Below are 94,904 nucleotides of genomic sequence, written 5' to 3'. Positions count from 1 at the left end.
CACCAACACCAGAAAAGCCGGCTGAACCAACACCAGAAAAACCAAGCACACCGACTTCAACTAGAAAGACTTACACGGTGCGACCAGGGGACTGGTTGGCGAAGATTGCCAATCAATATGGCATCACCGTTCATCAATTGAAGGCATGGAACAACTTAAAAAGTAATTTAATTCACCCAGGCAACGTTTTAGTTGTTTCTAAGAATGAAACTGTGAATGTGACACGTCCAGAAAAACCATCTGAAAATTTAACCAGTGTCAATAATTATATTGTAAAATCAGGTGATTCACTCTACAGTATTGCAACGCGCTTTGGCGTAACTATTCAACAATTAAAGAATTGGAACAAGTTAACTTCCAATTTCATTTATGTTGGGCAAAGGCTTAATTTAAGTGGAGGTAAGATTATTAATCAGACTGTCCCTGTTTTGAGTCATAGTGTATTTATTGATGCTGGACATGGCGGTTCAGAAACTGGTGCTGTGGTTAATGGATACTCTGAGAAGGATTTAAATTTAATTATTTCAAGGCAAGTAGCTGATAAATTGCGTCAGCAAGGATATACTGTTTTTGAAACGCGTAAAGATGACTCAACCGTTGAACTGACGCGTAGAGATGATTTGCCAAACAAATTAAAATCTGATATTTTTGTAAGTATTCATCATAATGCTATGCCGAAACATTTAAAAGGCTCTGCTGAAGGGATACTCACTTTGTATCATGATCCTTCAGTGGATGTACCTGGTTATTCAACCTTGCCGCATCATTCACCATCAAAAATTACAGAAGGGAAACGCCTAGCAAATGAGATTCAAAAATCTTTAGTAGCTGCAACTGGAGGGGCTAGTCAAGGAATACGCCCTCAAAACCTTCACGTGACGCGTACAACGGATATGCCCGCAGCTTTAGTAGAACTAGGCTTTATGGACAATCCGTCTGAGATAAAAAAATTAACGGATTCGGTTTATCAAGCAAAATTAGTTGAAGGATTGATCAACGGAATCAATAGCTATTTTAATAATTAAAAGCAAAATAATTGTAGCTTAATATGCTCCCTCTATCGTAGATATTTAAGAATTTAACATCTACTCTAGGGGGAGTTGTATGTGTTTAATAGTAAATTTTTGTCGAACAGCTTATCCTCTAAGGCACTACCAGCTATCTATAAGAAGCATTGATTATTGAACAAAACAGGAAATGTTAAAAAATTAGGCTCTATGTCAAATAGGGTTGATGCTATCCAAGGAGATTAAGCAATTAACGGTTGCTTAGTCTCCTTCTCTTTTCTTCCTGACACATATAATCTTGATATTAAAAGAATTCTATTTTTGAAATGGGAGTCGTTTTTATAGCCATAAGCATGGCGTTTAAGCACTTTAATCGTGTTATTAATCCCTTCAATAGGGCCATTAGTCAGTGTGTGATAATGAAAGGTATTCTTAATGTATTGTTTAAACTTAGTAACTATTCTTAAGACTCTCTTAAGCCTTGGTGCAAGCGATTGATTTGAAGGCTGATAAAGGGTAGTCATAAACATAAGAGGGTCTGATTGATCGAGAGAGAAACGAAGGTCTTGGACCACACGATAGACGCTTTTAAGGACTTCATTTTGATTTAACAGGTAATCCACAACATTCCCTGTATTCGCTAAAGAGTCAAAAAGAGGATATCTTTCATAGCGTGTGTATTCAAGCTTCGTTTCCTTCATTAAAAACAGTTTCCAGTACCTCTTAAGCTTATTATAGAGCCTTCTGCCTTTATATCTTACTTGGTTCATTCCTTGAATCCGACAACGGTTCAATTCACGGTTAAGAGCTTGAACGATATGGAATCGGTCAATAATAATGGAAGCATTAGGAAATAATTGACGGATCAATTCAATATAGGGGACGTACCTATCAATACAAATGGTTTTTACTTTTTTTCGTTCGTGTCGACTATACCGGTAAAAGTGCTCTTTCAACGCATATAAACGACGATCCTCTACGATATCAACGACTTGGTGAGTCAGAGCATCACAATAGATAAAGCTCATAGACCCTCTAACGGAACGGGTCGATTTGAATTCATCAAAACAAAGATGTGCTGGAAGAGTGGTAGGTTGTTTACGTATTGTAGCAGCGAAAGCATCGACCACACGTCGTACGGTATGAATAGAGACAGGTGTTTGAGAATCGATTTTCTTTTCAGCAGTAGTGTCCGTTGCCAAGCTGGCGTTTTTTTTGCTTAGTGGCACGCGAAATAAAGCAGTTCTTCTCAACCAAATTGGTTTCTGCAGTGAAGGAGTGGCCACAATTTCGACAAAGGTAAGGTTGTTTTTTAAAAAGTAAGTAGCAAGCTTGCCCTGCACTTTCTAAGTAAGTGATTCTAGAGGAGTGTATGCCGTTTTTAACGACAACTCCTTCCTTTTGGCAACAAAGACAGCTATCAACAGGATAGGTCAGTGTACACTTTATGTGAAGCTTATTTTTGACCGTTTCCCCACAATTATCAGAGAATTTTACGTTAGGGTCTTTTATAGTGAGTAATGTTCGTATATCATGAGTCCTGGCACAGAGTCCCTTCTATTTTAGTTACCACTTTTAATAGATCGGACTTTTGTGTTTTTATGTACCAAAAAATAGGATGGAAGGAAGAATTTTTCTTCCATCAACCCTATTTATTATAGAACCAAAAATTAAGCGGGTGAGCTTAAAGATGGAGCAAGGATTCTCATATAAAAAGCCATGTATGAATCGTTCATACATGGCTTTTTATATGGCGCACCCTTCTATGGAAAAAGGCACTGAAACTGTTAAGGACTTGATGGACTTGAAATCTATGCGTGAATAAATTCAATCCAATATCTTCATTATTCCTTCAAACTTGTTAGTCTAGGGAATAAGGTCAGCTATGAGTTTGCGAACGATAAAGAATGTTTATTTATGACTAATTCCAGGACTTGTCATTTTTTCTGGAGATAAAATACTTTCTAATTCTTCTTCATCTAGTATCTCTTCAGATAAGATGATATCTCTAACACGTTCATTGTTATTGAGTGCCCGTTTGGCAATTTCGGCAGCCTTCTGATAGCCAATATGAGGTACTAGGGCAGTAATCGTTCCGACACTTTGATCAACAAGTTCTTGACAACGTTCAGGATTAGCAGTGATGTCGGCAATACAATTATCAATAAAGGTCGCAATGCCATTTTGAAGAATTTTAATTGACTCAAAGAGTGAATAGAAAATGACAGGTTCAAAGGCATTCAATTCCAATTGTCCAGCCTCGACTGACATGGCGATTGTAGTGTCATTACCAACAACTCGATAAGCAATTTGACTCACTACTTCAGGAATAACAGGGTTTACCTTACCTGGCATAATAGAAGAGCCGTTTTGCTTTTTAGGTAGGTTAATTTCGTTAAAACCTGTTTTTGGTCCTGAAGACATCAAACGTAAGTCGTTAGCAATTTTTGAAAGACTAAGAGCGAATGTTCTTAGAACACCTGAAACAGCTGAAAACGAATCAATGTGCTGTGTGCCATCTACTAAGTCTTCGCTTTGTTGTAATGAAAGGTCGGTAATTTCAGCTAGAGTAGGAACAATTTGTTCGACATATTCCACATCCGCATTCAAACCAGTCCCAATAGCAGTTGCTCCCATGTTTACTACTAACATCTCTTCAATTACTTGAGTAAGTCTTTGATGAGAGCGACGCACTGCGCTGGCATAGGCTTTAAATTCTTGTCCTAAACGAATTGGGATGGCATCTTGCATTTGAGTACGGCCCATTTTGATGACATCGTTAAATTCTGAGGACTTTTTAGTAAGTGTTTTTTCTAAACGCTCTATTTCTTTAAGAAGGCCTTGAGATAGTTGATAAATCGTCAATTTACCTGCAGTTGGGATAACATCATTGGTAGATTGGCCATAATTCACATGGTCATTAGGGTGAACAGGATTATATTTACCTTTTTCTTTGCCTAGGATTTCATTGGCGCGATTCGCAACAACTTCGTTAATATTCATATTCATAGAAGTCCCTGCGCCACCTTGGATAGGGTCTACAATAAATTCTTGGTCTAATTCGCCTGTAAGAACTTCCTCACAAGCTTTAATGATTGCTTGCATAATTTCTTCACTGATAAGTCCCAGCTTACCATTTGTCATGGCGGAAGCTTTCTTAATATAAGCCAGGCTTTGGATAAAAATAGGATCTAGTAATTGTCCAGTAATAGGGAAATTTTCTTTTGCTCGGATAGACTGAACACCATAATAGGCAGTTTCCGGCACTTGATGAGAACCAATCGAATCATATTCTTCTCTAAATTCCTTGTTTTCAGGGTTTTTCATGGAATGCCTCCTAAAGTATTAGTATTTCTTGTTCATTATATAATGAAAGGGCTTTAACTTCAACATGGATTGAGTTATACTGGATATAACATAAATTTTATAAAGGGGTGCGGTAATGTTTCATGGAAAAGAATATGTTATGACCGTTTTTGAAGAGCAATCCTTTTCAAAAGCATCAGAACGTCTATTTGTCTCTCAACCCTCACTAAGTGCAAATGTTAAGCGGATTGAGAAACGTTTGGGTCATGATATCTTTGATCGATCCACTATACCGATCAAATTAACCGAATTTGGGGTGGAGTATATTCGTAATGCCAAGGAAATCCAACGAATAGAAGAAGATTTTCAGCAATATATTTCGAAGGTCGATAATTTACAGTATGGACGCATTGCTATTGGGGGAACAAGCCTCTTTGCTTCAATGATTTTACCCAAGTTAATGGCTAAGTTTAATGAGATTTATCCTGAAATTCAAATTGATTTATTTGAAGAAACATCAAGTAAACTAATCGCTTTATTGCACGAAGGAGAAATTGATTTACTACTTGATAACACTTTTTTAGATAATCGTTACTATGATCATTATCAGTTTGTAACGGAATCTTTACTCTTAGCGGTTCCCGAAAAGTTTGAAGTGAATGACTTATTACAGGATTATCAGCTAAGTCTAGAAGTAATTAAAGCGCATGCTTCAGATTCTCTCAGTCTCCCGCTAAAATATTTGAAGGAATTTAAGGATGCACCCTTTGCTTTTTTGAAAGTAACCAATGATACTGGAGCTAGAGCAAGAACAATTTGTCAAGAAGCTCACTTTATTCCTAATATCGCTTTTGAAGTAGAGCAGCAATTAACGGCGTATAATATTTCTTCATCAGGTATCGCCGTTTCCTTCATTGGAGAAGCCTTGATCCAACATATTAGTCATACTGACCAAGTTAAATACTATCGTTTAGAGAGTGAAAATGCTAAACGACCGGTTAATTTCTATTGGAAGAGAGACCGCTATCAATCAAAAGCCGTCACTGCTTTTTTAGATATTTTGAGGGAAAAGTAAAATATTTTTTGTAAAGGGTTTCATTTTAGAACTTAGAGTGTATAATTGGTGATATAAGCTAAATGTTATATATTTTAAAAGGAGGAAGGCTTGTGAAAGTTAGAATTGAGCATGATTCGCTTGGAGAAATTCAGGTTCCAGCAGATAGGTATTGGGGGGCAGTGACGCAGCGATCTTATCAAAATTTTGAGATTGGTAGTGAAAAAATGCCTCGGGATGTTATTTGCGCCATTGCTTTAGTTAAAAAAGCGGCCGCAACTGCCAACCAGGCTTTAGGCGTACTCGATCAAGAACGCTCAGAACTGATTCAGCAGGTTTGTAACGAAATTTTAGCAGGCGATTTAGATGAACATTTCCCATTAATTGTTTGGCAAACAGGCTCAGGCACTCAATCTAATATGAATGTCAATGAAGTAGTTGCCAATCGTGGAAACGAGCTTGTAGGTAAACAATTACTTCATCCAAATGATCATGTCAATAAGTCTCAGTCTTCGAATGATGTTTTTCCAACAGCCATGCATTTGGCCGCATTAGTAAAAATCCATTCGCAATTGTTTCCAGTACTAGATCATATCATGGATACTTTAAGCATGATGGAAGAAAAGTACCGCCATGTTGTTAAAAATGGAAGAACCCACTTACAGGATGCTACACCCGTTACCTTTGGACAAGAAGTCAGCGGGTGGTTGTCATCGATTAAACAATCCAAAAGGATGATTGACTTAAGTTTACAACCTCTTTATGAAGTGGCATTAGGGGGAACAGCAGTCGGAACAGGCCTCAACACACCAGAAGGTTATGCTGAAAAAGTAGCACAAGTCTTAGCTGAAATAACGGATTTACCAATAGTTACTTCATCAAATAAATTTCATTCTCTAGCGAGCAAAGACGAATTAGTCTTTACACATGGGGCACTAGCAGCCTTGGCAAGCGATATGATGAAAATCGCTAATGACGTCCGTTGGCTAGCTTCCGGACCACGCAGTGGTATTGGGGAGATTACTTTACCAACCAATGAACCGGGCTCTTCTATCATGCCTGGAAAAGTGAATCCCACTCAATGTGAAGCATTAACAATGGTGGCAGCTCAAGTGATGGCTAATGATAGTTTAATGAGCTTGGCTAATTCACAAGGGAACTTTGAATTGAATGTCTATATGCCAGTGATGATTTATAACTTTATTCAATCCGTTCAATTGTTATCTGATGCGATTGCTTCATTTGATCATAAGTGTTTAGTAGGAATTGAAGTGAATGAAGGTCGTATGAAAGAACTAGTTGATCAATCGCTTATGCTTGTGACTAAGTTAAATACACATATCGGTTATGAGAAAGCGGCTGAGATTGCTAAAAAAGCTTTCAAAGAAGACACTACACTTAAAGAAGCCTGCTTAGCTCTAGGCTATCTAGAAGCAGAAGAGTTTGATCGTTTAGTTGATCCGTCTACAATGGTCTAATTAGAAAGGAAGTTAAAATGGATATTTTTGAAAAATCTTTAAAATTACATTATGATGTAGCTGGTAAAATTGAAGTAAATAGTCGTGTGAATATCGACACAGCTGAAGATTTATCTTTAGCTTACTCTCCAGGAGTAGCTGAACCTTGTCGTGTGATAGCTAAAGATTATGAAGAATCTTTTAAATTAACGCGTCGTAACAATCTAGTAGCAGTTGTAACAAATGGGACAGCGGTTTTAGGTTTGGGAGATATTGGTCCAGCAGCTGGTATGCCAGTCATGGAAGGCAAATGTGCCCTATTCAAACGCTTTGCCGATGTGGACGCTTTCCCAATATGTGTGGATAGCAAAAACGTTGATGAAATCGTTGATACAATCGCTATGATTTCTAAAAGTTTTGGCGGGATTAATCTTGAAGATATCTCAGCACCCACTTGTTTTGAGATTGAAGCTAAGCTAAAAGAACGCACTGACATTCCTGTTTTCCACGACGATCAACACGGTACAGCTATTGTAACAGCAGCAGCTTTGATTAATGCTATTAAACTAACCAAAAAACCTATGGGTAAATTGAAAATGGTTATTAACGGTGCAGGAGCGGCAGGAATTGCCATTGCCAAATTATTAATTCAAATGAATTTTGGCGAAATCATTATGGTAGATCGTAAAGGGATTATTTGTGATGGGAATCCAGATTTAGATCCAGCAAAAGCAGCTATTGCAAAATTGACAAATTCTAGTAAAATGCAAGGTGAACTAGCGGATGCATTGAAAGGAGCAGATGTCTTAATTGGCGTTTCTGCCCCAGATGTTGTGAGTAAAGAAATGGTAAAATCTATGAATGAACCATTAATTTTTGCTATGGCAAATCCGGTTCCTGAAATTATGCCTGAAGATGCAATCGCAGCAGGTGCTAAAGTAGTTGGAACGGGCAGATCAGATTACCCAAATCAAATTAATAATGTTTTAGCTTTTCCAGGAATATTTAAAGGAGCTTTATCAGTGCGTGCAAAAGAAATTACTGATAAAATGAAGGAAAGAGCAGCTATCGCAATTGCAGAAATGGTAGCTGAAGAAGACTTACGCCCGGACAATATCATTGTCTCACCCCTAGCGGATGGAGTGGCAGATGCTGTAGCTAAGGCTGTAGCAGATTGTGCAGTTGAAGAAGGTGTCGCTAGAATTTAGGGGTTCGTTTAATAAATCAAAGGAGTCGGTTAGCACCCTGCTGATTGACTCTTTTACTTATAGGAGTGTTTAAGATTGAAGCAAAAGATTAATAACAGGGATTTTCTAACGCATGGCCCTATGTGGAAAGTTATCTTAACAATTTCGGCCCCCTTAATGATTAATAATTTGGTACGTACCTTTTATACTGTGGCAGACGGTTTATTTTTGGCTCAACTTTCCGCTGAGGATTTTGCAGCCTCTGCTTTTTCGTGGCCTTTAAACTTTTTTTTTATTTCACTAGGCATGGGAATAGGAGTAGCAGCCACAGCTCTTTTATCAAACTTTTTAGGGTCCAAACAGTATGAACGAGTTCAAGTATATGTAGATAATACCTTGCTGTTGACATTAAGTCTGGGTATTGTTCTTGCTTTCTTAGGTTATCTAGCAACTCCTTGGATGCTGTCAGTTATGGGCGGAAGCGGAAGTTTTTTAGACAAATCAATTATTTATTTTAAAATAAGTTTTATTGGTCTTGCCTTTGATTTTGCTTACTTCACCTACCAGGCCATCTTAAATGCTCAAGGGAACACCAAAATTATGACGGCTATTTCTGCTATTTCGATGACAATCAATATTATATTAGATCCTATATTTATTTATGACAAAGTCCCAATACTTAATGTTCCAGGTTTAGGTTGGGGAATAGCAGGTGCTGCTTGGGCTACTGTTGTATCTAAGATTGTATTAATTGTGCTAGCTATTTATGTAGTTAGCCAACAATCTAGAATTCAACCTCAATTGAAGGGGATTCGCTTTGATTGGCCAACCAGTCAACATATTATGAAATTGGCTTTACCATCTTTCTTAGGTTATGGGGGGTCTTCATTAGGATTTACGGTTATGAACGCTTTGATTACCTCATACGGAACAAATACACTGGCAGCTTTTTCTATGGTTAATCGTATTTCAGATATTGTGATGCAACCGCAAATGGGAGTAGGGATGGCACTTACTTCAATCGTTGGTCAAAATATGGGAGCCAAACTCTATACTCGCGCCAATCAAATTTTTAAACGAGCTATTATTTTCATTTTGTTTATGTCGGTAATCTCTTCTGCTTTGATGATTCTTTTCCAACAACCGATTTTAAGTATCTTCATTAAAGAATCAGCAGATAGCGACCTCTGGATGCAAGCCAAAGAGTACCTAGCTTATACAGCTTTCATTATTTTCTTTATGGGTTTATTTGCTGCCCTCAATGGTTTTTTCCAAGGCTGTGGTCAAACCAAATATTCTATGTTAATGACCTTGGGACGTTTATGGTTTATCCGTGTACCAATTGTCATGTACCTGCGTTACTTTACAGACTTAGGATCGACAGGTATTTGGATTTCTATGCTGGTTTCTAATATGTTGATTGTAGTATGGGGCTTCTATATCTATCGTAAAAAAGATTGGAAGACCTTGGTACAAAGGCAGATAGGTTAGTCTAAAAACTTAAGCAAAAATTAAAAGTGTAGGTGAAATTTTCACCTACACTTTTAATTTTTAATTATATCAGGCCATGCATCTGAATAAGTTGAACAATTTTTTGATAAGAGGCTATATCTGCTGCAGTTGCATAATTCTTACCCAAATCAAACTTTAAACAAGTTTCTTTACAGTTAGCAAAGATATCAGACATAATTGCTTGTAGTTTGTGATCGACATCTTCAAAAGACCACTGGAGACGCATTGCGTTTTGTGACATTTCTAAACCAGAAACAACCACTCCTCCCGCATTAGCTGCTTTAGCTGGAGCCCAAATAAAATCTTTACTCTGGTTGAACACCTCAATAGCTTCCGACATGCATGGCATATTGGCACCTTCAGCTAAAAAACGCACACCATTAGCGATTAAGTTTCTGGCTTGATGAGCATTTATTTCATTTTGTGTGGCACAAGGTAGGGCAATATCTGCTGCAATTTGACGCGACCAGATTGAGTCTTGTGAATAAGAAGCATGAGGGAACTCTTGAGTGTAAATAGATAGGTCTTTCTTATGGTGCGCAAGAATATCTTCTAAGTGATTAATATTGATGCCTCTTGGATCATAAAGTGATCCTTGACTGTTGGATACAGCTAATACCATTCCACCTAATTGCATAACCTTTTTGATAGCATTTAAACCAACATTTCCAAGCCCTGAGATCATAAAGCGTTTTTGTGATATTTGTTCCTTCTCTTCATTTAACATGGCTTGAAGGAAATAGATGAGACCGTACCCAGTGGCTTCTTCTCGACCAAGTGATCCATTAGCCAAGATAGGTTTTCCAGTCAAGCTTCCTAGCTCAACCCCCTTAAGGCGTTTATATTGGCCATACATATAACCAATTTCACGCTTTCCAACGCCGATATCACCGGCAGGAACATCTATTTTTTCATTAATATGTTTAGCTAGTTCAGTCATATAGGATTGACAAAAGCGCATAATCTCTTGATCAGATTTACCACGTGTTGAAAAATCACTTCCTCCTTTACCACCTCCCATAGGTAGACCAGTCAGGGCATTTTTCAAAGTCTGTTCGAAAGCCAAAAATTTCATTACACTCTCATTAACTTGTGTATCAAAACGTAAGCCTCCTTTGTAGGGGCCAAGTAAAGAAGAATGCTGGATACGATACCCCCAGTTTACATGGACTTGACCTTGGTCATCTTGCCAAGGGACTCGGAATTTAATGATTCTTTCCGGTGTAACCATACGCTCAAGTATCGCTTCTTTTTCTAGACTTTCATCTTGTTCAACCAGGGGCTCGATGGCGGATAAAAACGCTTTAACTGCCTGCAGATACTCGACTTGTTCACTGAATTTTGCTTGAAGATCATCATAAACATATTTCACATAGGGGTTTTTAAACATAATTGAGCTCCTAACTTATATTTTGAAATAAGTATAACATATAGAACAAAAGTTTAAGAGCAACCATCATGTTTGAGATCAATATAAGGTAAGTAAATTTATTTAGCATCTATGCTAAAATATAAAAGTAATTGAAAAGAGAAAAAAGGGATGAGAATAATAAATAAGAAAAATTATTCATATATTTTAGAGGGTCTAATTTTATCAGCGCTGGGCATAGCTCTCTTGCTGTTTAAGCTAAAAATTGCAAATATACTTTTAAATGGTCTAGCTATAATCATCTTAATAATTGGAGGGGTAGATTTTCTGGCGTATCTATTGGGTCATATATTTAATAACTCATCAAAAGTGAGGTTTTCACCACCAATAATAAGTCTAGGGCAGATTATTTTTGCATGCGGACTCTTGACTAATTCGCCCAATTTTTATTTATGGATGGTGCGTTGCGTAGGAATTTATCAGTTATTATTGGCTCTCTTAAATTTCTTTTCTTATTACCTAATGTTTAAAGATAAGGCCTTTGAGCGTTATCAACGTTTAGCTTTTGCAATTGCGAATTTTATATTTGCTATTGATAGTATTTTAATAATGAATCAGGGTTATCCTGCTTTGCTTCGTTTGGGTATCTACCTTATTTTTCTTGGAATCAGCTATCTATATGATGGGGGCTTTAACCTACTTGATCTTGAAAAGCAGCATATTTGGCGAAGAAGTCTACGCCTACCCTTGCCAGTGCTCTTTTCAGCTTTGTTTCCTCAGAAGTTAATTAGAAAAGTAGATGAAATACTGATAGACACGACCCAAGATATTGAATCCGATTATAGAGCGTCACTTTTGGCTAATGAAAATGACTTGCCAAAGCAAGAAGACAATTTAATTACTATCCAAATACCTGTTGGAAAATCAACATTTGATAGGGTGGGTCATATGAACATTGCATATAAAGATACTGTTTATTTTTATGGCAATCAAGATGATGACACTAGAAATTTGTTGGATACAAGTGGAGAAGGTGTCTTGGCCTTAATTGATCGTTCAGAATATCTATCCTTTTCATTAAAAAATCGTCTGACGATTGTAGAATATGATATCGCGCTTTCTAAACAACAAGCCCAGCAGTTAGAGGAAAAGTTGAATGGCATTAAAGAAAAAACAATTAATTGGCATCCTCAATCCAAGACAGTCCTAAATTCTTTTGTAGGAAAATTGATGCGTCAAACTAAATATACAAAATTTTATAAATTCAAAGAAGGGCAATTTCAAACATATTTTGTTTTTTGGACAAATTGTGTTTTATTTTCTGATGATATTATTAAGGAAATAGGGTTGGCTCTTTCCCCTTTGGTTGGAATCCAAACGCCAGGGACTTATTATGATTTCTTGGAAAGAGAATACCAGAAAGAAAAATCAATTATTTTAGAGCGAAGAGTTTACAATCGAGCTTTAGGAAATTATTTATCAAAGCTAGAATTATCAGCGGCTAAAAAGGGAAATTAAAATTGTAAAGGGATTTTCACTTTTCAAAGAGAATAGTATGGATACTTTACCCAGACATGAAACTTTCCTATAATAAGGCTATTGAATTGTAAAAGAGGGTAGAGAATGAAACGTAGTGATTTAAAAAATGCAAAACGAATTATTATTAAGTTAGGAACAAACACAATATTGTCCGATGAAGGGATTAATTTCACTAAATTAGATCGCTTAGCTTATGTCTGTGCTAGTTTGATCCAAGAAGGTAAAGAAGTTGTCATTGTTTCCTCGGGAGCTATTGGTGTAGGGAGTATGGACTTAAATGAAGCCAACTATCCAACTACCATTGCAGACCAACAAGCAGCTTCAGCTGTCGGTCAGACGTTATTAATGGGACACTATTCTCGCTTCTTTAAATATTATGGCGTGAATGTCGGCCAAATTCTTTTAACACGAGATGTAGTTGATTATCCTCAATCGCTACAAAATGTTCAAGTAGCCATGGATACCTTATTAAGACGAAAAATTGTCCCCGTTATTAATGAAAACGATGCGGTAGCAGTTGAGGAGTTAAATCATCAAACCAAGTTTGGTGATAATGACACCTTATCTGCTATTGTAGCTAAAATTACAGATGCTGACCTTTTAATTATTCTTTCAGATGTTGATGGTTTATATGACTCAAACCCACAACAAAACCCTCATGCTCAGTTAATTGATCAAGTGACTGAAATCACACAAGAAATTCAGCAAATGGCAATGGGAAAAGGCTCAGAATTTTCAACTGGAGGTATGGCTACTAAATTGAATGCAGCCGAGGTCATCTTTACTACCGATTCATCCTTAGTCATTACCTCAGGAGCCGATCCTTCGATAATTTTTGATATTCTAAAAGGTAAAAGTATTGGAACTTTTTTCCATCGGAAAGGGGATAAATAAAATGGCAACATCGATCGAATTATTAACCATTGGAAAAAGAGCAAAAGAAAGCTTTGAAAAATTACGTAAGTTAAGCAGTCAAGCGAGAAACCAAGCTTTATTAGCTATGGCTCAATCTTTAGAGGAAAAGCAAGAAAGTATTTTAGAGCAAAATATTCAAGATGTGGAGAACGCGCGTGCGGATGGCATGGTAGCTGCCATGATCGAGCGATTAACCCTAGATGAAAAGCGTTTTGCATCAATGGTAGCAGGTATTCGAAAAATAGCTCAGTTAGCAGATCCATTAGCTAACACACGCAAGCAATGGGTGAATGAATTGGGCTTGCGCATTAGTCAAAGACCTGTCCCACTAGGTGTAATTGGCATTATTTATGAATCACGTCCCGATGTGACAGCGAATGCTTCTGGTTTATGTCTAAAAGCAGGAAATGCTGTTATTTTACGAGGAGGTAAAGAAGCCATCGCCACCAACCGAGCAATCGTTGAAGCCATTCAAGCAGGCCTTGAAATGGCTGGCTTATCTAGGTACTGTGTTCAGTTAATGACAGACCCTGATCGACAGTTAGTTACTCAACTCATGCAAATGAATCATTATGTTGACTGCTTAATACCAAGAGGAGGAGCAGGTTTAATTCAAAATGTGGTGAAAAATGCCACTGTTCCTGTTATAGAAACGGGAGTAGGCAATGTCCATATTTATATACATGAAAAAGCAGACTTTAAAATGGCTCAGACGATTGTTGTCAATGCTAAAACACAACGTCCTTCTGTATGTAATGCTGTTGAGACAATCATTGTTGATGAGGCTTTCGCTAAGGCTTACTTACCACAAATAGGAAATGCCTTGTTTGATGCCAATGTTCAAATCTTAGGAGATGAGCAAACACGTGACTTATTGCCATATTCCGTACAGGTTAGTGAGGAAGATTATGAGACAGAGTTCTTAGATTTAGTAGTGGCAATAAAAATTGTAAAAAATTATGACCAAGCGATTGACCATATCAGCCGTTTTTCAACTGGACACTCCGAAGCTATTATTACGCAAGACTATTCAGTGGCGCAAGATTTTATGAATGATGTCGATTCGGCAGCTGTTTATGTAAATGCTTCGACGCGTTTTACGGATGGTGAAGTCTTCGGATTCGGAGGAGAAATTGGTATCTCAACTCAAAAACTTCATGCCAGAGGGCCTATGGGATTAGAGGCTCTGACTACTTACAAATACCTCATTGAAGGTTCTGGTCAAATTAGAGAATAAAACAAGGGGCTGGGACAAAAGCCTTGAATAATTAAAGAAAGTCCGGTCAACGATATAATCGTTAATCGGACTTTTTCTTTAACAATATAAACAAAGAAAGCGTTTCCTGCTGTAATCGTAGTAATCACAAAGCCATTCAGGAGGGGCTTTCTATTTAGCAACAGTATACTATGAATCAAACTTGCTTGCTACTGGAAATGGATTGTTTATTCCCTGAAAATCATAATGTTTAGGCGGATTCATGAGGTAGTCAAACAGATTCAATCTGAGATTCAGCAGCTCTTAAGTGAAGAAATTGAAACGCTTAACTGAGCGATTGAATCGCAAACTGTTGCCGGAGCGGATGAACGCAAAAAGAACGCCGTCGTCTCAAAAGTATCACCGAAAAATTGCCAGGATTTTATTCCTCGTGAAGAAAAACACACCACTCATCAAGCGATATTTAACGGTCGTAATAGCTTTTCTAAGACCGATGTCGAGCGGATATTTATGGCCAATAATCTACGTAAATACCCAAAGCAGCGAGCCTAGATTGGAAAGTTACTTTCCAATCTAGGCTCGCTGTAAATATTGAGGTGGCTGAGAGGTCCTTTTGTCCCAGCTTTTTTGATAGGCTTATTGATTATATTTGTCAGCGAACCCACTTAAACGCATAATAAATTTAACAATTTCTACCACCACCACAATTGAGAGGGCGGCTGCGACAACAATTCCCCATTGTCCAGCTGTTAAAGCATGAACATCAAAGAATTGACTGATACCAGGAATTAATACAACACCTAAAAGCATTGCTCCGGATACTAAGAAGGCTAAGTTTAGCCACTTGTTGTCAAAAGGATTACGGCTGAATAGGGAAGCGAAAACGGATTTGACGTTATATGAATGGAATAGTTGGATTAAACCAAGTGTAATGAAGGCCATAGTCTCAGCAAGAACGTGTCGTTCCTCTCCTATTAAGGATGTTTGCATTGGGCCTTCAGCAGCATACCAATATACGAATAGCGTAATTAAAGCTTCTAGAATCCCTTGATAAAGGATAGAGGGTGCCACCCCAAAGGATAAGAAAGAATCTTTTTTAGTACGTGGACGGTGTGACATTACATCAGACTCTGCTTTCTCCATACCTAATGCGATAGCAGGGAAGACATCCGTTACTAAGTTAATCCACAGGATATGAATTGGTTCTAAAATCACCCAACCGAATAAAGTGGCTGTAAATAAAGTGATCACCTCTCCAAGGTTAGCAGAAAGTAAGAACTGAACAGCTTTTTGGATATTAGCAAATACTTTTCGTCCTTCTTCGACTGCTACAACTATGGTTTGGAAATTATCATCAGCTAAGACCATGTCTGAAGCACCCTTAGAGACTTCTGTACCAGTGATACCCATACCGACACCAATATCTGCTTGTTTAAGAGATGGCGCATCATTAACTCCATCACCGGTCATTGAGACAACGGCATCATTGGCTTGCCAAGCACGGATAATACGCACTTTATGCTCTGGTGAAACCCTAGCATAAACTGAGTAATTTCCAACTTCTTTAGCTAACTGATCGTCTGTAATTTCATCTAATTGGGCTCCGGTCATTACGTGACGTTCATTTTCGCTGTCATTTGGGTCTAAGATAGTTAAACGTTCAGCAATGGCCTGAGCAGTCATTGCGTGGTCTCCTGTGATCATGACAGTACGAATACCAGCCATACGCGCTTTTTCAATAGAAGCTTTGGCTTCTGTTCTTTCTGGGTCAATCATACCGACTAAACCAGTGAAAACTAGGTCCTTTTCTAAGGTTTCCGTTGTAACTTCAGCGGGAATCTCATCAATTATTTTATAGGCACCTGCTAAAACTCTTAATGCTTGCCGACCTAATTTAGCATTGACTTCTATAATTTCTTCTCGATCAGCCTCAGTCATTGCAGTAACTTCTTGGGCTTTTTGAATAGAGCTTGAGCGCTTAATTAATTGATCAGGAGCTCCTTTAACAAAGACTAGATAACGGCCATCATCGGTCTCATGAATGGTTGACATTAATTTACGGCCTGAATCAAAAGGAATTTCCTCTACTCGAGGGAATTGTCTTAATTGTCCTTTGAGATCCATCCCATGGTCTAAGGCGTATTGAATGAGGGCTGTTTCAGTAGGGTCACCGTTGACATTTCCTTGAGCATCGACTTTAGAGTCATTAGGGAAAGCGAAAGAGCAAATAAATTTACCATTATTATCAAGTGGATCTTGAGCATAATGCAATTGACCATCATAATAAACCTTTTCAACAGTCATTTGATTCAGTGTTAAAGTACCGGTTTTGTCTGAACAAATAACCATAGTTGATCCTAAAGTTTCAACAGCAGGAAGAGTTCTTACCAAGGCATTTCTGGCAGCCATGGTTCGCGTGCCTAAAGATAGAATAATGGTTGAAATAGCAGGTAAGCCTTCTGGAATAGCGGCAACTGCCAATGAAATAGAAACTAATAACATTTGAATTGGCGAGAATCCTTTGAGAAAGACACCAACAATAAAAGTTATGATAGCGATTGCGATAATTAAATAGGTAAGTGTTTTACCCAATTTTTCTTGGTCTTTTTGAAGTGGAGTGAGCTGCTTTTCCGTCGAAGACAACATGGCTGCAATATGTCCAACTTCTGTATCCATCCCTGTGTGAGTGACGATTCCTAAAGCGCGCCCATAGGTAATATTGGTTGAAGAGAAAGCCATATTGGATCGATCACCAATCCCAGCTTCTTTTTCAATAACCGCTTCGGCATGTTTTTCAACTGGAACAGATTCGCCAGTTAGTGCCGCTTCTTCGACTTTTAAGGAATTGGTTTCAACTAAGCGTATGTCCGCAGGAACGATGTCACCAGCTTCTAAACTAACTACATCACCAGGAACAAGTTCAGTTGATTTGATTTTCATATATTCTCCATCGCGTAATACGTTGGCTTCAGGTGAAGACATATCACGCAAGGCGTTAATGGCATCTTCGGCCTTAGCCTCTTGGAAAACTCCAAGCACTGCATTTAATAGGACAACAATCAGAATAATAATTGAATCAGTTGGTCCTTCTCCCTCCATATATCCAACAAATGCAGATATGACAGAAGCAACTAACAGAACAATGATCATAAAATCTTTAAATTGGTCTACAAATTTTTGTAGAAGAGACCTTGTTTCTTCTTCTTTCAAGGTGTTTTCACCGTATTGCTCCAAACGCTTTTTTACTTCTGTTTGACTTAATCCGCTCTTAATATCGGTATCTAATTCGCTTATAATCTCTTGATTTGATTTAGTATAAGCAACAAAATCTTTGCTAGACATCCACTTTCCCCCTTTAATTTAACGTGTTTATAAGATTGACTTCGAATAGAAAAAAGACTCATGCCACTTGGGCAACACAAAGCTGCGCTCAATGGCATAAGTCTCACTATTTCAGACTGTACCAGTAGTAAAACTACTTAACGTTGTTGATACAGCCAAGATATCATCTATCTTAAGTTACTCCCTTATGAACATCTAGCTAAATTATAATCAATAGCACATTTTTATGCAAATTTTTTTGTAAAGATAGTCAAAGTTTTAAATCAGGAGTAGTTGTCAAATTTGAAGAAAGATTGATGAAATTTAGTAAAAACCTTTATAAATTTTGATAATTAAGCATTCTAAGGTCGTTGGCTCTTGATTTATGGTAAAGTATAATTGTAGACGAAACATAGTATTTAAGGAGGTTATCAAGATGTTTAAGAGAAAAAATATTTTATCATTTGTTCTAGTGAGCAACCTATTGGCAGTACCAATATTTCAAACCCAAGAAGTTTTAGCTCAAGTTGAAACGCAAGCACAAGAAAATTTTGTAGAGCCTACTTTTAATATTTTTTTACAAGTAGATGAGAATGTCCCCCAAGCTCAAAAAGAGATTTCCTATGATATTATTGATATAGCAAGTCAAGAGGTTGTTTATTCTTATCGTAGTGACAATACTGAACAGCAACCAATTGAATTGACTGCTGGTGAATATATCTTCCGTTTATATGATGACGGGAAGTTTCAAAGGGGAGGACAATCAGTTCGACCTTATCAAGTTCAAATCGTTCAAGAAAAACAAGAGAAGGCTGATGAAATTGCTGAGGATTCAGGAGAAATTGTTGAGTTGGCCGATCAAACGATAGTATATGATTATGCCTTTACAATTGACGGCAATTATTTAGAAACACCTCCGATTTTTAACATTTATTTAGTCGGTGATCAAGTTCAAAACCCTCAAGTACCAAAGATTGAATCACCAACTGCAGACAGTAGTCAAGAAGCTGATAATAGTGAAGAAAACAGTCAAACAGAAGTTGCTGACGAATTAGGAAACGTTAATGTAATTCTTAAGGACAGTGTGGGTAATGTCGTTCCGAATGTAGGAATAGTGATCAATGGGCAGGAAGTTTTAACCGATGAACAAGGGATCGCTCAATTTCAAGAAGTTCCTACTGGTAACTATGTAATGAATTTTGGTCGATTACCAGAAGCAATGTCAGGATATGAAATTGAAGAAAATGTTGAGATTTACTCAGGTCAAACTTACGACTTTCCTTTGATATTGTCAGGTGTTATCGAAGATTCAACAAGTTCTCAAACAACTGTAGAAGCTAAAGCTGATTTACAAATCGAAGTATATGATCAAGAGGAAGCACCGGTTGAAGGAGTTAAGATTGAATTGACCAAACGGGATGATCCTCAATTTAAACAAGAATTAGTATCCGACCAATTAGGTGTCGCTCAAGCTTCTGATATTCCCACTGGCAATTACCAATATCAAGTAATCGAAACACCGGAAACACATTCAGCTCAAGGAACATTATTAGAAACACAAGTTTCTGCTAATGAAGAAAATCGTCAAGTAATTGGTATTACCAAGTTAGACCAAGTTGGTCAACTGAATATCTTAGTTACCGATACTCAAGGTCAAGCAATTCCCCAAGCTGAAGTTCAAGTGTTAGACCAAGTTTATACGACTGATGACAATGGCTCTATCTTTATTGATTCATTGCCAGTGGGTGATTACGATGTTACCTTGGTGACGACTTCAGGAAATGCTGATTTAGAGTCCAATGTTCAAAGGGTTGAAGTTTCAGTTAATCAGCCTACTGATTTAACATTTGAAATAGAAGAGCCGACTACAACAATGGAACCGACTACAACTGCTGAACCTACTACAGAAGAGACAACTACGACGACACAGGATCCCAAAGCGGTTTTGACGATTAAAGTTCAAGATCAAAAGGCTGAAGCGGTAGAAGGTGTGAGCATACGCTTAATCAATACTGAAGATGGCCAAGAACAGGAAATAACGACTGATAGTCAAGGACTAGCCTCAGCTAGTGATCTTGCTCTAGGTAACTACCAATACCAAGTCAGTCAAACCCCTGAAGGATATGTAGCCCAAGGCAATCTAATAGATGTAGCTGTAGAAAATGAAGCGCCAGAGTTACAAGCTGTGACTATTCAAAAAGAAGCTGAGGTGGGTCAAGTTTCAATAGCTGTCAGCAATAGTCAAGGTCAAGCTGTTGCAAATGTGCAAATGCAAATTGGCGAGTTGACTGTTGAAACTAACAAGAATGGAATAGCTTTAATTGAAGAAGTGCCTGTAGGCAGTTATGAAGTCCAGTTTGTTTCTATTCCTGAAGTTTACCGTGCAGATCAATTCTCTCCAGAAACGATTGAAGTGGTTGCAAACCAAAAAGTTGAACTAGCTTATCAGTTGGAAGAAAATGTTACGACTGATGAGCCTTCAACTACGCCAGAGCCTACAACCACAACTGAAGAAGTGATTACATCAATAGAGCCAACAACTACGACACTAGCATCAACTACACAAGAGTCAACTACCACAACTGTTGAGGAAACGACTGTTACCGAAGAAGCGACCGTTCCTGAAATGGTCTTTAAGGACTTAGAAAATGGAGGACAAGTCCTCTTAACCAAGGCAGACGCTAAAAATGTGGAGAAGGTTCTTATTCAAAAAGTTGATTTAAATGCCGCTAATCTCCCTTCTGAATTGAAAGGTAAAGATTTTGTAGCTTATGAAATCAAAGCTTTTAATCAAAACGGTAGTGAAATAAAATTGGAAAATCCAACAATAATCAAACTTCCTACCCGTCCAATTAATAGTCAACTTTTAGCCATGAAAGTTATGGGCCAACAAGTTGAAGGATTAAAAGTACGCCTTAACCGAGAAACAGCCACTGTTGAAAGCAAAGGCCTTGGTATTGTAGCCTTAGTATACAAAGACGCCAAAACTGATCAATCAACAACCACTCAAACTCAAGAGGATGGGAAAGCAGTTGTTGTTAAAAAGTCAACCGATCGTAAAGAAGCTGAAAAAGGCAATTTACCAACAGCTGGTGAAACAACTTCAAAAGTGATTTACTTAGTCGCAGGCATTTTAGTAGTTGGGGGAGCACTACTGATTGCTCTAAGAAAAAGAAATCAATTTAAAGACAAATAGATTTTTGAAAACAATCCCTAATATTTTTAGGGGTTGTTTTTTGTGTCTAACAAATCTAATAAATGTTAGATAATTGGGTGATGAGTAAATAAGAGTATGCTAAAATTGAGAGTGTGAATAGTAGAGGAGGCTTAACATGGATACACAACTTATGTTTGGATACGGCTCACAAGCGGTTGGATTAAGCTTAGACAAGTTAAATCGACATGGTCTTATAGCGGGAGCGACCGGAACGGGTAAAACGGTTACCTTAAAAGTTATAGCTGAACAGCTAAGTTTAGCTGGCATACCTGTGTTTTTATCAGATATTAAAGGCGATTTGATATCTTTGGCTGAGATGGGTAGTTCTCAAGCATTTATTGAAAGATTACAAGCCACTCACTATGAAAATTATGATAATCAAGCTTTTCCTATCGAACTGTGGGATGCCCATGGGCAATCAGGGCTGCCACTGAGAGTTACTGTTTCAGAAATGGGACCCATTTTATTAGCCAACCTATTAGGTTTAAATGAGACACAAACTAGTATTTTGAATGTGGTTTTTTCGGTAGCAGACGAAAAAGGGCTTTTATTGATTGACTTAACAGATTTAAGAGCAATGCTAAATTTCGTAGGCGAACATGCCAAAGAATTAAGCGGTAGTTATGGGAATATTTCCAAAGCATCCATTGGTGTTATTTTGCGCAGTATTGTAGTTTTAGAACAGCAAGGAGCTGATGCTTTTTTTGCTGAGCCTAGTCTAGAGATTGAAGATTTATTAAGGGTAGATGAATCAGGAAAAGGCATTATAAACATTTTGAATGCCAGCAAGCTCTATCAAACTCCCACACTTTATGCCATGGTCTTGTTAGCACTCCTAGGAGAGCTCTTTGACAGTCTTCCGGAAGTGGGCGATTTAGCTAAACCTAAAATGGTTTTCTTTTTTGATGAAGCCCATGTTTTGTTTGATGGAACTCCGAAGGTGCTGGTTGAAAAGATAGAATTGATGGTTCGCTTAATTCGCTCCAAGGGGGTAGGCATCTTTTTTGTCACTCAAAACCCTATGGACCTTCCAGACAGTGTGTCTTCACAATTAGGCAATCGAATTCAACATGGCTTAAGAGCATTTACACCAAAGGAACTTAAAGTGGTCAAAGCAGTGAGCCAAACTTTCCGACAAGCAGAATCTTCAGCTGTTGATTTGGAAAAAGTGCTCCAAGCGTTAGCCACCGGAGAGGCTGTTGTTTCTACTCTAGATTCAAAAGGCACACCAAATGTTGCTGAACGAGTTATGATTTATCCTCCGATGAGTAAGTTGGGCCTTGTTGACCCTCAAACTATTTTGAAGACGATTAACCACTCACAACTCTTAGATAAATATAGTGAAACAATTAATCGTGAGTCTGCTCACGAACAATTAAATCAAGCTATGCAAGAAACACAAGAAGAAATGATTGAATCGATTGATGGCAAAGCAGAGGACCTCTCAACCAACCAACGCATTAAAGAGCTGGAAGCAGAATTAGCTAAACAGCTTAAGAAGTCAGGCAAAACAGCTTCAAGACGGACGGATTCAAATTTTGACCGCTTTACTAAAAATATGATGAGTCAGGTTGGTCGCGAGATAGGCCGAGTTATCACACGTTCGATATCTGGTATGTTCAAAAAGTAGACTTTAGCGATTAATAAAGGATGATGATTCTTAAAAAAATGTTATAATCAGTAGGGATGCAATATGATAAATGTTTAACACTTTATTCTAGCAATAATTAAAAAGGAGCATTAATTTCTATGACATTAAAACTCATCACTATTGACCTTGATGAAACACTCCTCAGGACTGACAAGACTTATGATCGGGATCGCTTTAACCGCGTTCTGAAACGGTTAAGAGAAGCAGGAGTGATCGTGGCAATTGCTACTGGTAATTCTTATCAGAAAATTGCAGATTACTTTGAAGAGTCTGTCTGGCCGGACTTATATTTTGCTTGTGATAATGGTAATTACATTGTCAAGAATGATCAGACCTTAAAGAAGATTGGCATTCCATATGAAGGTTTTACCCAAATTATCGACTTTTTAGATGAATTTCAAGCCTATTCTCCCGTTTTAGGATTAGGCGATGCGGCTTATTTTAGAGACACTAAGGGTCCATTATTTGATTTCATTTCACGCTACGCTAAAGATGTAAACTACATTCCTCAATTTTCTGAACTGCCTGAAGATTCTGTTGTAACAAAAATTGCGATTGCGACACAAGATACACTTGACCGCAATAAAGTCTTAGCTCGTATAATCAACGAGCGTTATCAAGAAGTTACTGCAGTTACTTCAGGAGATGGATGGGTAGATGTATATAATAAAGAGGGTGGTAAAGGCAGCGCCTTGCTTTATTTACAAAACAAATACAATATTAAAGCTGAGGAATCGATGGCCTTTGGTGATTCTTTGAATGATGAAAGCATGATGGCTCAAGTCCACTACAGTATAGCAATGGATAATGCCGATAAAGACTTGGCTATGCAATGTCGCTATAAAATCGGAAATAATAATGACCAATCAGTTATTTGTGTGCTAGAAGATTATATACAATCATTTGAATTAGACTTTTTAGAAAAATACCGTACAATTAAAGAATAGTAGGTTGATTAAATGGTAAAGAGAACGCAAAAGAAAAACATCAAGAACAGAATGGACGAGATGGCTCAAATTGACGCTTTCTTAATTCCGGCTCATCAAGCAGAAATGTATAAAGTTTTAAGACAAGCAGTAGCCGAAGAAGCCATTGAATATTGGCGAGCAAAATATCCTCAGGTTTCTCGTATAAAGGATAATCCTGATGAAGGCGAGGCTATTCAAATTAAAAATGCTGAGGATCAAGAAGTTTTTCGTTTCTATCTTAATCCTTCTAATATTTCTCAAGCGCAAAAAGCAAGAGATAAAGATCAACTGGATAAGTTTTTAATCAAATTTGAAAATATAGACAAAAATTCCCCACCAATGGTTTAATCAACGGTGGGGTTTATTATTATACCTTCATTTTCAGAGCTTCTTGATAAATTGAAAATAGCTGTCGACCAATTTGAGGAAGGTCGCGTTCGATGGCAATTTCATAGGCTTTTTCTACTAATGAAGGGAGTTTGCCTTCATAGGCTAGTTGAATTTTTTCTTGAAAGGCTTTAAGGTCTATAGCTTTATGAACATTCACACCGTCTTCCAGCCAACCATCAAATACAGGGATATCACGCACAATAAAATCTGTTTTCATGGCGCAAGCTTCAATTGCAGGAATACCTTCAGTTTCTTCAAAAGTCGGGAAAATATAAAGATTGCTCGCTAACAAACCGGCCCGTATATCTTCATTAGGTACATAACCAGCAAATTTTAAGTTAGGTAATTTCGTAGTGACAGCCTTTTTTATTTCATCCGGTACATAGCGCAAGTCAAGATAGCCAAACCAAATAAATTGAATGTGAGGCATCCGTTTGGCTAATTCAACAAAGTCAAGAATCCCTTTGCGTTTTAAGTATAGTCCAATCCCCATTACAACAAAATCATCAGGCTGATAGTCGTACTTTTGACGGAAAACTTTCTTAAGTTTCTCAGTGTCTAGAGGTTGAAATCTAGATAGGTCTATCCCGTTAGAAACAGAATAAATCGGTTGATCGAGACCGTAATTTTCAAGCAGGCTCTTAGAATATGGAGTAGGGGTGATGAGAATATCACCCAAACGGTAACAAGTTAGCAGCCATTGTTTAAAACTAGGTGCTAGAAAATTTGAGAAACGGAAGGAGTTCTCAAAGTCCTCTTTAGTCGAGTGGGCATGATAAATGACTGGAATATTCTTGCGGCGACATTTGGCTGCTAAAAGATAGGATTTAGGGAAGTAGGTATTAATATGTAATAGGTCAAAAGAGTCCTTGGGATTCATGGTATAATCGATTCCCATATATTCCAATGCTTTTTGCTGATGATGAATGGCTTTGCCTAAGCCTGAGCGTTTGATTTGCTCGAGATTGCCTGAATAAAGTAAAACGCGCATCTACTTACCTACTTTCTCTTTTAAAAATCTTAAAAAACTTATTTTTAATGAATGTAATACTTATTTTATCGAACAGGCCCTATTTTAACAAGTTTTACTAAGTCTTGTTAAAGCAATTTAGTCTTTACCAATGATTTGATGTATAATCCAATAGATGAGCAAAGCGACTTTGAGAGGGGGCTTTTTAATGACAGGACATTTTGGTCAAATTTTCTTACTGCCTGGACGCTCGTTACTTGAAAAAGAAATTGAGAGGTTGCAAGTGGATTTATCGCAAGCTGTATTTGAGTATGATGAATTAATTTATAAGGATTGTTTTTATTTAGAAAAGCACTTTTATTTAAATTTTGGGAAAGAATGGCTCAATTTATTAAAAGCTCATTTTCAAGCTGTCTTCTTAGAAAGAAAGTATAGAATAATACGTCTTTATAAGGAAAAGAATCAAAAGCTAAAACTGCAACAGTTAGAAAAAGATTTATCTGTTTATCAGCAGTTAATTATTGAAACGGAAGAAAAGATACAATCAGCAGAACAGTCTATCTACGAAGATACTTTAACAAAAGAAGAGGCGCGCTTGATGCGGGGAATGTACCGTCAAATAGTTTCTAATGTCCACCCTCTTTTATATCCTTTACAAACAAAACACCAAGAGGTACTTTATCAAAAAGCCTTGACTGCCTATAAAAGAGATAATAAAGAGATTCTTCAATTGATTTTAGATCATTTAAATGAAGATTATGCTCAAGCGTCTCCATTAAAATTAAGCCAACTAGTCGATGTGAGGAATGCCTTGTTAGTCTCTTTATATGAAAAGAGGAATCAATTGGCCTTAAGACGATCTGATTTTCCCTATCTCATTCGCGATTACGTTCTAAATGATGAATTAGGCGAGAAAATGCGACAAAGTCTGATGCAGAGACGAAGTCAATTTAAGCAAAAAATAAAACAATTGGAGTTAGAAATTGCTAAGTTAAAAGAGAGTTAATCCTCTATTTAGTCCTTTCACTTCAAGACCCAAACTTTTTAACCAAAACCTGAGGTAAATAACAGAGGAGCAATACATGGCAAATAATTTTGAAAAAAACCAACTCTTACAAGCAAGAGTAGAAGATTTAACTCATGAAGGGTTGGGTGTCGCTAAAATTGAGGGCTTTCCATTCTTTATTGAAGGAGCCTTACCGCAAGAAGACATTGAATTTAAAGTCATAAAAATCGGAAAAAAATATGGCTTTGGAAAGTTAGAAAAAGTAGTAAATAAAAGTCCTGACCGAGTAGCCATAACCGATGATATCGGGCGTCAAACGGGAACGATGACCTTACAACACTTGTCTTACGAGGCACAGTTAGCATTTAAAGAAAAGGTTGTGAGAGATGCTTTTGAACGTATTGGGCATTTTAAAGAATTGACCATTCAACCGACTATGGGTATGGATGATCCATGGGGATACCGTAATAAGGCTCAAATTCCAGTTCGGATGGTTAAAAGTAAGTTAGAAACGGGATTCTTTCGAAAAAATAGTCACGACCTCATTCCAGTTGAAGACTACCATATTCAAGATCCCGCTATTGATCAAGCGATTCTAATGGTTCGGGACCTTTTAAGAAAGTACCACATTCCGGCTTATGATGAGCAAGCTCACAAAGGCTGCATGCGTCATTTAATTGTAAGAAAAGGCCATTATAGTGGTCAATTAATGGTCATTTTAGTTTCTAAAGCTAAAAAAATTCCTCAACTTGAAGAATTAATGCAAGAGATGATTAAAAAAATTCCTCAGCTGGTATCAATTATTCAAAATATTAATCCCGCCAAAACAAATGTTATTATGGGAAAAGAGACTTATTGTTTATGGGGAAAAGAGTATTTTGAAGATCAGATGTTAGAGATGACTTTCCGAATATCACCACAATCTTTCTATCAAATTAATACTCCTCAAGCTGAGCGTTTATATCAGCTGGCTATTGCAGCAGCAGAACTAGATGGCAGTGAGACTGTATTGGACGCTTATTGTGGCATAGGCACCTTATCCTTAGCGCTTGCCAAACATGCTCAAGCGGTCTATGCCATGGAAGTAGTGGTTGAAGCCGTCGAAATGGCTGAGAAAAATGCCGAAATCAATCAGATAGATAATGTGCATTTTGAAGCGGGTTTAGCAGAAGATTGGCTAGCAAGATGGAATCAAGAAGCCATTCGTTTTGATGTGGTGACAGTGGATCCACCGCGCAAGGGATTGGATCCTCAGTTTATTGAAAGCTTAGTGGAACAAGATCCAGCTAAGATTGTCTATGTTTCTTGTAATCCAGCTACCCAAGCGCGTGATTGTCAACTACTTGCTCAAGCGGGCTATCAAGTCAAAAGTATTCAACCGGTTGATCTTTTCCCATTCACTAATCATGTGGAGACGGTAGCTTTATTAACAAAACTCAATAAATAAGATTTTAAACCAATGAAATTAAGAGCTGGTCCAATTTTCTTCAATAAGGAATTGGAACAGCTCTTTTTTATATGAAAAGTATAAATTGTATTAAATAATAAATAATACAATCAAATTAAAGTTTTTTAAAACGATCTTCGATTATAATCCTTTCGTCTTACTTCTATAATTAAGCTATAAAGAAAAAATACATTTTTGAAAGGAAAACATTATGATAGGAGAAAACATTTTACTCAGTTCCGTGTTTGTTGCCGGATTATTGTCATTTTTTGCACCCTGTACCTTCCCCTTAATTCCAGTCTATATTGGTTTTATGACGGATGAAGCAGGAGAATATCAAAAATTAAAAATTGGCAAGTTCGAAATCAATAAGGGAGGCATTATTAAAACCATGTCCTTCGTATTAGGACTTTCAACCAGTTTTATTATTTTAGGTTTTGGCGCAGGATGGTTAGGCCAAGCCCTAAATAATTCTTCCATTTTAATCTTTGCAGGCTTTTTAGTTTTTTTACTGGGTGTCCACCAAATGGATATCATCCACTTTAAAAAACTGGATCGTATGCGTGGAATACAAGTGAATGTAAAACAGAAAAAAGCCTTAGGAACCTATCTGATGGGTGTTTCCTTTAGTCTTGGCTGGACACCTTGTGTAGGACCAATATTAGGAGCTGTTTTAGTCACTTCCGCCAGCGGAGACACTCAATTTTACGGAGCCTTCTTGATGTTAATTTACTCATTAGGGCTAATGATTCCCTTTTTGATTATGGCGATTCTATCCACTTATATGTTAGACCGTGTTAGCTTTTTCAAAAAACATCTGGTAACCATCAAACGAACAGGTGGCTTCTTGGTAATGATAATGGGAATCGTCCTAATGACCAATCAACTTCCCAACTTAGTCGCTTATTTTAATAACTTATTCAATTAGGAGGAAATGAAATGAAAAGATTTATATTATTACTAGCTGTCGCTTCAATCGCAAGTGGTTGTGCCTTAGCTTCCAACCAAGAGACTACAGATGGCGAATCGAACAATTCAGCCCAAGAGCTTAAAAAGACAAATAAAGTTTCAGAGGATTCAAGCATATCTTCAAAAAGAGAAAGTGCTTATGATTTCACCTTAAAAGATTTAAAGGGAAAAGATTATTCTTTAGCAGAACAAAAAGGCAAGCCAGTTTATGTCAAGTTTTGGGCATCCTGGTGTCCGGTTTGTTTAGCTGGCTTAGAAGATTTAAATACTTTAGCTGGTCAAGAAAATGACTTTGAAGTTGTAACGATTGTTTCTCCTGGTTATAACGGGGAGAAAAACAAAGAAGATTTTATGGAGTGGTTTAATTCGCTAGAATACAATAATATGAAAGTACTTTTAGATGAAGAGGGTCAGACCTTTGCTAATTATGGAGTACGTTCAATGCCAACTAATGCCTTGATTGATAGTCAAGGGGTGCCAGTAAAGATTATTCCAGGTGAAATTCGCAAAGAAACATTAACTCAATTGTTTGAAGCCTTAGCAAAGGAGAATTAAGATGAAAAAGATATTCGTTTTATTGGCGTTTGCCCTATTTTTAGTCGCTTGTTCACAAGTGAGTTCTAACAATAAAGTGAATGACAGTAAATTAGCTGAAATTGACGCCATATTGGATCAAGAGAAAGCTAAAAGCAAAGTGAACCCTAACAAAGACATCGATTATTCTTCTGCTGATTTGAAAAAAATTTATTTAGCCGGTGGCTGTTTCTGGGGTGTTGAAGCCTATATGGAAAGAGTCTACGGTGTTGCAGATGTAATCAGTGGCTATGCGAATGGAAACAAGAGGGAAGTAAGTTATGAAGAAGTGATTAAAGGATCGGGCCATGCCGAAACGGTTGAGGTGACCTATGATCCGGAGCGCATTTCTTTAGATGGACTGTTAGATTATTATCTAAAAGTAGTTGATCCAACGAGTAAGAACCGTCAAGGAAATGACCGCGGTGTTCAATACCGCACAGGTATTTATTTTACTGAAACTACTGATCAAGCGATCATTCAAGCTCGCTTAGATAAAGAACAGGCCAAATATCGTAAAACCATTCAAGTAGAAGTAGAAGAATTGAAAGATTTCTATCCAGCTGAAGAATATCATCAAGATTATTTAGAGAAAAACCCCAATGGCTATTGTCATATTGATTTGAATAAGGCTAATGAACCTTTAATTGATCCGGCTCTATATCCAAAGCCAAGTGATCAAGAGCTCAAAGATAAATTAACAGCCATACAATATAAAGTAACGCAAAAAAATGATACAGAGTCTTCTTTTTCTAACGAATATTGGGATAATGAAGCAGCGGGAATTTATGTCGATGTAGCTACGGGTGAACCTCTCTTTAGTTCAAAAGATAAGTTTGATTCTGGCTGTGGCTGGCCATCTTTTTCTCGCCCCATCGCTAAGGAAGTCGTAACATATAATGAAGATTTAAGTTATAATATGAGTAGAATCGAGGTTAGAAGCCGTGCAGGCGATTCACATTTAGGTCATGTGTTTGAAGATGGGCCTGAAGAATTAGGCGGTTTGAGGTACTGTATTAATAGTGCTTCAATTGATTTTATCCCATTAGAAGAAATGAAAGCTGCAGGCTATGAATCCTTAATAAATTTTGTGAAGTAGGTTATTATGTTGAAATTATTGATAGCTGATGATGAATCAATCATTCGCAGGGGTATTAAACAATTAATTCCATTAGAAGATTTAGGCATTTCAGACGTTTATGAAGCAGAAGATGGTGAAGAAACTTTAAATGTGGTAGAAGACTTTCAACCTGATATTTTGCTTCTAGATATTAATATGCCTAAGCTGGATGGCTTGAGTGTGGCTGAATCTGTCAAGGCTAATTATCCCAAAATTTATATTATTATCTTAACAGGTTACGATTATTTTGAATACATGCAAAAGGCTATTCGAGCTAAAGTGGATGATTATATTTTGAAACCAGTATCCAAAAAAGACATTGAGTTCATCTTACAAACAGCGATTACTAAGATAAAAGAAAAACGTCAAAAAGATGAAATTCAGGCATTAGTTCCTGAAGAAGTCGATAGGGTTAAACGCTCAGATTTGATTGAAGACTATTTGGATAAACATATATTTCAAGCTGATTTGTCGCTTAGTCAGATGGCGGAAGCAATCGGCTATAATAGTAATTATTTGTCTGTTTTGATCAAAGATTACTATGGAATGAGCTTTCAGGACTATATCAATAAACGACGTATGGAGAAAGCAAAGCTACTTTTACTATCAAGCGATAAAAAGAACTATGAGATTGCGCATGAGATCGGAATCGAAGATGTCAATTATTTTATCACTAAATTCAAAAAATATTATCAAATCACCCCCAAACAGTTTAGGCAGGCAAAAAAATGAAAACAATGCGCAACCGATTTGACCGAAAAATCAGTGTATACTTTTTCAGTATTTCAATGATGATCGTTTTAATATTATCTTATGCTAATTATAGGTCTTCAGTTAAAATTATTAAGCAAAATATCGAAATGGAAAACAGTCAGCAGTTGAAGACGGCTAGTTTATATATTGCTTCTTATCTTGAGAAGATGAAAAGTTTAAATAGTTTATTAGCCATGACCCCCGAATTAAATAGTGATCAGGAGCAAGCAATTGATGAGCGTGCTGTAAAAAGCACGCTTGATTTAATAAAATCGAGCGATAACATTATAAAAAATATTATGATAATTACTCAATCCGGTCAGTTAATTACTCAAACCGGAAGCGTAATGGAAAGTAAAGCGTCGGTGTTGAATGAAGACTGGTACCAAACAGCTTTAAAGTCGAATAACATGGCTCAAATTACTCGTGAAAATCATTCGGGCTTTACCATGAATAAAAGTGAACGAGTCATTTCCTTGAGTCATAAAATCGAAGATGCTAATAGACAATTTCAAGGACTTTCTATCATAGATGTCTCCTATAAGTTTATTGAAGATTATATTTCTACGGTAAATTTAGGGGAAAATGGTTTTGCCTTTATTGTAGATGAAAATAAGCAGCTGATTTTTGATTCTGAACAGATGAATGGTGATTCGCTAAAAGAAAAGGCCAATTACCTTGCTATTATTGGAGATTCGAGTGCTTTTAACAAAGAAGATTACATTATTTCATCAATCTATGTTCCGAATACAAATTGGCAATTGACGCAAGTTAGAAGTCCTGAAGAAATTTACATTCTAAATAGAAAGCTGATTACCGAAATGCTTATCTGGGCTTTTTTAATTCTACTTTCAAGTATTTTTCTTTCGATTTTCGTATCAAAAAAAGTCACCAATCCTATTGTGGACTTAATTGATGAGATGAAAAAAGTGAATCAAGAATTTTCGAATATCCCGGTAAACCAACAAGCTTCTCTAGAAATCAGAGAACTGACCTTGGAGTATAATTTGTTATTAAATCGGGTAAAAAAATTGACAGAGGCAATTGAAGAAAAGGAAAAAGCTAAGCGTACTTATGAATTAAAAGCCCTTCAAAGTCAAATTAACCCACATTTTATCTATAACACTTTGGATACTATTTTATGGCTGGTTGAACTAGGAGAAAAAGATCAAGCTGTCGAAGTTATTCAATCTTTAGGTAGTTTATTACGGACCACCTTGAGTGTGGACGAGGACGTTATTGAATTGAAGAGAGAAGTAGAGCAGGTTAAAAATTATATGAACATCCAAAAGATTAGGTATGATGATAAATTTGATTACGATATTTCGCTTGGAGCAAATACAGGCGAAATTTTAGTACCTAAGTTAATTATTCAACCGATTGTTGAAAATGCTATTTATCATGGTATTAAAACTAAAAAAGGCCAGTCGCATATCCAAATTACTTCCAGGATTGGAGCGAACGCTTTAATGATTCAAGTGGAAGATGATGGGATAGGATTTAAAGGTAAAGAGCATTCAAACAAACCAAAGCCTAAACTAGGCGGTATAGGTATGGCTAATGTGGATCAAAGACTGAAAATCCTCTACGGAGAAGCTTATGGCCTAAGCTATACCAGTGATGATCAATTAACTAGGGTAACATTAAAGATAAAAATCTAAAAAGTATTTCTATCCTAAATTTCTACAAGACCGTTAAAAGAATTGAACCAGCGACACTGTAAAACGTTCCTGGTTCTTTTTGACTTGACAGTCCTAACCGTAAAATTTGTTATCAAACAATCAATCATTTAAAATGTAAATAAGAAAAGATAGCAATTTATTGACGCATTAAAAGTCAAAAATAGGATTAGTTAGAAGCTATTATGTATTTCATCAAAAAAACAAACCCTGAGCTTACTCAAGTAAGTAGAAGGGAGAAGATCTGAAAGTAATTCAACAATAAGTCTTGTGCCTTTTTGCTAAAGGAAAGCCTTTTTGATTAAGTGAAAAATGTGAGCTAGAAATGATAGACAGCAAGTTAGATGGATCATAAAGTCATCGAGAGGAGGAATTATTCAATGACTAAAGACAGCAAAAAGGATTATCAAACAATTATTCATCCCTTGAAGCCATTCTATAAAAAGGACTCTAAAATCTTAATCTTAGGCTCATTCCCTTCAGTGAAAACGAGAGAGTATGGTTTTTTCTATGGACATCCACAAAACCGTTTTTGGCCTTTGATGGAAAAACTATTTAATGAAGCATTAAGTTCCAATATAGAAGAAAGAAGAAAATTTTTAATGAATCATAAAATTGCCGTTTATGATTCGATATATCAATGCGATATTGTCGGTTCGAGTGACGCTAGCATTAAAAATGTAATTCCTTCTAATTTAAAAATGATTTTTGACAAAGCATCTATTCAGCAAGTTTTCTGTAATGGAACTACTTCTTATAAGTATTATCAAAAATATCATGCAAAAGATATGGGTATTAGGGGAATTAAATTATCTTCTACCAGTCCAGCCAATGCGCGATTTCGTTTAGATGATTTGTTTTTAGAATGGAAAAAAATAATCACCTATCTAGATGAATAAAGGATTAGTGAAAAATGGGCCAGAATGGGTATAATGAACATACTCTATTAAGGATGGGAGAAAATATAAAGTAGAGCAGACTCAAGATAATGGTATATGTCATGGTTGACTATTACTAATAGATGAGTGGGGAAGGACTGAATGTAAAAGAACAAGCAATATAAACAAATGATTAAATCAAAGGAGGAAAAGATGGAACGTTCAAGTGGGGTTTTAATGCATATATCTTCGCTACCCAACGATTATGGAATTGGGTCCTTTGGGCAAGCAGCTTATGATTTTGTTGATTTTCTATCGGATACTAAACAAAAATACTGGCAAATATTACCTCTAACAACGACTTCTTATGGAGATTCACCTTATCAATCTTTTTCAGCTTATGCCGGAAATCCTTATTTTATTGATTTAGACATACTGCAAAAAGAAGATTTATTAACATTAGAAGATATAGAAGGAATCGACTTCGGCCAAGATAGAAAGTCAGTGGACTATGCTTTAATCTTTAAAAGTCGCCAAACTATCTTGGAAAGTGCCGTTCAACGTTTTAAAAACAAGAATCTAAGTGATAGCTACCAACAATTTATACAAGAAAATCAGGATTGGTTAAATCCTTTTGCTGAATATATGGCGATTAAAGAAACGTTTGATCTTAAAGCTTGGTATGAGTGGGATGAACCAGCAAGAAAACGGGAGGCTGATGCTATAGCTAGCTATCGTTTAGATTTAGCTGAACGACTTGATTATTATCGAATAACCCAATTCTTTTTTTACCAACAATGGCAATCCTTAAAAGCCTATGCCAATCAAAAAGGGATTGAGATTATTGGAGATATGCCGATCTATGTCTCGAGAGATAGCGTAGAAATGTGGACCCATCCAGAATTATTCAAAGTCGATAGAGAGGGCAATCCGACTCTAGTAGCAGGAACGCCACCTGATAACTTTTCCACCGATGGACAACTTTGGGGCAATCCAATTTATGACTGGGAATATCATCGTCAACAAAATTATAAATGGTGGGTCCAACGTTTTAAAGAGAGTTTTAAACTTTACGACTGGGTGCGAATCGACCATTTTAGAGGGTTTGAGTCTTTTTGGCAAGTTCCGCTTTCGGCTAAAACATCCGCTGAAGGAGTATGGTCTAAAGGACCAGGTTATGATTTGTTTGCTGCTGTCAATGAAGCGTTAGGAGACTTAAATATTATCGCTGAAGATTTAGGTTTTATGACAGCTGACGTGATTGCTATGCGAGAAGCGACCGGTTTTCCTGGGATGAAAATCTTACAGTTTGGTTTTGAGGAAGTGGGTGACTCACCAGATCTCCCCCACCACTATCCACACAATTCAATAGCTTATGTTGGCACTCATGACAATGAAACAGCTAGGGGATGGGCACAAGATACAGCGAGTCCGGCGTCTTTAGATAAAATAAAAAATTATCTAGGAGAATTAAAAGACGAAAGTATAGCTGATTGTCTAAATCGTGGAATTGCTATGTCACGATCTTACTTAGCAATTTTTCGTATGCAAGATCTTTTGGACCTAGATAACCAATCACGAATGAACACTCCTGCAACATTAGGAGGAAACTGGAAATGGCGTATGACGAAAGAACAATTAACAGAAACTGTCAAGACTAAATTGTTGAAACTCACCCAAACTTATTATCGCTAAGGACAGTATTAATATTTCAACAGTAAAAGAAATGGCTATCCTGTTTCTTGCGGATGCTTATCATTGATTTCTTTCAGAAAGATTCTTGCTAATAGTTTCTGGCAATAATGCATTTCATGGATCAAAGAATTTAATTACTTTGCCTTTCAAAGATTTTAGAAGGGAGTCAATTTTATTATGATTTTCTTAGTGTCAAATTAATAGTGTAAGCTAGATCGCAAAATTATAATAAATAGACCAGCATTTTTACTCTTTTCTAATAGTCAGCTCGCATTTTGATGAGCTGTCGATTGCATTGATACGATTGAATATTTGCCTTGCAAGTATGCTCAGCTAAAAGGCGAGGGAAGCAAAGGGCGCTGACTCATCCATTCAAGCTACTTAGCGCATTGTTAGCTCTCTTCTTAATTTTTTTGTGAACAGCTCCTTTTTGATCCACAAGGTGTTGAAGTTTGAAGCGGACTTTATCAAAGCTTCATGTATCCGATGTCTGAACTTTGCATCATACTCTGTGATATAACAAAAAACCGTTTTCTCCAGAGCTGCTGTATGAGGAAATTGTTCTTTCACTTTGCTGATTCGCTGGATTTGTTGATTAATTGCTTCTTTTGAATCATTTCCACGTCTAATAGGAGCAAAAGCAGGGCCACAATGAAGACAAACATAATCTTTTTATGGGGTGTTTTTGTTAGCCTTCGGCTTCCTATTTTTTAAATTAAGAAGGATCGACCGCTCTTTCTTCAGCAAAAAGTTAATGGCATCTTCTAAGGCTAGGCGCAAAATTACTGAACAGACTCACCTTGTGCGAGTGCAGTCATTCGTTTTGTGTTAAATTTTTCTATAAGGGACCTCCTGTTTGTGATTGTTTTGTGGCCATCACAATCTTATAAAAGGAGGTTTTTTCTATTGAGACTTCGAGCTTAGACCAAAAATTTTAGGCTGTGGAGATACTTTGTAAAAAAAGAGTAATTGTTTGTATTTAAAAACGTTTATTTATAGAATAAGTGTGAAAAAGAAAGGAGAGTCATTATGACAAAAATAATCGCATTTGGTATCCGGGATGAAGAAAGACCGATAGTTGAGGCTTGGGCCAATAAAGCCAATGTAGAAGTTAAGATGTTGCAAGATATTTTAACTGAAAAGACAATTTACCAAGTAGAAGGGTATGATGGGGTCACCTTATCCCAAGTGGCTCCTTTAGAGCAATCGATTTATGCTAAGTTAGAGGCATTTGGCATTAAACAGATCGCTCAAAGAAGTGCTGGAGTGGATATGTATGATTTGGAAATGGCTAAACGTCATCATTTGATCGTTTCCAATGTCCCTACTTACTCACCAGAATCAATTGCAGAATGGTCAGCTTTGACGGCGATGAATCTTATTCGGCATTATGATGCTATTCAAGAACAAGTGAAGAAGCATAATTTTTCTTGGACACCAAATATTAGAGGTCGAGTAATCGGAAATATGACCGTTGCAATTATCGGTACCGGTCATATTGGCCAATGTGTCGCACAAATTTTTAAAGGGATGGGCGCTAAAATAGTTGGATATGATTTATACCCAAATGATGAACTGAAGGATTTATTAGAGTATCAATCTTCGATAGAACAGGCAGTAGAACAAGCAGATATTGTTTCTTTACACATACCTGCTATTGAGGAAAATCACCACTTATTTGATGAGAAGATGTTTAAGAAGTTTAAGCAAGGAGCAGTCTTATTAAATATGGCAAGAGGATCAGTAATTGATACGACGGCACTACTAAATGCTTTAGATGAGGGCATCCTATTAGGAGCTGGACTGGATACCTATGAACATGAAGCGCCTTATATTCCCAAAGATTTTTCAGACAAGGAAATTGAAGATGAAGTCTTTGTAAAAGTATTAGACCATCCTAAGGTGATTTATTCTCCTCATATTGCATTTTATACGGATGAATCAGTAAAAAACTTAGTAGAAGGCGGCCTAAACGCTACATTAGATGTCATTAAAACTGGAACAACCAAAAATCGAGTAAATTAAGATAAAAATTAGATATACAATTTTGTATATCTAATTTTTATATAGGGGGTAGGAAGGAAAAATGAAAGCAAGAGTTTGGTTTGATGAAAAACGTCAAATGAGTTATTTTGATCAAGTTATTGAGAAGGGGACAAATCAATTTGAGGGGGTATTAGCCGGTCAAAGTGAAGCAAATCTATGGAAATTATCAGAAGGTGACTGCTTGATGTATTCGACGGCTTTGTTTGAAAAGACAGCTAAAAAGAGTGGTAAACTGATCTATGAAGGAGACATTGTTAAGAGCCGATATATTCATGAACGATTAAATTGTGGAGGACTTAATACACCAGAAAATATCGGAGTGGTTGTTTTCAGACAAAATGAATGGCAATTGAAAGTTAAAGTAGAGAAAAAATTAGCTTATTTAAGGGATAACTATTTTTATTTTTCTTTGGATGATCCTTATAGCTATCGTCAAGTCATTGGAAATGAATTAGAAAATGATCTCGATCAATTAGTCGAGAAACACACCACCAAAATGTAAACCAAGAGAAGACAGCTCTTTGTCAATTATTTTAAGGGTTTTGTTTAGCTTGAGGATAAAATCAATAGCATCATAGATTTTATGTATTTTACCTTTATTGAAACAAAACTTATAATAAAATTGTAAGCGCTTAATAAAAAATATAATGGAAGGTAGTGAAAACATGGTGAAGAAGCTAAGTAGTGTTGACTTTAACCAAGTTGTTGATCAGTATGCCAAACCTTTTGAAATGGTTCAAGTTTTAGACGAAAATGGAAAAGTTGTTGATCCAGAAACATTGAAATCAATAACAGATGAAGAGTTAGTATCTTTGATGGAAGATATTGTTTGGGGTCGTGCTCTTGATGAGAGAACAATTATTTTAAATCGCCAAGGAGCCTTGGGAAATTATGCAACGGCAGGAGGGCAAGAAGCGAGTCAATTCGGCTCATTGGCTGCCTTAACTCGTGATGATTTCTTAGTTCCGACTTATAGAGATTTAGGAGTATTGATTCGTCACGGATTGCCTATGTATCAAGGGTTCCTATGGTATAAGGGCCATGTTGCAGGTAACCAATTTGAGCAGGATTTTAATGCATATGCTCCCCAAGTAATGGTAGGAGGAACTTTACCTCCAGCAGCGGGTGTAGCCATTGGTAAAAAATTCAACGATTCAAAATCAGTTGTACTGGCTCTTTGTGGAGATGGAGCAACGTCACAAGGTGACTTCTATGAAGGAATCAACTTCGCAGGAGCTTATCAAGCACCATTAATTACAGTTGTTCAAAACAATAGATATGGTATATCTGTTCCAGTGGCACAACAAACAGCTGCTCAAACCTTGGCTCAAAAAGCGGTTGCAGCAGGTATTACTGCTGTACAAGTAGACGGCATGGATCCAGTCGCAATGTATGCAACAGTCAAGAAAGCACGTGAATATGCGATAGCGGGTAACGGTCCTGTATTAATTGAAGCCTTGACTTATCGTTTTGGACCGCATACGATGTCGGATGATCCAAAACGTTATCGTGGAGACGATGAACTAGCAGAATGGATGGCAAAAGATCCACTTATTCGTCTTCGCAATTATTTAACAGAAAAAGGCTTATGGTCAGAAGAAAAAGAAAATCAAGTCATTGAAGATTTGAAGAGTGAAGTAAAAGAAGCGATGGCACGTATGGCACAAGAGCCTGCTCAAAAAGTTTCTGATTTCTTGAAGAACATGTTTGAAGTGACTCCGCCAAGTATTTTAGAACAAATTAAGAAGTATGAAGCAAAGGAGATGAGATAAGATGGCAGTATTAACACTAGCACAAGCAATTACAGCAGGACTTAAAGAAGTTTTAAGCCGTGACAACAAAACCTTAATATTTGGTGAAGATGTCGGTTTAAACGGAGGTGTTTTCAGAATTACCGATGGATTACAAGAAGAATTTGGGAAAAATCGTGTGTTTGACACACCGTTAGCAGAATCAGCTATCTTAGGCATGGCAACAGGTTTGGCTACAGAAGGTTTTCGTCCTATTCCAGAAATACAATTTTCTGGTTTTATCTTAGAAGCAATGGATCCTCTAGTGGCTCAAATTTCTCGTTTTCGCTTTCGTTATGGTGGAACTCGTCAAATGCCTGTAACCATTCGTGCTCCATATGGTGGGGGAGTTCACACACCTGAATTACACTCTGATTCATTGGAAGGAATGATGGCTCAAGTTCCTGGCTTACGTGTAGTTATTCCTTCTTCTGCTTATGACGCAAAAGGTTTACTCATTTCATCTGTTGAATCGAACGATCCAGTTGTTTTCTTAGAACATTTAAAATTATATCGCTCAGTTAAAGGCGAAGTACCTGAAGAATATTATACTGTACCGTTAGATAAGGCGAATGTAGTCCGTAAAGGAAAAGATATTACTTTAATTGGCTATGGACTAATGGTAGGGTTGGCAGTTAAGGCTGCTGACAAATTAGCACAAGAAGGAATTGAAGCAGAAGTAATCGATTTACGTACCGTAGCTCCTTATGACTTTGAAACAATTCAGTCTTCGATTGCAAAAACTCATCGTGCAGTTGTTTTACAAGAATCGCAACGACTTGCAGGAATTGCTGGTCAGATAGCTTCAGATATTAGTGAACGTTGCTTTATGGATTTAGATGCACCTGTTGCGCGTGTAACCTCACCTGATACTGTTTATACCTTTGGGGCAGCGGAGTCAGTTTGGATACCAGATGAGAATGATATCTATGAACAGGCTCTAGAAACATTTAAATTCTAAAAGGAGGCATTTTGATGTATCAATTTATATTACCTGATGCTGGTGAAGGTACTCATGAAGCAGAAGTGCTCACCTGGCATGTTAAAGTTGGAGATAAGGTTGAAGAAGACCAAATCATTTTGGAAATACAAAGTGATAAAGCTGCTGTTGAATTGCCTTCACCTGTATCCGGAACAATTTCTAAGCTATATGCTGAAGAAGGTGAAATTGCTTTAGTAGGCAAGCCTATTGCCGATATAGCTCTTGAAGGAGAGGAAGTGGGGAGCCAAGTAGAAAATGTTGCTCAACCAGATTCTCAAGATAATCTGGTTGAAGAAAACAGCTCCAATACATCAGATACAGTGGATCTAGTGGAAGAAAAAGATACTAATAGAACGGAAGTTGTATCGGATGATATTCGTAAGATGGCTATTCCTAGAGTACGTAAATATGCTCGTAGCAAGGGGGTTGACCTTTCGAAAGTAATCGGCACAGGAAATCACGGTAAGATTACGATAGAAGATATCGATCATTTCTTAGAAACAGGTCAAACTGTAGCCCCTAGCGAAGAAACTTCAAATAAACAAGTAAGTCAAGCAGTCGTTGAAAATCAAGTGTCTACTTCTAGCGCGACTCCAGTAGCTACTGAAGCAATGGCTGAAGATCGAGTGGAAAAACTGAGCATGATGCGTAGAGTAATTGCTAAAGCCATGGTTGAAAGTAAGCGAGTTTCACCTCACGTAACGGTATTTGATCAAGTAGAAGTTTCAGCTTTAGTGGAACATCGTAATCGAATGAAACAAATTGCTAAGAATAAAGATATTAAGTTAACCTATTCTGCATATTTTGTGAAAGTTCTAGTGGCTATGTTGAAACGTTTCCCAGAACTAAACGCTTCTATGAATCTTGAAAAGGGAGAAATATATTACCATAATTACTATCATATTGGCGTAGCTACCGACACTCCTAAAGGCTTATATGTTCCTATGATTCGTAACGCAGAAAGAAAGAGTCTATTTGAAATAGCTCAAGAAATCCAAACTCTAGCGGATAAAGCTCAAAATGGAGAGTTAGAAACAACAGATATGGATAATGGCTCTATGACTTTAACCAATGTGGGTGGCTTAGCAACAGGTGGAGTTTGGTCTACACCTATTATTAACCAACCTGAAGTAGCTATTTTGGGTGTAGGTCGAATTGAAGAACAATTCTTACCAGATGAAGAGAAGAATCCAGTATTAAAACCTGTGTTAAAATTATCTTTTGCTTTTGACCATCGAGTAGTGGATGGTGTAACCGCTCAAAAAGCAATTAATTTAATGAAAGAATACCTAAATAATCCAGATTTATTATTATCGGAAGGGTGATTGACAAATGGTAGTAGGAGATTTTGCAAAAGAAGCTGATACGATTGTAATTGGATCTGGACCGGGGGGATATGTTGCCGCCATTCGAGCGGCACAAACAGGTCAGAAAGTACTCATCATTGAGAAAGATCAAATAGGGGGAGTATGCTTAAATGTTGGTTGTATTCCTTCAAAAGCAATGATTACGGTCGGAAATGAATACGTTAAGACTAAAAACAAAACGCCTTATGGATTAGAATATGGAGACGCAAGTCTGGATTTTACGGCTCTACAAGATTGGAAGAATAATGAAGTAGTCAAAAAACTAACAGCTGGCGTTCAAGCCTTATTGAAAAAGAATAAAGTGGAAATAATCCATGGCGAAGCAATGTTTACTTCTGACCAGACTGTTCATGTTGTAAAAGAAGGAGAAATGGGCGAGACCTATCAGTTTAAGAATGTGATTATAGCTACTGGTAGTCGTCCAATTGAACTTTCAGGTCTACCATTTAGTGAAAACATTATTGATTCGACAGGACTACTTAATTTAACAGAACTTCCAGCATCCTTAATTATAATTGGTGGCGGCTATATCGGAATGGAATTGGCCGGAGCCTATGCTAATTTAGGTACTAAGGTAACAGTCATTGAAGCAAGTGATCGAATTCTTAATGGTTTTGAAAGTGATTTGACCAAGCCAGTTATTAAACAGATGAAAAACAAGGGTATTGACATAATTACTAAAGCAACCGTTGAATCAGCAGTAGACAAAGAAGGAAAAGTGACCGTTTCATATTCTGTTAAAGAGAAAAAAGAAGACCTTTCAGCTGATAAAGTAGCGGTTTTAGTAGGAAGAGTTCCTAATACGGATCTCTTAAGTTTAGAGTTGGCCGGAGTTAAGGTTGATGATAAAGGTTTAATTCCAGTTAATGAGAAAGGACAAACCAATAAAAATAACATATACGCGATTGGCGATATTGTCGCAGGACCGGCTTTAGCTCATAAAGCGAGTTATGAAGCAAAAGTTGCAGCTGAAGCAATTGCTGGTCATGCAGGAGTAGCAGTTGATTATTCAGTTATTCCAACAGTCTGCTATACTTATCCAGAAATTGCGACAGTCGGATTAACTGAAAAACAAGCTAAGGATCAAGGAATCAATGTCAAAAAAGCAAAATTCATGTTCCAAAGCAATGGTCGTGCTCTATCAATGAATGAAAAAGAAGGATTTGTTCGTTTAATCTCCGATAAAGAAACAAATCGTTTGATAGGGGCTCAAATGGTTGGTCCAGAAGTAAGTGAATTAATTGGAGAAATCACCTTGGCAATTGAAAATTTAATGACAGCTGAAGATTTGGTATTAACAATTCATAACCACCCAAGCCTAACAGAAACCATAATGGATGCTGCTGAAATACTTTTAGATCAAGGAATTCACCAATAGCAAATTAAAAGGAGATTTATATGATGGAAAATAAAATGACCGGTAAACAATTTGCAATGAATATTCTTAATGGTTTAGCTCTAGGTACGGTAATCGTATTAATTCCTGGCGCCCTCTTAACAGAACTGGTTAGAGCTATCGCGCCGGGATCACCTTTATTAGGTGTTCTGGCCATGTCAAACTCTATGCTAGGATTAGTCAGTGGTGTCATGATTGGATTGAATTTTAAATTTAATCCAATCCAAGCTGCCTCAATTGGTCTAGCTGCAATGTATGGAGGGGGTGCGGTTCAATTCGTTGGTGGCGCCCTTACCCTGAATGGAACAGGGGACGTCATTAATGTCGGCTTAACATCTGCATTAGCTGCTTTTGTGATATTATTAATTGGAAACAAGCTAAAATCATACACAATTATTGTAATTCCCACTTTAATGTTAGCTTTAGTAGGGAGTATAGGCCATTGGATTTTGCCTTATGTCAAAGGTATTACTGTGCTAATTGGACAAGGCGTGGCTAGCTTATTAACACTTCAACCGATTATAATGTGTATTTTAATTGCTATTGTTTTTTCGATCTTGATAGTCTCTCCAATTACAACGGTAGGAATTGCTTTAGCTGTAGGACTTTCAGGTATAGGCTCGGGAGCTGGAAACCTTGGTATTTGTGCTTGTGGTTTTGGATTAGCTATTATGGGATGGAATGTAAATGGTTCAGGAACAGCCTTGGCCCACTTTATTGGTTCACCTAAGATGTCAATGCCCATTGTGGTTAAAAATCCTAAGACAATGATTCCGATTATATGTAATGCTGCAGTCTGTGGGATGATGGCTGCTTTGTTCAATATTCAAGGAACACCGATGAGTGCAGGATTTGGTTTTAGTGGACTGGTTGGTCCGATAAATCATCTGAACTTAGTAAGTGGTGGTTTCTCATTGATAAACCTCCTAATTACTTTTGTTGCTTTTGTGGTAGTTCCTGTTAGTTTAGGCTTCGTCTTTAAATACGTTTTTACCCAAGCGGTGCCATTAGTAACCGAGGAAGATTATCGTTTAGAATTATAAAAACAAAGTAAGAAAGAAGGAAAGTTATGTCGTTCATTTCACAAATTAAGTCCTTCAAACAAAAAGAAAGATCTAGCAAAAACAAATTCGTCCTAGCTGTAGTAAAAGCTGCAGACGATGAGGTAATGAAAAGTGCAAAAAAAGCCATTCAAGAAGAAGGCTTGAAGATGATCTTTATTGATGATAAGGAGCAATTAGAAAAAATCATTGCAAATTATCAACTATCAGCAGAAGATTACGAAATCATTGACGAATCCAACGACTCACAGGCAGCTTTTGAAGCAGTTCGTTTAGTCCGTGAAGGTAAAGCTGGTGCGATTATGAAAGGGAAGCTTTCCACCGGAAAGTTATTGAAACAAGTCGTTGCTAAAGAGACAGGAATTGTCAAAAGTGGCTTATTAACCCACATGGCCGTTTTATCCATTCCCAAACTTGATCGTTTGTTAGGCATAAGTGATGGTGGCATGGTTTTGCAACCGAATAAAGAAGAGTATAAAACAATTATCCAACATGGAGTGGAAGTATTTCACAAATTAGGTGTAGAAAAGCCTAAAGTAGCTCTGTTATCTGCAGCTGAAACCTTAATTCCTAAATTGCCATCTTCTGTTAACTTTGCTGAAATCGCTGAGGAGTCAGATAATTCGCAGGCAATTATAGAAGGCCCCTTATCTTTAGATATTAGTTTATCACCGACAAGTGCAGCAGAAAAAAATTGGTCTGGAGCAATTAGAGGAGATGCTGATTTAATCATTGCTTCAGATATTGTCGCTGGTAATAGTCTATCCAAGTCACTCTTGCTATTTGGTGACGGCGAGATGGCTGGTATTATAATGGGAGCGCGCGTACCGATTATCTTAACTTCGAGAAGTGCTTCGGCTAGTGAAAAATATGCCTCTATTCTATTAGCTCAGTTAATGATGGATAAGGGGGAATAAAATGAACAAAATTATTGTCATTAATCCGGGAGCTACATCAACTAAGATAGCTTATTTTGAAAACGATCAAGAAATCTGGAAAGATGAAATTCTCTATACTAATGAGGAAATCAGTCATTTTCCACATGTTTTTGATCAGTTTGAAATGCGTTCCCAAGATGTTTTATCATTATTAGAAGAGCATCATTTAACCAAAGACCTTGACACTGCCGTAGGCCGTGGAGGGGGCATTGGTCCAGTGAAGTCAGGGGCTATTCTAGTTGATAACGAGCTATTAGATCGTCTAGAATTCCATCCAGTTATTGAACATGCTTCAAACCTAGGTGCCAAATTAGCACAAGCCGTAATCAATCACTTTGGGAAACCGGGTACCAACGCATATATATATGATCCAATTACAGTCGACTCAATGTCAGACGTAGCTAGACTGACTGGCATAAAAGGAGTGAGTCGTAAAAGTATTGGACATCATTTGAATATGCGGGCGGTTGCTAGACGAGTAGCGAGTGATATGGGGAAAAGTTATCAAGAGGCTAAAATTATAGTGGTTCATATGGGAGGAGGCTGTTCAGCTAGTGCTCATCAAGGTGGTGAAATTGTTGATTTTATTTCAGACGATGAGGTAATGTTCTCAGCAGAACGCTCTGGTGGAATTGCTATTAAAAATTTAATCCCTCTAATCAAAGAAAGGGGAGTCGATGCGTTTTATAAATTTGCTAGAAACGAAGCAGGCTTATACTCTTATTTTCAAACAAAGGATTTAAGATTGATCGAGCAACGAGCTGTTGATGGAGATGAAGAAGCTAAGTTAGTACTTGAAGCTATGGCTTTAGGGATTGCGAAAACAATCGCTTGTTTGGCAGCTACGATAGGCGGTCCAGTTGATGCCGTTTCAATGACAGGTGGAATGGCTCATTCGGAATTTTTAAGAAATGAAGTCAAGAAAAGAACAGCATTTATTGGTCCGTTTATTCCATTCCCAGGAGAATTTGAAATGATTGCCTTAGCAAAAGGTGGTAACCGCGTCTTAAATCAGGAAGAGACCGCACATCGTTTAGCAGAAATGGGTTAATTTGATTTTATGATGGATATAAATTCATTCATCGCTGGTGTCAATGTATAATTATTTCGCAAAGCAATACCAATCGGATAATAGTTATTGCGATCTTCCAAGGGAACCCAAGCGAGTTCTTCTAATTTGCTTAAAGGCTTAAACTCACTCGGTAAAATGCAGATTGAGTTTAAGCTTTTTAAGCTATGAGTAAGCACTTCCCAATCATTGTTGACTAGAACAATATTTGGATCGAACCCAACCTTGCGACAGCGTTTAGGTAACATTTCACCTAGCATAAAATTATCAGTTAGATTACAGAAATTTTCGTCTCTTAAATCTTTAAATTCAAGCGAAGCACGACTAGAGAGTGGGTTGCTTTTAGGTAGAACAACACTGACCTTATATCCTTGAGTGGTCGTGTTTAAAGGTTCAATATGAATGCCTTCTTCAATCTTAGGAAAAGAAACGAGGCCAATGTCAATTGTACCCTCAGCAAGCAATTGTTGAAGATGACGAGACCCATCTTGAACTAGGACCAATTCCAAGTTGGAATGGGTAGCAATAAATTTTGATATTTGAGGCATGAATTGAATGGCAAAGAGAGAAGTTAATCCGACTTTCATTATTTCAGCTGGATTATGATTATAGCCTTGAATTTCAAGAACTAGTTCATCGAAAGCTTCGGTCAAGTTTTTCCCCCTGTCATAAAGAATTTTACCGGTATGAGTAAGCGTCATTTCTTTTTCTGAATAAGTAAAAAGTTGTGTATCTAGTTCCAGTTCAATTTTTTTAATTGCTTGGGAAAGTGTAGGTTGAGTAATAAAAAGACTTTTAGCAGCGTGAGAAATGTTTTTTGTTTCTGCTACAGCAATAAAATATTTAATCTGACGTATATCCAAGATAGACACCTCCTTTTAGATTTTTTAAATTCATTATATCAAATGACGGCTATTTCTACTAATAAAGCTAATTTTTGTTTAATAGATTGTTTTGTTTTTTGCATTATGATTGATTTTATGAGAGCTTGAATATTGTTATAGTTTCCTCAAAAGCTAATAAAAATAGAGATCCTTCTTTGATTTGTCTGGCAGGATCTCTATTTAGTTTGTTTTATTTAATTGCTCCATCAACCATGCCTTTAAGGATTTGTTTTTGAGCAAAGAGGAAAACAATAATGATTGGAATCATAATCATTAAGGATGAAGATAAAATCATATCCCACTGTTTAGTGTAGGAACCGGCAAAGTTTGAAATAGCAATCGGTAATGTTTGAATGTCATTACCGACACCTAACAATTGCATCGGCAGTAAGAAATCATTCCAGATCCAAATGCCATTTAAAATAATAATCGTAACATAGATTGGTTTCATAATGGGCATGACTACATAAAAGAAAGTTTGTAGTTTGTTAGCACCATCTATTTCGGCAGCTTCTTCAATCTCAAGTGGGACACCCTTTAAAAAACCATGAAACATAAAGACAGACATGCCCATTCCAAAGCCAATGTAGGCCAAGATTATCCCAGGATAAGATCTCAAGAGTGAGAAATTCATTAGGGGTTCAGTTACATTCATGGATAGGATTCTAAACCAAGTAATCAGTGGATACATGACGACTTGGAAAGGGATAACCATTGAAGCCACAAACATATAAAAAATGAGTGAAGAAGTTTTTGATTTGTATCTCACTAATCCCCAAGCAGCTAATGAACTGACCAGACTAATTAGAGCCAAGGAAGTGACAGTAATAATTACTGATGATAAAAAAGAACTAGGATAATCAATAGAGGGGTTGTTCCAAATAGTAAGGAAGTTTTCCCATATTTGTCCCCAATTTTCAGGCAGTGAGAGTGGATTGACTAATATTTCGCGAGAGGATTTGGCTGAGTTAATAAATATTAACAGTAAGGGGCTGATAAATAAGACAAAAACTAAGAGGGCGAACAACTCCAAGAAAAACTTTTTCCATTTGATAATTGACATTACATTTCGACCTCCTGACGTTTTGTAATATAAGTCTGACTAAGACTAATAATGACTAGAATAACAAAAAGAATTACTGCTCGAGCTTGACCATAAGCTAAATTATTTTCAACAGAAGCAGTATTATAAATATTCATAGTGATAAACTCAGTAGACTTGATGGCTTCACTATTCCACATCATAGAAGGGCCACCACCCGTCAAGGAGTAATTGACATCGAATATTTTAAAGGAATTATTAATGGTTAAAAATAAAGAAACAGTAAATGATGGCATAATCATTGGTAAAGTAATGTGGCGTAGCTTTCCCCACCAATTGGCTCCATCTAAGGAAGCAGATTCATACAATGAACGAGGAACGTTTTGCAAGCCCGCGTAATAAATCATCATAATATAACCGGCATATTGCCAAGTTGAAGTTAAAACCAAGGCAGAAACAGCTAGACGCGGAGAACCTAAGAAGAGATTTTCAACCAGCCAATCGAAAGCCAACAATTCTCCAACTTGAGGAAAAACATTATTATAGATAAATTGCCAAATATAACCCAAGACAATTCCACCAATTAGATTAGGAACAAAGAAGCCCGCACGATAAATATCTCTACCTTTAACTTGACTAGAAACAATCATAGCTAAAGTAAAAGCGACTAAATTAATAATAATTATATTAAAAAAAGCAAAAATAAAGGTAACCATCAGAGAATAACGAAAACGAGAATCGGCAAAACTTTCTTTATAATTACCTAAACCAATAAAATCTGCAACAGGCTTAATAATCCCGCCCCAATTCGTAAATGAATAATAAATGCCCATCACGAAGGGAATGAAAATCACTAAAGTAAGTGCAATAAAAGCAGGGGCCACTAAAAAAATAAAATTGCGACGCTGCCGTTTACTACGAGATTTTTTATGAGAGGCAGATGCCATAAGAACCCTCCTTATAAATGAAGGAACTAGAAGAAACCCTCTAGTCCCTTTAAGAACACTGCTAAATTAACCTTTTATTCTGAAAGTTGTGAAATTTCTTCAGACATTAGTTGAATGAATTCATCTTTGTCAATGTTACCTTGAGCAAATTGACCATAGATAGGGCCTAGGTTATTCATACCGAAACCATCAGGCATAAAATAAGTCGAATCAAAGGAGTAAACTGGCTTTTCATCAACAATCCATTGTGCTAAGAATGCAGACATTGGCGCTTGTGGTGTTTCTTCAGTGGTTGAGAAAGGTGAGATCATATTGGCTTGGTTTACAATATAGTCTTGACCTTCAGGAGTATCCACCATGTCTTGGAAGAATTTATTGATAGATTCCATTGCGCCAGATTCTTTATTCACAACATAATATGATGGAGCACCAATAAAGAGACCATCAGCATTTGCATCAGTTCCTAGTGTTTGATAAGGAATGAAGCCCATTTTGAAATCAGCCTCTAATTCTGCTAAGTTGGGATCTTTCCAGTTTCCTTGATGAAGGAAAGCTGCTTGCCCTGTAGCAAAAGCAATATCCATGTCTTCTTGTGTACCTACTGTTAACATTTGCTTGTCAGTATGTTGGAAGAGAAGCTCTACCCAATCCGCATAGTTTGCCATACGGTCTTCATCGACTTCACCTTTAAGGGTCATTTCTGTAACAGTACGGTCACCATTTTCTAAACCGGATCCAAGATAAGCGTTGAAGTCATGATTACCCATAATCCATGTTTCGCCTTCTTTAGTAGCATTTGCTACAACTGAAGTCAGTCCTAATTCTTCTTTACGATTTTCTAAATCTTCAAAAGCAGATTTGACTGCTTCAAAAGAATCTAAACTAGCTGGATCAATGCCTGCTTTTTCTAAAAGGTCTGCATTATAAGCTAAACCATAGCCTTCAACTGAAACAGGGAAACCATAGACTTCATCACCTTGTTTAAATTCAAATTCAGTTTGATCAATCCAATCACCTTCAAGAGGAGTGAGGAAATCAGCCCAGATATCGTAGCCTCCTTGCCCTTCAATAACAAAGACATCAGGACCGTCACCCGCTGTGAAATCTGATTTCAATTGGTCACCTAGAGTACAGGAACCAGAACAGACTTTAACTGTAACATCCACTCCATTAGCCTCACCCCATGTTTTAGCATAGTTAGTTAAAGCCTCTTGAGTTTCACTTTTGTTAGAATAGAGCGTAAAAGCATCAGGACTGTCAGACGCAGCTGAAGCGCTCGGCAGAGATATGAGAGAACTAGCCGCTAAAATCAAGCTAGCCTTAGAAATTTTTGATAGAATTGTCATGGTATTCCTCCTATAATTTTAACTTTTGTTATAATAATTATAGCTTTAAGAATAAAGGTTTGCAATCGTTTGCAAAATTAAAAAAAAAGTTACAAACAGGAGGACTAGGATGGCTAAAGAAAGTGCATTAGAGTTAAGGAAGCTGGTAATTTACAGTATATTTACCCGTAACTTTTCAAAAGAAGGTAGTTTTAAAGAGGTGGAAGCTGAAATTCCACGTTTAAAAAAGTTAGGGGTTGATATGATTTGGTTTTTGCCTCATTATCCGATCGGAAAGATTAAACGAAAGGGCACAAAAGGATCACCCTATGCCATAAAAGACTATCGCGGCATTCACTCAGAGTTAGGTAGTCGCGAGGATTTTATTCATTTAGTGGATCAAATTCATCAAGCGGGTATGAAAGTGATGATTGATATCGTTTATAATCATACCTCTCCAGACAGTCTTTTAAGCAATCAAAAATCTCAATGGTTTTATCAAAAACCAGACGGCAGTTTTAGTAATCAGATTGGTGATTGGACAGATATTATCGATTTGGATTATAATGACAATTTTGACTTATGGGATTATCAAATTGAGACTTTAATGGACTATGCCAAAATCGTTGATGGTTTTCGCTGTGATGTAGCTTCTTTAATTCCTTTAGATTTTTGGTTGGCTGCTCGTGAAGCAGTTAAAGAAGTTAATCCTGACTTAGTGTGGTTAGCAGAGAGCGTTGAGCCTTCATTTATTCTCGAAACAAGAAAACAAGCTATGACCGGACTGTCAGACTCCGAAGTCTATCAAGCTTTTGATTTGACCTATGATTATGATATTTTTAATGATTGGGTTGCTTATTTAGAAGAAAATCAACCTTTATCTGCTTACCTTACTAGTTTAAATCGACAAAATTGGATTTATCCTGCCAACTTCACTAAATTACGTTTTTTAGAAAATCATGATCAAAAACGTATTGCAGCAAGAATTAAGGATAAGCACTCGTTAGAACAAATAACAGCCTTTAACCTCTTTTTACGTGGTGCGCATTTAATCTATAATGGACAAGAGATTCAAGCTAATCATTTACCTAATCTTTTTGAAAAAGATCCAATCGACTGGTCTAATGAGTCGACTTTTTCAGAGTATTTAGCGGACTTAATCCAAATTAAAAAGGAGTATATTCCTTGTGAAGGAAGTTTTGAAGTGGGTGGCGATGATGACTTAGAAGCTGTTTGGGTTAAGTATCAAAACCATGAAGAATGTTTGATGGGGATCTTTGCTTTGAATAAAGAAAAACATGGTTCGATTAAAATACCACTTGCTGATGGAGCATATCGTCATCTATTAGAGGATAGATGGATAAAAGTTAATGATGGAGAAATAGCCTTATCCGATAGACCTCAATACCTCACTTATAAAGAAGATTAAAGCCAAGCCTCATATCAAAACAAATTGGTATAAGGGTACATTTGTTATATGCTGAAACATCAATAAGATTTGATGTGAGGTGATAAAATGGAAGATTTAAAGGTGATGGTTGATTAAGACAAAGCGTTAAGTGATGAGAATCGTTTAGTTATTTTGCAGCTTTTGAAGAAGGGGGAACAGTGTGCTTGTGTATTACTTGAGCAACTTGACCATTCTCCATCGGGATTGTCTTACCACATGAAAAAAATAGTTGGATCAGGCATTGTTAAAGAGCGTCAGGAAGGGAAATGGGTTTACGATCGTATTTCTAATCAAGGGCGAAATCGCTTTATGTCAAATCTCAATGTTTTAACTAAGCCTACTGATAGAGAAATCAACAAGTTTTAAGCAGTTAGCTATTTAAAGGAGTTGTAAAATGAAAAAAGTAGCATTTGTCTGTGTTCATAACTCATGTCGAAGCCAAATAGCAGAAGCGCTTGCCAAACGTTATGGTCAAGGTGTAATTGAGGCATATTCAGCTGGAACGGAAGAAAAAGATCAAATTAATCAAGAGGCTGTGCGTTTAATGAAAGATATCTACCAGATAGATATGGAAGCTAACCAGCAGCCTAAATTAATCACTGAACTAGCTGAAATCGACTATTTGATCACTATGGGCTGTAATGTGAATTGTCCGTTTCTTCCTTTTAATGATCGCAAAGAGGATTGGGGCTTAGAAGATCCCAGTGGTAAATCAGATGAAGCATTTAAAGAAGTGATTGCTTCGATTGATCAAAAAGTCAAAGAATTAGTTGCCGAAATTAGTCAATTATAGGAGGTTTTTTATGAATCAAGTTGAAATGAAATCGTTTGAAAAAAACTTAACCTTATGGGTGTTGGTTTGTATGATGATGGGTGTGTTAATTGGAAAATTCATTCCTCAAATACCAGTCTTTCTCGGGCAATTTGAATTCTATAATGTTTCCATTCCTACAACTATTCTCCTATGGATTATGATTTACCCTATGATGTTGAAAATAGATTTTAATAGTGTTAAGAATATTGGAAAAAATCCTAAGGGCTTATATATTACTTGGATGGTCAACTGGGTGATCAAACCACTTACCATGTATTTTATCGCTTATTTATTCTTTAATATTATCTATGGTCGTTTCTTATCAGCTGAATTAGCTTCTGAATATGTAGCGGGTGCCGTTCTCTTAGGAGCAGCTCCATGTACTGCTATGGTCTTTGTTTGGTCGAAATTGACTCGAGGAAACAGTGCTTATACTTTGGTTCAAGTGGCAACCAATGATTTGATCCTTTTAGTAGCTTATGTGCCAATTGTTAGTTTCTTATTAAAGATGGGGAATATTGCTATTCCTTGGGAGACGCTATTATTATCTATTGTACTTTTTATTGTTATTCCGCTTTTAATGAGTATGGTTACACGTCGCATTATTATCTCAAATAAAGGCAATGATTACTTAGAGAATACCTTTATTCCATCTTTTGATCGTTACACTTCTTTAGGCCTATTATTGACTTTGATTATTATTTTCTCTTTCCAAGGTAACCATATTATGAATCAGCCGCTTAATATTCTATTGATTTCTATTCCTTTGATTATTCAAACTTTACTAATCTTTGGAATTACTTTTGCTATAGCATATAAAGTCAACCTGCCATACTCAATAGCAGCACCTTGCGGCATGATTGGTGCTTCTAACTTTTTTGAATTAGCGGTAGCGGTAGCTATTTCACTTTTTGGACTTTCTTCTGGAGCTACTTTAACGACTGTTGTCGGTGTCTTAGTAGAGGTGCCTGTTATGTTAATGTTAGTTCGCTTTGCTAATAGTAAGCAACATTGTTTTAGAAAAGAAGAGCAATCCATTTAATAGATTGCTTTTTCAGCTAGCATTCGATTAAATAAATTGCTATGATATAATGAATATAAATAATTTCAAGGGGTGAGTAAGATGGATGCTGGAGAAGATGTTCGAGTCTGGAGTAACAAGAATTATAAAAAAAGACATTCACTATCAGCATCGCTTACTCGCCTTGCTTTTAGTGGGTGTTCTTTAATTGTTTAACTATAAAAATGACAGTGATTTGTAAAATCACATATAAATGAAAGAATTTTCATTTAGGAGGGAAACAAATGAAGAAATACCAAATCGATCAAATTAATCATTTACAAGAAAAAATCAATCGCATGGACCCAATTGATATTGCTGAACAATTTGATAACTTAACGGCCTATGAAATTGCTTTAAGGATTAAATTGTTGAGTAAAGATCTATTAGCGGATACTTTTGCCGAGCTGAGTAAAGAAAAGAAAATGGAAATCATTGAGATTCTATCTGATGAAGATACTGGTGAATTGATCAAAGAACTTGATGAAAATGAACTAGTTGACACTTTGCAAGAATTACCAGCCAATATGGTAAAAAAAATCATGCAATACTTTGTCACCGAAGATCGGCGACCAATTATTAATCAATTGTTGGGTTATCCAGAAGAAAGCGTCGGATCAGTGATGACCGTTAACTTTTTAGCTGCAAAAGAACGCTTGACCCTTAAAGAAATATATAATCTGGTACTCCAATCAGACCTAGATGCCAATAAATTAGAACAAATCTGGATTACAGATGGATCGCTACGCTTGTTAGGATTTATTCATTTGGGTGATTTAATTCGTTATCCTCAAGCTGAAGTATCTGACTTATTAAAGGGCTTAACACGCACAGTATCAGCTAAAGATGATCAAGAAGTGGTAGCTAAATTGGCTCAAAAATATGACTTGTCAGAAATACCGGTTGTCGATTCAGAAAATCGTTTAGTAGGTACTGTTCCTGTTGAATGGGCCATTGATATCTTAGCAGAAGAGTACCATGAAGACTTCGGAAACATTCACGGGATCAATGACGTGGAAGAAACGCATTATTTAAAACAATCTGATTTGTCGATAGCCCGCAGTCGAATTACCTGGTTAATCATTTGTTTAATTACTGCATCTGTCACGGGTTTTATAATTCAACGCTATGAAGTGACTTTAGCTACCAACGTAGCTTTAGCCATGTATATACCGATGTTAATGGATAGTGGGGGGAATGCAGGAAGTCAGTCCTCGACTACTATTATAAGAGCCCTATATTTAGGAGAATTACAAGGTGTTTCTTTTGTGAAAATTTTACTAAAAGAACTTAGGATAGGTTTTATTGTTGGACTTGCCTTGGTTGTGGTCAATATGTTAAGAATTTTAATTTTAGATTCTGTTTCATTCCAAGTGAATCTGGTCGTATCGATCACTTTATTAATGACCGTCATGTTATCCAAAGTAATCGGTGGTTTATTACCAATTTTGGCAGACAAATTAAAGATCGACCCTACTGTTATGGCAGGTCCTTTAATTACGACGATTGTTGATACTGCATCCTTACTAGTATATTTTGAAGTAGCTAGTCGTTTATTGAATATTTAATCCAGTGAAAACCATCTTGTTGCTAAAAGACACTGCACCCCATAAATGGGACAGAATAAAAACACCTTTCACACGAATTCTGAACGGCTCCTTGTTAAGTAGATAGGTAAAAAAGTAAATTTTATGCACCTATGGATTTTATCCGTAGGTGTTTTTATGTTGGTCTCACTATTTGGGGTCAGTTCTAAAAACAACAAGATGGTTTTTATATTAAATACGAATTTGAGTCCATTTTCCTGCCTTAAATCGGTGGCGCATAAGAAGAAAGCGTGAAAATTGATCAGATAGTACACCGATCCAAATGCCAGCGAGTCCGAGCTTAAAAATATTGACCAAAATAAGAGTAACTGCGGTACGAATAATGGATGCTGAAATAATTCCTACGAATAAGGTATATTTAACATCACCACCTGATCTAAGACAACCTGCATAAATGATTTGTGAGATCTGTAATAGAACAATGACCATAGTGAATTGAATAACAATAATAGATTGGTCAATCAACTGAGGGTCCCTGAAGTAAATACCCATTAAATCGCGTCCGAAGAAGAATAAAAAGGCTGAGAGTATTATAGAAATAACAAGTCCTATTCGTTGGCAAATTTGACCAAATTCAATCGCTACTTTAGGTTTTTCTTCACCTAAGGCCTTACCTGCAAGAGCAACAGCCGCTACCTGCATTCCATCCGCAAAAGAAAATCCTAAACCCAAAATATTCATACCAGCATTATGGATTGCGAAAGTGTTTGTTCCTAAGCTAGCAGCAGTTAATGCAGTGGCTAAGAAACCAATCCGCATCGCTAAGTTTTCGATATACATAGATGATGAGAGCTTCCCAATCGTTTTAGCAACATTGAAATCAAAATGAACTTTGTTTTTCAAGAGATACCTAACTTGAATCAAACTATGAGGTTTAAATAATGAGCGTACACTCATAAACATTGCTACGACTGAACCGAGTACAGTCGCAATAGCCGCTCCTTTAATACCTAAAGCCGGGAAGCCAAACTTACCACCAATTAATAGGTAGTTAAAGAAGACGTTCAAGACAGAAGAAGTCAGGTTAGTGACAAAAGCTATTTTGGTATTACCACTTCCTCTTTGAGCGGCATTGATCGTCATAGCAATTAAGTTAAAGACCATGCCACCCATAATAATTTGATAATAAAGAACTGCAGAAGGGTGAGTATCTGGTTGACTACCTGCTAAGTGGATAATATCACTGGCAAAGAAAACAGTGATCAAACTAAAAAGTAAACATAATATAAGAGTTAGAATCATGGCGGTAAGAAAAACGCTATTAGCACCCATTTTATCTTTTTGACCTCGACGTCTAGCAACTAAAGACGAAACGGCTATATTAATCGAAATAAAAATTGCTAAGGCAATAAATTTTGGTTGAGTGGTTAAACCAACGGCTGCAATGGCATAGCTTCCTAAACTTCCTACCATCATGGTATCTATCATCCCCGCTAAGGCAATAAAAAAAGACTCCAAGACCGAAGGCCAAGCCATTTTTAAGGCTGTTAAATAATATTTTTTGTTCATTTTAAATCATCCTTTATTTAACTTTGTAAAAAAAGTATTCAACTACAATCCTATAACTTTGCTGTCTATATTACCAGAAAATTGCCCCCTTTGTTTCTACCAACGGAGTTTGAATAGGTTTGAATTAATATCAGTAGAATAGCTACTTATGCTATAATGTTTGAGAATGGACGGAGAAGGAGTGCCACAATGATTCAAAATATTAAAATTAGTGACAAAGAACATGATCAATTTGTAAAAGAACATTCTAATGGCGATATGTGCCAACTATCCTCTTGGGGAAAAGTAAAACAAGCTTTTGGTTGGAAGTGGTCAAGAGTTAGTGTGGGAACTGATGCCCAAGTGACAGGCGCCGCTTCCTTATTATATAAAGAAATCCCATTGATCAAACGGTCTATCTGTTATGTTTCAAGGGGATTCGTGGTCGATTGGTTCGATGATGAATCGGTCAAAGCATTGTTAGAAGCGGTAAAAGAAGATGCTAAAAAACACCGCGCTTTTCTAATAAAAATAGATCCTGATATAGAAGAATCAACAGCTGGTCTATTAGAACAAATTGAATCCTTTGGCTTTAAGCATCAAGGGTTCACTTTTGGCTTTAAAGAGGCGGCTCAACCGCGCTTTCATATGGTAACTGATATTAATAAGAATGAAAAAGAACTCTTAAAATCTTTTCAAGGTCGAACGCGAACTAATGTCAGAAAAGCCAATAAGTATGGCTTTGATTTAGAAGATGCTCCTGAGAGTAAGATGTCTATTTTCTATGACATCATGAAAGTTACTGGTGATCGAGATGGCTTTTTAATTCGTGATCTTTCATATTTTAAACGCATTTATCAAGAAATGAATCCTCCTCATGAAGCCAAGCTCTTTTTAGTAAAATTGAATCCAGACCAAGCAATCAAAGGGCTCGAACAAGATGTTAAAAACCGCCAAAAAGAACAGAAGAATTTGTCGAAGAAAGAAATCAGTGAAGGAATTCTGCAACAGTTAGAGCAAATCGAACAGTCGATTGCAAATACTTACGATTTAATAGAATCCTTAAAGCAGGCAGAAAACGAAAGTGAAGAAACCATCTATTTATCAGGAGCAATCTACGTTCAATGTGGACGCAAGGCCTATTATTTATATGGTGCATCTTCTAACCAATTCCGTGATTTATTACCTAATTACTTCATGCAATGGGAAATGATGCGTTATGCTCAAGAACAGGGGTGTTTATCGTATGATTTTGGAGGGGTGTCGGGTATGGAGGGGCATCCAGAGGATGACGCACCTGGTTTGTTTGAATTTAAAAAGCGATGGGGAGCTAATAAAAGAGCTCGAATCGGTGAGTTTGATTACGTACTTTCGCCAATACTTACTAAATTATATCGCTTTGCCTTTTCTTTAAGAGCGCGATTGATTCAGCTTAGAAATCGGTAACGGCTTTATTTTAACGAAAGTTAAAATGGATATTAGCAAGCTACTTCTAGGGGTTCAAATTTTAAGTGAGTTACATATGAAATTAAGATTATATTTAAAATACTATTCGAACACTTGAAGTAGAAATATTGAATTAAATTCTTCCTTATTATTTTATGGCTAGTAATATATAATAGCCCAACTTATATTTTTATTTCTAAGATTCACTTAATTTCATTTAATTAGAATGTGAGAGCGGATCAATTGGAAGATTTTTCACCTATGCTATAATATCAAAGAAAGATGGAGAAGGAGTTCCACAATGATTCGAAATATTATAATTAGTGATACTGAACATGATCAATTTGTAAAAGACCACCCCAATGGCGATATGTGTCAATTGTCTTCTTGGGCCAAAATAAAACAATCTTTAGGTTGGAAGTGGTCGAGAGTTAGTGTGGGCCATGAAGACCGAGTGACAGGAGTTGCATCCTTATTATATAAAGAAATTCCTATTATCAAACGTTCTATTTGTTATGTGTCTAGGGGATTCGTGGTCGATTGGTTCGATAACGAATCAGTTAAAGCCCTTCTAGAAGTGGTTAAAGAAGATGCAAAACAACATAATGCTTTTTTAATCAAAATTGATCCAGTTCTAGAAGAGTCCACCCCTCATTTATTAGAACAGATTGAAAGCTATGGATTTAATCATCAAGGGTTTACCTTTGGTTTTAAAGAGGCGATTCAGCCCCGTTTCCATATGATTACAGATTTGAATAAAAGTGAAAAAGAAATACTGGATTCATTTCAAGGATTGACTCGTACTAATATTCGAAGAGCTAATAAATATGGCTTTATTCTAGAAGAGGCGCCTATAAGTAAAATGGCTATTTTTTACAATCTTATGAAAGAAACAGGTGCAAGAGGGAAGTTCTGGATTCGAGATATAAGTTATTTCGAGCAAATTTATAATGAAATGAATCCAAAAGGAGAAGCACAATTTTACTTAGTGAGGTTAGATCCAAAAGCAGCCATAGAAGGATTAGATGCTAATGATAAGAATCGTCAAAAAGAATTGAAAAGTCTCAAAAAGAAAAAACCAACTCCAGAATTTGAACAACAAATCAAACATTTAGAAGAAGCGATTGAAAAATCTGCTCATCAGAAAAAAACTCTTGAGCAAATTGCTCAAGAAAATCCAGCCGGCTATTACTTATCAGGAGCCATTTTCGTTCAATCAGGTGGGAAAGGCTATTATTTATATGGTGCCTCATCTAATCAACTACGTGAATTACTACCGAATGACTTTATGGTTTGGGAAATGATGCGTCAAGCGAAAAAGCGGGGATGCCATTCATTTGACTTGGGAGCAATTTCTGGCTTAGAAGATAAGCATGAAGATGATGCACCTGGACTGTATAATTTTAAGAAACGTTGGGGTGCCGTTAAAAGTGCTCGAATTGGTGAGTTTGATTATGAATTATCGCATTTTATTTCAATCTTATATCGTCAATTATTTAAGTTGCGCCAAATTTACTTTAATTGGCAAAAGAATTGAAAATAATAGTCGTAAAGAACGATAACTGACAAATTGTAATAGATTATTACTAGAATATTCATAAATACATGATATACTAGAATCTCGAAAGGGAGGTAATTTTGTGAAATTTTTAAAACGCTCACTGGTAACAATAATGATAGTAAGCCTAATCTTTGGTTTAGTATATGCAGGTGGAATCGGCTATTATTCTAATCGTTTTCAAGCAAATACTAAAGTGGGACAAATTGATGTAAGTAACTTGACACTCCCTCAAGCAGAGGAAAAAATAGAAAAATATGTACTAGATCAACAAATTGAATTTTTTGAAAATGATCGGTCAGTAGCAAGTATTAAAATGAAGGATTTACAGCCTCAAATTGACCAATCTGCTAAATTGGAAGAGCTTTATAATAATCAAAATCCAAATGCTTGGTTAAATTATTACTTTAAAGGTCAAAGTTTTGAAGACACCTCTTTAACTGACATACAGATCGATTACCAAGTATTACAGGATAAATTAGAGGCCCAAGGCTTAGATAATAATAAGCGTTCCGCTTCACAAGATGCCTTTATCGACTATTCAGAAGCAGAAGGCTACCATGTTGTTGAAGAAAAACAGGGAACTCAGATTGATGAGGAAGCTTTAAAAAATGGTATGATGGCTCAGATTCAAGCGGGTAATTCTAACGTAGAATTAAATCAATATTACAAAAAGCCTACAATGACCAGTCAAGATAGCAAAATTGAAGAATTTTTGGAACAAATTCAAGATGTTGTAGATACAGAGATAACTTTAGAGATTGATGGCAACGAAGAAGTCATTCCTAAGAAAGAAATTGAAAAGTGGCTGCATTTTGATGAAAACAATCAAATCGTTTTCGATGAAAATATGATTATGGAATTCTTAAAAACATACAATGATAAGTATTCATCTTACTTAAATCCTCGTTCCTTTAATTCTACTTTACGAGGTCAAGTTACAGTACAACCTGGTACTTTAGGATGGTCAATTGATCGACAAGCTGAAGCGAGTCAAATTGTAGAAGATTTGCAAAAAGGCGAGGACGTACGTCGCGATCCAGTAGTAGTAGGAAGCGGTTATGGAAGTGGTGGCGATGATATTGGTTCAACTTATGTTGAAGTAGACTTAGCTAACCAAACAATGTTTATCTATATTAATGGTCAACTTTTCACACAAACACCGATTGTTTCAGGAAAAGATGGGGCTGAAACAGTTCCAGGCGCTTATGCAATTTGGAGCAAGGAAAGAGATCGGTATTTAGAAGGATATGACTGGGTAAACGAAAAAGACTATAAAGTACATGTGGATTATTGGATGCCGTTTGATACTGTTGGTCAAGGTATTCATGATACTGCTAGTAGACCGGCCTATGGTGGAGATATCTATCGTTCTAATGGATCAATGGGATGTATCAATACTCCACCAGCAGTTATGCAACAAGTTTATAACGCTTTAGAAGTTGGTACGCCTGTCATTGTTTTCTAATTTATGCAATTTTTTTAAATACAAGCATCAGCATATGTGAACAATCACATATGCTGATGCTTGTTTTTTATTTTGAAGAAACTGCGGCAGGTTAAAAACTTAAAAATAGGCGAGTATAAACACTGACATTCTTAAATACCTTGGAGGTAGCCATGAAGATTATTGAAATTTCTTATGATGAACTTGCACATTTTTTAGCTAATAAAAGTGGCTTTTCTTTTTTACAAACAGCTCAAATGGCTAAAGTTTTAGTTGCTCGCGGTTTTCAGGAAAAACGTTTAGCTTTAGAAAATGCAGGAGTTATAAAAGCTGTGGGATTGGCTTATAGCCAAAAGGTCTTCGCCGGTAAAAGAATGGAATTAATGGCAGGGACTTTTGCAGCAGAAGAACAGTATGAATCACTTTTCTACCAGCATCTAAAGTTATATGCCAAACGCATGAAAATCACGGAGGTGATTATTCAACCTAATCACAAGGATCATCTCTATAATAGTGAAGCAACAACCATTAAGGATTTAGAAGCAATACCAAGCTATTTTGATGAATTAGGTTATACTAGAGAAAAGTCAAATGTCTACAATATGCAAGGAATGCCGACTTTCCAATATTTAAAAGATTTAAGTGCTTTTACATCAGAAGATGAAAAATTGCTTTTAAAATCTTTTAATAAAAATAGTCAAAGAAAGATTAAAAAGGCTAAGCAGTTTGGTCTTTCGATACGAACAATGGACTATGAAGAAATGGAAGATTTCTGCAGAATAACTAGGGAAACCGTTCAAAGACAGGACTTTGGAGATAAATCACTAGATTATTATCAAGCAATGTATAAAAACTTTAAGGATCAAGTTGAGTTTTTAGTAGCTGAGATCAATCTTCCTAAAGCCATTGAAAAACTAAAAAGACAAATCAATGAATTAAACCCCAAAAAAGTTCAAGATCAAGACCGAATCAAGTCATTAGAGAAAGATATAGAAATGGTTCAAGCCATTCAAGATGAAGAGAAAAAAGAAATTATTCCTTTAGCAAATATGTTAATAGTTTATTTAGATCAAGAAGCAACTTATTTTCTGGGGGGATCGCTAGAATCTTATCAAAAGTTTTCAGCTCCATTTCTATTACAATATGAAGCCATGATGCGAACAATTAAAAAAGGGATTCCTTATTATAATTTTTATGGAATTGAGGGGGAATTTGATGGAAGTGATGGCGTTATGCGTTTTAAACAAAATTTCAATGGTTTTATTCTTGAAAAAACGGGCGTTTTCTTCTATCGTCCGTTCCCACTTTATTATAAATTGACTCACTCTTTAAAAAGAATAGTATTTGGCTTAATTCCAAAAAAATAATGCAAAATGGGATAAAAACCATCTGCAATAAACAGGAGGTTTTTGTGCAGAAAATAAAGCGTTTTCCTTTTAGAATATTGAATATCTGATATAATTGAAGAGAAATAATTAGAATCTGGAGAAAGGTAAAAGAATGGATATTAGACAACTAAAGTATTTCGTTGAAATTGTTCAGTCAGATTGCAATATGACTAGAGCAGCTAAGCACCTTTTTGTTAGCCAATCTGCACTTAGTCAAATAATTTCTTCATTTGAAGAAGCTCATAATTTAGACCTTTTTTATCGCGAAAGAGGTCGCTTGGTAGGACTGACGCCGATTGGTCATAAGTATTATAAGTATGCTTTAGAAATGATTGGTCTTCATGATCGAATGATGACGACCATTCACAATGAGTCGCGCAAGCTTAATAATGTGGTACGCATCGGTCTACCTTCTATTGTATTGAGAACTAGACTAACTAATGTCGTCTTAGATTTACGAAAAACTTATCCGGATGTAAACCTAGAAATTATTGAGGGCGGTTGTCAGTTCTTATATGAAAGGTTAGATGAAGGCGATGTGGATCTGGCTATTCTGATGGATCCCATTCGACGGACAGGGGAATTTCAAGACCAGGTTCTGATTCACGATAAATTTGTTGTCTTTATGGATCCTAACAATCCTTTAGCTAAGAAGAAAAAAGTGACCTGGGATGAAGTGAACCAAATGCCTATTGCCATTTTTAATGAATCATTTTCTACTAATCGTTTGGTAATGGATCAATTTGCTCAAAGACAGATGAAACCTGAAATTTTCGTTCACTCCTCTTCTTGGGAATACCTTATTGATCTTGTAAAAGGGAATGAAATAATTACGATTCTTCCTCTATCTACTTATCATTTAATGAATTCGGATCAAATAATTTATCGCGAATTCAAAAAGGATTTACCTTTTAATATCTATTTATCAAGAAAAAAATATGAAGCTTACCCGACCAGCCATAACTTACTTTATGACTGGATTAAAAACTATATAGACCAGCAAGTAATTAGTGGGTAAGAGTCAAATATCTTTCAAGCATATTTCTAAATTTTAGAAATATGCTTTTTTTTTGTGCTGTCCACTCTTTTTTTAAATAATTTTTTAAATTTAACAAAACTGCTTTGAAAAAAATTAGGCAAAACTTTATTTAAATAGTTGGCGATTACACAAAGTATTTAATAGATAAAATTTAATACGAATTCATATTAAATCAAAAGCTATCGCACTTATGACCTCTTTGTGAAAAATTTTTATAAAAAAACTGTTGGATTTGTGAAAAATAGTGGGAGAACTCACAATTAAAATACTACCTGATTAGTAAATGTAATGGAATCGATTTCTTTTTCTAAGTTGCAAGTCTCTAAATGATTGCATATACTCAATTTGTAAGCGCTTATCAAATTTTGTGTTGCATAATTTATGGAGTAAGTATTTAAATTTGATCGATCAAAGTCAATTTTGAGTTTGTGAATTATTTTTATCTAACAAGTTTTACTTTGTGATTTTGATTGAAGGAGAGAATAATGACTCAGTTAAAGACTTTAAGTTATACGGTTGATAAAGGCATAGCCAAGCTTGTCCTCAATCAACCCAAGAGCCTGAATGCTATTAATTTAGCAATGTTGGATGACCTAAATACCTTTATGAATGCAATGGAGCAGGACGAGAGTATTCGAGTAATTATCTTGACGGGTGAAGGTAAAGCCTTTATGGCCGGTGGAGATATTAAAGAAATGATGAAGATGGATGACCAAGTGGCTAAGAAATTCATTGAATATGGAAATTATACAATGAATCGCTTAGCAGGCCTTAAGCAAATAATGATTGGGGCTATTAATGGTTATGCCTTAGGTGGTGGTTTGGAACTCGCTTTAACTTGTGACTTAAGAATAGGAAGTTCTGAAAATACAATCGGTTTTCCTGAAGTCGGCTTAGGAATTATGCCAGGCTATGGAGGCACTCAAAGAGCTGTCCGTTTAATCGGCTTAGGTGCTACAAAACGATTAGTTTTCACTGGAGAATTGATAGATGGTAAAGAAGCTTATCGATTAGGTTTGATTGACTATTTAGTTCCTTCAGCAGACTTATTAGAAGAAGCTGATAAATTAGCTGACAAACTAATGCAGCAAGCCCCACTTGCTTTAAAAAAAGCCAAACTGGCTATTAATCGAGGTTCCCAATCAAGCTTACAAGAAGGACTCTTATTAGAAAATGAAATTGTGATTGGATTATTTAATAGTCAAGATCGTATCGAGGGTATGAATGCCTTTGTTGAAAAGCGAAAAGCTAATTTTAAAGCCAAATAAGTTAGGAGGAATAGTATGAGTCAATATCAAGCGATCTATGATGAAAAACGTCGTTCAGTTGAAGAGTTAGTCGCAATGATTGAACCGGGTGAAGGGATCGTTCTAGCAGCGGCTGGAAGTGAGCCATTATTGATTACCCAAGCTTTAAACAATGCTAAGCAACTTAAAGGGAATCGATTGTATCGGATGTTATCAATGTCACCGGTAGTTAATCTAGCTAAAGATCAATTAAAACAGTTTACTTTTTTCTTATCAGGCTTGGATCGTAAGGCTATGAGAAATACAGATGTCGATTTAATTCCTTCTCATTTCTCAGAAATACCCGCCATTATTAAACAAAGAGAACCAGAACCTGTAATGATTAGTCAAGCTTCACCAATGGATGAAGATGGATACTTTTCATTTGGCTTAACAGCTGCTTATACACCGTGCACGGTTGAGTTTGCAAAAAAAGTGTTTCTTGAAGTAAATGAAAATATGCCGCATACACATGGAGAGGGGATGAGAATTCATATCTCAGAAGTAACTGCTTTTGTAGAATCTTCTGAAGATGTTGTAGAATTACCGGATATCGAATTATCAGATAAGGACCGCAAAATTGGTGAGTATGTTGGGGACATTATTGAGGACGGTTCAACTATTCAAATCGGCTTTGGAACAATTCCAAATGCTGTTATGAATGCTTTAAGCCATAAGAAAAACTTAGGGATTCATACCGAAATGTTGCCATCATCAATAGTAGATCTTTATAACAATAAAGTTATTACTAATGAAGAGAAACCGGTCGGTAAACACCGTTTCTCAACAACTCTAGCTTTAGGAAATCGTCGCTTGTATGATTTTATTGATAATAATGAGGATGTCGAAATTCTTCCGGTTAACTTCATAAACAATATTGTTGAACTTGCAAAAATTGAAAACCTGGTCTCAGTCAATACAACTTTAGAAATTGACTTCTTGGGTCAATGTAACTCTGAACAATTAGAAGATTTCTACTATTCTGGTACCGGTGGTCAATCAGACTTTGCTGTGGGGGCAAGAATTGCTGCCAATGGTGTGGGAATTGTTTGTCTATATTCGACAGCTAAAGATGATACCATTTCTCGAATTGTTCCACATTTACATAGTGGTTCACCTGTTTCAACCTCAAAAAATGATATTGAAATTGTTGTTACAGAATATGGGGTAGCCCACCTTAAAGGTAAGAGTATTCAAGAAAGAGTACAAGCTTTAATTGAAGTGGCGCATCCGAAGTTCCGTGATGGTTTAAGAGAAGAAGCCATCAAGCTTGGTTATTTAGAAAATAAAAAATTAAAATAAAAGAAAAGGATTGATTTAAAAATGACTACAAAGATTGAAAAATTACAGTATTTATATCCAGAAGATATCTATGGTTACTCGCATGATCTTTCAGAAAATGAAGTAAACTTTCTAATGAAGCTGCGTGAAGTACTTGAAAAAGAACTTTATCCAGTTATTGATGAGCACTGGAAGAAAGAGCTTTTCCCGATGGAAGCTTTTAAGAAAATTACTGATTTAGGTTTGATGACTCATCCAACTCTTTTCGAGGGACGGGAAAATAAACGTAAAACTTCAGAAATTTTTAATCTTTTCCGTCTTTATGAATTAAACCGTATGGATTCTTCAATTGGTGCATTTACTATCGTCCACGGAGGACTTGCTTACTCAACTGTTTTAATCGGAGGATCTGAAGAACAAGTTAATTACTATGCACCTAAATTGGCCTCTTATGAATGGCATTCATGTTTCGGTTTAACTGAACCTCTTCACGGATCAGATATTGCCGGTGGTCTATCAACAACTGCTGAGAAACAAGGTAATAAATGGGTCTTAAACGGTGAGAAGAAATGGATTGGCGGGGCAGCAACTGCCGATGTTTTACCAATTTTTGCACGCGACGTTGAAGATGGCAAGATTAAATGTTTCATGGTAGCAGGCGGAACTAAAGGCTTAACAGTCGATAAGATTGATGGAAAGATTGCCTTAAGAATGGTCCAAAATGGACATATTAAATTAAATAATGTTGAAGTGGACGCTGAAGCGCGTTTAGAAAATATTAATGGCTTTAAAGATGTCGCTAAGATCTTATACACTACTCGTGCAGATGTGGCTCACTTAGCAACAGGTTTACATGCTGGAGCTTTAGCTAATACCTTGAAATACGTTAAAGAGCGTGAGCAATTCGGTAAGAAAATTTCTGAATTCCAACTAGTTCAAGAAAAACTAGCCAGAATGCAAGCAAACTGTGTGACTTCATTAGGACTATCTCACCGTTTAGCTGTTCTACAAGAAAAAGGTAAGTATGCAGAAGTTCAATCTTCACTCGCTAAAATGAATAACGCTTACCGTCTGCGTGAAACAGTAGCCCTAGGACGTGAGCTATTAGGTGGTAACGGTATTATTGTTGAACACGATGTGGCACGCTTCTTCGTGGATGCTGAAGCAGCGTATTCTTATGAAGGAACCCACGAAGTCAACTCATTAATTATCGGTCGTCACTTAACAGGTAAAGGGGCCTTTGTTTAGAAATACCAAGCTGAAGCAAGAGATAAGGAGCGAATTATGAAGAAAAATTTAGATGAAGTAGTTATTGTTGGGGCAGCCAGAACACCTGTAGGAGCCTTCTTGGGCGATTTAAAAACGGTTCGTGTTCAAGACTTGGGAACAACTGCTTTAAAAGAAGCAGCTAAAAGAGCAGGTGTCAGCCTAGAAGAAATTGAAGAAGTTATCTGTGGCCATGTGGTTGGTTCACCTACTTCAAGTAATATTGGTCGTGTAGTCGGCATTAATGCAGGTTTACCGATTGAATCTACTGGTTATACAGTCAACCGTTTGTGTGGTTCTGGTATCCAATCAGCTGTTTCAGCTGTACAGCTTTTACAAGCTTCTGAAAAGAAATATGTGGCGGCAGGGGGAGCAGAGTCCCTATCTAGAGCACCTTATTTCTTACCAGAAGAAGTGCGTTTCCAAGGATTTAAAACTGGTGATCAGCGATTAATTGATGCGAATACTATGATTCATACAGGGTCAGTCGGTGATGGGTACCCAGACTTGATTCATATGGGACAAACAGCAGAAACTTTAGCAAAGATGTATAAGATTTCGCGTGAAGAGCAAGATGAATTTGCTTTAAACAGTCAAGCCAAGGCCAAAAAAGCCATGGAATCAGGACGCCTCGCTCAAGAAATTGTGCCAGTTGAAATAACTGATCGTAAGGGAAATGTGACTGTGATTGATAAAGATAGTCACCCACGTCCGGATACTAGTATGGAAAAATTAGCTAAGCTAAGACCAGCCTTTGTTAAGGGTGGAAGCGTCACAGCCGGAAACTCTTCTGGACTAAATGATGGGGCAGCTTTCGAAATTTTTACGACTAAAGAAAATGCCGCGGCTAATAACTTAGAAATCATGGCTAAAGTAATGGATTATTCTGTTACTGGCTGTGAGCCAGATTTAATGGGGTTAGGACCAGTTAATTCGATTAAAGAAATTTTGGAGCGTAATGATTTTACTTTAGAAGATATCGATATTCTTGAGATTAACGAAGCTTTTGCAGCCCAAACTCTAGCCTGCTTGAAAGAATTGGGTAATGGCCCTGAAACAGAGCTATATGAACGCTTAAATCCAAACGGAGGGGCTGTTGCATTAGGACACCCATTAGGATGTACAGGCGCGCGAATGATTACAAGTATTTGTTATGAGTTCAAGAACCGTCCAGAAGCACGCTATGCGATTGCATCAGCTTGTATCGGCGGTGGAATGGGAATATCTATCTTATTAGAAAACGGCTATTACAAGGACTAAGTCTAAAGAGATTAGGAGAAGATTAAATGAAAATTCAAAAAACAATGGTCATTGGATCAGGTATTATGGGCAATGGTATTGCCCAAGTCCTTGCCCAGGCTGGTTATGAAGTTTACTTAAATGATATTAAAGAAGAATTTATTGATCGCGGATTAGAAAAGATTCATAAAAACTTGCAAAGAAATGTTGAAAAAGAAAGAATGACGGCTGAAGAAGTCGAAAGTATTAAAGGAAGAATCCATAAGTCTCTTTCTTATGATGATGCTAAAGATGTTCAACTAGTGATTGAAGCAGCCACTGAAAATCGTCAAATTAAATTGGAGATTTTTAAAGAGTTAGATAAAATCACACCTGAGGAAGCTATTTTAGCCACTAATACTTCTTCTCTGTCACTAACAGATATTGCTTCAGTAACTAATAAGCCGGATAAAGTAGTTGGTATGCACTTCTTTAATCCAGTACCAGTTATGAAATTGGTTGAAATTGTGACAGCTTTACAAAGCAGCGAAGAGACGGTTCAAACCGTTCAAGAAGTGATCGATGCCTTTAATAAGACCATGATTATCGCAGATGACTCACCAGGATTTGCAGTTAACCGAATCTTAGTTCCAATGCTTAATGAGGCCATCTTTGTATTGGGTGAAGGAATTGCCAGCAAAGAGTCCATTGATACAGGGATGAAATTAGGAGCAGGTCATCCTATGGGCCCACTTCAATTATGTGATTTAATTGGTTTGGATACTTTATTATCAGTGATGACCGTTCTTTATAACGGATTCAATGATCCTAAATACCGTCCGGCACCATTGCTTAAACGAATGGTTGAAGCGGGATATTATGGTCAAAAATCTGGCAAAGGCTTTTATGACTATTAGGAATTGCTATAACTAAAAAGTTTACTTCTGTTAAACTAGAGCTAACAATTTGACCCCCTCATTTTGTCGGCTCTAGTTACTTTTATCTAACTAGTCACAAGGGGAGAGCCATAATTATGGAGGTGGAAATATGGATAGAATTTGCCAATTATTGGGGATTGAATACCCCATTATTCAAGGAGCAATGGCCAATGTGTCGCGCTATCAATTAGTAGGAGCGGTCTCTGAAGCAGGAGGCTTAGGTGTGATAGCATCTGGTGGTATGTCAGCTGATGAGTTAAGAAGACAGATTCAAGAAGTTAAAAAAATGACTCGTAAGCCCTTTGCGGTTAACTTAATGTTGCAAATGAAGAATATCGAGGAATTGGTTGAAGTAATTATTGAAGAAGGAGTACCGGTGGTTACCACTGGTGCAGGAACTCCTAAGAATTTTATATCAGCTTTGCATCAAGCTAATGTGAAAGTACTGCCAGTTATACCTAATGTTAAAATCGCTAAAAAAATGGAAGCGCTAGGTGTTGATGCAATTATAGCAGAAGGACAAGAAGCAGGAGGTCATATCGGACAAGTTTCAACCCTGCCTCTAGTTCGCCAAGTGATTCGTTCAGTTGATGTACCTATTGTGGCAGCCGGTGGTATTTTTGATGGTGCGGGTATGTTAGCTGTGGAAGCCTTAGGGGCTAGTGGAGTTCAGATAGGTTCTCTCTTTCTAAGTTCCAAAGAAAGCCCTATCAAAGAAGGATTCAGGAACTTAGTCCTACAAGCCGACGAAACAACCACGGTGGTTACTGGACGTCGTCTAGGACATCCTGTTCGTGTGTTACCGAATAAAATGACTGAAAAATATATTCGTTTAGAATATGAAGGAGCTTCAGATGAAGACCTAATGAAATTAGCAGAAGGTGCTATGCGGCGTGCAGTTTATGAAGATGATGTCGAGGAAGGATCCCTTATGTGTGGTCAATCAATTGGCTTAATTACTGAGAGCCAGAGTGTTGATGCGATTATTCAAAAATTAATGGAAGAATACCGCCAAGCACGCTTAAAGCTAATCAATCAATAAACATTTATATTAAGCTACTAAAAATCTCGAGACTTCTAGTAGCTTTTTAAGAGTTTTAAAAATAACAATAGTTGAGTAGATATCTTTAATGAAAACAGATTAAAAACGATTAATATCAGCATTCTTTGACAGGACCGCTAGAGTGTTTAAGTTAAGAATTTAAGTTAATAAGAATACTAGTATCACAACAAAAGTATGGAAGGGGTTATGACTTTAGAAATTAAACAAATTAGAGAAGACGCTATGACTTAATTAGTGGATTTAGTCCATGAGGCATGGTTCGAAGGGGTTTATAAAGCGAAGAAATTTGAAAAGGCAGCATCTGCTATTTCCCTTAACAAAGCACTATAGAACAGCTCATTAGGATGCGTTGCCGTTCTTGGTGGAGAAATTGTTGGTATGACTCTTTGTTTAATGAAAGAAGCAGATTCGACTTTTAGAATGTTCCAGTTAGACTTTATTGACAAATTGATCACCTTATCCAACCAAGCGCAACCGGATGAAGTCGAACGAGTGACTCGCGTCTTCTAAAGTGAACGTCAAGCCTATAGACAATTAATTACCGAAGTCTTTGATTATTTTAAAGAACAGGACTTGGAAAATGTTTATTTAATCACCGATACGGATTGCAATTACCGTTTTTATGATTACCTCCATTTCGAGCTTATCAATGAGACACGTATTAAATTACCAACCAAAGAGGGCTTTAGATATCGGGATGAATTTATGTATGCCTATTCACTTTAAACAAAAATTTTAAGACAGCTTAATCCTTTAAGATTAGGCTTTTTTTATGCAAAAATTTAGAAAAATAAAAAAACACAAAAATTTTTGTTGACAGGAAAAAGGAAAGACGGTAATATTCATTTTGAAAATAATAATAATTACTATTTATCTTTAGGCAGATAAATTTAAAAAAGGAGATCGTATGAAGTATCAAGCAAAAACAAAAAAATGGTGGTTAGTTCTTTGTCTTATTATTGGCTCTTTAGTGAATATTTCTTCAATTCAATCTGTTAAAGCAGAAGAAGAAAGAAAAATAGTCACTTCTTTTTATCCAATGTATGCCTTAACCAAGGAAATCGTTGGCGATAAACACCCTGTTTTGATGATTAATTCAGCGAATGGTATTCATGGTTTTGAGCCTTCGGCTAATGATGTGGTGGCCATTTATGATGCTGATATCTTTGTTTATCACTCAGATATCTTAGAATCTTGGGCTCAAAAAATTAAGCACAATGTCGAAAAGCAAGAGAAATCTAATGTGATTATTATTGAAGCTTCGAATGGATTAGCTATGAAGAAAGTGCCGGGTCTAGAAAAACTAGAATTGATGGAGGGTAAAGATGAATCAACCCTTTATGATCCACATACCTGGTTAGATCCCATTGAAATAGGCGAAGAAGCAAAGTTGATTGCTCAAGCCTTAGGGGAAGTGGATAGAGATAATAAAGATTACTATTTGCAAAGAGCAGAAAGTATTGGAACGCAAGCTCAGGTTATAACGGATAAATACACCTCACTTTTTAAAAAGCTCAAGCAAAAGACTTTTGTCACTCAGCATACAGCCTTTTCTTATTTAGCCACACGCTTTGGCTTAACACAGTTGGGAATAGCAGGTGTGTCTGGACAAGAGCCCAGTGTGAAACAATTGCAAGAAGTGAAAAAGTTTGTGGAAAAATATCAAGTCAAAACCATTTTTACCGAGCCGAATATTTCAGATAAAGCTTCACAATTAATAGCCCAAGAGACTGGAGCTAAGGTAGAAGTCTTGGATCCCTTAGAAGCGGATCCCCATAATGATTTAAGTTTACTAGCTAATTTAGAAAATAATTTACAAAGACTGTTAAAAGTTTTGCAAGAAGAAGGAGAGAAATAAATGAAACCATCTAAAATACTCTTGTCATCCGCCGCTTTATTGACACTTTTAAGTTGGCATGAACCAATTAAATCAATCTACGCTCAAGATGATAAAGATTCATTCATTAATTATATTGAGGGTAGCGATGGAGAAAAGCCAAGTAATGTCTCAAGCACTGAAAACCGCACTATGGAAGAAATTTCAATGGAAGAAGGCATTGCGGGCGAGCAAATTATTGTCCAAATCAATAGGGAAGGTTATGTGACTTCTCACGGTGATCATTATCACTATTTCAATGGAGCAGTTCCTAGTGATGCTATTTTTTCAGAGGGAGTCTTAGCCCCTGAAGATTATCAATTTAATGAAGAGGATCTTGTTAGTCAAACGGATGAAGGGCAAATTATTTTAGTAGATGACCAATATTATCTTTATATAGAAAATCCAGATCAAGCTAAAAATCTTCGTTCTTTAGAAGAAGTGTTACTACAGTCATACAGTATGGATCCTGTCGATGCAAAGGCTATTTATGATTTGATGGAAGAATATGAACTTGGCGAAGAGGCTATTATTACTTATGAATTAGAACGCAGTCCTGAAGAAGTAGCAGATCAAAAAGGGATTGAAGGAGAGCATGTTGTTGTCTATTTAACCGAAGAAGAGTTTGTAACCAATCACGCTTTTGATTTACATGTTTTCTATGGTGACCTTGATCCAGAGGCTGTTTTCTCTGAAAGACTCCTAACACCTGAAGATTATCAATTGGACCAAGAAGATGTGGTCGCAGAAATTAAGAATGGATACATTGTAAAGCTAGAAGATCAGTACCAAGTTTACATAGCTCCTGAAGATCGGGCCCAAGCTGATAATATCCGAACTTTCCAAGATATTGAAGCTCAAGTAACCAGCAGTCAAAAGGTCTTTAAACAAGCAGGTGGAGTGCGTAAAGATGTAGCTAACACCATAGCAGCTGGTGAAGTGGGTGGATCAGGTAACCGCAATTCTAGTGGAGCTTACGTAACGGATGATGGATATATCTTTAACCCTTATGACGTTATAAAAGATTTAGGCAATGGCTTTATTGTTCCCCATGGTGACCACTTCCACTTTATTCCAAAGTCAGATTTAACGCCTCAAGAAATAATGATTGCAAACGCTGTTCTATCAGGTGGAAAAATTTCACAAGGCAACAGTAAAACAGCTGATAAAGGAATGGTTGATCAGATCATTCATGACAAAGCTGTTAATCATAAAGGTCCTTACACAACGGATGATGGCTATGTCTTTTCAGTGGGATCCATTACTAAGGTAACGGATACAGGTTTAATTGCTGCTCATGGTAGTCACTTCCATTTTGTTCCTTTTGCTCACTTAAACAAAGGAGAATTAGCCCAAACACAAGCTTATATTCAAAAGAAATTCGGAATTAAACGTAATTTATTGGCTGAATTTGGTTTAGCTAAAGAAGATAACAAAGTTGATCAGCCAAGTAATAAAAAACCTTCTCAAAACCTTGATAAGATAGCTGATAAGCCAACTGAAAATGATCAAGGTAATAAAAACCAAACAAATTCAGAATATCAGCGCCTATTAGCCAAACTCTATGCTTTGCCAATCAACCAACGTCATACTGAATCTGATGGTTTGGTCTTTGACCCGGAACTCGTAACAGATGAGATTGAGGGAGACTTCGTCTTACCTCATGGTGACCACTTCCATGTTATTCCACGTTCAAGTCTATCAGATTTAGAAATTAAATTAGCAGAAATGAAATTAGGCAAACGTCCATCAGTCGCTGTGAAGCCAAAAAACCCACAAGTTGATAAAGCAGATAATGAAAAACCAGCTGAATTAGACCAAGCAAGTCAATCTGAAAAGCCTAGCCAACCAGATCAACCAAAAGCAGATGGAAAAGTTGATTTCTTAGCTCAAAATTATAAGAAGTCAGCTAAGGGTAAGGACGGTAAAACATATACAACGGATGATGGCTATGTTTTCACACCAGAAAGTATTTTGAACTACTCTAAAAAGGGGCTTACAGCTGAGCATGAAGGACACACTCACTTTATTCCTTTTGGTGATTTAGACGACAGTGAATTGAAAGCAGCTGCTGACTTTATCAATCAGCGAAACATTAATGCAGCAGAAGAAAGTAAATATACAGCAGAAGAAATTGCAGCCAAGTTGGCCTATATTTCTTTGGAAAATGGTGTAGCCATTGAAGATCTGGAAGTCAACGGTAACGAAGTGATTATTCCGCACGGTAATCATTCACATACAGCGAATATGGATAAAATTCCAACAGAATTAAAGCAGTCTAACTTCACCTCGGAAGAAGACTATCAAACTCAATTGATTACGCTTAAAATGAGTGAAGTATCGCGTAATAAGGATTACATTGATGTTTGGCGTAAAGATGCTACCATTTATGCTTTAACGAAGTTCTATAAAGTAGTAGAGATACCATTAGATGACATAGAATTACCAATTAAATATGATCAAGTCTCATTAAAAGATGTAAAAACAATAGAAGATCCACTTTTTGAAAAGAAAGTCTATGTCGCTCAGCGCTATAAAGTTAAGCCATCTGATATGTTTATCTTTAATGGTCGTATCAAAGTTGGTGATCTTAATTTAGTGATCGATGAGATTGACGTAACAGAAGCCTATGAAACAGATTCAAATGATTTGCCAGAAACTGAAGAAAATGTTGAAGGAGAAAAGGATGAAGTGGTTGAAGAAACTCCTTCTAATAAAGGAGTTAGCCATCAAGCGGTCATTGAATATATTAAAAACTACTATGGTAAGGCTGCTAAGTCTGTTAAGTACGGAAAAGGTTTTGGATATATAGTGACGCCAGCTTCTGGAGAAGAGAATGTATTAATTATAGAGTCTGAAGCAAGAGCAGCGATGGAAAATAAAGAGGCATTGCCAGAACTTGCTAGTCAGAAGGATGGCGTAGATTCAGAAAATGAAGTTTCTTCACTAGATGAAACTACCAAAGAAATTTCGATGGAACAATTGAAAAATTTTGTAGGTAATTACTATGGGGTAAACCCATCAAGTATTCAAATATTTTCAGGTATGGTAATCGTTCCAAATCCTAATCCAGATTATGCCAACCTTAATCTTACGATTAAACAAGTAAAGCTTGCTTATATTATGAATGGTGAATTACCTGCTATGCCACAAGTTGCTCCTTTTGCAAAAGAAGAGATTGGAGAACGAAATGATTCTAATTTAGATGATGCAGAAATAGGCAAATAATCAAAATTATAACAAAGTTATGTTAAGAGTCCTTGTTAATGATCAAAGGACTCTTAATTTTTATTTAGGGAAATTAAATATCAAAATTTATGTCATACAAATAAATTTGATAGACAAGAAAGTAGGCATATTTTATAATCAAAATAAATTTTTTGATTATAAGGAGCAAAAGCTATGGCTAAGAAATATCAGTGCTCTTATTGCGGGAAAGAGTTTTCCAAGTCTAAAATTGACTGGGAAGGTTCAGAACCTGAGTTTGAAGAATATTACTGCAAAAAATGCAGCGAATCTCTTATACAAGCGAGTATCAATGCGATGGATCCCAATAGCAACGGCTATGAGGAAGATGGATTTTAGGAAGAGGAAAGGTTAGGTTTTTAAATTTAATTATTAAAGCATTTCATTTAAATAGAAAATAAGACTTCTATCGATAGGAGTCTTATTTTAATTGTCTACTACAAGACTTAGAAGTAGCCAAGGAATGTCTATTCATTCATGATATAATATAGGAACAATCTTAAAAACTTAGCTTAAAGTAGTAAGAAAAGAGGTATTTAATGAAGCGCTTTATTGAAATCGATGAACTTAGCCAGTATCCAAAAGCTTTTTTATAAATGTAACACTGGGAAATGATCAAGCCAGTGGCGATGACTACTATTTAGGACTTGAGGAGCCACTATATGATGAGGCGAGTCACATTCCGCATGCCAAGTCATATTATTACGAATTGGTGTACGATGATAAGGGGTATATGAGGTCCCAGAAAAGTTTATAAGCTCATTTCAAAGACCTTAAAGACAAAGAGCTCATGGTGTCTTGAGGATTGGGCGTAACCGCTTGTAGCAATTTATTAGCCTTAGATGAAATAGGCATTGAAGGAAAGTTATACACTGGTTCTTATTCGCAATGGTTGAAGAAAAAGCAGAAAGCTGTTAAAGGAAATGATGAGTAGAAAGAGTGAGTGAATGAAAAAAGAAATATTTCCGACTGAAGTATTGGAAGTTGAAATTACTGAGTTAGACCATAAAGGAAATGGCTATGCCCGTTATGTCCATGCGCCAGACCGTGGGTCGAATGGAAAGGGCTTGAAATTATTTATACCCAATGCCGTTCCAGGGGATAGAGTTCGGGTGACGGTACCTAATGCCAAGGGCAGAAAGCAAGCAGTCGTACCGTTTGATGCATTATTAGCAGCCAGTCCTGATCGTAATCTTGATATTCCGCTCAAAGACGCCAATGCCGGGGGAACGCCATTAATTTCCATGACCTATCCAGCTCAGTTAGCTTATAAAACCCAAGAAGTAAAGGACCATTTAGCAAGCCAAGGATTCGATCCGGCTTGTGTTCGACCCATTATTGGGATGGATGATCCCACCCATTATCGTAATAAAATGGAGTTAAGCTTCGGAGCTGAAGGGGCTATCGGTATGCATGAACAAGGTAACTTCACCAAAATCATCGATATGAAAGATTCGGTGCTTGCTCCTAAACTATTTGTCCGGGTAAAAGAAGTAGTCGCCGACTGGCAAAAAGATTATCAATTATCCTATTATGACAAACAGACTCAAAAAGGTCTTTTGAGAAATCTCTTATTGCGTCAATCCTTTGTCACCGGGGAGTTGATGGTAGTGATTTATGCCACTGAAGCACCTAGTCAAATGCAAGAGGCAGTGGATGATTTGAGTCAGCGGCTAAGCAAACGCTTCGATCAATTAGTTAGTTTACAATGGATTCTACACAAGGAAGCGACGGAACGGATTCAAGCCGACGAAACGTTTATTCTTCATGGGCGCGATTATATTAATGACGAATTAAATGGCTTTCGCTATCGGATCTGGCCGGAGACCTTTTTCCAAGCCAATCCTGTCCAAGCGGAGAAATTGGTACAACTAGCCTTGGAATTCGCCCAGGTCAATGATCAAATGCGCGTCTTAGATCTTTTCTGCGGGGTGGGAACTTTTAGTTTGCCCCTAGCTGAAAAGGCTAAAGACTTAGCCGGTATTGAGATTGTTGACCAGTCGATTCAATCAGCTATTCGCAATGCGATTGATAACGGCTTAGACAATACCTTCTTTATGACCAGTGATGCGAGAAATGGCTTGAAGCGCTTGGAAACCGAGTGGGGACGACCTGATTTATTACTATTAGACCCTCCTCGTTCTGGGGCCGGTGGAAAAGTCATGCGTGCCATTGGAAGATTTGGTACGGATAAAATTGTTTATGTTTCTTGTTTCCCTAAAAGTTTAGCAGAGGATTTGGTTTGGTTACGTGACTTTGGTTATGAATTGGTCTCTGTTCAACCGGTGGATCAATTTCCGCATACAACGCATGTGGAGACGGTGGCGTTATTGTCCAAACTAGATATCAACCAACATATTAAAGTAAAATTAGATATGGATGAGTTAGATGTAACGGCTTCTGAAAGTAAGGCTACCTATGAAGAAATTAAAAATTATGTATTAAAGAAACACAACATGAAAGTATCTAATCTATATATATCACAAGTAAAGAAAAAATGCGGACTTGAAGTTGGTAAAAACTATAACGTCTCAAAGAAAGAAAATCCTATAGTCCCTAATTGTCCACCTGAGAAGGAAGAAGCGATAAGGGAAGCTTTAGAGTATTTTAAAATGATTTAATGTAAGGATATTAGAAAGACAAGCTAGTATTTCAAAAGGGCAAGATAAATGATATACTAGGCATAGTGTCTAAAATAATAATTAAAATGAATATATATTAAATCAGATATAAGGAGAGATAAAATGGGAGTATCTTATAGACCTTTATGGATAGAACTAGCCAAAAGAGAAATGGGAAAAGTTGAATTTCAAGAATATGTAGGTATTTCAGGAAATTTATTAGCAAAGTTAGGGAAAAATGACTACATATCCATGAGAAACTTAGAACAGATATGTAGGAAGATGAAACTTTCTCCTAATGAAGTAATTGAATTCAAGGAGGAAGAAAAAAATGATAACTAAAGACAACCTGAAAGAATTATTAATTTTTTTAGGTTATGAAGAAGTTGACGGTAACTATTCTTATCATTTTGAAGAAACTAACTGTGATATTCTTGTAGACTTTTCAAATGAAAAAATAATTTATCCTACGGAAAAGGGGATGATAGTAAATGAAAGGCAGACTACAAATTTTTCTAGCAATGAGAATTTTGTCGTTTTAGAATGTATTCATAGGCTATTAGAAAAAGGATATAAACCGTCACACATAGAAATTGAAAAAAGATGGTCATTAGGTCATTTACAAAAAAGTGGTCGTGCTGACATATGTGTTATGAACGCTACTGGCAATGATATGCTCTTTATAATTGAGTGCAAAACCTATGGAGATGAATTTGATAAAGAGCTTAAAACATTAAAATCAGATGGTGGACAACTATTTTCATATTTACAACAAGAAAAATCTACAAAATGGCTAATGCTATATGCTTCAAGCTTTAAAGATGGAAAGCTAAACCATCAAATAAAGACAATTCCAGTATTTGATACAGAAGATATCTTAGAAAAAGCAAAAAAAGACAAAAGTATAGACCTATATGAAAATGCAAATTCTAAAGAAAAGACTTTTGAAACATGGGTAGAAACCTATGATCAGAAAACATATGGAGACTTAATTTTTTCTGAGGATACAATTGCCTATAACATTGGAGAAAAACCACTTAGAAAAAAAGACTTAAAAGAGTTTAATCCAAGAGATAAAATTGTAAATAAATTTGAAGAGATATTAAGGCACAATAATGTATCAGATAAGGAAAATGCTTTTAATAAATTAACGGCACTGTTTATTTGTAAACTTGTAGATGAAATAAATAAAGAAGAAGATGATATAGTTGACTTTCAATATAAATTCGGAACAGATACTTATGAGACCCTCTTAGATAGACTTCAAAGGCTTTATAAAGAGGGGATGGATAAATTTATGAAAGAAGAAATATTTTATGTATCATCAGAATATCCTTTAAATTTATTTTCAACCTACAAAGGACAGAATAGGAAAAATGCTATAGAAGATTTAAAAGAAACATTTAGAAAGTTAAAATTCTATTCTAATAGTGATTTTGCTTTTAAAGATGTACACAATGAGGAGCTTTTTAGACAAAATGGTAAAATTCTAGTAGAAGTGGTTAAACTATTTGAACATTACAGGATTGTATACTCATCTAAACATCAATTTTTAGGAGATTTGTTTGAACAACTATTAAATCAAGGCTTTAAGCAAAATGAGGGACAGTTCTTTACACCTATTCCAATTACAAGATTTATTTGGGAAAGCTTGCCAATAAATAACTTAAAAAGTCTTTCAAAGGAAGATGGCTATCCTAAAATAATAGATTACGCTTGTGGTTTTCGTGTCATAATTATGACAACGGCAAATAGTAACGATAGGGACAGGGCTTCAAACCCTTTACAAAAATAAAACACTTCTAAATTCCCCAATTGTGAAAATATATGATTTTGGAAAGTTGAAGGATAAAAGGAGTAAGTATGAATCAAGATATTGATATTACAGGGGTAAGGTTAGAAACCAAATCTCTTATTTTAAGACCCTTTGAGAAAAAGGATCTAAATGATTTTTATGAGTATGCAAAGGTTCCTGGTGTTGGTGAGATGGCAGGATGGATTCATCATCAATCAATTGAAGAGTCTGAGAAAATTTTAGATATGTTCATGAGTGATAAAAAGACTTTTGCAATACAAGACAAAATATCTGGAAAAGTTATCGGTTCTTTTGGTATAGATAAGTACGATGAAAGACTAGCTGGCCAAGAATTCAAAAATTTAAAATGTAGAGAAATTGGATATGTTCTAAGTAAAGATTTTTGGGGGAAGGGATACATGCCAGAAGCCGGTTTAGCGGTTTTGAAATATTGTTTTGAGGATATCGGATTAGATGCAGTTTTTTGTGGATTCTTTAAGAAGAATAATCAATCAAAGCGAGTAAATGAAAAATTAGGTTTTACTTACCTCTTAGAGCATACCTTTAAGACTAGGTATGAAACTGAAGAAGAGGCAATTTTAACCGTAATACTAAAAAATGAATGGGATAATAAGAATAAAACTAATGTTTAAAAGAAACGTGATTCTGTATGATATTTTTAGTTTGTATGGTTAACAATCCACCTAAATTAACAAAAAATCAGCATCTATAAATGTTGATATCGCTATATGATTTTGCAGGTGGAAGTGGTCACTTTTTAACAGAGGGGATTGACCTAATCAATCAGATAAAAGAAAATACCAATAATAATTGGATAGCTGAAAATATCTATGGTATAGAAAAAGATTATAGATTAGCAAGAGTTTCTAAAATCTCTCTTTTTATGAATGGTGCAGGTAGTGGAAATATCATTTTTGGAGATGGTTTAGATAATCATAAAAGCAAAGGAATTGAAAATAACAGCTTTGATATCTTAGTTGCTAATCCTCCCTATTCTGTAAGGGCATTTAAGTCACATTTAAATTTAAAAGAAAATGATTTTGAACTAACAGAATCTATATCAAATGAGGGTAGTGAAATTGAGGTTTTATTCGTTGAAAGGATATCTCAGCTTTTAAAACCTAATGGTATAGCTGCTGTTATACTCCCATCTCCTATTTTGAGCAATACATCAAACAGTTATGTAGGTGCAAGAGATGAGATTTTAAAAAACTTCAAGATAAAAGCTATTTCTCAATTTGCAGATAAAACTTTTGCTGCTACAAATACAAACACGGTCATTTTATTTTTACAAAAATATAACGAGCCACCAAAATATTTTAAAATCATAGAAGATACAGTCCAGGCTGTTTTCAACAATGAGAAAACAGCTGAATGGATGGACAACGAAATATTAGAAGATTATCTTGAGCATATAGGGGTAGAAAAGAATTTATATCTTGAATTTATAGAAGAAGCTAGAGATTATACTGATTTATTGGAAAATAATTATTTTAAAATGTATGTAGATGACTTTAAAAGCTCTACAGAATTAAGAAATTTACAAGGTCGTAGTTCATTTAAAAATCAATCAGAATCAGAACAAAAAGAAAATATAAACAATATTTTTTATAGCAATATTAAGGAAGTTGAAAAAGAAAAAATATTCTATTTTGCTCTTGTAAGAGAGCAGGAAACAGTGGTAGTAAAATCTCCGACAACGGCAACAGGACAGTATGATTTTTTAGGCTATCAATGGTCTAATCGTAAGGGGAGTGAGGGAATACGAATTAGAAATCTAGGAGGGAGATTATATGACCCTAAAGATAGAAACAGTGATAAACATATAGCTCCTATTATTAGAAATGCATTTAATAATAACATAGTAGATATTGATGATTCTCTAGAGGAATTTATAAATATTATTCAAACAAGGAATATGCTTGACTTTGAAAGGGAAAAGTTTGATAAGGGTATAAGCCTGATTAAAAGAGAAGTCATAAAGATTAAAAGTAAATATACTGTAAAGAAAATAAAAGAGATAAATGAATTGAGTATAATTAGAGGAGTAACATATCCTAAGAATAAAGAAAGTTTAAATATTACTAGTAATATTGTTTTAACTGCTGATAATATAACGTTGCATAATATTTTAGATATAAAAAAAGAAATTTATATTGAAGATGACTACGAATTACCTGCAGAAAAACAACTGTTAAAAAATGATATTTTCATCTGTTTTTCTAGTGGGAGCTTGAAACATATTGGAAAAATGGCATTTATATATGAAAACCTTAAAAAATATGCTGGTGGATTTATGGGAATAATAAGATTAGGATCGATAGAAGAAATACTCCCTAAATATTTATTTTTGGTTTTATCATCAAATAAAATTGATCAACAAATAAAAAGTATTGCATTAGGTGGGAATATAAAAAATATTTCATCAGATTTTGAAAATATAAAAATCCCAGTACCACCTATAGAAGTACAAAAAGAAATAATATCAGAATGTGAAAAAATAGAAGAAAAATATGAAACTACTCGTATGAAAATAGAAGATTATCAATCTCAAATTCAGAAAATATTTGAAGATCTTGAAGTCATAAAAAATGATGGGGGGGGTACAAACTAAGTGATACCAACGTGTTCAGCCTGTCTATTGGAAAGAGAGTTCTACAAAGTGAATTAACAGAAAAAGGTATACCAGTATACAGTGCCAATGTATTTGAACCTATGGGTAATATAGATAAAGCATTAATTGAAAGTTTTGAAACTGACTATATTGTGTGGGGGATAGATGGAGATTGGATGGTAAATATTTTTGAAAAAGGATATGAATTTTATCCAACTGATCATTGTGGATATATGACTATTGATGATAGTAAAATAAATCCTAGATATATGACTTATGTTTTAGAAAAAGCTGGAAAATCAGTAGGGTTTTCAAGAAGTCATAGAGCATCAATAGATAGAGTTAAAAGTATAACTATAAATGTTCCAAACATAAAGAAACAAAATGAAGAAATGGGAAAAGTTATTAAACTAGAAAAAGAAATTAAAAACTTAGAAAAAAATCAAATTGACTTAAATAGTGAAATAAGTAAAGTTCTTAATTCATATTTACAGTAGCAGAGAAAGCGATTAGAAATAAAACTCTAGTCGCTTTTTTTATGTCTAATTTTAAGAGGAGATGAAGAAATGAAAAATACAAAAAGATTAAATCAAGTAAAATATGAGATAGAAAATTTATTAGAAGAAAAAGAAAAATGTGAATTTGAACTTGAGCAATTAAAGAACCAAGAGAAGAAAACCAAAAGACAGATTAGTCAGAGAGAAAGGAAGAAAAGGACAAAAAGACTAATAGAAAGAGGGGCAATCTTAGAAAGCTATATTGAGAAAGCAGAAGAAAAAAGCAATGATGAAATTATTGAAATATTAGATAAAGTTTTTCTGAATATGGATTGATAGGAAAAAGGAAGAAGTTTTGAAAGAGAAAATAACATAATCAATCCCTTAGATTTTCTAAGGGCGCAATTATACACCCTAAAGGGTGTCCTTGCGACCTGCGGTGCTTGGCCCTTGCAGGGAGCAATAAAAGGCTAAAGCCTTTATCAAATTTTTCTAAAATACAATTTCATAAAAATATCCATTTGCTTTTTTATAGTCAAGGGTAAAATAAACTCGCTACCGCTCGCCCTTGACAATAAAAATTTGAAATGAATGGTAATCATTAAGCCGACATACTGAAATAAGAAAGTAAGTTTAGTATCGTCGGCTTTTTTTATTTTATCATTTCAAAACGCTCATTCACTAATTGGAGGTTCAAAAAAATTTATTAAGACCGACACCAAAAACAAGAAAGGAAGTTAGAAGATGGCAGAGAGTTTTCATTTTAATATTTCTATGGTAAGTAGAGGAAAGGGGAAGTCAGCAGTTTCTAGTTCAGCCTATATATCAAGAGAGAAAATAACCAATGAATGGGACGGAGTAACCCATGACTACCATAACAAAAAAGACTAAATCTACAAGGAAATATTTTTACCTGAAAATGCAAAAGAAGAATTTAAAGACAGGGCAACTTTATGGAATAGTGTGGAACTAAATGAAAAAGCAATCAATGCTCAACTGGCGAGAAGTTTTATTATAGCCTTACCCAAAGAATTAAGTATTGAAGAAAATAAAAAACTTATAGCAGAATTTATTGAAAGTAATTTTGTATCACAAGGAATGATAGCAGACCTTGCTATTCATGATGAAAGTGATGAGGGAAATCAGAATATTCACGCTCATATTATGACAACAGTCAGACCACTAAATGAAGATGGATCATGGGGGCAGAAAAGCAAAAAAGAATATGTCTTTGATGAAAAAGGGGAGCCAGTCCTTACAAAAAGTGGTAAACAAAAAACAAGAAAAATAGAACTCACTGATTGGAATAATCGGGGCAATGCTGAAAAGTGGAGGGCAAACTTTGCAGATTTATGTAATAAGTATCTTGAAGAAAATAATCTTCAAAAAAGAGTAGACCATCGTTCCTATGAAAGACAAGGACGAGATGAAATACCCACCATTCATATGGGAGCAAGTGCTTCTGCCTTAGAAATACAAGGCATAGAAACAGAAAAAGGGAATATCAACCGAGAGATTAAAAAACATAACAGCTTAGTCAAGGAAATTAAGAATAGATTATCTGAAATCAATTCATGGTTAGGAAGTTTAATCGGAAAACTTCAATCAAAGTATGATGAATATAAACAAGATAAAAAAGATGAGTTAGAGAACAAGGCAGAACTCTTTAATCTCTATGAATACATCTCAATTTACCATGATATTCAAGTGGATAAAAGAAAATACCTAAATAGTTATTGGAGAGAAAAGAAAGGTTTAGCCGACCTTAAACGATTTGCTAGTGCGAGAGTATATCTTCACGATAACAATTTAGAAACCATAGCAGATTTACAAGGGAAAATAGATAGCTTACAGGCTAAAAATAGAAAAGTATCAAAGGAAATAAAGGATAAGACAGAAGAAATAGACAAGCTGAATAAGTGCTTAGTCTATGCTGATATTATTAAAAACACAAAGGGAGTATATCAGACATGGGATAATAAAAAGGTATTTAAAGATAGCTACTACAAGCAAAATCAAGCAAAAATAGATAAATATAAAAGAGTGAGAACCTATTTAGAAAAGCAAACAGGTTCATCAGCCATAAAACCTAAAGAGTGGAAAAAGCAAGTTAATGATTTAGAGATAGAAATTGAAAGATTAAATCAAACAAAAGAAAATATTAAAGATGATTTTTCAAAGATTAATCACATTAAGTATGCAGTAAAAATAGTTAATGATGATTATGGCATTGACCTATCCATTGAAATAGACAAGTCAGTAAAGAGGGGAGAAAAGCCAAGTATCATTGAACAGATAAAAAAATTTGAAAAACAACAAGAAAAAGATGATGGATACAGACAGAAAGCAAGGGAGAAATACCAAAAAAATGAAGAAAGATAAGCACCGTTTAGAAAATAAAAGATGAAGTCCTAAATAGGAACAACATAAAAAAATAATTAGGAAATAGAGGACTGAATAAATTGTTCAGTCCTTATGAATTTAAGGAGGAGAAATGAGCGATAATAAAAAATACTACTATCTAAAACTAAAGGAAGATTTTTTTACAAGTGAAACTATAATTTTACTTGAAAGCATGAAAGACGGAGTTATGTATTCAAACATTCTACTAAAACTATATCTAATGAGCCTTAAAAACAATGGAAAGTTAATATTTAGAGATAATATACCTTATACAACAGAAATGATTGCTACTATAACTCGTCATCAAACAGGAACAATAGAAAGAGCAATTAATATATTTTTAGAACTCGAATTAATAGACCAATTACCTGATAACATTTTATATATGGCAGATATAGAATTATTTATAGGGAAATCATCAACAGAGGGGGAAAGAAAGAGAAGAGCAAGGCTTGAAAACAAAAAGAAACTAATAGCTTTAACGGACAATTGTCCACCAGAGTATAGAGATAAGAGAATAGAGAATAGAGATAAGAGAATAGAGGGGATAGAAAAAGACCAAATGTCCTCCACCCCCTTTTATGGTCAATTTAAAAATGTTAAGTTATCAGGAGAAGAATATAAAAAACTAGAGGAAGAGTTAAAAGACCACACTAAAATCATGGTAGATAAATTATCAAGGTATATGGAAAGTAGTGGTAAAGACTATAAAAACCACTATGTAACAATCCTTAACTGGTATGAAGAAGATAAGAATAAACTTATAAATAAATCAGATAAAAGAAAAACTACATCTAACTATGATGATAGTCCTAGCATATAAGAGGGTGGACAGGGATTTTTAGATGAGTTAATAGAAAAGATGATTAATTCTATAGGGAAGAATAAAAAAAGCCTTTAAATTAGCTTACACAATTTAAGAAATGAAAATCAATAAGAAGTACAAGGCGATTAGAAAAGTAAAAAATTCTAGTCGCTTTTTTATTACCACAAAGGGAGTAACGAATTGTTACCCCCTTATTTTTTTAGGAGGAGAAAATGACAGATAAAAATAATAACACCATAAAAATCAAAGGAGTTAATTTTAAGTACAATCTTGATAGGGATTATGAAAAAGAGGGGCATGTTTACTGTAAGTCTTGTAATGAACAAGTAGATGGAGAAGTAATAGACTTTATAAATAAAAAGATGATATTTAGAAGAGCCTGTAAATGTGATAGGGAAAGAGAAAAACTTGAAAAAGAAAGACAAAGAGCCTTAAAGGTGGAAGAAATTAAAAGAAGATGTTTTGTAGAAAGAAGTCAAAGTCAGTATACCTTTAGAAACTCTGATGAAGTCATAGATAAAGACCTAATCAGAAAGGCGAGAAACTATGTAGAGAAATTTGAAGAAATGAAAAAGGATAATATCGGTTTAATCATCTATGGGGGAGTGGGAAGTGGAAAAACCTATCTTACTTGTTCCATAGTTAATGATATCATTGAAAAACACCTTTATGAATGTAAGGTTATGAATTTTTCTCAAATACTAAATGATTTACAAAAGGGTGGATTTAACCTTGATAGAAATGAATATATAAATAGCCTAGCAAGTAAGACCCTACTAGTTCTTGATGATTTTGGCATAGAAAGAGATACAGAGTATGCTCTAGAACAAGTCTATAATGTGATAAATGCAAGGTATCAGAAAAGTAAACCGACCATTATCACAACCAATATAGATTATAGAGAACTGGAGAGGGAACAAGAAAACCTAATGCTGGCAAGAATTTATTCAAGAATACTAGAAATGGGAGTACCCTTAAAAGTAGATGGTAAGGACAGACGAAAAGAAAAACGAAAAGACAAGATAGCAAAAGCAAAAAAATTAATAGACAACTAAGAGCGACTAGAAAAGTAAAAAATTCTAGTCGCTTTTTTATTATCAAGAAGGTAGTAAGAATGTCACATTCTATTTTTAGAACGAAATAACAAGCTTAAAAGTCTCAATGTAGTCTCAAAAGAGTGTCAATCTTCGAGAAAAGCGGTCCAATAGGGTCATTTTTTCACTTTATAAAGTAGAGGGACATTTACTCTATTTGATCTTTGACAACTGAATAGACCACAACGAGACGTTATCCATTTAAGGAGCATGAGCTTAGATACGCCTAGACCTTCCTGCTTAGTAATCGGTTTAAATGAATACTAGAAAATTCTAAGGATAGAAGGAAGCAAGCGATAAATAAATGAGTTTAATTAAGGCGTGGAAACCTTAAGCGATGAATTAAGTGGTGATAATGATACTTCTACAGTTGACGCTGGCCCATCTAGAACAGGGGCAGAGGTGAGATGCCTATGTAGCAATTCCATTGCACTCGTTTATGTCATAAAACTAAATAATTCGCAAACAAGAAAGGAGGTGAGAGATTGGAGTATCAATGGAATGGATTAGCTAACTTATTAGCGGATTTAATTGGAAAATATGCTGAAGATTTGGATGTTAATAATTTGCCTAATCCTATTCCAATTACTTCTGATAATGAAGATGAAATAAAAGATATAAATTTTACAAAACTATCGCAGGAAAAAGGATTTAAATGATATAATAGTCGTGAGATAAATGTCCAAACTATTTTAAGAAAGCGAGGGTTTTGTATGAGAAAAGAGAAGAAAAAAGTTTATATTTACACGAGAGTTTCAACCACCTTGCAAATAGATGGATATTCTTTAGAGGCTCAAAAAGCTAAGATGAAAGCATATGCTGACTTTAATGACTATGAGATAGTCGGTGAGTATGAAGATGCTGGCAAATCAGGAAAATCTATTGAAGGGCGTGTTGCTTTCACACAAATGATGCAAGATATTAAGTCTGGTAAAGATTGCGTTTCCTTTGTCCTAGTTTATAAGCTGTCTAGATTTGCAAGAAATGCAGCTGACGTTCTATCAACTTTACAGGTCATGCAAGACTTTGGTGTAAATTTAATTTGTGTTGAAGATGGAATTGATTCATCAAAAGATGCTGGCAAGCTCATGATTTCTATTCTTTCTGCTGTTGCTGAAATTGAAAGGGAAAATATAAGAGCTCAATCTATGGAAGGTAGATTGCAAAAGGCAAGAGAAGGCAAATGGAATGGTGGGTTTGCTCCATATGGATATCAGCTTGTTGATGGTGAGCTACAGATAAACGAAGAAGAGGCTTATGCTATCCGTGTTATATTTGATAAGTATGTCAATACCACTATGGGAGCAAACAGCATAGCGAGATATTTAGACAACCAGGGCATAAAGAAGATTCCCAGACAAAATGGAAAGAATCCACTCTTTAGTGCAAGTCTAATCACTCGTATTCTAAAAAATCCTATCTATAATGGCAAAATTGCTTATGGTAGACGAAGAACAGAAAAGAAGCATGGGACACGTAATGAATATCAATTGGTAGAACAAGATGATTATTTAGTAGCTGATGGTATTCACGAGGCAATTATCAGTAATGAAGTATGGGAAGCAGCTCAGATTAAGGTCGCAAGCCAAGCTAAGAAATATGAATATTTACATAAGCCAAGAGGAACAACCACTCATTTGCTATCTGGCTTAATCAAGTGTCCTATTTGTGGTGTTGGCTTATTAGGCAATAAAAGCGTTAAGTATAAAAAAGATGGATCAAAGTATAAAGACTTTTTTTATTATGGATGTAAGCATAGAAAAAAAGTTCGTGGTCATAAATGTACCTTCAATAAACAAATTCGAAAAGAAATATTAGATGGGGCAGTAGCTGAAGTGATTACCAAGTTGGTAAGTAACCCAAAATTTGCTCGTCTAATGCAAGAAAAAATTAACATGAAGGTTGATACAAGTAATATAGATAATGAGATAGAAAATTACGAAAACGAGCTGAGAAAAAGTAACTTGTTAAAATCAAAAATCTTAGAAGATTTAGATAACTTAGATGTTGAGGATAAGTATTATAGTCGGATCAAAGAGGATTTCGAAAATAGATTATATAAAGCATATGACAAAATTGAAGTGATAGAGAGAAGTCTTATAGATTTAAAAGCGAAAAGAAGAAATATTGAAGCTGAAAAATTAACAGGGGATAATATATATAAGATATTGATTTATTTTGATAAATTGTATGATCTTATGAATGATGAAGAACGAAGAAAACTTATGGAAGTTCTTATTGAAGAGATTGAAATATATCAAGATAAGCAACCAAATGGACAATGGTTAAAATCTATTACTTTTAAGCTTCCAATCATTGAGGAAGATACATTAATAGGTTTGGAAAATGGAACACATGTGGAGTGTGTGGTATTGATTGAAAAGAAAGTGTAAGAAAATCCTGATTCGATAAGCCTTATGTCATATGATTAATCTGATTAAAGCATTTTTTCTGTGTTTAAATAGAGTTTTAGGGATAGATTGTCAGTATTTAGTAAAATTGTGAGAGGAAACTGGTTAGGAGAATTGAACAATGATTACTAATTGAACAATTGGATGGCCAAATGTACTGAGTCTAACTTGAATTAAAACATTGATTTTTCAAAAAAAGGTTGGTACAATTTAGAAAAGATAAAAAGGGGTTTTAATATGCATGGGGGAGCCAGAGAAGGTGCAGGACGTAGTAAGTTGCCTGAATCAGAAAAACGTAAAGCTAAGAGCATTTATTTTAGTGAGTCAGATATTGACATGATAGAAGGTATAACTATTGAAGGATGCACTAGCTTTAGTCAAAAGGTTATTGAACTAATCTACTATGCTATTGAAAATTTAGAAGAATCATCTACTAAAGAAAATACGATTATTTGTGAAGATTCCTTTGAATATCAGAATATCAAAAATGAAAAGGAAAGGGCAGACAAAATGAAATTTATCGACCTTTTTGCTGGAATCGGTGGCACAAGACAAGCCTTTGAAGATGATGATTATGAGTGTGTATTTAGCTCTGAATGGGATCAATTTGCTGCTAAAACCTATGAAGCAAATTATGGAGAGACTCCTTATGGTGACATTACTCAAATTGATGAGAATGATATCCCAGATCACGATGTCTTATTAGCCGGATTTCCTTGTCAACCATTTAGCAACATCGGAAAACGTGAGGGATTTGCTCATGAGACTCAGGGGACGCTATTTTTTGATGTGCTTCGCATATTAAAAGCAAAGCAACCTAAGATGTTTTTACTTGAAAATGTAAAAGGTCTCTTGAATAATGACAAGGGACGCACCTTTAATATTATAATTAAGCAACTTACAGAACTAGGCTATTCCGTTTTTTATGATGTGCTAGACGCTCAGAACTTTGGATTAGCACAACGTCGGGAGAGAGTTATTATTGTTGGATTCCATCCAAGCTTAAACGTAAAAGAATTTGAGTTGCCTCATGGGAATGAAAACATTCGAGTTCCAGTTAAAGATATTTTAGAGAGGAATCCTAAGGGATATACAATTTCTAAACATCTCCAAGAAAATTATCTCTTCAAGAAAGACGATGGTAAGCCACAAATTATTCATTTTGAGAGTGATATACGGGTTAATACATTGGTTTCTAGCTATCATAAAATACAGCGGTTGACAGGAACTTTTGTAGAAGATGGTGAAACAGGACTTAGACTATTGAGCGAATTGGAATGTAAGCGTCTCATGGGCTTCCCTGATGATTTTTTATTTCCAATATCCAGAACTCAAATGTATCGTCAGTTAGGAAATTCAGTAGCCATCCCAATGGTTAAAGCGGTAGCGGATGAAATGAAAAAGGTGATGATAGAAGGCCAGGAATACGAGCCTATTCCAGCAGAAAAACAGTTGAGTTTAGCAATATAATAAATATCAAGTCGTTCATTCGTAATTAAATGAACGACTTTTTTAATCATTATTTGTGAATCCTTTAATTTGAAATTTTTTGCCACGTTTTTTACTTGGGTATGTCCATTTAAATGGGGTTCCAAATTGACCACTATGGCTGTATTTTTCGAGATAATAAGATATATATTCATCTTTCTTAAAAACTTCAAATTTGTGCGTGAAAATTATCATATCGGCTATCTGAACTGGGTCATTGACTAAGGGATTGTTGTCTCCAAAAATGAAAAACTTAAGTAGCTGTTCATTATACTCAGATAAGTTACTATCTAAAATATTGATAGAGTTTGGATGTGTTTCAAGAAGACGCTTCCGACTGCCTACTTTCTCGAATTTCAATAGTGCATTAGCTATGGAAGATTCATGATCTATGTCTAATGCTGATATCAGGTCAGCAATATTGCCTTCGTGAATAGTAACTTCCTTGGCGGTAGAATTTTTAATGCTAATGTTTCGCACCAACTTCTGACCATTACTCATTTCAATGCATACGGTCAAATCAGTTTTAGGTAATCCGTTATTAGAAAGTCTAGGAATGTCTGATGATGCCTCGATATTTTTGATGGTGTCCACACCCTCGGTAAGACCAATAGCTAACAAGACCGTTTTGAATAATATATAGGTTGAAGATTTTATGGTTCTTGATGCATTTGTGTAATCATTCCATAACTCTATATTTTTGGGGTCCTTAAAAAATAAAACAGCACTATTTTCTGAAATAGATCCTAAAACATTTGCTCTTTGGCCTTGTGGCATCTTTTCGGTTGTTTTTGTTACTATTTTCCTGGCTAATTGATTCACAGTGATAACATCCGTAATGAAGGAAACGTATGTCTCACTTTTGATTTTCTCGGAATAACGTTTCGCATTTTGCATTTCTTTTTCAGAAATGGAATCAGGAACAACCAGAAAAATCTTTGTGATATTATCATTAATAAGGCGAATATTTTGAGCCATGTACTCGTTTCCATAGATGCGATCGTTTCTGACAGAACTTGTGCCTTTAATAAGCCAAGTTTCATTATTGAATTCTGAAAAGACGACTTTAAAGTCCATTTTGAATTGTTTTTCTTTATTGGGGTACCCAATATTATAATTAGAACTAAATTCAACATTAAAGTTTGGATCGTCGCAAATAGGCTCAATGACATTGTATATGAGTTCTTTAACGCTTTGACCAGATTTATATTTCATTAAGTTTTCATTTACAAACATTCAATATCTGCCTTTCACTTAAATATCTCTAAATCATAAAAACATACGACATGATTGATTATTAGCTTTCAAACTCGATTGGCTAATGAGATTCAGATACTATCATTGTAACAATTACATTATGCTTAAGCAATACAAGGTCTGTAAAAATAGAGACTAGAATATAAATTGCAAATAGAACGCAGCCACCTAGAACAAGGTAATCCTCGCTCATGAGAAGTGTCGCAATAATTATTGCAATGTATCATATATAAAAGATTATTTTATTTGAATAACCTTATATTCAATGTCTGTAAAGGATAAATTGAACAGTAAATTTATTATATGATTGTAAGTTTCTTCATCATAGGCTTCGCAAAAATGACTGAAATCATTATTATCCGCATTACCCACTCAACAAGTGCAGCATCGTCCAATATGAGCCCCTCTATTTGGATTACGTGTAATCCAATCTTGCTCACTTATTTCCCCGCTCTGACTTCTTCTTAAACGAAAGTGAGGGATAATATTAAAAGATTTCAAGCCATACAAAAATTCTTTAAAGGTTAATTTTTCTACTTCAAACATTTCAACCACTCCTAGTTATTTATTCAATTAAAAAAGCGCAACGAGATTCGTCGTGCTAGATAACTAGATTAGACTCATCTTTCTCTTTCGAGTTGGATTTAGCACCTTGCCAAAAGGTAGGTTGCTGCAGCTTCATTGGGCCAATTCCCTCTGCTTGCTCTGGATAAGTTGTGGTTTTTAATTGTAGAGTGATAATAGCAATGAAAGTCTTAAAAAACAAATAACTATAAGGATAAAAGGGGTATTGTTTGGTACAATATTACTAATTAAAAATGTAAATTTGATAAGGCGAAGGAGATAAAGAATGTTATTAACTCAACCAAGTGTAGAAGAAGTTAATAAATAACTTTAATTAAACTAAACAAACTAAATAAAAAATATTTTTATCGTGATGGAAAATTAATGATAAAGTCGATAGATTGGAAGAAAGGAATTACGTTGAGAGAAATTGAAATAATTATCGAAAAGCACTTTTTTGATGTTTTCAGTAATTAGGAGGACGACATAATATTAGTTAGAAATACAAGAAATTCTGCTGCTCATAAAGGAGGGTGTAATATTGAAACTATGATTGAAGTAAGAAAAAGTCTATTTGATGAACAATTGTTAGAAATTATTAATTGTCAACTGAATTAATTTTTCTGAATTCTTTCAGTCATTGCCACCATACAGCTAATATCCAGCTAAAGATATTGAAGAAGTTCAATGAGTTTTTTACTAAATTAAATAAGACATAAGATCAAGATGCAAATTAACGTTTATTTTACTATCAAGGTTGAGTAGATTAATTGTGAGGTGTTAAAAATGGATAATATTTTAAATTATGTGGCTGCTTTTGTATCAGTAATCACATTATTAAGTACTATAATTTCTGGAGTTATGAATTATAAATTAACAAAAAAAACGTCTGAAAAACAAATCGATTTGGATAAAGAGATTAGTTTGTTAGAACACTTTGAAAAAAAGAAGAATGCTCTCTATAAAATAATCCTAGTTTATAGACAGGACCAAAGAAAACGAATTGATAATTATGGTAGTAATTATGTAGGTTATGAAAATAAACAAATTACAGGAGATGGTCTAGATAAAGAGGACGCTGATCAAATTGTTCTAATTATGAGTGATCAAAGTCTGATATTTGATTCTGAAATAATAGACCAGTTTGATAAGACATATTCGGAATATATCGAAAAAGTTTCGAAAAGATATTATCAGGAGGAAAGTGATTTGGAATTAGCTCAAGAAAATGAACTATTCTATTTCCACGAGTTTGATGAGAGTAAAGATTTTTATAAACTTGTTATAGAAAAAGATGAATTTTATTCAGGAAAGCTTAGCTAATTTTACAAACAACGTTTGCAATCGACATTATAAATTACATACATAGCTTACTCACGACACATGTGGAGACGGTAGCGTTATTGTCCAAACTAGATGTCGACCAATGTATTAAGGTGAAATTAGATATGGACGAGTTAGATGTAACAGCATCTGAAAGTAAGGCTACTTATGAAGAAATTAAAGAATATGTTATGAAAAAACACGGCATGAAAGTATCTAATCGTTATATATCGCAAGTAAAGAAGAAATGTGGACTTGAAGTTGGTAAAAATTATAATGTTTCAAAGAAGGAAAATCCTATAGCACCTAATTGTCCACCTGAAAAAGAAGAGGCAATTAAGGAGGCTTTAAAACATTTTAAGATGATTTAAATTGGAGTATCTCGTAAAGCCCCATTGAGCTAGCAGTCAAGGGGGCTTTTTCTTGTGTGCCCAGCATGGGCACAATCTAATGGGTGAAAGTCCCTAGTCTGC

73 protein-coding genes, 4 pseudogenes and 1 riboswitch are annotated in these 94,904 nt (G+C 35.7%); of the genes and pseudogenes, 65 read left to right on the top strand and 12 right to left on the bottom strand.

The genetic code is table 11. The annotated features are described in order from the left end of the window. Window positions 1-1,025 (top strand): N-acetylmuramoyl-L-alanine amidase (locus tag ACQV2R_RS03205; RefSeq protein ID WP_428891815.1); only part of this gene is annotated, 1,025 nt, incomplete at its 5' end. A 224-nt stretch (window positions 1,026-1,249) separates the two neighbouring features. Here ACQV2R_RS03205 and ACQV2R_RS03200 read toward each other — a convergent pair. Both ACQV2R_RS03200 and ACQV2R_RS03195 read right to left on the bottom strand, forming a co-directional pair. Continuing rightward, a pseudogene (locus ACQV2R_RS03200) lies at window positions 1,250-2,537 on the bottom strand (ISL3 family transposase). Between the two features lie 381 nt (window positions 2,538-2,918). After that, the gene (locus ACQV2R_RS03195) at window positions 2,919-4,334 is read right to left on the bottom strand and encodes an aspartate ammonia-lyase (protein WP_428891814.1); all 1,416 of its coding nucleotides are present in this window, start codon (window positions 4,332-4,334) and stop codon (window positions 2,919-2,921) included. A gap of 115 nt (window positions 4,335-4,449) precedes the next feature. On the opposite strand from ACQV2R_RS03195, the gene ACQV2R_RS03190 reads away from it, so the two are divergent. The 4 genes from ACQV2R_RS03190 (at window position 4,450) to ACQV2R_RS03175 (ending at window position 9,502) form a co-directional block, all read left to right on the top strand. Further along, window positions 4,450-5,388, top strand: a complete 939-nt coding sequence (locus tag ACQV2R_RS03190; RefSeq protein WP_428891813.1) for a LysR family transcriptional regulator — start codon at window positions 4,450-4,452, stop codon at window positions 5,386-5,388. Between the two features lie 92 nt (window positions 5,389-5,480). Continuing rightward, on the top strand, window positions 5,481-6,845 hold the full coding sequence (gene fumC, locus ACQV2R_RS03185) for a class II fumarate hydratase (protein WP_428874472.1): 1,365 nt from the start codon (window positions 5,481-5,483) through the stop codon (window positions 6,843-6,845). Window positions 6,846-6,862: 17 nt separating this feature from the next. Continuing rightward, window positions 6,863-8,032 (top strand): NAD(P)-dependent malic enzyme, encoded by a 1,170-nt coding sequence (locus tag ACQV2R_RS03180; RefSeq protein ID WP_428874473.1) that lies wholly within the window; start codon window positions 6,863-6,865, stop codon window positions 8,030-8,032. A 75-nt stretch (window positions 8,033-8,107) separates the two neighbouring features. Beyond that, a complete protein-coding gene (locus tag ACQV2R_RS03175; RefSeq protein ID WP_428882332.1) occupies window positions 8,108-9,502 on the top strand; it encodes an MATE family efflux transporter in 1,395 nt (464 codons plus the stop codon). Window positions 9,503-9,566: 64 nt separating this feature from the next. Here ACQV2R_RS03175 and gdhA read toward each other — a convergent pair whose 3' ends face one another. Then, complete coding sequence (gene gdhA / locus ACQV2R_RS03170) at window positions 9,567-10,913, bottom strand: NADP-specific glutamate dehydrogenase (protein WP_428874475.1); 1,347 nt, start codon at window positions 10,911-10,913, stop codon at window positions 9,567-9,569. Window positions 10,914-11,381: 468 nt separating this feature from the next. On the opposite strand from gdhA, the gene ACQV2R_RS03165 reads away from it, so the two are divergent. The 3 genes from ACQV2R_RS03165 to ACQV2R_RS03155 all read left to right on the top strand — a co-directional run bounded on the left by ACQV2R_RS03165 (window position 11,382) and on the right by ACQV2R_RS03155 (window position 14,583). Continuing rightward, a complete protein-coding gene (locus tag ACQV2R_RS03165; RefSeq protein ID WP_428875010.1) occupies window positions 11,382-12,410 on the top strand; it encodes a DUF308 domain-containing protein in 1,029 nt (342 codons plus the stop codon). A gap of 105 nt (window positions 12,411-12,515) precedes the next feature. Beyond that, on the top strand, window positions 12,516-13,325 hold the full coding sequence (gene proB, locus ACQV2R_RS03160; protein WP_428874477.1) for a glutamate 5-kinase: 810 nt from the start codon (window positions 12,516-12,518) through the stop codon (window positions 13,323-13,325). A 1-nt stretch (window position 13,326) separates the two neighbouring features. After that, complete coding sequence (locus ACQV2R_RS03155; RefSeq protein WP_428891812.1) at window positions 13,327-14,583, top strand: glutamate-5-semialdehyde dehydrogenase; 1,257 nt, start codon at window positions 13,327-13,329, stop codon at window positions 14,581-14,583. A 615-nt stretch (window positions 14,584-15,198) separates the two neighbouring features. Here the strand turns inward: ACQV2R_RS03155 and ACQV2R_RS03150 are convergent. Further along, window positions 15,199-17,904 carry a cation-translocating P-type ATPase gene (locus tag ACQV2R_RS03150; protein WP_428873454.1) on the bottom strand — a complete coding sequence of 902 codons (2,706 nt, stop codon included), beginning with the start codon at window positions 17,902-17,904 and terminating at the stop codon, window positions 15,199-15,201. A gap of 415 nt (window positions 17,905-18,319) precedes the next feature. Between ACQV2R_RS03150 and ACQV2R_RS03145 the strand changes: the two genes are divergently transcribed. The 4 genes from ACQV2R_RS03145 (at window position 18,320) to ACQV2R_RS03130 (ending at window position 24,067) form a co-directional block, all read left to right on the top strand. Beyond that, window positions 18,320-21,079, top strand: coding sequence for a SpaA isopeptide-forming pilin-related protein (locus ACQV2R_RS03145; protein ID WP_428891811.1), 2,760 nt, complete (start codon window positions 18,320-18,322; stop codon window positions 21,077-21,079). 136 nt (window positions 21,080-21,215) lie between these two features. Beyond that, entirely contained in the window at window positions 21,216-22,730 is a 1,515-nt protein-coding gene (locus ACQV2R_RS03140; protein ID WP_428873456.1) for a helicase HerA-like domain-containing protein, read from the top strand. Between the two features lie 119 nt (window positions 22,731-22,849). Next, window positions 22,850-23,698: an HAD-IIB family hydrolase gene (locus tag ACQV2R_RS03135; RefSeq protein ID WP_428875014.1), complete on the top strand. Its 849-nt coding sequence runs from the start codon at window positions 22,850-22,852 to the stop codon at window positions 23,696-23,698. Window positions 23,699-23,710: 12 nt separating this feature from the next. Beyond that, window positions 23,711-24,067 (top strand): hypothetical protein, encoded by a 357-nt coding sequence (locus tag ACQV2R_RS03130; RefSeq protein ID WP_428873458.1) that lies wholly within the window; start codon window positions 23,711-23,713, stop codon window positions 24,065-24,067. 19 nt (window positions 24,068-24,086) lie between these two features. Here ACQV2R_RS03130 and ACQV2R_RS03125 read toward each other — a convergent pair whose 3' ends face one another. Continuing rightward, window positions 24,087-25,100 carry a glycosyltransferase gene (locus ACQV2R_RS03125; protein ID WP_428873459.1) on the bottom strand — a complete coding sequence of 338 codons (1,014 nt, stop codon included), beginning with the start codon at window positions 25,098-25,100 and terminating at the stop codon, window positions 24,087-24,089. Window positions 25,101-25,287: 187 nt separating this feature from the next. Between ACQV2R_RS03125 and ACQV2R_RS03120 the strand changes: the two genes are divergently transcribed. From ACQV2R_RS03120 to buk, 18 genes are all read left to right on the top strand, one after another. After that, entirely contained in the window at window positions 25,288-26,085 is a 798-nt protein-coding gene (locus tag ACQV2R_RS03120) for a hypothetical protein (RefSeq protein WP_428891810.1), read from the top strand. 76 nt (window positions 26,086-26,161) lie between these two features. Beyond that, window positions 26,162-27,532 carry a 23S rRNA (uracil(1939)-C(5))-methyltransferase RlmD gene (rlmD, locus tag ACQV2R_RS03115; RefSeq protein ID WP_428891809.1) on the top strand — a complete coding sequence of 457 codons (1,371 nt, stop codon included), beginning with the start codon at window positions 26,162-26,164 and terminating at the stop codon, window positions 27,530-27,532. Window positions 27,533-27,743: 211 nt separating this feature from the next. After that, window positions 27,744-28,460, top strand: coding sequence for a cytochrome c biogenesis CcdA family protein (locus ACQV2R_RS03110; protein ID WP_428873480.1), 717 nt, complete (start codon window positions 27,744-27,746; stop codon window positions 28,458-28,460). A gap of 11 nt (window positions 28,461-28,471) precedes the next feature. Then, entirely contained in the window at window positions 28,472-29,056 is a 585-nt protein-coding gene (locus ACQV2R_RS03105) for a TlpA family protein disulfide reductase (RefSeq protein WP_428873481.1), read from the top strand. A gap of 1 nt (window position 29,057) precedes the next feature. Next, window positions 29,058-30,173: a peptide-methionine (R)-S-oxide reductase MsrB gene (msrB, locus tag ACQV2R_RS03100; protein WP_428873483.1), complete on the top strand. Its 1,116-nt coding sequence runs from the start codon at window positions 29,058-29,060 to the stop codon at window positions 30,171-30,173. Between the two features lie 6 nt (window positions 30,174-30,179). Beyond that, complete coding sequence (locus ACQV2R_RS03095) at window positions 30,180-30,926, top strand: response regulator transcription factor (RefSeq protein ID WP_428873485.1); 747 nt, start codon at window positions 30,180-30,182, stop codon at window positions 30,924-30,926. Further along, window positions 30,923-32,608, top strand: coding sequence for a cache domain-containing sensor histidine kinase (locus tag ACQV2R_RS03090; RefSeq protein WP_428891808.1), 1,686 nt, complete (start codon window positions 30,923-30,925; stop codon window positions 32,606-32,608). Before ACQV2R_RS03095 ends, ACQV2R_RS03090 begins: the two co-directional genes overlap by 4 nt. A gap of 398 nt (window positions 32,609-33,006) precedes the next feature. Then, the gene (locus ACQV2R_RS03085) at window positions 33,007-33,525 is read left to right on the top strand and encodes a DNA-deoxyinosine glycosylase (RefSeq protein ID WP_428873487.1); all 519 of its coding nucleotides are present in this window, start codon (window positions 33,007-33,009) and stop codon (window positions 33,523-33,525) included. 192 nt (window positions 33,526-33,717) lie between these two features. Then, the gene (malQ, locus tag ACQV2R_RS03080) at window positions 33,718-35,199 is read left to right on the top strand and encodes a 4-alpha-glucanotransferase (RefSeq protein WP_428891807.1); all 1,482 of its coding nucleotides are present in this window, start codon (window positions 33,718-33,720) and stop codon (window positions 35,197-35,199) included. 1,029 nt (window positions 35,200-36,228) lie between these two features. Further along, window positions 36,229-37,224: a D-2-hydroxyacid dehydrogenase gene (locus ACQV2R_RS03075; RefSeq protein ID WP_428873490.1), complete on the top strand. Its 996-nt coding sequence runs from the start codon at window positions 36,229-36,231 to the stop codon at window positions 37,222-37,224. 61 nt (window positions 37,225-37,285) lie between these two features. After that, on the top strand, window positions 37,286-37,747 hold the full coding sequence (locus ACQV2R_RS03070) for a YopX family protein (protein WP_428873491.1): 462 nt from the start codon (window positions 37,286-37,288) through the stop codon (window positions 37,745-37,747). Window positions 37,748-37,910: 163 nt separating this feature from the next. Beyond that, a complete protein-coding gene (gene pdhA / locus ACQV2R_RS03065) occupies window positions 37,911-39,017 on the top strand; it encodes a pyruvate dehydrogenase (acetyl-transferring) E1 component subunit alpha (protein ID WP_428873493.1) in 1,107 nt (368 codons plus the stop codon). 1 nt (window position 39,018) lies between these two features. Then, complete coding sequence (locus ACQV2R_RS03060) at window positions 39,019-39,996, top strand: alpha-ketoacid dehydrogenase subunit beta (protein ID WP_428873495.1); 978 nt, start codon at window positions 39,019-39,021, stop codon at window positions 39,994-39,996. Window positions 39,997-40,010: 14 nt separating this feature from the next. Continuing rightward, window positions 40,011-41,342 carry a dihydrolipoamide acetyltransferase family protein gene (locus ACQV2R_RS03055; RefSeq protein WP_428891806.1) on the top strand — a complete coding sequence of 444 codons (1,332 nt, stop codon included), beginning with the start codon at window positions 40,011-40,013 and terminating at the stop codon, window positions 41,340-41,342. Between the two features lie 7 nt (window positions 41,343-41,349). After that, entirely contained in the window at window positions 41,350-42,762 is a 1,413-nt protein-coding gene (gene lpdA, locus ACQV2R_RS03050) for a dihydrolipoyl dehydrogenase (RefSeq protein ID WP_428873498.1), read from the top strand. A gap of 23 nt (window positions 42,763-42,785) precedes the next feature. Next, on the top strand, window positions 42,786-43,823 hold the full coding sequence (locus tag ACQV2R_RS03045; protein WP_428873552.1) for a PTS transporter subunit IIC: 1,038 nt from the start codon (window positions 42,786-42,788) through the stop codon (window positions 43,821-43,823). A gap of 26 nt (window positions 43,824-43,849) precedes the next feature. Beyond that, the gene (locus ACQV2R_RS03040; RefSeq protein ID WP_428873499.1) at window positions 43,850-44,758 is read left to right on the top strand and encodes a phosphate acyltransferase; all 909 of its coding nucleotides are present in this window, start codon (window positions 43,850-43,852) and stop codon (window positions 44,756-44,758) included. A gap of 1 nt (window position 44,759) precedes the next feature. Further along, entirely contained in the window at window positions 44,760-45,830 is a 1,071-nt protein-coding gene (gene buk, locus ACQV2R_RS03035) for a butyrate kinase (protein ID WP_428873500.1), read from the top strand. On the opposite strand, the gene ACQV2R_RS03030 is transcribed toward buk, so the two are convergent. The 4 genes from ACQV2R_RS03030 to ACQV2R_RS03015 all read right to left on the bottom strand — a co-directional run bounded on the left by ACQV2R_RS03030 (window position 45,827) and on the right by ACQV2R_RS03015 (window position 50,067). Beyond that, window positions 45,827-46,711, bottom strand: coding sequence for a LysR family transcriptional regulator (locus ACQV2R_RS03030; RefSeq protein ID WP_428873502.1), 885 nt, complete (start codon window positions 46,709-46,711; stop codon window positions 45,827-45,829). The genes buk and ACQV2R_RS03030 overlap by 4 nt on opposite strands. 211 nt (window positions 46,712-46,922) lie before the next feature. Further along, window positions 46,923-47,795, bottom strand: a complete 873-nt coding sequence (locus ACQV2R_RS03025; protein ID WP_428873504.1) for a carbohydrate ABC transporter permease — start codon at window positions 47,793-47,795, stop codon at window positions 46,923-46,925. Further along, entirely contained in the window at window positions 47,795-48,721 is a 927-nt protein-coding gene (locus ACQV2R_RS03020) for a carbohydrate ABC transporter permease (RefSeq protein WP_428873506.1), read from the bottom strand. Before ACQV2R_RS03020 ends, ACQV2R_RS03025 begins: the two co-directional genes overlap by 1 nt. Window positions 48,722-48,795: 74 nt before the next feature. Beyond that, window positions 48,796-50,067: an ABC transporter substrate-binding protein gene (locus ACQV2R_RS03015; RefSeq protein WP_428891805.1), complete on the bottom strand. Its 1,272-nt coding sequence runs from the start codon at window positions 50,065-50,067 to the stop codon at window positions 48,796-48,798. A 109-nt stretch (window positions 50,068-50,176) separates the two neighbouring features. Here ACQV2R_RS03015 and ACQV2R_RS03010 point away from each other — a divergent pair, with 109 nt between their 5' ends. From ACQV2R_RS03010 to mgtE, 5 genes and pseudogenes are all read left to right on the top strand, one after another. Beyond that, window positions 50,177-51,475, top strand: a complete 1,299-nt coding sequence (locus ACQV2R_RS03010) for an alpha-amylase family glycosyl hydrolase (RefSeq protein ID WP_428891804.1) — start codon at window positions 50,177-50,179, stop codon at window positions 51,473-51,475. Window positions 51,476-51,607: 132 nt separating this feature from the next. Beyond that, a pseudogene (locus tag ACQV2R_RS03005) lies at window positions 51,608-51,862 on the top strand (ArsR/SmtB family transcription factor); the annotation flags it as partial. 28 nt (window positions 51,863-51,890) lie between these two features. Next, window positions 51,891-52,289 carry an arsenate reductase ArsC gene (locus ACQV2R_RS03000; protein WP_428873510.1) on the top strand — a complete coding sequence of 133 codons (399 nt, stop codon included), beginning with the start codon at window positions 51,891-51,893 and terminating at the stop codon, window positions 52,287-52,289. Window positions 52,290-52,299: 10 nt separating this feature from the next. Beyond that, entirely contained in the window at window positions 52,300-53,352 is a 1,053-nt protein-coding gene (gene arsB, locus ACQV2R_RS02995; RefSeq protein ID WP_428873511.1) for an ACR3 family arsenite efflux transporter, read from the top strand. Between the two features lie 263 nt (window positions 53,353-53,615). Then, window positions 53,616-54,938, top strand: coding sequence for a magnesium transporter (gene mgtE, locus ACQV2R_RS02990; RefSeq protein ID WP_428873512.1), 1,323 nt, complete (start codon window positions 53,616-53,618; stop codon window positions 54,936-54,938). Window positions 54,939-55,148: 210 nt separating this feature from the next. Here the strand turns inward: mgtE and ACQV2R_RS02985 are convergent, their stop codons facing one another. Next, window positions 55,149-56,486 carry an MATE family efflux transporter gene (locus tag ACQV2R_RS02985; RefSeq protein ID WP_428876111.1) on the bottom strand — a complete coding sequence of 446 codons (1,338 nt, stop codon included), beginning with the start codon at window positions 56,484-56,486 and terminating at the stop codon, window positions 55,149-55,151. 189 nt (window positions 56,487-56,675) lie between these two features. On the opposite strand from ACQV2R_RS02985, the gene ACQV2R_RS02980 reads away from it, so the two are divergent. The 28 genes and pseudogenes from ACQV2R_RS02980 to ACQV2R_RS02845 all read left to right on the top strand — a co-directional run bounded on the left by ACQV2R_RS02980 (window position 56,676) and on the right by ACQV2R_RS02845 (window position 91,269). Beyond that, window positions 56,676-57,911, top strand: a complete 1,236-nt coding sequence (locus ACQV2R_RS02980) for a lipid II:glycine glycyltransferase FemX (protein WP_428873514.1) — start codon at window positions 56,676-56,678, stop codon at window positions 57,909-57,911. Window positions 57,912-58,212: 301 nt separating this feature from the next. Next, window positions 58,213-59,448: a lipid II:glycine glycyltransferase FemX gene (locus ACQV2R_RS02975; RefSeq protein WP_428873515.1), complete on the top strand. Its 1,236-nt coding sequence runs from the start codon at window positions 58,213-58,215 to the stop codon at window positions 59,446-59,448. Between the two features lie 103 nt (window positions 59,449-59,551). After that, the gene (locus ACQV2R_RS02970; RefSeq protein WP_428873516.1) at window positions 59,552-60,937 is read left to right on the top strand and encodes a L,D-transpeptidase family protein; all 1,386 of its coding nucleotides are present in this window, start codon (window positions 59,552-59,554) and stop codon (window positions 60,935-60,937) included. A 152-nt stretch (window positions 60,938-61,089) separates the two neighbouring features. Beyond that, complete coding sequence (locus ACQV2R_RS02965) at window positions 61,090-62,283, top strand: peptidoglycan bridge formation glycyltransferase FemA/FemB family protein (protein WP_428891803.1); 1,194 nt, start codon at window positions 61,090-61,092, stop codon at window positions 62,281-62,283. A gap of 133 nt (window positions 62,284-62,416) precedes the next feature. Continuing rightward, window positions 62,417-63,322: a LysR family transcriptional regulator gene (locus tag ACQV2R_RS02960; protein WP_428873517.1), complete on the top strand. Its 906-nt coding sequence runs from the start codon at window positions 62,417-62,419 to the stop codon at window positions 63,320-63,322. A 506-nt stretch (window positions 63,323-63,828) separates the two neighbouring features. Then, complete coding sequence (locus ACQV2R_RS02955; protein WP_428891802.1) at window positions 63,829-64,611, top strand: enoyl-CoA hydratase/isomerase family protein; 783 nt, start codon at window positions 63,829-63,831, stop codon at window positions 64,609-64,611. A 15-nt stretch (window positions 64,612-64,626) separates the two neighbouring features. Next, entirely contained in the window at window positions 64,627-65,931 is a 1,305-nt protein-coding gene (locus ACQV2R_RS02950; RefSeq protein ID WP_428873519.1) for an acetyl-CoA hydrolase/transferase family protein, read from the top strand. Between the two features lie 21 nt (window positions 65,932-65,952). Further along, on the top strand, window positions 65,953-67,158 hold the full coding sequence (locus ACQV2R_RS02945; protein ID WP_428873520.1) for an acyl-CoA dehydrogenase family protein: 1,206 nt from the start codon (window positions 65,953-65,955) through the stop codon (window positions 67,156-67,158). A 33-nt stretch (window positions 67,159-67,191) separates the two neighbouring features. Next, a complete protein-coding gene (locus ACQV2R_RS02940) occupies window positions 67,192-68,436 on the top strand; it encodes a thiolase family protein (protein ID WP_428876121.1) in 1,245 nt (414 codons plus the stop codon). Window positions 68,437-68,462: 26 nt separating this feature from the next. Beyond that, on the top strand, window positions 68,463-69,311 hold the full coding sequence (locus ACQV2R_RS02935; protein WP_428891801.1) for a 3-hydroxybutyryl-CoA dehydrogenase: 849 nt from the start codon (window positions 68,463-68,465) through the stop codon (window positions 69,309-69,311). 130 nt (window positions 69,312-69,441) lie between these two features. Further along, entirely contained in the window at window positions 69,442-70,374 is a 933-nt protein-coding gene (locus ACQV2R_RS02930) for an NAD(P)H-dependent flavin oxidoreductase (protein ID WP_428882283.1), read from the top strand. 399 nt (window positions 70,375-70,773) lie between these two features. Continuing rightward, entirely contained in the window at window positions 70,774-70,905 is a 132-nt protein-coding gene (locus tag ACQV2R_RS02925) for a hypothetical protein (protein ID WP_428875028.1), read from the top strand. A 397-nt stretch (window positions 70,906-71,302) separates the two neighbouring features. Beyond that, window positions 71,303-72,253, top strand: coding sequence for a metal ABC transporter solute-binding protein, Zn/Mn family (locus ACQV2R_RS02920; RefSeq protein WP_428873525.1), 951 nt, complete (start codon window positions 71,303-71,305; stop codon window positions 72,251-72,253). Beyond that, the gene (locus tag ACQV2R_RS02915; RefSeq protein WP_428891800.1) at window positions 72,254-75,499 is read left to right on the top strand and encodes a pneumococcal-type histidine triad protein; all 3,246 of its coding nucleotides are present in this window, start codon (window positions 72,254-72,256) and stop codon (window positions 75,497-75,499) included. 174 nt (window positions 75,500-75,673) lie between these two features. Then, window positions 75,674-75,856 (top strand): hypothetical protein, encoded by a 183-nt coding sequence (locus tag ACQV2R_RS02910; RefSeq protein WP_428873527.1) that lies wholly within the window; start codon window positions 75,674-75,676, stop codon window positions 75,854-75,856. Window positions 75,857-76,464: 608 nt separating this feature from the next. Further along, entirely contained in the window at window positions 76,465-78,138 is a 1,674-nt protein-coding gene (gene rlmD, locus ACQV2R_RS02905; protein ID WP_428891799.1) for a 23S rRNA (uracil(1939)-C(5))-methyltransferase RlmD, read from the top strand. Window positions 78,139-78,261: 123 nt separating this feature from the next. After that, complete coding sequence (locus ACQV2R_RS02900) at window positions 78,262-78,480, top strand: helix-turn-helix domain-containing protein (protein ID WP_428873464.1); 219 nt, start codon at window positions 78,262-78,264, stop codon at window positions 78,478-78,480. Further along, on the top strand, window positions 78,470-79,933 hold the full coding sequence (locus ACQV2R_RS02895) for an N-6 DNA methylase (protein ID WP_428873466.1): 1,464 nt from the start codon (window positions 78,470-78,472) through the stop codon (window positions 79,931-79,933). The genes ACQV2R_RS02900 and ACQV2R_RS02895 overlap by 11 nt, the downstream gene beginning before the upstream one ends. Window positions 79,934-80,001: 68 nt before the next feature. Continuing rightward, a complete protein-coding gene (locus ACQV2R_RS02890; protein ID WP_428873467.1) occupies window positions 80,002-80,586 on the top strand; it encodes a GNAT family N-acetyltransferase in 585 nt (194 codons plus the stop codon). Window positions 80,587-80,666: 80 nt separating this feature from the next. After that, complete coding sequence (locus tag ACQV2R_RS02885) at window positions 80,667-82,568, top strand: N-6 DNA methylase (RefSeq protein WP_428891798.1); 1,902 nt, start codon at window positions 80,667-80,669, stop codon at window positions 82,566-82,568. An 11-nt stretch (window positions 82,569-82,579) separates the two neighbouring features. Then, entirely contained in the window at window positions 82,580-83,065 is a 486-nt protein-coding gene (locus ACQV2R_RS02880; protein ID WP_428884998.1) for a restriction endonuclease subunit S, read from the top strand. A 69-nt stretch (window positions 83,066-83,134) separates the two neighbouring features. After that, on the top strand, window positions 83,135-83,401 hold the full coding sequence (locus ACQV2R_RS02875) for a DUF3847 domain-containing protein (protein WP_428891797.1): 267 nt from the start codon (window positions 83,135-83,137) through the stop codon (window positions 83,399-83,401). Window positions 83,402-83,809: 408 nt separating this feature from the next. Further along, window positions 83,810-85,447: pseudogene (gene mobQ, locus ACQV2R_RS02870) on the top strand (MobQ family relaxase). A 112-nt stretch (window positions 85,448-85,559) separates the two neighbouring features. After that, complete coding sequence (locus ACQV2R_RS02865; RefSeq protein ID WP_428873472.1) at window positions 85,560-86,291, top strand: phage replisome organizer N-terminal domain-containing protein; 732 nt, start codon at window positions 85,560-85,562, stop codon at window positions 86,289-86,291. Between the two features lie 215 nt (window positions 86,292-86,506). Then, complete coding sequence (locus ACQV2R_RS02860; RefSeq protein ID WP_428884997.1) at window positions 86,507-87,349, top strand: ATP-binding protein; 843 nt, start codon at window positions 86,507-86,509, stop codon at window positions 87,347-87,349. A 524-nt stretch (window positions 87,350-87,873) separates the two neighbouring features. Further along, a complete protein-coding gene (locus tag ACQV2R_RS02855; RefSeq protein ID WP_428873476.1) occupies window positions 87,874-88,047 on the top strand; it encodes a hypothetical protein in 174 nt (57 codons plus the stop codon). A gap of 54 nt (window positions 88,048-88,101) precedes the next feature. Next, window positions 88,102-89,781, top strand: coding sequence for a recombinase family protein (locus ACQV2R_RS02850; protein ID WP_428891796.1), 1,680 nt, complete (start codon window positions 88,102-88,104; stop codon window positions 89,779-89,781). Between the two features lie 294 nt (window positions 89,782-90,075). Beyond that, window positions 90,076-91,269 carry a DNA cytosine methyltransferase gene (locus tag ACQV2R_RS02845; RefSeq protein WP_428875031.1) on the top strand — a complete coding sequence of 398 codons (1,194 nt, stop codon included), beginning with the start codon at window positions 90,076-90,078 and terminating at the stop codon, window positions 91,267-91,269. Between the two features lie 42 nt (window positions 91,270-91,311). Here the strand turns inward: ACQV2R_RS02845 and ACQV2R_RS02840 are convergent, their stop codons facing one another. Continuing rightward, window positions 91,312-92,523 (bottom strand): MspI family type II restriction endonuclease, encoded by a 1,212-nt coding sequence (locus tag ACQV2R_RS02840; protein WP_428875032.1) that lies wholly within the window; start codon window positions 92,521-92,523, stop codon window positions 91,312-91,314. Between the two features lie 393 nt (window positions 92,524-92,916). Continuing rightward, on the bottom strand, window positions 92,917-93,090 hold the full coding sequence (locus tag ACQV2R_RS02835; RefSeq protein ID WP_428891795.1) for a hypothetical protein: 174 nt from the start codon (window positions 93,088-93,090) through the stop codon (window positions 92,917-92,919). Window positions 93,091-93,161: 71 nt separating this feature from the next. After that, window positions 93,162-93,260, bottom strand: a riboswitch (SAM riboswitch). A gap of 634 nt (window positions 93,261-93,894) precedes the next feature. Here ACQV2R_RS02835 and ACQV2R_RS02830 point away from each other — a divergent pair. After that, window positions 93,895-94,431 carry a hypothetical protein gene (locus ACQV2R_RS02830; RefSeq protein ID WP_428891794.1) on the top strand — a complete coding sequence of 179 codons (537 nt, stop codon included), beginning with the start codon at window positions 93,895-93,897 and terminating at the stop codon, window positions 94,429-94,431. Window positions 94,432-94,484: 53 nt separating this feature from the next. Continuing rightward, window positions 94,485-94,802: pseudogene (locus ACQV2R_RS02825) on the top strand (23S rRNA (uracil(1939)-C(5))-methyltransferase RlmD); the annotation flags it as partial. Between the last annotated feature and the right edge of the window lie 102 nt (window positions 94,803-94,904).

This window comes from Facklamia sp. P12937 (genome assembly GCF_050409505.1).
GTDB lineage: Bacteria > Bacillota > Bacilli > Lactobacillales > Aerococcaceae > Facklamia.
This window is presented reverse-complemented; position numbering and strand designations above follow the sequence as displayed.

Bases quoted from the DNA above. Each gene is read 5' to 3' on its own strand.
- ACQV2R_RS03110 (WP_428873480.1), top strand. From the start codon at position 27,744: ATGATAGGAGAAAACATTTTACTCAGTTCCGTGTTTGTTGCCGGATTA.
- msrB (WP_428873483.1), top strand. From the start codon at position 29,058: ATGAAAAAGATATTCGTTTTATTGGCGTTTGCCCTATTTTTAGTCGCT.
- ACQV2R_RS03040 (WP_428873499.1), top strand. From the start codon at position 43,850: ATGTCGTTCATTTCACAAATTAAGTCCTTCAAACAAAAAGAAAGATCT.
- lpdA (WP_428873498.1), top strand. From the start codon at position 41,350: ATGGTAGTAGGAGATTTTGCAAAAGAAGCTGATACGATTGTAATTGGA.
- ACQV2R_RS03015 (WP_428891805.1), bottom strand. From the start codon at position 50,067: ATGACAATTCTATCAAAAATTTCTAAGGCTAGCTTGATTTTAGCGGCT.
- ACQV2R_RS02930 (WP_428882283.1), top strand. From the start codon at position 69,442: ATGGATAGAATTTGCCAATTATTGGGGATTGAATACCCCATTATTCAA.
- ACQV2R_RS02980 (WP_428873514.1), top strand. From the start codon at position 56,676: ATGATTCAAAATATTAAAATTAGTGACAAAGAACATGATCAATTTGTA.
- ACQV2R_RS02915 (WP_428891800.1), top strand. From the start codon at position 72,254: ATGAAACCATCTAAAATACTCTTGTCATCCGCCGCTTTATTGACACTT.
- buk (WP_428873500.1), top strand. From the start codon at position 44,760: ATGAACAAAATTATTGTCATTAATCCGGGAGCTACATCAACTAAGATA.
- ACQV2R_RS03070 (WP_428873491.1), top strand. From the start codon at position 37,286: ATGAAAGCAAGAGTTTGGTTTGATGAAAAACGTCAAATGAGTTATTTT.
- ACQV2R_RS03000 (WP_428873510.1), top strand. From the start codon at position 51,891: ATGAAAAAAGTAGCATTTGTCTGTGTTCATAACTCATGTCGAAGCCAA.
- ACQV2R_RS03045 (WP_428873552.1), top strand. From the start codon at position 42,786: ATGGAAAATAAAATGACCGGTAAACAATTTGCAATGAATATTCTTAAT.
- ACQV2R_RS02935 (WP_428891801.1), top strand. From the start codon at position 68,463: ATGAAAATTCAAAAAACAATGGTCATTGGATCAGGTATTATGGGCAAT.
- malQ (WP_428891807.1), top strand. From the start codon at position 33,718: ATGGAACGTTCAAGTGGGGTTTTAATGCATATATCTTCGCTACCCAAC.
- ACQV2R_RS02895 (WP_428873466.1), top strand. From the start codon at position 78,470: ATGATAACTAAAGACAACCTGAAAGAATTATTAATTTTTTTAGGTTAT.
- ACQV2R_RS02975 (WP_428873515.1), top strand. From the start codon at position 58,213: ATGATTCGAAATATTATAATTAGTGATACTGAACATGATCAATTTGTA.
- ACQV2R_RS03190 (WP_428891813.1), top strand. From the start codon at position 4,450: ATGTTTCATGGAAAAGAATATGTTATGACCGTTTTTGAAGAGCAATCC.
- ACQV2R_RS03195 (WP_428891814.1), bottom strand. From the start codon at position 4,334: ATGAAAAACCCTGAAAACAAGGAATTTAGAGAAGAATATGATTCGATT.
- ACQV2R_RS02960 (WP_428873517.1), top strand. From the start codon at position 62,417: ATGGATATTAGACAACTAAAGTATTTCGTTGAAATTGTTCAGTCAGAT.
- ACQV2R_RS02860 (WP_428884997.1), top strand. From the start codon at position 86,507: ATGACAGATAAAAATAATAACACCATAAAAATCAAAGGAGTTAATTTT.
- pdhA (WP_428873493.1), top strand. From the start codon at position 37,911: ATGGTGAAGAAGCTAAGTAGTGTTGACTTTAACCAAGTTGTTGATCAG.
- ACQV2R_RS02920 (WP_428873525.1), top strand. From the start codon at position 71,303: ATGAAGTATCAAGCAAAAACAAAAAAATGGTGGTTAGTTCTTTGTCTT.
- ACQV2R_RS03105 (WP_428873481.1), top strand. From the start codon at position 28,472: ATGAAAAGATTTATATTATTACTAGCTGTCGCTTCAATCGCAAGTGGT.
- ACQV2R_RS03155 (WP_428891812.1), top strand. From the start codon at position 13,327: ATGGCAACATCGATCGAATTATTAACCATTGGAAAAAGAGCAAAAGAA.
- ACQV2R_RS02875 (WP_428891797.1), top strand. From the start codon at position 83,135: ATGAAAAATACAAAAAGATTAAATCAAGTAAAATATGAGATAGAAAAT.
- ACQV2R_RS02885 (WP_428891798.1), top strand. From the start codon at position 80,667: ATGTTGATATCGCTATATGATTTTGCAGGTGGAAGTGGTCACTTTTTA.
- ACQV2R_RS02835 (WP_428891795.1), bottom strand. From the start codon at position 93,090: ATGTTTGAAGTAGAAAAATTAACCTTTAAAGAATTTTTGTATGGCTTG.
- ACQV2R_RS03140 (WP_428873456.1), top strand. From the start codon at position 21,216: ATGGATACACAACTTATGTTTGGATACGGCTCACAAGCGGTTGGATTA.
- ACQV2R_RS02955 (WP_428891802.1), top strand. From the start codon at position 63,829: ATGACTCAGTTAAAGACTTTAAGTTATACGGTTGATAAAGGCATAGCC.
- proB (WP_428874477.1), top strand. From the start codon at position 12,516: ATGAAACGTAGTGATTTAAAAAATGCAAAACGAATTATTATTAAGTTA.
- ACQV2R_RS03120 (WP_428891810.1), top strand. From the start codon at position 25,288: ATGACAGGACATTTTGGTCAAATTTTCTTACTGCCTGGACGCTCGTTA.
- ACQV2R_RS03180 (WP_428874473.1), top strand. From the start codon at position 6,863: ATGGATATTTTTGAAAAATCTTTAAAATTACATTATGATGTAGCTGGT.
- ACQV2R_RS02830 (WP_428891794.1), top strand. From the start codon at position 93,895: ATGGATAATATTTTAAATTATGTGGCTGCTTTTGTATCAGTAATCACA.
- ACQV2R_RS02985 (WP_428876111.1), bottom strand. From the start codon at position 56,486: ATGAACAAAAAATATTATTTAACAGCCTTAAAAATGGCTTGGCCTTCG.
- ACQV2R_RS03150 (WP_428873454.1), bottom strand. From the start codon at position 17,904: ATGTCTAGCAAAGATTTTGTTGCTTATACTAAATCAAATCAAGAGATT.
- ACQV2R_RS03025 (WP_428873504.1), bottom strand. From the start codon at position 47,795: ATGTCAATTATCAAATGGAAAAAGTTTTTCTTGGAGTTGTTCGCCCTC.
- ACQV2R_RS02865 (WP_428873472.1), top strand. From the start codon at position 85,560: ATGAGCGATAATAAAAAATACTACTATCTAAAACTAAAGGAAGATTTT.
- ACQV2R_RS02840 (WP_428875032.1), bottom strand. From the start codon at position 92,523: ATGTTTGTAAATGAAAACTTAATGAAATATAAATCTGGTCAAAGCGTT.
- ACQV2R_RS03125 (WP_428873459.1), bottom strand. From the start codon at position 25,100: ATGCGCGTTTTACTTTATTCAGGCAATCTCGAGCAAATCAAACGCTCA.
- ACQV2R_RS03085 (WP_428873487.1), top strand. From the start codon at position 33,007: ATGACTAAAGACAGCAAAAAGGATTATCAAACAATTATTCATCCCTTG.
- rlmD (WP_428891799.1), top strand. From the start codon at position 76,465: ATGAAAAAAGAAATATTTCCGACTGAAGTATTGGAAGTTGAAATTACT.
- ACQV2R_RS02925 (WP_428875028.1), top strand. From the start codon at position 70,774: ATGACTCTTTGTTTAATGAAAGAAGCAGATTCGACTTTTAGAATGTTC.
- ACQV2R_RS03075 (WP_428873490.1), top strand. From the start codon at position 36,229: ATGACAAAAATAATCGCATTTGGTATCCGGGATGAAGAAAGACCGATA.
- gdhA (WP_428874475.1), bottom strand. From the start codon at position 10,913: ATGTTTAAAAACCCCTATGTGAAATATGTTTATGATGATCTTCAAGCA.
- ACQV2R_RS03055 (WP_428891806.1), top strand. From the start codon at position 40,011: ATGTATCAATTTATATTACCTGATGCTGGTGAAGGTACTCATGAAGCA.
- ACQV2R_RS02950 (WP_428873519.1), top strand. From the start codon at position 64,627: ATGAGTCAATATCAAGCGATCTATGATGAAAAACGTCGTTCAGTTGAA.
- ACQV2R_RS02945 (WP_428873520.1), top strand. From the start codon at position 65,953: ATGACTACAAAGATTGAAAAATTACAGTATTTATATCCAGAAGATATC.
- mgtE (WP_428873512.1), top strand. From the start codon at position 53,616: ATGAAGAAATACCAAATCGATCAAATTAATCATTTACAAGAAAAAATC.
- ACQV2R_RS03095 (WP_428873485.1), top strand. From the start codon at position 30,180: ATGTTGAAATTATTGATAGCTGATGATGAATCAATCATTCGCAGGGGT.
- arsB (WP_428873511.1), top strand. From the start codon at position 52,300: ATGAATCAAGTTGAAATGAAATCGTTTGAAAAAAACTTAACCTTATGG.
- rlmD (WP_428891809.1), top strand. From the start codon at position 26,162: ATGGCAAATAATTTTGAAAAAAACCAACTCTTACAAGCAAGAGTAGAA.
- ACQV2R_RS03090 (WP_428891808.1), top strand. From the start codon at position 30,923: ATGAAAACAATGCGCAACCGATTTGACCGAAAAATCAGTGTATACTTT.
- ACQV2R_RS02965 (WP_428891803.1), top strand. From the start codon at position 61,090: ATGAAGATTATTGAAATTTCTTATGATGAACTTGCACATTTTTTAGCT.
- ACQV2R_RS03060 (WP_428873495.1), top strand. From the start codon at position 39,019: ATGGCAGTATTAACACTAGCACAAGCAATTACAGCAGGACTTAAAGAA.
- ACQV2R_RS03010 (WP_428891804.1), top strand. From the start codon at position 50,177: ATGGCTAAAGAAAGTGCATTAGAGTTAAGGAAGCTGGTAATTTACAGT.
- ACQV2R_RS02890 (WP_428873467.1), top strand. From the start codon at position 80,002: ATGAATCAAGATATTGATATTACAGGGGTAAGGTTAGAAACCAAATCT.
- ACQV2R_RS03020 (WP_428873506.1), bottom strand. From the start codon at position 48,721: ATGGCATCTGCCTCTCATAAAAAATCTCGTAGTAAACGGCAGCGTCGC.
- ACQV2R_RS03135 (WP_428875014.1), top strand. From the start codon at position 22,850: ATGACATTAAAACTCATCACTATTGACCTTGATGAAACACTCCTCAGG.
- ACQV2R_RS03130 (WP_428873458.1), top strand. From the start codon at position 23,711: ATGGTAAAGAGAACGCAAAAGAAAAACATCAAGAACAGAATGGACGAG.
- ACQV2R_RS03145 (WP_428891811.1), top strand. From the start codon at position 18,320: ATGTTTAAGAGAAAAAATATTTTATCATTTGTTCTAGTGAGCAACCTA.
- ACQV2R_RS02910 (WP_428873527.1), top strand. From the start codon at position 75,674: ATGGCTAAGAAATATCAGTGCTCTTATTGCGGGAAAGAGTTTTCCAAG.
- ACQV2R_RS02850 (WP_428891796.1), top strand. From the start codon at position 88,102: ATGAGAAAAGAGAAGAAAAAAGTTTATATTTACACGAGAGTTTCAACC.
- ACQV2R_RS02900 (WP_428873464.1), top strand. From the start codon at position 78,262: ATGGGAGTATCTTATAGACCTTTATGGATAGAACTAGCCAAAAGAGAA.